Here is a 115343-nt window from a genome sequence, read left to right on the forward strand (position 1 = left end):
AACACTTTCTAAAGGAACTGGAGGAGTATATAAATTACTACAATAATATTAGAATAAAGACTCATTTAAACGGATTGAGTCCGGTAAAATACCGAACTCAATATCATTAACTTATTTTATAACCGTCCAATATTTGGGGTTCACTTCATTGGAATTCGGCTTTTCTTATATTTTGTAAGCTTATTTTTTACATTTCTTTCAAACAAGCTTCGATATTGTCTTCGATTCTTGCTTTTACGCTTGTTGCTTCAGCTTTCACGAATTTTTCACCAATAATTTGCTCGTACAATTCGATGTAACGCTCAGAAATCTGATTGATTCTCTCTTCATTCATATCAGGAACTTCTTGTCCTTCCTTACCCTGAAATCCGTTTTCCATCAACCACTCACGAACAAACTCTTTCGACAATTGCTTTTGAGCTTCGCCATTTGCCAAACGCTCTTCGTAACCTTCTGTATAGAAATAACGCGATGAGTCTGGTGTATGAATTTCATCGATCAGGTAAATTTTACCATCTTTTTTACCAAACTCGTATTTGGTATCAACCAAAATCAAGCCTTTTTCAGCTGCAATTTCAGTTCCTCTTTGGAATAGAGCCAATGTGTACTCTTCCAATTTTGTGTAGTCCTCTTCCGAAACCAATCCCTGCGCTAAGATTTCTTCTCTCGAGATATCCTCATCATGACCTTCCAATGCTTTTGTTGTTGGCGTAAGAATTGGTTTTTCAAACTTTTGGTTTTCAACCATTCCTTCAGGAAGTGGCACACCACATAAAGTTCTTTTACCAGCTTTGTACTCTCTCCACGCATGTCCTGTAAGGTATCCACGAATAACCATCTCTACCATAAATGGTTCTGCAAGATGACCAACTGTTACCATTGGATCTGGAGTAGCAATTTTCCAGTTAGGAACAATATCAGCGGTAGCATCCAAGAAGCGTGCTGCAATTTGGTTTAAAACCTGTCCTTTAAAAGGAATTCCCTTAGGCAAAACAACATCAAATGCCGAAATACGATCCGAAACAACCATTGCAAGATATTCGTCGTTGATATTATAAACGTCTCTTACCTTACCCTTGTAAACATTTTTTTGATTCGGAAAATTAAAATCTGTTTTAACAATAGCTTCTTTCATTGCTCCAAAAAATTCAAATAATTTATAAAACGGTTTCCTTAAAAGCCTATAGTTTATAGCTATTAGGCCTGGTTATTTTTAAATTCAATGCGAAGATAGATAAAAGTAAGATTGTAAAAAAGAACAAATGTCGAATTTGTTACACAAAAATTTACTTGAACTTAGCAGTTTGAAAAACGAGCATAAAAATCAATATTTTCATGACTGATAAGTTTTACAATTATTCCTCTTTCTTTTTATCCTCAAGCTTCTTTTCTTTTATTTTTTGCTCTACCCTTTCGTCTTCTTTTTCGTAGGCTGCAACAATTTCTTTTACCAATCGATGACGGATAATATCCGAACTATCGAACTCAACCATGGCAATTCCTTTAATTTTTCTAAGGATTCTGAATGCCTGTATTAAACCAGATTGTTGTTTTCGTGGCAAGTCGATTTGGGTAATATCACCCGTAATCATAAATTTACCGCTGGTTCCCATTCGGGTAAGAAACATTTTCAGCTGTTTGGTAGTTGTATTTTGAGCCTCATCAAGAATTACAAATGCATCGTTTAATGTACGTCCACGCATATAGGCCAAAGGTGCAATCTGAATTACTTCTGCTTCCAAATAATCAGCCAGTTTTCGAGGAGGAATCATATCCAGCAAGGCATCGTAAAGCGGTTGCAAATAAGGATCGATTTTCTCTTTTAAATCGCCAGGAAGAAAACCCAGATTTTCTCCTGCTTCTACTGCTGGTCGGCTTAATATAATGCGTTTCACCTCCTGGTTTCGAAGCGCTTTTACTGCAAGAGCAATGGCTGTATAGGTTTTACCCGAACCTGCTGGTCCGACTGCAAACACCATATCATTTTTAGCCGCTTTCTCAACAAGCTTTCGCTGATTGGCTGTTTTTGCACGAATAATCTTCCCATTGTTCCCAAAAATAATTACGCTTTCAGGATCATCGGGATCCTGTATGCCTGGAGTATTTTCAAGGATAATGCGTTTGATATTGGAAAGAGTAAGTACATTGTATTGGTTGTAGTGCTGGATCAACAAATTCATTTTGTCCTCGAATACCTCGAGTATTTTATTCTCTCCGCTTGCAATGATCTCATTACCTCTTCCTACTATTTTTAGTTTAGGGAACATTTCCTTTATCACTTCAAGCTTTGCATTGTTAATTCCGTAAAATTCAAGAGGGTCAATTACCCCTAGCGATATACTCTTTTCAATCATATAATTTCATTACTTTTGAGCTCACAAATTAGTTATTAATTCTGATTTGTGACCTCATAACAAGTGAAAATTATCAAATAAAATTGCAATGATTATTCGATTTGTAAAACTTGAAATACAAAGCAAACACATTGAAGATTTTAAAATGCTGACAAGGAATGAAAAAGCTGATATATTGGCTTTCGAAGGTTGTTCACATTTAGAGGTTTTGCAGGATAAAAATAATCCATGTATTTTCTTTACAGTAAGCCATTGGGAATCGGAATTGGCCTTGAACCAATATCGGGAATCAGATTTTTTTCGTGGCAACTGGAATCAGGTAAAACAATGGTTCGCCAACAAACCAGAAGCCTGGAGTCTTGTGTAATTTTATTACCCCATTACATTTTCCTCATTAACGATATTTTTTACTTTATATTCAAAACTTATAGTATACAATAAATTTTTGTGTCTTTTTACAACTTTTAACCAAAGCATTCGTAAAGTAGTTTGGACAAATCATAAGATTGTTATTATTTAGCAACTCGAAAACGACTAGACAACCCAATACAACTACTTATTTACATTTATTTATGAATAAAGACATTAGACACATCAAGCAATTCTTTATTGCTACCAGTATTGGATTCATTTTTTTATTGGCATCTTCATTAATATGGAATATCCACGAAGAAAAACGAACAACCTACGAGCTGGCCAGAGTCGAAGCCATAGGAAATCATAATAAAGATCTTACTTTCCGACGCTGGGCTGCAATGCATGGTGGTGTTTATGTTCCGGTAACCGAACATATCAAACCTAACGAATATCTCGATTTTATTCCGGAAAGAGACATTACAACTGCCAGTGGTCAAAAGCTAACCCTAATTAATCCGGCTTACATGACTCGCCTGGCATTTGAACTTGCCGAAGAGCAAACCGGTGAAAAAGGGCATATCACCAGTCTGGACCCCTTACGCCCCGAAAACAATCCTGATGAGTGGGAAAGCAAGGCCTTACACTTATTCAAAACAGGCGTTAAGGATTACAGCAGCATCGAAATGATTGACAACAAGGAATACTTACGATACATGAGACCAATGGTGGTTGAAGAGGGCTGTATCAAATGTCATGAATCGCAAAACTACAAGTTAGGCGATATTTATGGTGGTATTAGTGTTGCCATTCCCATGGAAAAATACGCTCCTATTTTAAAAACCAAAATACTCGACTATGCCTATTCTCACTTGATTATTGCTATTGTCGGTATATTTTTAGGATGGTTGGCTTACCGAAGAACTTTACGATCGGTAAAAGAACGAAACCTTTCTCAGGAGAAAGTTTTGGCAAATGAAACACTACTAAAAGAAAAGAACAAAGAACTTACCTATGCGAAAGAAAAAGCTGAAGAGAGCGATCGACTGAAAACCATTTTTCTTCAGAACATGAGTCACGAAATCAGAACTCCAATGAATGCTATTCTTGGTTTCTCATCATTAATACCAAACGAGTTTGATAATCGACGAAAGTTAATTGAATATACAGATATCATTAATCAGCGAGGCAACGATTTGCTCTGTATTCTGAATGACTTGCTCGATATTTCCAGGATTGAATCGGAAAAGATTGAGATATATCCCGAACAGTTTGGCTTAAAAAATTTCCTCATGGAACTAAAGGCAATTGCCGAAGCCAATCAAAGCCGTTTCGATAAGCATCACATTCAGATTCTTGTGCCTCATCAAACCTGTGCCGAAAATATCAGTTTAAACACTGATAAGGGAAAACTAAACCAGATTTTTTCTAACTTAATCAGCAATGCATTTAAGTTTACACACGAAGGTAATATTGAAATTGGCTATAAAATAATCGACCAGGACATTCACTTTTTTGTATCGGATACAGGAATCGGAATTCCAAAAGAAGAATTAAATCATGTATTTGAACGATTCTCCCAGGTAGATCAGAGTATCAGCCGACAACATGAAGGAACAGGCTTGGGATTATCAATTGTTAAAGGACTGATTACACTCCTTAATGGTAGCATTAAAGTTGAATCGACTCCGGGAATGGGAAGTAAATTTAGCTTTTCAATCCCCATTGATGGATATCCGTTGGAAGAAAATATTCAAACAAAACTAGAATTTGAAGCACACTCATGATTTCCAATTACAAAACCGGCAAACTGCCCCCAAATTTTATGATGCTGGGGATTTTATTCCTATTCATCGGAATCGTAATAATTCTTGATGAAGGACTCGCCGGCATCATGTTTATTCTCCTGGCTTTGCCTTTTTTACTAACTCATTCTGGTTTGAGTATCGATTTGGAAAAACAACAAATCAGGAAGTTCACCAGTTTATTGGGAATTAAATTTGGTTCCTGGATCGATGTATCGGGAACCAGCAAACTTTTAATTGGAAAAATCAGGCAAAACAAAGGAATGGCTGTACTTTCAATTTCAAGAAACGAAATCAGCTTTACCTACAAGCTATACGCAATAATCGATAACCGACGATGCGAAATTGTTTCGGGAAATTACGATTTTGTTAAGGATGTGGCCAAACAAATATCAGATCGTACGGGAGCCCAAATTAAAAGTGCGGAAAAATAGTCTGGCTGCCTTTCAAATAAAAAAATCAAAAAGCGGTACAGCTGCAAAATACTTTTGTAAATTTGATTTTCGATTAGAACAAATGCAAAAGTATGGATAGAAAATTAAAAGCCTTCGAGCGCTTATTAGATATAATGGACCAACTTCGGGAAGGTTGTCCGTGGGACAAAAAACAAACTTTCGAAAGTCTTAGAACCCTTACCATTGAGGAAACCTACGAATTGGCCGATTCGATTTTGAAAGGCGATAAACAAGAAATCAAAAAGGAATTGGGCGACATCTTGCTTCACATTGTTTTTTATGCAAAAATTGGTTCGGAAACCAATGACTTCGACATTGCCGATGTGTGCGACGGAATTAGTGAAAAGTTAATCTATCGCCATCCCCATATTTTTAGCGATACCAAAGTTGCCGATGCCAAAGAGGTAGAGGAAAACTGGGAACAATTAAAACTAAAGGAAAAAGATGGAAACAAATCGGTTCTCGAAGGAGTTCCTCACTCCTTGCCTGCCCTTGTAAAAGCAAATCGCATACAAGATAAAGTTCGTGGCGTAGGCTTCGATTGGGACGAAAAAGAGCAAGTTTGGGAGAAAGTGAGTGAAGAGATGCAGGAGGTTGAAAACGAAATCAGAAATGGAGACCAGGACAAAATGGAACAGGAGTTCGGTGATTTGTTCTTCTCGCTGATTAATGCTGCCCGCTTGTATGGTGTAAATCCTGAAAATGCCCTGGAAAGAACCAACCAAAAGTTCATGAAGCGATTCAATTATCTTGAAAGTAAAACCTTAAAACAAGGTAGAAACTTAAAAGAGATGAACCTGGAAGAAATGGACGAAATCTGGGAAGAGGCAAAACAGTTTGACAAATAATATTTCTCTTGCCTGTATGTAAAGTAGCTTCAGTAAAATGTGTTAACTTTAAATACAGATCAGTTACACTTTAAGATTAGCCTTATGAACATACTTCAAATCATACCCGGATCGGGAGGAAGCTTCTATTGCGGAAATTGCTTACGCGATGATAAATTTTACCTGGCAATGAAAAAACAGGGACATCAAGTTACCAAATTACCCATGTACCTTCCCCTTTTCTCCGATGAACATGATTTGAACGAAGTGCCTGTTTTTTATGGGGCAATCAGCATTTATTTGAAGCAGCTTTACCCCATTTTTCAAAAGGCTCCTGCCTGGGTCGACAAGTTGTTGAATTCGAAACCAATGCTTAAACTCGCTGCAAGCATGGCCGGTTCTACCAGTGCAAAAGGATTGGAGGAAATGACCATTTCGATGCTCATGGGCGAAGAAGGCAAGCAAAAAGAAGAATTGCACCGCATGGTAAGCTGGATGGCTGAGCATCTGCAACCAGATGTAATTCATTTATCGAATGCGCTCTTGCTTGGCCTGGCGCCAAAGTTACGCGAAGAATTTCCTAATGCAGTAATTGTTTGCTCCTTGCAAGATGAAGATGTATGGGTTGATGCCATGAATGACTCCTTTCGGGATAAAATTTGGAAACTGATGAGTGAGAAAGCAGAAGCAGTGGATGGTTTTATTGCGGTTTCTGATTTTTATGCAAAAGTCTCACTGGCAAAAATGGACATCCCAGAAAGCAAAGTTTTCATCAACCATTTGGGAGTTGAACCTACAGATTACCAGGTAAAATCCTTTAAAGAGAAAAAACGAAACATTGGATACATTTCAAGAATGTGCGAAGCCAATGGCTTTGATATCATCATTGATGCTTTTATCCTACTAAAGAAAGATCAGGAGTTTGAGGATGTAATTCTGGTTTTAACTGGTGGATCGACTGGTGATGACAAGGGAATTTTAAAGGAAAGTGAAAAGAAATTAAAAAAAGCAAAGCTTTGGAATGAGGTAGAATTCCATGAAGATTTCGATGGAATTGGACGACACGATTTCTTTGGTAAAGTACAAATGATTTCTGTTCCTGTTCGCAATGGCGAAGCTTTTGGACTGTACCTTTTAGAAAGTATGGCATCGGGTGTTCCTGTTGTACAACCAAAATTGGGTGCATTTCCCGAGATTGTTGAAAAATCGAAGGGTGGAATTACATTCGATCAAAACAACAGCGAAGCACTTTGTACTGCTTTAAAAGAGTTACTTCGCGACCAGGAAAAACTGCAAGAATTATCGCTTAGCTGCCGAAATGGAGTTGAGAAAGAGTTCAACATATCCGGGCAAACCAAAAACCTGCTAAACATTTACAATCAACTTACTAGAAATTAATTCATTTTCATAAAAATTCAATCTACTACAAAACAATTGCTATATTTATGGTAATAATTACTATTTTATTATCGTAAATACTTAAAACCCTATGCAATGAGTAGAGTAAGACTTGAAATAGATGGAATTCGAATTTATCGTCCCAAAAAGAACTGGAAACTATATTTCGTGGTGGTTGCCGACCATCCTAGCGAAAAGGATAAAATGATTGTTAGCACCATTCCCCAGGAACCCTTTAAATTAAGCAAGCGACACGAGAACGAGTATTTTTTTGATACCGATCAGGAAGGATCGGAAGGCTTGTACATTTTGAGTAGGGAAATGCCCAAAGACAGGGAGTTGAATGTTCACATCTATTTGCGCCATACCCGGAAATCGAATCGAAATTTAGGCGAAATATTGGCAGATATTGAAAATGGTATTGCTGGCGAAGCTTTTGGTATTGTTACTGATATTGTAGGAGCTGCAACTGTTCCGTGGTTGGTGATTTCGAAAAAAGCAGTTTCGTTGGTAGGAAAAATTCTAAAAGATATTCCCGACAGAGATTTTGGATTTGTGAGTGCCTTTGAACGATTTGGGGATGAGTTTGAGACACAAACCGAAATTGACAGAGAAAAGGATTTTACCGGAGATGCTTCCTTAATTTACAGTTGGTCGATGGAAGAGTAATAAAAATTACATGATGATAAAAAAAGAACGCAAAGCATAATTCCTTTGCGTTCTTTTATTTTTATAATGTTTTTCAAATCATTTTAATGATATAAAAATCTCTTGATTTTGTGAGTTGCTGTTTTTTGGAAAGGATCGACATGCGCAACAACCATTTGTACCTGCGAGAATTTATTGACACGAGAATTTACATAAACCTGTAACTCTGCAATCAACTCATCAACGGTATGATCTACATAGCCTTCCACTTCTTTCTTAAGATGTTTGTACTGTTGCTCAAGCTCCTCATAATTAAAGTGAACCATGGCCACCAGCTTTCCTTTCTTCTCTACCACAATCGACTCCACAACATGCTTAAAGTTGTTGATTACCGATTCAATTTCTTCCGGGTAGATATTCTCACCACTCGCACCAACAATCATATTCTTAAGTCGACCTTCAATGTACAAGTAATTGTCTTTATCCATCTTAGCCAAATCGCCAGTTTTAAACCAACCATCTTCGGTTAAGACTTCTTTGGTTTTTTCAGGTTCTTTGTAATAACCCAACATTACATTATCGCCTTTGGCCCAAACTTCTCCAATCTGGGTTACAGGATCAGGATTATGAATTTTTAGTTCCACACCCATTAATGCCGGCCCAGTTGATTGAAACCTGGTTTTCGATGGTCCTATACCTGCCAGTAATGGTGCGGTTTCGGTTAAACCATACCCAATGGCATATGGAAATTTTGCTTCACGTAAAAATCGCTCAACATTCGAATTTAACTTGGCACCACCAATTCCAAAAAAGGTCAGTTCTCCACCAAAAGTCTGCATGAGCTTCTTCCCTGCTATTGCATTTAATCTTTTCCTGAAAAATGGAATCTTATATAAAAACCTGGTGATTGCTTTCGAATTGATCGACTGAAGAACTTTTCCCTGGTAAATTTTCTCAATAATAAGTGGAACAGAAAACATTACCGTTGGTTTAACCTCTTTAAACGCCGAAATCAGCAATGAAGGAACCGGGGTTTTACCCAGGTAATAAATACATGCTCCTGCAATCATTGGAATTACATAGCCCAAAGTATTTTCGTAGGTATGAGATAGCGGAAGAATGGATAAAAAACGATCCTTTTCATCGATTGGATGAATGGTTTTTGCTCTGCTAGCATTTGAACAAATGTTCTTGTGCGAAAGCATTACTCCCTTCGAATTTCCTGTTGTTCCAGAGGTATAGATTATGGCAGCCAAATCGTCTTCCTCAACCTGGTATTCCATCTGCGATTGAACAGAGGAATCGAACTGACAAGCCACAGCTTCCCCAATAATTGAATAATCTTCGATTGCAATTTTATACTGAAGACTCTCAGCCTTGATATTGTCCAATTTTGGAAGCAAGCCATTTGAAACCAATATTACTTTAGCTTCCGAATGTTGTAAAATATTCTCTATTTCGCTTAGGCTAAAATCGGGCAACATTGGCACAACAACTGCGCCCATAAAAACAGTTGCATAATAAGCCATACCCCAATTGGGCATATTGGTACTTAGAAGTGCAACTTTATCGCCTGGTTTTATCCCAAGCTTCTCGTAAAATGCGATTAAAGATTTAATGGTTGAATCAACTTCCTTGTAGGTTAAAGGATTTTGTCCCACTAGAGCCATTGCGTTACAGTTTCCATACTTTTTAACCGTAGTTTCAAACAAAGCTGGAAAGGTAAACTTATTAATGTTTTCCATTTTTTTGGTCTTAAGGTTGGAGCAAGCACTATGCTTATAGATAGGAATTATAGTTGTTTGCTCTAACGCAAGATATAAAAAATATGATTTGAGCCGGAATTTTAAGGCTTTAAGAAGAGATTCTAATCGATATTTTGAATGGTGCAAAAGCTTCTGCCCATTGCATAAACACCTAATATTAGGAGCATAAGAACCGATCCCTATTCAATTCCAGTTCTTAAAGTTTTTAATCATATTAATCTTGAAATTATTCTTTTTTTAATACATTTATTGATCTAATCAGAGACATTACACGCTATAGAGTGAATTTCTTATTCACTCAATTCAGATGTTTGTTAAAATCAATTGACAATTATTAAAAGCCATAACTCAACACTATGAAACGTCGTCATTTTTTATCGGTATCTGCCATTGCAGCTACCATGCTATCCGGATTTGGCCTTACAGCTTGCAAGAATACTGAATCAAATCAGAAAGAAACAGAGCAGCCTAACTTCAACAAGTTTCCTTTTAACGAAAAAAGCATTTCGGAACTTCAAAAAATGATGGAGAGTGGAGATCTCAGCTGCGAGGAACTGGTTATTGCTTTTATGGACAGAATTGAACAAATCGATAAAAACGGCCCAAGTTTAAACTCGGTAATTTCGATTAATCCTGATGCCCTACCCCTTGCTAGACAGCTCGACGAGGAGAGAAAAAATGGTCAGTTAAGAGGTCCTTTACATGGCATTCCTATAATGCTTAAAGACAATATCGACACAGCAGATAAAATGATGACAACCGCTGGTTCTTTTGCTTTGGAAGGCAATTTTGCCAGCCAAGATGCTTTTATCGTAAAGAAACTTAGAACAGCTGGTGCCTTAATTTTGGCCAAAACCAATTTAAGTGAGTGGGCCAATTTTAGAAGCACACGCTCGTCTAGCGGATGGAGTGGTAGAGGTGGACAAACCCATAATCCTTATGTAATTGATCGTTCTCCATGTGGTTCGAGTTCTGGTTCGGGCGTTGCTGTAGCCGCAAATTTGTGTGTGGCAGCTGTTGGAACAGAAACCGATGGATCGGTAGTTTGTCCTTCGGGTCAGAATGGCATTGTAGGTATTAAACCTACCTTAGGATTGGTGAGCAGGTCGGGAATTATTCCAATTGCCCACTCGCAAGATACGGCTGGTCCTATGGCCAGAACAGTTTCGGATGCTGCAATTTTGTTGAGCGCGATGACTGGTCCTGATCAAAAGGATGACATTACTGTAAATGATGAAAATAAGCCTAAAGAATATGGTTCTAATCTCAATAAAGATACTTTAAAAGGCAAACGCATTGGTGTGGTTAGAAAGCTCATGGGCTTCCATTCAGAAGTAGACAAAATTATGGAGCAGGCCTTTGAAGATATGAAACAAGCTGGAGCGGAGCTTGTTGATGTTGAACTTGAAAACCTGCACCAGTATGGCAACGAAGAGTATCAGGTTTTGCTGTATGAGTTTAAACACGACCTTAACAAGTACCTTAGCCAATGTAAATTCCCAATTGTAAAAAGCCTGGATGATATTATCAAATTCAATGAGCAATACAAAGATTTGGAAATGCCTTGGTTCGGACAGGAAATCATGGAAATGGCAAATCAGAAAGGCGATTTGAATGAAAGTGAATACAAGGAAGCACTGGCAAAATGTAAAAAACTGGCTGGAGAAGAAGGAATTGATTTAACACTGAAAAAACACAAGCTAGATGCTTTGGTAGCTCCAACAAATGGCCCTGCCTGGAATATCGATCTGATTAATGGCGATCATTTTGGTGGTGGAAGCAGTCAGGCTGCTGCAGTTTCAGGTTATCCAAACATTACCATTCCTGCAGGTTTTGTTCACAGTCTTCCTATCGGGATATCATTTTTTGCCGAAGCTTTCTCTGAAGAAAAATTAATAAACATAGCCTACTCTTACGAGCAAAATACAATGCACCGCAGACCACCTGAATATTATTCCACAATTATGCAGTAAGAATTAGTTTAGCGAAGAATTACATGGAAATTGTAGTGTAAAGGTAGTACCAAGTCCTTCGCGACTTTCTACCTTTATGCTTCCTTTGTGTAATTGTACCAGTTCTTGCACAACGCTCAATCCCAAACCCGTTCCCTGCTCTCCTCGTACTCCGGCTTTGCTTTGAGTAAACGTTTTTTTGGTAAATAGTTGATCTACCAAAGATTCTGACATTCCGATTCCCGAATCTTTGATTTCAATGTGTATGTTTGTGGCATTTTGAGAAGCATTCAAACAAATCGTTCCATTTTCATCGGTATATTTAATGGCATTTGATATGATATTCATCAGCACAATCCTGATGATATCAGGATCAACAAATACAGAATTCACAGTATTTTGAATTTGTAATTCAATATGGTGCTGATTTACTTCAATCTCATAAAACTCGTACAATTCCTTCATGATATCATTAAAATCGCTTTCCTGAGGATTAAATTGAATTTTACCTGCTTGCGAGAGCGACCATTGCAGTAAACTTGTGAGTAATTTTAAACCTTCTACCGCTGCCTGGTTGATGTATTTTGCGAATCGTTTCGATTTATGGTAATCTTCTTTATCAATTTCCAAAAGCAGTAATTCACTAAAGCCAATCAGCGAATTAAAGGGATTTTTCAAATCATGAGAAATAACCGAAAATAGCTTGTCTTTACTCTGATTCATCTCTTCCAATTTCCTGCTGATTTTTTTATTGGTTCGATACCTCCATATCATTACAGCAATTACCACAACCATTAGTAAAATAACAATTACGAGATTTTGTTCTAACAACTTGTTGGTTTGTAACTCTTGTTCGGTATGCAGTAAATCATTCTGAACTTCGAAACTACGTTCCATCTCGTTGATAATTTCGAACTGCTGCAAGGATAAAACCGAATCGTATAAAACATGAAATTTCTCTGAGCTTAAAGTAGCATGTTCAAAGTCGCCCAGTATTTTATAAAAATCTATATACGATTTAGAAACTTCAATCATTTGCCTGTTTACACCAAGTTTCAAAGCGGTATTCATTGCATATGTCAGATACTTTTCGCCTTCCTCTCGATTTCTTTTATACGCATTAACCAGTGCAATCCCAATATAATTATCGACCAGTCCAAATTCATGATTTTGTTTTCGGTTTAGATGTAAAGCCTTGGTATAATAATCCAAAGACTTTTCGTATTCACCCTGGATTAAAAAGATATTGGCCATACCGTTTAAACAAAAAGCAGCATATCTGTGTTTTTCATTTCCCAGGCTCATTGCATAGGACTTCTGATAATAGCTCATGGCTTCATTCAGGTCGCCCATGGCTTCATGCGTTCGGGCAACTTCACGATAAACTGAACCAACACCAATCTCATTACCCGTACTTTTCCATATTTCAACCGCCTTGTTGAAATAATTCAAAGCTGAATCAAAATCTTTATTCTCCCGATATACCAACCCTACATTTACGAATGCATACGATTTTCCGGCTGGATGATTCAATTTTTCAAACAAATCGACCGATTGAATTGAATATCTTAAAGAAAGAGGCACATTCCCGGTCATCAGGTATAAATCGCCCAAATTGTTATAGGAATAGGCCAATTGAATGGAATCCTTCTGCTGTAAGCTGTATTTTAAAGCATTTTGAAGATTAGGAATAGATTCTTTTGTTTTGTACAGATAATGGAGCTGAATCACACCAATGAATCCGTAAATTCTCGGCAACTCACCATTCAACTTATATTCCAAGGCTAGATCCAATGCTTTTTGTCCAAGAATTAGTGCGCTATCAGAATGTAATTCTCTTAATCGCCAACACTCATTGCTTAAGTTTTGCACTTCCTCCACTACTTCTTTTTCAGTAAACAACTGGCTTACAGTCTTTCCTCCCGACTGACTCATAAGATCAGCAGAAGTTAGGATACAAAAAGAAAATAAGAGAAATAACCACTTTAATGGCATATGGCAAATGATTTTATCAGGTTAAATGACAGGTAACAATGGCATCTTACGCAATACAAAAATAAAAGTTGAATCGAAACTACATTTATGCTTTGATCTATTATTCAATTTATTTTACGAAAGGAAAACTTAGCCACCAGAATGTTCGCTTTAAGATAAAAAAGAATGACCAAAAACACGAAAGCATTTTTGGCCATTGGAATCTGGAATCTATTTTTTACCAACTTTTTAATCTTACACCTACATAAAAGGTTCTTGGAGAACCTGGTCCGTACACATAGTTACTGTCCCTGTTTTTACCACTGTCAAAATCATCCTGGTATGCATTGGTGATATTCTTAATACCGCCAAATAGCTCCAAACCCGAATCAACTTGCTTTAATTTAAAGGTATACGACAGCTTTAAATTTAACTCTGTAAACGAATCTGATTTTTTATACTCGTCAATGCTCTGTTCTGGAGCTCCACCAAAGTGAGCCAGAATCATCGGCCCAGTATAAACACTGCTTAAAGTTGCATTGAACTTTGATGATGGCATGAAAGACAAACTAGCATAACCATACTTTTCGGGAGTTCTTAAAAACTCACGCTTGGCCTCTAATCCCTCAATGTTCTCAACAGCTTCGTCGAACTTGCTCGACTGTAATGTAAAGCCTGCTTCGAATTGTGCCAACCTGTTATAGTTTGCACGCAATTCCAAAGTAACACCTTGTACTTTTGCTCCCGATCCATTTCTTTTTTCGAAGGTTTCTCCCAACTCATCTTCGCCTAGTGGTTCCAGGTAAAATGCATCATCCAACTTGGTGTAAAATCCTTCAAGGGTAAAACCAGCAATCCATTTTTCGGTTGCTTTATCGTAATTAATCGATCCACTCAAAGAGTGCGATCTCTCCTCTTTCAAATCATCAGCCAGGATAATTCTTGATATTCCTCCACCTGCAAAGGCAATGTGCATATCGGAATCAAAAGCCTGTGGGGCTCTAAAGCCTGTTCCCCAGGTCAATCGAAATTGTGTATTGGTTTTATACTTGTACAGAAGCGATAAACGCGGACTAAGAATGGCTTTGTCTACAAGGTTATGCTTATCTACACGTATCCCGGCAAGGAAATTCAGATTTTTACGTACTTCCCAATCCGACTGCAAAAATCCACCAAAGTTTTTAGTGGTTTGATCGGTACCATATTGGTAAGCCGGAATTGAATCCAAAACATCATCGTACATGTATTCTGTTCCAATCGTTATCACATTTTTTCCACCTAAAAAATCATTTAATCTATGGTTTAACTGCGTACCAAACTGCAAGGTTGTATTTTCGGTATCGCCGTAAGGAGGATTGCTTAAGTGCTGATCTATTTCATCCTGATCATCAGGAAAAATTCCCGTGTAATGATCTCGTTCTGTATATTGACCAGCTGCATAAGCAATAAAAGATGAGTTGTCTTCATTAAAGTTGATTTGATAATCCAATCCGGCCATTAAGACATCATGTGTTCTATCCTCAGATTGTTTGGCTAAATGTGCTGCTTTATCAACTATTTCGCCACCATACCTGTACTCATGCAAACTGGTAAAGCTCAATTCAATTTTCTGATTTTCTGTTGGTTTATAAAATAGGTTGGCACCAAAGGAGTTATTTTTTAACTCTGGCAACTCAGAGTAATTGTCTCCATTTGCATCATATGCATTTCTTGTACGGCGATTCACATATATGGATGCCCCGGCATTTCGTTTCTGATTCAGCATACTGATATTTCCATTCATGATTACATCAGTTTCATTGCCATCGATAAACTGAGTGGTTATGCCAAAGTCATAACTTGGCTGATTGGGAATTTTTGTAATTATATTTACAGTTCCTCCAATAGCACTGGAACCGTACAATGCCGATCCACCGCCTCGCACAACCTCGATACGCTCAACCATATTGGCTGGTATCTGCTCCATACCATACAAGCCGGTTAATGGACTAAAAATAGGACGCCCATTAATTAAAATCTGCGAATAACCACCTCCTAAACCATTCATTCTAAGCTGTGTGTAGTTACAAGTCTGGCAATCGGTTTCAACACGCAAACCTGGCTGAAAACGTAAACCTTCGGATATATTACACGCCTGAACCTGATCCAGGGCTTTACTCTCGAGAACATTTACAATTACAGGAGATTCTGTTTTGCGCTTAAATGTTTTTGTTCCTGTAACCACCACATCATCAAGTGCCATAACCTTCTCTTTCAAAATAAAGTTAACCTCAATGGTTTTGCCGGCCTCAACTACTATTTTTTGGCTTGAATTTTCATAACCAATCGATTTTGCCACTATGGTATGCTCGCCCACAGGCAAATTCACCAACAGATAGTGACCCGTATGATCGGTAGTAATCCCTAATGTTGTTCCTTCAAGGTATATGCTCACAAATGGAATGTGCTCTCCACTCTGTTCCGATTTTACATCACCAAAAACATTGGCATCCGTTTTCTGCGCTACAAGATGTTGATACATCGCTAAAAAGCAGAGAATTAAAAAAGTGTGTCTAAGTAGTTTCATTATATTATTGTTTTTATTTTTTTAACATAGATATTATTTGAGAATTCTTTTGGAATAATAATTTGTCTTCCTTGAATTGCAATTTCTGTTAACTTGTTATTCGCATATTGCTTTACCAATTGAACTTCACTTCCAATTTCCAATTGATTGTCCTGGCAAAAATTGTAAAATTCCTCATCGTCACTCACCAGTCTAACGATCTTATAAATTTGGCTTTCTTCAGCCTTAAAAAGAACAAGGCTATCCTTTTCAGAATCTACAAATCCAAATACATTTGGAATAGGATCACCATGAGGATCAAAATTTGGTTTTTCCAGGTAGTTCCATAAAATATCAGCCATTCGGTCCGAAGTTGCATGCTCCAACTTTTCTGCCTCAACATGAATTTCATGCAAAGACATGTTAAAGGTTCGGTAAAGAAAAGTTTCCCAAAGACGGTGTTTGCGAATTACCTGAAGAGCAATCCTCTCACCTTTGGGGGTTAAATTCAATGGTCTATACTTCTGGTATACAACCAGATTTTTCTCTGACAACTTGCGAGCCATATCTGTTGCCGCAGCATTACTAATACCCAAAGCGCTGGCGATTGAACCAGGTTTGGTATCGCGTGCTTCCAGATTACAAAAGCAGTATATGGTTTTTAGAAAGTTCTCAATCGAAGACGACATTATCTATTTTTTTAAGCTTACTTAAATCTTAAATTAAATATACTAAATTATTTCTTATTTAGACTAAATTAATTTACAATTTTATTTATCATGCACTTTCTTCTTTTAATATGATCTCACACTAAAATCCCTACATTTGCAAATCAATCTGAAAACTACAGCATGGAAAATTCCAAAAACTCCAGTATTGGCTATATATATGCATTGCAAGCTTTTTTTGCCTGGGGAATATTGCCCTTGTTCTGGAAGCTATTGAGTGATATTCCTGCTCTCGAAGTATTGGCTCATCGAATTTTCTGGTCTTTTATTTTTCTATTGCTTTTTATACTGATTAAGAAGCAAAAGCGAATTGTCGATCTGCTAAAGCAGAAAAAAACAAGAAACAGTCTGATTGTATCATCTTTGCTTATTGGCGGAAACTGGGGATTATTTATTTATGCTGTCAATATCAATCAGATTGTTGAAGCGAGTTTGGGTTATTACATTAATCCCATTGTTAATGTTCTACTGGGAATGATTATCCTGAAAGAAAAACTGGATAAATTAAAAAGCATTGCACTAATTATTGCCTGTATTGCAGTAATTTACCTCACCATCGACTATGGTAAATTTCCATGGATTGCCATAATTTTAGCTGGTTCGTTTGGTTTTTATGGTTTGGTGAAGAAAACTGCCGGGATCGAAGCCATTCCAGCTTTAACGGTAGAAACATTTATTTTAGCTCCATTTGCAGCAATATCCATAGGCTGGCAACTGTTTGATGGTACAGGAGCCATATTTGTTGGTAATATCTCAACTGATATCTACCTTATTTTAACAGGAATTGTGACCACTCTGCCATTGTACTGGTTTGCCAAGGGCGCGCAACGAATCCCCCTTTCGGCTATTGGTTTTATGCAATATATTGGTCCAAGCCTTATGCTATTAATTGGTGTTTTTGTGTACAATGAACCCTTTAGACGAGAACAAGCTATTGCTTTTGGCTTAATTTGGTTTGCATTGGTACTTTACTCATTTTCAATGGTCAGAAACACCAAACAAAAGACAAAATCCAATTAAGGTTGATCACCTAAGCCTTGGTTGCCTGAATCAAATACATATTTCCAAGCCTGATTTTTCCCCTTTTTCCATATCGATACATAGGTTCCTTTCATTATGGTATCGGGTGTGGTATATTTATAAATTCCATATGTATATCCCAGTTCACCTGATTTGGCCACATCGGCAAAAATAGGTTTCCAACTGAGTGATACACCGGCTGTTTTACCTTCAGGAAAAAGATTCTTGATTTTTTCCCTCCCAATAATTGGATAGGAGTTTTCTCTTAATATTACCGCTGAATCATGAGCAAATGCAAAGAATGCTTCTCTCACCCCATTTTGAATTGAATAATCGGAAAATTCCTGGTCAACATTCATGATTTCCTGTTTGGCTTTCTCTAAATCTGCCTTCGATTCACAAGCAGAAAGCAGGATGCCAATTAAAAGGAGAAAATTTACTTTTCTTATTGCCAATTTCATACATTAGTGGTGTTTTAGAAACTATAGATTTAATTACAAAGTAAATTACTTATTTTCACACAATAAAACCTAATTGCGATTACAATGTTATTGAAAAAATTATCGACAAAACTTGAGATTTCGAAGGTACAAAAGGAGCAAATCTATTCAAATTCACAATTCGAAAGTCTAATTGTAAGCATTGAAAAAGGCGTGGAAGTTCCACCACAGCCAGCACCTGCCAATGCAGGTCTTTATGTAATTAAAGGAAAATTAACTTTCGATATTGAAGGCAATATACACCAGGTAGAAGAAGACGACTTTTTTTCATTTGAAAAGGGTCAAATGCATGGTTTAAAAGCTGAAGAAGATTCTAAGTTTTTAATTTCAAGAATTCTACCGGAATAGAGTAAAAAAAAAGCTTGATCAGAATTCTGATCAAGCCTTATTTTGAATTGATGTAATGAACTACCTGTTAAGGCATTCTTATTGATAATCCTAAACTAATAAAAAAATCTGGAGAAACCTTGCTCAAACCAATTCCAGTTGAAAAATCCAACTGTAAATTATCTGATACAGCGTAAGTTAATCCTCCATCCCAACGGTGATCGTTCTTTCCTTCACCAGGCAAAAAACCATAAAGTTCAGCATAAGCTCCCACCTGTTCTGATATGGACAAGCCGATTACTGCTGCATACATCCAGACAGCAAAATCTTCTTCTTTTGCCCCACTCCACATCACACCAAAGTTCGCGCCAAGACTCATGGCTTGATTCAATGTATAATCAGCATTAATACGGATATCTGCGCCTAAGTTATCATTCTCGAATGCCGAACTGCCTGTATTTGGTATTGCTAAAGTGGATAAAAGAGCCAATTGAGGAGATTGCTCACTTTCGGCAAGCAATAAAAACTTTGCTCCTGCAGTAAGAGGGCCAAAACCACTCTCATCGCTATCGCCTCCATCGAGAGATTCATATGAGCCCAAATATTGAAAGCCCAATCGTAATTCAATATTCTCTACCAAACCATATCGCAATAGCGTGGTATTATAGCTCACATTGTTTAGATTGGCATTCACCTTTTCAAATGAGAATCCCGACTCTACCTGAAAAGATTTTATCGACATCACACTGGCAGATTCGGCCTGTCCTGGCCGATCGGTTACCATTTGAACTGTTTCCTGGGCATAAACTCCACCACTTAAAAGGATGAAATATACGAGAATCTGAAATTTATACATCGTAAATATTAAATAGGTTAGGAAACTATTCTTGCTCCTGAAGATTTGAAATACAATTACGAGCTTTGGCTTCATTCTCTTCTTCCACAAACAAATCAACTGTATCTGGTGTTCCACCAATACCTACAATTGTTCCAGAACTAAACTCATCTTTCAGAAGAGAAGGAATACCAATTTCTTCCAATCTTTCTTTATAATATTTTACATTCACCATCGATCCCGTATATACGCAAACTAAATTCGTTCCATCTGTCATAAGCTGTAATTTTAATGATTTATGTTTCTTTCTAAGATAGAGAAATTCCACAAATGTTCCTATTCTATTAAACTTTAAATAAAACGATAAAAAATTTTTTGAAGGCTTCACATTAATTTTTAATGGAATGGGACATTTGTCCGTGTTTCTATGTAATTTCAATCGTAGATTTGCCATAACAAAAGCTGCACACTATGAATTATCTGGAACTGGTTCAAAAAAATGCCGATGGAATACTACATGGAGCATGGGAGGAAGTCACGCTCGAAGCCGATCGATTTGTTCTCGAACAAGGTGATCCATCGCTTTACTGCCACATTTTGCTGGAAGGAAAAGTGAAGGTTTTCCACACCACTACAACGGGACAAAGCTTTCTGTTTGGAATATTCGACCAGCCACAACTTTTTGGACATCTTGAAATTCCAACCGGCGATGCTTTTTTCAATTCAGTCTTATGTTTGAGTAAATGTAAACTACTTAAAATTACAAGGGAAACCTATCTAAACTGGTTAAAAAAGGATAGTGAATTTGCCATGAAAGTAAATCTTGATCTTTGTTCTAAGCTAATGAACACATCCTACCGTATGGTCGAGGACAATTATTTTCCCTTGGAGTATCATTTAATCAAGTTCATTATAGACAGCAGCGATAATTTCAATTTGCAAAGCATTGAGATTAACAAAACGGATTTGGCCAATTATTTTGGAACAAATGTAAGAAGCATTAACAGACTTTTGAAACAACTAAGCAACAATGAATTAATATCCTTAAACAAAAACAAATTGGATATTATTAAGCAACACGAATTAAATACCTTAATTAAAAAATACTTCTGATGAAGAGGATAGATATCAACAGTTGGGAAAGAAAAACTCAGTATGAATTTTTTAAAGATTTTGAAGATCCATTTTTTAGTGCAACTTCCAATATCGATTGTACGAATTTGTATTTGAGTGTCAAAAAATCAGGAAAATCTTTTTTTACTGCTTACATGCACAAAGCACTTAAGGCACTGAACGAAATTCCGGAATTTTGCACCAGAATTGTTGATGATCAAATTATTCAATTCGGACAAATCAATGGGTCGACTACAGTTTTTAAGGAAGATCACACCTTCAGTTTTTGTTATTTCGACTATATGGAAGATTTTGAAAGCTTTTCGCTGGCAACAACAGCTTCCATTAACAAAGCAAAACATTCGAATTCCCTGAAAACCATCCAAAACCTTGATTTGATTTATGTTTCGGTTATTCCATGGCGAAGTTTTACCAGTTTAAAACATCCACGGAGTGGCGATAAAAAAGATTCTGTACCCAGAATTGTATTTGGAAAAGTATTTGAGCAGAACGGTAAATTCATGATGCCGGTTACTGTGGATGCGCATCATTCATTGGTAGATGGTTTTCATGTGAGCAAATTCTTTAATCGATTCGAGGAATTATTGATTATAATTAGGTAGCAAACACTTTTACCTATAATTTCATTATGATATGAATTTTATGGGCAAAAGTGTTTTTTATCACTCAAATTTTCCCAATAATCATGAATAATTGAGCATTGAAAACACAAATTTACATTCTGTTCAAATTATTTTAGAAAATCTTAATATAATTTCATTAGGTCGCCCAAAAAACTTATTTTAGAAGATGAATTAAGGGGAGCCAAAATGAATAAAATCAAAAACAAAACTATCCTTGTTGTAGAGGATGAAGAATTCAACCGCATTTACTTCGAAGAATTACTCAATCAAATTAATTGTAAGGTAATTGTAGCTAACAATGGTGTTGAGGCAATTGAAATCTGTCAAAACAATTCTAAAATTGATTTGGTTCTAATGGATATTAAAATGCCATTAATGAATGGTTACGAAGCCACAAAAGAAATTAAAAAAATACGACCAAATCTACCAATTATAGCACAAACCGCTTTTGCCTTGTTGGGCGATAAGAAAAAATCATTGGATAATGGTTGTGATGACTATGTTGCCAAACCGGTAAAAAAAGATGTTTTAATTAAACTTATCAGCAAGCATTTGCAATAAACCTATTTTCTTCATCTCATATTTTAAGTTTTTATAACATTCTCGCTATTGTATTTCAGACTAAAAAGTATTTTATTTATTACGGTCTGATTTATAGAGGTGTGAGATGAAGAAAAAGATAAAATACGTATTGGTTATTCTAAGTGTAACTGTTTTACTCCTTATGGGTATAACGGTTTTTCTTATTGAAAAAATGAGATCTGCTTTTAACGACGAAAAAGTTGTTAGCGAATTAATCGATATTGGAATACACCCTTCTACAGCTTACATTCCATTTGGAGAATATCAAATTCACACCAAAGCAATTGGAGACCCTTCGGCACCAAAAGTACTTTTTATACATGGCTCGCCCGGATATTGGTTCGATTTTAAGAAGATTTTTTCTGACAGCCTGTTAGTTAAGAACTTCCAATTAATTGCATTCGATCGAGCAGGATTTGGTAAAACCACGGTTCCAGCCATGAAAAACCTTGCCAATCAGGCCAGAATTACCAATAAGGTTTTGGAACATTACACCAAGCCTGGAGAAAAAAGCATTGTACTGGGACACTCATTTGGAGGAGCGGTATTGGAACAGTTCCTACTCGACTTCCCTGAGAAAGTAAGACATGCAATTTATGTTGCACCATGCCTTTCTCCTGAATATCAGGAAGCTAAATGGTATAACCTTATCGCCTCCGGCGGATTACCTCAAAGAATTATGCCACACGAATTGAAAAACAGCAATAAGGAAATGCTTTCGCTTTCTGAGTGTTTGCAAAAAAATGAAACCCAGCTTTTCAATATTGAAACACCAACAACCTACATACAAGGTAAAAAAGACATTTTGGTTCCATATCAAACATTGGATTATTATAAAAATCACCATCAAAATATTGAAGCCATATTGCTCGACGAGTTGAATCATTTTGTACCCTGGTCGAAGCCAGAATTAATTGTTGAAGCCATTTATAATGCGCATCAATTCACGAATTAGTAATTAAAAATATCATGATGAAAAATATACTTACATTAATAGGCTTAGTTCTATTTTTAAGCCACAACTTAAACGCACAAAAAGCCATGAATAAGGATCAGTACAATAAACTTACCGAAGCTGAAAAAAGAGTAATTCTGCATAAGGGAACAGAATATCCGGGAACGGGCAAATACCTTAACAATAAAGCAACAGGAGTATACACTTGCAAGCAATGTAATGCTGAGCTGTATCTTTCAACGGACAAGTTTGATTCTCATTGTGGCTGGCCAAGTTTCGATGATGAAATTGAAGGTGCGGTAAAGAGAATTCCTGATGCCGATGGAAGAAGAACAGAAATTGTATGTGCCAATTGCGATGGACACCTGGGGCATGTATTTATTGGCGAAGGCTTTACCGAAAAGAATACCAGGCATTGTGTCAATAGCATTTCGTTGAACTTTATTCCAAAGGAAGAGTTAAAAGAGAAAAAGTAAAATATTTCATACTCACGACCATAAGAGTTTTCATTGGAAAACTCTTTTTTTTATGCTTGAATATTGAGATAAAAAACATATCTTCGCGAAATGTTTGAATTTTTCACACATCAAGCACTATCGTGTATAAATTTTAACAACTTATATTCCAACTGTTTCTTATTTTGAAAAAACAGTTTAGAATGGATCATAAAAATATTGTAAGTTTACGATTAAGATTTTCTATTAACTCATTAAAACTCTTTGACTATGAATCTAAATTTTCTTGAGATTGTTTCCGCTTCTATGGTACTTTTTGCTGTGATTGATATCATCGGATCTATCCCAATAATATTGGATTTAAAGAAAAAAGGCGGACAAATTGAAGCTTTAAAGGCAACATTGGTTGCTTTAACTGTACTGATAATATTCACCTTTTTGGGAGAGAAACTGTTGGGAATATTTGGTGTAGATATCTCCAGTTTTGCCATTGCAGGTTCTATTATCCTGTTTATTATGGGTGCTGAAATGGTGATGGGAATCGAAATCATTAAATATGATGGTCCGAGTGGTGTATCTATTGTTCCTATTGCCTTTCCGTTGGTGGCAGGTGCAGGTTCATTTACCACAGTATTGGCTTTGAGGGCTGAATATGCCGTTGAGAATATTATTGCTGCAATTATTTTAAACCTTGCCTTTGTTTACCTGGTGTTAAAATCAACCAATTTCGTAGAAAGAGTTCTTGGCGATGGCGGCATTCACATCTTACGCAAGGTATTCGGAATCATCCTATTGGCAATATCTGTTAAACTATTTATGAGTAATGTTGCCATTCAAATTCATACTTTGTTTCCATTCTTAAAAGACGCTGTACAACATCCTTAATTTAACGCATTTAGTGCTATTATTTGCAGTGCTTCCGTTAACTTTGCAGAAGGTAAAACTCAATTAATTTGCATCCATAATGCATGACATTACACTGATACAAATAGTACTTTGCAGTATCGTAATTCTATCGGCAGCCTTTATTAAAGGAATGACAGGCTTTGGATTTGCGCTACTTGCTGTGCCATTTCTTTCATTGATATTCCCAATGCAAGTGCTGGTTCCTGCAATGAGTTTGTTCAACCTGATTACCAGCCTGGTGATCCTGTTTAAATTGCAGGAAAGAATTAAGGCCAAGCTGTTTATTCCCATGTTTATTGCAAGTTTAGGAGGCATTCCATTAGGTGTGTATGCCCTTAAATTTATGAGCAGCGAAAACCTCAGATTAATTACCGGCATCCTTGTCATTGTATTTTCAATTAGAATGTTAGGTAAGGTTAAATTGTCGAAGCACTTTAGAAAATACCCAATTGTTTTTGCAGGTTTTGTAAGTGGAATTTTAAGTTCATGTATTTCGGTAGGAGGTCCACCATTGGTAATTGCCATGAACAGAAAAGGCTATTCGAAAGATCGCTTCCGCGGAATTTTTGCATGGTTTAGTACATTCTCTTCTTTCTTTACCACTGCAGCCTTTGTAATGAATGGTATGATTGAAGCCGAATCGGTAAACCTTGCATTGTTTTGCTTACCGATTCTGTTCTTTGGTTCCCATTTGGGCTCTAAATTTTCTGGTAAAGTAGAGCCTGAAAAATTCCGAAAAATGGTAATTGGAATCAATATCGTTACCGGTGTTTTTATTGTTGTTTCTACCTTAATTCACCACTAGTTAGTTTTGCAAAGAGTAGAGTAATTGAATTTCCTGTGCCCAGTTTTCAGAATTTGGTGTTTCCAAAACCATTGGGATTTGATTAAACCTGGCATCATTCATCAGCCATGTAAATGCATCTAATCCGATAAAGCCCTTGCCAATTACTTCATGTCGATCTACTCTCGATCCCAGTTCCTTTTTGGAATCGTTCAGGTGCATTCCTTTGAGGTACTTAAATCCGATAATTCTTTCAAAATCGGAAAATACCTGGTCAAAACTCTTCTGTGTTGAAAGGTCATAACCTGCAGTAAATGCATGACAGGTATCAATGCACACTCCTATCCTCTCCTTGTCTTCGACGCGGTGAATAATTTCAGCAATTTGTTCGAAAGTAAAGCCAAGATTACTGCCTTGTCCTGCCGTATTTTCAATAACGGCACAAACGCCTTGTGTTTGATCCAGGCTAATATTTATCGATTCGGAAATTGTAGCCAGGCATTCATCAATGCTTACTTTCTTTAAATGACTTCCGGGGTGAAAGTTCAGGCGATTTAGGCCTAATTGTTCGCAACGTTGCAACTCGTTCAGGAAAGCATTTCTTGATTTCTCCAATGCCAATGAGTCGGGATGTCCCAAATTAATCAGGTAACTATCGTGAGGAAGAATATGGTCGGGCGCAAAACCAAACTTTTCGCAATTGGCTTTAAATTCATCGATATTCTTATGAGTAAATGGCTTGGCATTCCATTGTCTTTGATTTTTAGTAAACAATGCAAAAGCTTTGGCTCCTATTTTATTTGCATTTGCAGGTGCATTTTCAACACCTCCTGCCGTACTTACATGGGCTCCTATTAATTTCATATGGTTTTTTTTAACATTTCGCAAATTAGTACAAACAAAAAACTCACGAAATAAAATCCGTGAGTTTCTTGATATCTGTATGCTTTTTTACATTTCAAATTCTTCAACATCCACTCCGTTTACCGATCGTCTTCCTCGTTTTTGCTTATAATTGTTGATCTTATAGCTTAAATTCAGACGAAACACAGGCGAATCCATTTCGAATTGATTGAAATTGTAGAATCCATCTCCCATGTATTCCACTTCGTGTTTGAATGTACCCAACACATCGCGAACCTGGAAAGTTGCTGATAGTTTACGCTTGAAGAAATCTTTTCTTAAAGCGATTGATGTGGTCAGGAATCCTGCACGTTCTCCTTGAGCCCAATCGGTAGGTGATCGGTAATTGATATTCATTTGAAGTCGTGTACTCTTATCAAAAATAATGGTAGAGTTGTTGCGGATACTCCAGTTAAAGCTTTCGGTTGAAAAGTCCTGAGCTACAATTTCGCCCAGTGCATTTTCGGTTTCAAAGCTACCTTCTTCCTTGTAGTGATAGATATTACCAATTAAATCGTTTTTGAACCATTTGGCAAAACTTAAATTCAATGTTGCCTCGATACCCAATGAGTAATCTTTTCCAACATTGGCAACACTGCTTAACATTACATTCTCATCGTAAACGGTTCTAATTCTCTCCACTTTGTTATGAGTTACCTTATAGTACGACTCGACAGAAATAGCCTGATCTCCAAATCGTTTCATATAACCCAATTCATAAGAATCAATGTACTCCGGGTCCAAATCAGGATTTCCTTGTCGAACATTATAGGCATCGGTCCAGGTAATAAATGGTTCAAGATAATAACCTCTCGGACGGTCAATTCTTCGCGTATAACTGGCCATTAACTGGTTTCTTGATCCCAAATCCAATTGTGCATGAATGGTTGGAAAGAAATCCCACCTGTTAATCTTGAATTTTTCTGCTTCTCCACTATAATCTACCTCACGATTGGTATGTTCGGTTCTAAAACCCACCTGATATCCTAAGATACCAGCCTTATCAGCAAATGTTGCATATAAACCATGTACACTTCTGTCGTAGGTAACATCATTGCTATATTGTTCCTGGTAATCGTACAAGTTGGTTGATGTATTGTACTCGAAGCGTTTTGTATCTGCTTCGCTCGAACGAATCTGTCCCTGGTATCCAAACTCCAATTTTCTTTCCTCGCCCATCGGAAGCGTGTAATCCGAACGAATTTCAATTCGTTGTCCAGGACCTTCTTCGGTAGATCTCTGACCAGAAATCTGATTTCCTGCATCATCAAATCTTGCATTAATCGATTCCTCATCTCCACTGGTTCGACGCGAAAAGCTAACCTGGCTATACCACTGGTGGCCTTTCCCTTCGAATTTCTTTGTATAAGATAAACTTGAATTTACAAAGTTCATTTCCCTGTTCCACTGATCTCGGCTATCATAAAATACAGAAGGTTCTCCTTCGGCATATTCTTCATAATCAAGAAACGATTTGCGCTCCATATCACGGGTACCATATCTAAATGCAAATGACAACTGGTTTTTATCATTGATATCGTAATCTACCCCGGTTTTGAAACCATAACCATCGCGGTGGCGCTCGGTATCACCACTAGATAATAAGTAGTTTGTCGTCCCCTGAATTTCAGTTCTGTTTTCCGATTCCGAAGAACCTTTAAAACCTCTTCTGCTATAGTCCAAGCCAAAATTGAAGTTCCATTTCTTCTTGCGATAGTTCAACAAAAAATCGGCACTATTATTTTCGTGGCTCCCCAAATTCACATTTACCACCCCGGTTAAACCCGATTCTTTATTTTTCTTGGTAATTACATTAATAATACCAGCCGTTCCTTCTGGGTCATATTTTGCAGAAGGGTTGGTAATGATTTCTATATTTTCAATCATACTGGCAGGCATTTGTTCCAGAATATCAGCTGCATCGAGAATAGACGGTTTACCATCAACCAGGACGGTAAAGTTCGAACTTCCTCGTAAACTTACATTTCCTTCAATGTCGACAGTTACCGAAGGTACATTCTCCAATACATCAACAGCATTTCCACTGGCAGCCGTAATTTGCCTGCTTACAGGAATCACTTTCTTATCGATTTGATATTGAACCGGAATTCTTTCGGTGGTTACCGTAACCTCATCTAATGCCTCGGTTGATTGACGCAGGCTAACTGTTTTTAAGTCGATTACTTTTCGTTTTTTGTTGATTGGAATATTTCGAACTGCAGCTTTGTTGTATCCAATAAATGAGACTTCAACAAAGTAACTTCCAGGTTTTAACTTTTTTAATTCGAAAGCACCCTTTGCATCGGTTATGGTTCCGTCTATTAAGGTTGAATCTGCCATGGTGTACACCGATACGGTTGCGTATTCAACTGGTGCTTCCAATGCCTGATCTTTTACAACTCCTTTAATAACTCCCCCCTGAAGTTCGGGTTTTACAACAGGTTCAACTGCTTTCGCAAAAATTGCCAGGCACAAAAAGCCAAGCAATAGTGTTAGTTTATTCATTTCTTAGTAGGTTAAATTTTTCTTTTGCCAAGCTAAACTTACAATTACTCCATCGATAAATATGTAATAATGTATCATTTTAGATATTTATTAACATTTACCCGATGAAACTGTAGTCTGTTTCGACTTAATGTCGAAGTATAGACACTCAAAGCGCAGAAAGGTTTAATCCCTCTTTTGAATATTAACAATTTTTTAAGAAATCAGTTCGGATTTTTCCGAACGCCGGAAGAAATATTAACGATCATTCCATTGTTTAATGGCTTCCAGACCTTGTTCTTTTCCCAAAAGATAATCTTTGTTCAGGATATCAATATCAGTCGTAAATCGCTTGGTAGCAAACGAATCGGCAGGACATACATCAATCATCTCAACTCCATTGGGAGGATGATGAATTAAATGGATACTTTGATTGTAAATTTCTGGTCGATTTTGAATTGCTTTTGCCAAGCCTGGGTGTTTTCTGAATAAAAATCGCGACAGTTTATTTTCATTCCCATTTTTCATCCTGTAATCCGATTTACGAGAACGGATTACCATAATTTTGTTGGCACCTTTATCCAGTGCGCGTTGCACCGGAATTGGCGCAGAAACGCCACCATCGGCTACAATATCGTCATCTATTTTCAGAAAGTTTCTGTAGAACAATGGCACAGAGCAACTGGCCTTCATCACATCGCTTAAATTTTCAGGATTCGCTTTTATAAATTTAGAGTTCCCATCCTTATTTAATGTGATTCCAATTTCGAAATCCACATTCTTCGAAAAAAGTACATCGGTATTTATGGGCAATTCTCTTCCTGTAATCTCCCACGACCAATCCAAATCCATTAAATGACCACCTTTCAGGAATTTTTTCCAACTGATATATTCTGGTCGCAAGGAGTAATCGGTAAAAACTTTATAGTTCCTCCCTTTCTGGTTTGCCAAATAGGCAGCTGCATTAATCGATCCGGCAGATACACCAATTACCATATCAAAAGGAAGAAAAGCTTGTTCCATAAAAGCATCGAGTACACCAGCTGCAAAAATGCCACGCATGGCTCCTCCTTCAACTACCAATGCTGTTTTGCCTTCTCGCTTTTGCATGTTACAACTGGTTTAATTTCTTACGAATTAGCTGTTCCGCTTCATTGGTAATTTCGATGGCCGATTTTCCTTCTGTTTCGATAGGATCAAGTATACTGTATTTCACTTTCTGCCCAATACATAAAGGAAACATTCCTCTTTTTTCGATTTTGTAATTCCCTTCAACAGCAAAAGGAACAATTAAGGCATTTGGGGCAGCTTTCAGAAGGGTTTCGATTCCCCCCGATTTAAACTTTTTCATTTTACCGGTTTTACTTCTTGTTCCCTCCGGAAAAATACAAGCTGCGTAATTATTTTTAGCAATCAGTTGTCCAAGTTTATAGATTTCAGGAATGGCCTGCGCCCTGTTTTTTCTATCGATTAAAGCGGCGCCACTGTGTCGTAAATTATAGGAAACACTGGGTATGTTTTTGGCCAGCTCTTTCTTCGAAATAAACTTTGGATGGTATTTGCGAAACAACCACACAATGGGCGGAATATCGTAAGTTCCCTGGTGATTAGAAACAATAATTAAAGGTCGATCTTTTGGGAAATTAGCCTTTCCTTCGTAGGTAATTCGAACCGCAAGAATACCAACCAAACGCATCAAAAGAAAATTCAGTACATCAACTGAATTTTTGTGTGCCCTGTATCCAAATACTTTTAGGCAAATGACCTGAATAGGGTGAAAAATTACCAGTAAAAGAAAGAATAAAATGTAAAATAATGTGGTTAAGAAATATGATAAAATTTTGGTCATTGTTCTTTGTTGATTTAAATTCACCACAAAAGAACAAAAATTTCATTTATTGGTAAAGAATGAAGAAGATTTTCTAATTCAAGTATCGCATCAAATCGGAAAAATACAATCATAAAGACCACAGCAGGCATGAGTGAAACAAGGTCCTCCAATCTATGTTCCGTCAAATGCAAGCTGTGGTCTGTTCTTTTTATAACAATTCGAAACGAAGTTGAACCGTATATTCCAACTTAATTTTCTGAAGGTCAAGATTAGGAGTTTTCATAGCTCCCATGCTGGCTGCTCCTCTTATTCTAATTGCTGAATTGGAATAATCATTTCGAAAATGCGAAGCATTCTCGTTAATATAAATGGCTTTACCTACCTCTTGTCCAATGGCCTCCGTTAATGCTACAGCTTTTTCCTTACCTGCTTTTATGGCATTAACTTTTACCTGTTTACGATATTTCTCGATCTCTGAATGATCCATTCGTACAATGCTCACATTTGAAATTTTGATCTTTTCCAACTCAACAAATACCTTTGCCAAGGTATTTGAATCGTGAAGCAGGAGTTCAAATATCTTCGATTTTAAAATATTGGATCTTTTGAGAAAGTGAAACTTGATATTACTGGCAAAATCGGATACCGAAAGCTGTTTTTCCAAATCGACACCAGCTTTTTCGAGAGCTTTAAACATTTTTTGTTCCAGCTGTTCGATACTCTCTTTATTCTTGGTGTCTTTCTCATCCAGTACGATATTCAGGTAAATTTCGTCAGGGGCAATTTCCATTTCAGCAACTCCTTTTACTTCGATGTAGTTTTGATCGATAAAATTCTTCTGGTTTTGCGCATTTGCATATAATGCAATCAATAAGGCAAATAGAATTACTATACTTTTTTTCATGTGTTATATTTTATTAAATATTTGAATTTTCAATAGTCCTTACATAACATATATTGTGCCATAAACACCTACTTTCCCCGCATAAAAAAACGAGATTGAAAGTTATCAATCCCGTTTTTCTTTATTCAAACTGATGTGCTAATTGGTCACAAAATCCAAATTGAGTTTATGTTTGATATGACTTATAATATCTCGATGATCACGTGTACCGTAATTTTCATCTCTCCTTTTTGAATTTCGTATTTTGATATCCCTTATTTTTTCACCGGTAGCATTGTCGATTAATTGTCCATGGAAATGTTTCATCCTGAAGTAACGAACTCCTGGGTCTTTGATATAATATTTCATTTTGAGTATGTAAACACTCTTATACTCCTTCATCTCTACTTTTAAATCCAGAGTATCCAACATGCTTATTTTCTCGGATATGTCTGCTTTACCTTTCTCATTTTCCTTCTCTTCATCTTCCTTCTTCACCACATCAACAACATCTGGTTTAGCAACTACATTGAAATACTGGGTTTTCAGTGTGAACATCAATTTTGGAATAAACTCCGACCTGTCGTAATTGGGATATTCCAATATTAATAAAGTGGATTCTTTTTTTCTCAGCTTGGTATCCTGTGCAAATGCAAAGCTTGCAGGAATACTTATTGCAAGTAGCAACAAAACCAAAACTCGTGTCGTTTTTCTTAAAGGTTTTTTCATAAGTTTGTGATTTAAGTTAATGCGAATTATTGATCATGCTGCAATGCAACATGATGGATGAAGGAATCTTTACGATATCAGTATCAATCAATACCCTTCTCTTTTTGCAATTCATATAGTTTTTGCTCTACAAGTAAGAAATATCTGCTATCATTCATTTTAAAGCAATCGACATAATTAACTATAAGGTTGGTAAACTCTTGACTTTCTTCCCAACTATGTCCACCATCGGTAGTAAATGCAATAACATCCTGATCTAATGGATAATCTGCAACTGGGCATGAAGCTTTATTCAGCAAAACAAGACCGGTGTCTTTATTGGTAAAATCGAGCAATCTTTTATAGTTGGCTTCAAGACTTGTCCAATTCAAACCTCCATCAGCTGATTGATAAGTTTTATTTCCATGAGACACAATAATATGATCATGGTCTATGATTTCAACATCCAAAAAATCCGATAAATCAGTTTCGATTACCTTCAATAAATCCCCGTCTAAATCGGTCACAATCAGTTTTCCATGTTTTCCTGATACGTAAATCTTATCCTCAAGAATCTTAAAACTAAATGTTGAATAAGTAGCGCCAAAATCATACGATTCATTGATAATATTCCAGGTATTTCCCTCATCAGTAGATTTAATCAACACAGAATGAGCATCTGAAATTCTTGATATCGCATACAAATTGTTTTCATGATCCTTTTGAATGCGATGCAGCATACCATTAATGTTCTCATAATGAATCTCAGTCCAGTTTAAGCCTCCATCTATGGTTTTAAGTAATTTTCCTTTATCGTTAGTAGACACGAAGCCAATTTCCTTGTTAAGAAAAAACATATTTTCCGGAGACCTTCTAAGTTGTAGGTTTAGATCTGACCAGGTTTTTCCACCATCTTCGGATTTAAAGACATCGGCATGGCCTCCATAGTTATTGGATCCCAAAATATAAGCTACATCTTCATTTAGAAATTGAATTTCCTTAAGCGAGCCATTCATTTCAATGGAGCTTTTTTCTTCAATGGTAAAACCTTGTGGTGCGGTCATTTCAGTTTTGTACTGGCAGTTTTCATCATGCAGATGTTCCTCTGGAGCAGGTTCTATCTCATCGTTCTGACAAGAAAAAAACAGGGGTGCTCCAAGCAATAGCATTAGTGCTTTCTTCATTTTGTTTTTATTATTTAGGTATATAAATAGGTTCTTCTTTTGTACATGTTTAATGGAATTGGCCTTATTCTGTATACATACATAATCCAATTACGAAGAAAACTACAAGTGCTTTTCACCCCACACTTCCCAAATCAGCAAAACAAACAACAATCGATCACACAAGCACCTAATTGCCTCATATCGTTACACTTTAACAAGATCTCATAGTTATATTCATCATTTTAAAAGTCTCGTATCAACATCATAATTTATAAATATGATATATTCAATTTAACAACATAAATCATGCCATAATCCACACAATATCAGACCACCAAGTCCTTTATTGTTTTTTTTCGTATCTTATGAATACAGTTATACATTCATCCACCAATAACACACGATATGAAAAAGACGATATTCTGCCTCCTATGTATCTTTTTTGTAAGTCAGACTCATGCACAAAAGCAAAATGTATCCATTGAGCTTGTGAATGGTATTAGTATTCCCAATAGCGATTTTAAAGATTTTGTTGAAGATGGTTTCAACAACGAGTTATCGATTAGTAAACATTTTTGTGATAAACTATCGATTGGGATGGGTGTAAAGCATTCCTCATTTAATGTGAGACAAGAGTTTGGACAAACACAAGGAAGCAGAAAACAATATAGAAGCCTGGGCTTTGATGTAGGGCCACAGTTTGGTTTGGGAACGGATAAACTCTCTGTAAAGCTATATGGAAGAACAGGCATCATGGTAAACAGCACGCCAGAGCTACACCAGGTTCATCCAAATTCCGATATCACAACGGACCAGTTAAAACAACAGAGCTTAACTGCACTAAGTGCAAGATTTGGTGCCAAAATAAATACGGAATTATGCAAGGGACTTGAACTTTTTATCAGCGGTGAATACCTCACTGCTTTACAAGGCGATCTTACTTACCAATCGAAAGACATATCGAAAGCCATTGGTGCCGATGGTAGGATTGATCTGGATTTGGCAAGCGAAATCCCCACAACCAATACCAAGTTTAAATTTTCGAGTATGAATGTAAACTTTGGGATCAGCATTGTTATGGGAAAAATGGGCAACCATCCTAACAGGAGAAGTTCAAATCCTTTATACCAAGGCAATCAGAACAAAGGCGAAAACCCAATGTACCAGGAAAAAGGAAACAAGAATAACAATCCTTTGTACCAGGAAACAGGGAATACAGGAAGCAATCCAATGTACGAACAAGGGATAAGTGGAGGTAGTGGTCATGTAGGACAAAGTTCTGGCACCAGGGCACAAGACTATAATTCGAGCAGAAGCAATACAACTAGCGCAATTGAATTGGAAGAAAACAAGGATGATTTTGATAAGAACAACCTGAAAGCCCAGGATTACAACTCTAGCCGCAGCAATAATTCAAGTGGAACTACCAACAATCCTAATACGGGAAATACAAAAAGCGTTCAGGCGCAAGATTACAATTCGAGCAGAAGCAATACAACTAGCGCAATTGAATTGGAAGAAAACAAGGATGATTTTGATAAGAACAACCTGAAAGCCCAGGATTACAACTCTAGCCGCAGCAATAATTCAAGTGGAATTACCAACAATCCTGAAACTGGAAATACTAAAAGTGTTCAAGCGCAGGATTACAATTCAAGTAGAAGCAATACAACCAGTGCAATTGAATTGGAAGAAAACAAGGAAGATCTCGATAAGAACAACCTGAAAGCGCAGGATTACAACTCTAGCCGCAGCAATAATTCAAGTGGAATTACCAATAATCCTGATACAGGAAATACAAATGGCGTTCAAGCGCAGGATTACAATTCCAGTAGAAGCAACACCACTGCTGCAATTGATACCAGTGATGCTATCAGGGAGTCGATGTTGGCATCGGAGAAAAGAAAAATCAAGCGAAAGCTGAGAAAAGAAGAGAGAAAGAGACTGAAAGAAGAGAAGCGAAGGCGAAAACTTCAGGCAAATGAAATTTATTAATCTTTGTTAAAACCATTACCTTCGGGATAAATTAAAGCAAAGAACATGAATCGAATAGCAAATGTCACAGTTTTGGTAAAGGATTATGATGAAGCCATTAATTTCTACACCAAAAAGTTAAATTTCAATCTTGTGGCCGACCAGGAAATTGGTGAAGATATGCGGTGGGTTCTTGTATCGCCTGGCGGAGAAAATGATGCTTCCCTCTTACTTGAAAAAGCACAAACAGAAGATCAAAAAGCACGAATTGGCAATCAGACCGGTGGTAGCGTTTTTATGATACTCCATACCGATAATTTCGAATTAGATTATCAAAATTTAATAAATAATGGCGTAAAAATTACGCGCGATCGTTCGGATGAAGTTTATGGAACAGTTTGTGTATTTTCGGACCTCTACGGTAATTTATGGGATTTGATTGAAGCAAAAAATTAATATCTGTTCCTGCGACTTTTCCAGTGCTTGATGTAATGATCTTGTGATATCAGGCCAACCGAACCTGTATAAATACCTCCACCTTGTGTGGCATCGTAAACGCGCACAAGTATGGTATTTTTTCCCTCGCTTTTTAGGAGGTTAATCGGCAAGTAATAATTTCTGATTTGTTGCCAGGAACTGGATCTTTCTTTCACAGTTTTAGGATTAAATTCTCCTGATTGCCCTACCAATACACCATTTAGGTATACCTGGTCGATATCGTCAATTTTACCCAGAATCAAAACCATTCTTTCTCTTACAAACTCCTCTTCCAGCTCAAACTCTAATGCGTAACAAGCATAGCCATCATAATCTTTGTAGCCCTGGTTTTCCCAATTTCCAGGCACAACAATATCATCCCAATTGTCAATATTATTTAGATTTTCATGTGCATATGCCCCTAACTTAAATTTCCATGTTCCACTCAAATCTATATCTACAGGAATGGCTTCACGATCAACCAAAAGAGATACATCGCCATGAATAATTCCACCTTCTCCAACATCATCGTATACACGAACTGCAATGGTATTGGTTTCTTTTATTAATTCTGCCGGAACATTGTATCGGCGATAAGATTTGTAAGCTGTTGCATATTTTGGCGGAAAATTTCCTGTTTTCCCAATTCTTTTTCCATTAAAAAACACTTCATCTACATCATCGATATTTCCCAATTGCAGGTACAAAGCCTGATTTTCGGGAAGCTGTCTCTTATCGAAAGTTTTACGATACCATGCATAACCATTGTAACCATGAAAACCCTGGTTTTCCCATGCCGATGGAACATCAACCCATTCCCAGTTGGAATCATCATATTCAGGATCGGCCCACTCTTCACGATCGCCAATTGAAAATTTCCATCGTTCGTTTAGGTCCATCACCTTTTTAAAATCCTGTGCTGAACCTGCAGAAATACTTGCAATGAAAAGAATTGCAATTAAAAATAGCTTTCCGATAGGATTTGATATGTACGATTTATTCATCATTCTAAACGTGTGTTTTTCTTAATCGAACCAGTAATCTAATAGTTTTTGGAAAGAACTTCTGGTGTCTTTCAATGATTTGATGATAATTGGTTTTGCTGTATCCATGTCAACAATTCCAATTGGTCCATCATAGATTCCTCCTGGTCCGGTGTGATCTCTCACAATAATTTCAATAACATTTTCACCACCTTTATTCAGTAAGTGATCTGGAATTGTATATGCCCTTAAAATAAAATTATCAGATGCATACGAATATTTTCTGTTTTTCCTCCTCAAGTCTCTTACTGTTCCAATCTTCTCACCATTCAAATATACCTCATCAACATCGTCGATATAACCAGCAAACAGAATTTGATTTCTTGTACTTAAATGATCAGGATACACAAATCGTTTGGAATAAATGGCTCTTCCGTCTAACTGATTGTAGCCACGGGCTTCCCAAAATCCGGGCACGAAAATTTTTCCTTCACGATAGCTTACTACATTTCGGTTATTTTCGTCAACACTTCTGCTGGTTTCAAAATCCCAATGTCCGGTAAGGTCTACATTCATTTTAAACTGATCGGCATCAAATGAAATGTTAATATCACCTCCAACAATACCTCCATCATGGTAGTCGTCGAAGACCCGAATGGCAATCACATTTTCAGCTTTATGATTCAGCACCTCTCGTGGCACCGGATACATTCTTGGTATGTTATAGGCTGTTTGAGCTATTGGTCCCATATGTCCTGATGCACCAACTAATTTCCCATTTACATACACTTCATCGGCATCATCGATGTATCCAAGGTTCAAGTAGACATATTTTGCTGCCTTCGGAATTGTAATGGTAAAATTTTTTCGATACCAGGCATACCCATTGTAATTGCTATATCCGCTAGACTCCCACGATTGTGGTACAAATAGCTTATCCCACTCGGTATCGTTATAATCGGGAGATGCCCAGGCTGGGTCATCCCCGATTGTAAACTTCCAGTATCCTTTTAAATTCACCAGGGATCTAAGGTCTTTTGCAAATGCATTACCAAGCGGTGTTAGCAGTAAGAATGCAATAAGAGATATCCTTAACAAAACCAATATATTATTTCTATAATTCACCTTAAAACTTCTTTAATTTACTTTTCGTAGGTTGCAAATTTTAATCTCAAAGCCAACTCTTCGCCACTTAAAGCAGCAGTTGTTCTAATCTTTTTACTTTCCATGGTTTTACGAACTGCCTTTTTAAGCTCTTCGTCGAAACCAATCACCTTACTTACCACAACCTCGTTGTTTTCATTTACTGTGCAACGCAATACAATTAATTCCGATTCTCCTTTTCGAACGTAGTCGGTAAAACTAGTTTGGCTGGCAAGTTTCTGAATTTTTTTCAGTACAGCGCTTTTCTCTTTTTCAATCTTTTTTGTTTCAGGCGTAATTGCCATTGTTACATTAATACTTAGCAAACATGCTAAAACCAATACGATACTTTTAATATTTTTCATGACCCTAATTTTTACAGTTTATAGTTCAGTTAGAATTTTAAGAAATCGGAATCGCGCGCCTTCCGTTTTTCTAATCTTAAATTTCTATTGTAAAATTAGGGCGACTTTAGATCATAAGTGTCACCATGAAATCAGCAATTGTCACAAGTTGTCATCAATCGTGAATCGATATCAGGAGCCAAACATCAGCAAAGCATTACACACTTATTCTTCACGCTATTTATCAGCTATTTACGAGCTTATAGCCAACACCATGTACCGTTAAAATAATTTTTGCATGATTTGGGTCATCTTCTATTTTTTGTCTCAACTTTAACACAAAATTGTCAATTGTTCTCGATGTAGGCTGATATTCCATTCCCCATACCTTATCCAACAAATCATCTCTGCTCACCGTTTTATTTCTATTGTCCCATAAATAGTGTAAAATTTCTACTTCTTTGTGCGACATTTTCACTTCTTTATCTTCCACCTCACCAACATATGAATTGAAATCGATGCTTAGGCGTCCAATATGTAATTTTTCTGATTGCTTCGGAGATGAGATATCTTGTGTACGTCTTAAAACAGCACGAATTCGTGCCAACAGCTCTCTTAAGCTAAATGGTTTTGTAATGTAATCGTCGGCGCCAAGTTCCAATCCAAGTACCTTATCGATTTCCTCCCCTTTTGCGGTAAGCAGTATTATTGGCGTTTTAACTCCCTGGGCTCTTGCCTTTTTACAGATATCAAAACCTGAAATATTGGGCAACATTACATCCAGCAAAACCAAACTGTATTGGTTCTCAAGAATCTTTTTCAACCCAAGTTCACCATCATCTGCAGTATCTACCTGGTAAGATTCAAATTCCAGGTTATCTTTTAAGCCCATTAGCATACTGGGCTCGTCTTCTACAATTAAAATGGGATTCATTTGCTCTATATTTATTGTGATTTGTTATTTATTAATTGGAAAAACAAGTGTAAAACACGAGCCTTTTCCTTCCGAACTTTCCAGTTCAACCTTGGCCTGATGAGCATCCATAATATGCTTAACAATGCTTAGGCCAATGCCCGATCCTTTTGCTTTCAGGGCCAGATTACCAGTGCTTACTCTAAAGAATTTATCGAAAATAAAAGCCTGGTCTTTCCGGGCAATACCAATTCCATAATCCTTTACACTAAGGTAAACCCGATCAGCCTTAAAAGTTGTACGAATTTCTATTCTCTTCACATCTTCACTGTATTTCATAGAATTATCAATTAAATTGATAATTGCTTCGCCTACAGCCTCTTTATCGAGAATTAATTCGGGAAGATTTTGGTCCTTTTCGAATAGAATTTCAAATCCATTCTGATCGAAATGTTGCTTGTAATTCTCCAGAATGGTTTCAAGCTCCACATTTAAATTGCAAGGGGTAAAATGATATTCGCGTTTTCCCCTTTCTATTCGGCTAAAATTGAGAATTTTATTTACCATTCTCGATAATCGGTTTGCCTCGGTATTGATCACCTTATAGTACTCCATTTTCTTTTCTTCGCTGGGAATTCGTCCCATTTCAAGTGTTTCGGAATACATATTAATAAGAGCCAGCGGCGTTCTAATTTCATGCGACACATTGGAAATAAAATCTGTTTTCAACTGGTTTAATTTGATTTGCTTACGGATATTTTTAAATACAAACCATGCGCCCAGAAGTAAAATCACATCCATTACTATTAGCAGGATAATATTGGTTCTCGTTCTCTCACGAACCAGATCTTCGATGGTATTTCCTCTCATTTGAATGCCCAAATCGTATTCCGGAAACAACCAGATCTCTTTCCTTTGCCTGATATTTTTATCCTCACCAGCCTGTAAGTCGTTTGTGAATACTTCGTCGGAACTGTTTTCTCTAAACACCGAGATATAAAATCGCTCTTGTGCCACCATTTGTATTTTTGGCCCTAAGTTCTCGCGTATAAACTTATCGGTATCAACTAAAAAAAGAACTGTGTTTACCAATACAGAGTCTTTCTGAACTGCAAAGGCAAACAGGCTTCGATCCTGATAAGAATTTTGTAAAGCTTCAATTTTACGATAGCCACTCTTTACATATCTCTGTAATTGCTCAATCTTCTTCAGATTTAATGCAAAATCAAGCTCTAAGCGCTTTTTGAGAGAAACAGTGCTATCCTCAGGAATTTTTTCTTTGGTAATTAAGTTTAAATCTGTACTACTCTTTAACCCAATGGCAAGAATCGAATAATTTTTGGTAAGAATGGATTCAATATCATCGGTTTCACGTTCCAATTGATTGGCCCAGCCACTTAAAACATCTTCGGAATACTGGTTTAAAGAAAACAAGACAGATTCCAGTTGCCCAGTGTAAATAGAATCGATAACCGCTTCGTTTTTACTCAAATTACTAATTTCGTATGCCGAGAAAAACAAGGATGGCAAAACCAATATCAAGGTAAGGACAATGCCGATTTTTAGTCCAGGTTTTATCATTAGAGATGCTTTTGTTTACTCAAATATAAGCATTAATGACGACGATAAAACAGGAGATGCATTTCAACTTCAAGAAAACTAATTTCCCTTTTTAATTAACCTTTATGTTGATTTTACGTAGAACAGAGGTGATCCTATTTTTTTTACTAACGTGCCGTATTGATTTTGAGCTGAATGAGAATTTTAGAGCCTCGCTACAATGATAAAATATCTACAAGTATTTGCATCCTTTCGCATCTGTTTAACCATTATTCTAGCGCTCTTTTATTGCACAACACTTTACTCCTCTTCCACTCCAAACAAAAAGAAGGAAAGTAAAAAAATCCTGATTCTCCACTCCTATCACAAGGGTTTTAGTTGGACCGATGGAATCATGAATGGAATCAACTCAGTTTTTAACAATGAAAATGTTGAGCTTTTCGTAAATTACATGGACACCAAAAGGTGTGCTGATGAAGATTACTTTGCCCTCTTAAAACAGGTTTATCAATTAAAATATTCGCAGGTAGAGTTCGATGCCATTTTATCTTCTGATGATCATGCCTTGAATTTTTTGCTTCGTTATAAACAAGATTTATTTCCAGATATACCTCTCGTATTTTGTGGAATTAATGATTTTCATCCGGAACGAATCGAGAAGCATAAAAACATAACTGGAACGTTTGAAACCTATGATGTTTTAGGAACGATTAATCTTATTCGAAGCTTGCACCCAGAACTTACATCCATTGCTGTGATTAACGATGGAAGCATTTCCGGACAGGCATTTCAAAACAGGGTAAATCGGGCAGAACAAATTCTGAATCAGCCCATTCAAATTGAATACCTATCCAATCTTTCAAGAGATAGTTTACAAAGCCGATTAAAAGAACTGCCAAAGACTTGCGCTGTAATTTGGGGGATTTACATTCTCACACCTTCGGGAAAAACACTTACCTACCAGGAAAGTGTTAAACTTGTAAAGCAATCTACAAATCTTCCTGTTTATTGCATTTGGGATGTAGTTGGATCGGGAGTAATAGGAGGTAAAATCACCAGTCCGGTTTACCAGGGAGAAAAAGCATCGAAAATGCTTCTACAAATTTTAAATGGGAACAATGCATCAGATCTAGAAATATCAGGTAGTCCAATGGTTTATAAATTTGATGCTGCAATGCTTCAGGAACACCAGATTTCTGAAGAAATTCTTCCTGCCAATCACATCATGATAAACAAGGATGATTCAATTTATGAGCAGTACAAAGGGCTGATCTGGAGCATTGCGATTGTTATTACTGTTTTAGTCCTGATTATTTTTACCCTTTCGCATCTTCTGAAGAAAATAAGTTTAACCAGCAATAGTTTAAAAATCACAAACCAGCAATTGGCAATTGCCAAAAACAAAGCCGAAGAAAGTGATCGATTAAAAACCAGTTTTTTGGCCAATTTAAGCCACGAGATTCGTACACCTATGAATGGTATTGTAGGCTTTGCCGAATTGTTGGATTTTAAGGGAATTACACCTGAAAAGCAGCAAAAATATTTACACCTGATAAAAACAAGTAGTCAGCGAATGCTGGAGTTGATTAACAATCTTGTAGACATTTCAAAAATTGAAACAGAACAAGTAGATATTAGCAAAAGTACTACCAACCTAAATGAGGTCATGCAAAATATGCATCAGTTCTTTCTTCCAATTGCCCAAAAGAAAGGTCTGGAATTGCATTACAAAATAGATTTGCAAAATGGGCAGCACTTTGTGTATACCGACCAGACAAAACTTGAACAGATCATTTCTAACTTACTCACCAATGCCATTAAATTTACAAAGAGTGGAGAAATCTGGTTTACCTGCAGAATTTATAATTCCAATTTGAAGTTCTCTGTTATTGATACAGGGATCGGCATAGATCAAAGTATGCAAAAAGTAATTTTTGAACGATTCAGAAGAACCGAAAACAAGTCAATAAGAACAGAAGAAGGCAGCGGATTGGGTTTAGCAATATCCAAATCATTGGTAGAATTAATGGAGGGGGAAATTCACGTAAAATCGGTACCAAACCAAGGTTCTACTTTTGTTTTTACACTTCCGTTCGAAAAAATCTGCAAGGAGGTAGAATTCAAAACCTAAACAAAAAGCCATGACTCAAATTGAATCATGGCTTAGAATTTACTAACTCACAATAACCCGTGTTTAAATGAAACACAGTTAACTTTTTGTATCGGCAGCACACTTTACAACATCTACTTTGCCACCAAAATATTTTTCTTTAAATCGTAAGGCTACATTTACCAAAGCAATTAGAACAGGAACCTCAACCAATGGCCCAATTACCGCTGCAAAAGCAACTCCCGAATTGATACCAAACACTGCAATAGCTACCGCAATTGCCAACTCAAAATTGTTACTGGCAGCTGTAAAAGACAGGCTTGTTGTTTTTGAATAACCCGCTTTAAACTTATGTCCCATAAAGAATGAAATCAGGAACATGATTACAAAGTAAATCACCAACGGAATGGCAATACGAACCACATCAAAAGGCAACTGAACAATGTATTCACCTTTTAACGAGAACATCACAAAAATGGTAAACAACAATGCAATTAAGGTAAGGGGACTAATTTTTGGAATGAATTTCTTCTGATACCAGTCTTTCCCTTTTGCTTTAATTCCAAAGTAACGGGTAATCATACCTGCAAAAAATGGAATCCCAAGATAAATCAACACACTCTCTGCGATATCGCCCATAGTAACATCAACTTCGGATCCCTGGAGACCAAAGTACTCCGGCAATACAGTAATAAATACATATGCATAAACCGAGAAGAACAATACCTGGAAAATACTGTTGAATGCCACTAAACCTGCTGCATATTCAGGATCACCTTTGGCCAAATCATTCCAAACAATTACCATGGCAATACATCTTGCCAAACCAATTAAAATTAATCCGGTCATGTATTCGGGATAATCCTGAAGGAAAATAATGGCCAAGCCAAACATTAGTGTTGGTCCCAAAAGCCAGTTCTGTACCAGCGACAGAATCAAAATTTTACGATTCCTGAATACATCCTTCAGCTCTTCGTACTTTACTTTCGCCAAAGGCGGATACATCATGATTACCAAACCAATGGCTATTGGTACATTTGTGGTTCCTACCGACAATTTGTTCCAGAATCCCGCCATTGAAGGGAAAAAGTAACCTGCTCCTACCCCAATTGCCATTGCAGCAAAAATCCATAAGGTAAGATATCTATCCAAAAAGGATAATTTTTTATTTAATGATCCCATAATTACTAACTACTATTTGCTACCCTTAAATTATGCGTTCTTTACAATGTATTCTTCGTTGAATTTTGCGAAATCTCTTCTGATTTCGTCACGAACACGACGGAATACTTCAAAAATTTCTTCTTCAGTTCCTTCTGCATAAGCAGGATCGTCGAAACCAATATGAAGGCGAGTTCCAACAGGCCCAAGAAATGCCGGACATGCATCTTTTGCACCACCACATACCGAGATTAAGAAATCAACACCTTCTTCAAGGAACTCATCCACCATTTTTGGGCGCTGAGAACTGATGTCAATTCCAATTTCAGCCATCGCTTTTACCGCCAAAGGATGCACCTGATCTGCAATTTTGGTTCCTGCTGATACCACTTCCAATTCAGGATTGATATCTCTTAAAATTGCTTCACCCATCTGACTTCTACATGAGTTTCCTGTACACAACACTAATACTTTCATTTTTCTTAATTTTTATCATTTGTTCCGGCACAAAAACCGGGTAATTCTTAACAAGTTTTATTTTCGATTGGAGTAATTTCTTCAAACAATTCTCCAAACCCATTCTTTAGTTTCTCAATACCAGCCTTATTCAGACAATACTTCACCTTTAAACCTTCAACATCACCCTGAATGAGTCCAATGGATTTTAGTTCTTTCAGATGCTGCGAAACCGTTGTTCGGCTAAGTGGTAAATAATCTGATATATCGCCAGAAATACAGGTTGGAGTTGCTGCTAAAAACTGCAAAATTGCAATTCTTGCAGGATGAGATAATGCTTTTGCCAGCGAGGCAAGTTCCTGTTGTTTTTCTTCAAATAATTCCAGTTTCTTCATAAGTTCTCCATTTCTTATTTCTAATGTCGCAAACATACGTCATTAATTTTAAACTGCAAATATTTTTTTTAAAATTTAGATTTCCTTAACACAAAAAAGGTCCTTCTCACATCGAGAAGGACCTTTCACCCAAATTATCTTGAATTTTTATAAGCGTGACTCCAAAATTTCAGCAACATCTGCTGCTGCAACATCTGGTAACATACCTACATATCCACGATCAATAAATCTTTTAGAAATGGTATCGATGCTATCCTGACCAACACTATGGTCTCCTAAACGAGTAGCAATACCAACACTTTGGAAGAATTCTTCTGTTTTCTGAATGGCAAGCATCTTTCTCTCCTCCTCAGTTCCTTCTGTGATGTTCCATACTCTCTCAGCATATTGAAGTAATTTTTCACCACGCTCCTCTTTTAGTTTATTCAACAAACCAGGAAGAACAATAGCCAGGGTAACCGCATGATCAATACCATGGAAAGCTGTTAATTCATGGCCAATCATGTGAGTTGCCCAATCGCTTTTTACACCCATTCCAATCAAACCATTCAATGCCATGGTAGCAGCCCACATCAGGTTTGCACGGTTTTCGTAATCAGGCGTTTCAGTAGCCAATGCTTTTGGTCCTTCTTCGATTAAGGTTAACAACAAACCTTCAGAAAAACGATCCTGTACAGGAGAATTAACCGGATAGGTTAAGTACTGTTCCATTACGTGTACATATGCATCAACAATACCATTGGTAATTTGGCGCATTGGCAATGAATAAGTGGTTTCAGGATCAAGTACCGAAAATTTAGGGAACAACAATGGATTGCCAAAAGCCAGCTTTTCTTGAGTTGCTGCTTTTGTAATTACACCACCACTATTCATTTCAGAACCTGTAGCTGCTAAAGTTAATACAGCTCCCAAATCAACAGCTTTATTAATTTCGGCACGTTTTGCTAAAATATCCCACTCATCATCTCCTTCGTAGTGTACAGCAGCAGCAATAAATTTTGTTCCATCAAGAACTGAACCTCCACCAACTGGCAATAAGAAATCGATTCCTTCATTTCTAACAATTTCAACCGCTTTCATTAAGGTTTCGAAATGTGGATTTGGTTCAATACCGCCAAATTCTGTAATGCTGTAATCTTTTAAGGCATCCATTACCTGGTCGTAAACACCATTCTTTTTAATGCTACCACCACCATAGGTCATTAAAATTTTAGCTCCTTTCGGGATATGTTTTCCCAATTCAGCTATTTTACCTTTTCCAAAAAGGATTTTTACCGGATTATAAAAATCGAAATTTTCCATTTTATCTAGTTTAAATATTTAGTATTCTATTTTTTCTTATTAAATGCTTTTAGCAGTTCTTTTGCCATTAATAAATCAGATGCAGGATTTTGGCCTGTAATTAATCTTCCATCTACCACAACATATTCCTGCCAATTGGCTTTGCAGGAGTATTTTGCACCACGCTCTTTCAAAGCTGTTTCCAGTAAAAATGGCACTTTTTCATCTGTGCCTATGGCCACTTCTTCCTGGTTGCTAAAAGATGTAAGCTGCTTTCCACTTATCAGGTAAGAATTATCTTTAAGCTTTACATTTAAAAGCCCTGCACCACCATGGCAAACGGCACATACAAAGCCATTATTTTCATAAATTTCAGCAGCAATTTCCGCAATTTCTTTGTTCAAAGGCAAATCGTACATTACCCCATGTCCACCCGGAAAATAGATGGCATCGTATTTTCCTGCATCAATATCAATTGGGCGATAGGTATTCAGAAACTTTTTGCTAGCCTCTTTATCTTTAAAAAAACATTTTACTTTCGGATCATCTAAATCCAATTGCTTCACGGGAACTTCTCCGCCATTAGGCGATACAAAATCAATTTCAATTCCATTTTTAATAAAATGATAATAAGGAATTGCGACTTCGAGAACATAGCATCCCGATTCCCATCCGTTTTCGTCTTTAAAGTGACTTGTTACTGCAAATAATACTCTGGCCATGCTTACTGATTTATTTTGAGACAAAAATAAGTGCTCTTTTTGTATTAGAAAAGTTATTCTTTTTATACTTTTATATAAATTTATTTATAGATATATGGTGAACTTAGAGTGGTACCGCACTTTTAAAGCAATTTACGAACGCGGAACCTTAACCGGAGCAGCAGAAACTTTATTGATAACACAACCAGGTGTGAGTCAGCAACTCACAGCACTGGAAACCTATATGGGTGTTAAATTATTTGAGCGCAAACCGCGAAAAATGCTTCCAACACCCCATGGTATGCAGCTATACAACCAGATTGAAGAAGCCATTCAACAACTCGAAAAAACAGAAGAAAATTTTAAGCGGAAAACATTAATCAACCGCCCAACAGCAAAAGTGGGAATGTCCATAGAAATGTTTAATCATGCCTTTGCCTATATTCTGGATGAGCTGGAAATGAATGTTGAGTTTACTTTTGCGGAATACGAGGAGCTGCAATCCAAATTATTCGATAAAAAACTCGATCTCATTATAACCACTCTACAACACAATTATCAGCATGTTGAATACAAGCATTTTTGTAAAGAGGCATTATTACTGGTTTGCAGTAAAGAGCTTGATACCATCCCTTTCAATCGCTATATCTACGAAAAGAAATTAAATGAGGCTGAAAAGTGGTTGAGCCAGCAAAACTGGTATTCCTATACGCACAAAATGGAAACCATTAAGTCGTTTTGGAACCATAATTTTAAAAAGAAACCCTATTTTAAACCTCGCTATGTAATTCCGAATTTAAGCGGTATGCTGCAAGCCATTCAATTGAATAAAGGAGTGTGCTTATTGCCCCTGAGTTTGTGCCAGGAGTTACTGGATAAAAATGAAATTAAGGAGTTGTGGCAAGGTGTTCAAACAACCTACTACGATAAATATTTTGCCTACCACACTCAAAGTAAAAATCTTACACAAGTAGAAGAAATTATTCAAATTATAGTGAATCAATCAGTATGTAATTAAATCAATATCAAATGAAAAAAATATACCATTTAAGTACTTGTACAACTTGTCAGAGAATTATAAAGGAACTTCAAATCGGTTCTGAGTTTGAAATGCAGGATATCAAAACGGATAAAATTGATAAAGTCCAGATCGAAGAAATGAAACAACTTTCAGGATCATACGAATCCTTATTCAGCAGAAGAGCCATGAAATACAAAGAACTTGGTTTAAAAGATAAGGTACTAGGTGAGGAGGATTATAAAGAATACATTCTTCAGGAATACACATTCCTAAAAAGACCAGTTCTTTTGATTGATGGTGAAATATTTATAGGCAATGCTAAAAAAACAGTTGAGAATGCCAGAAAAGCATTGGGCAAATAAGGAATTCTGAAGTACATGCATTTTGTATTTTTCTGATTAAGTGATAACTTATGCAATGTATCAATTCATTTTTGTGGATTGATAGATCAATTATGAAGTTCTATTAGAAACCTTAAAACTTTTACTTATGCCATATTTAAAAGTTCAGACCAATGAAAGTTTCTCTAATAAGAAACAACAAAGCTTTTTAAAAGAGTGCTCCGCCTTAATCTCTTTTGAGCTGGGAAAACCTGAAAAATATGTAATGACCGCTTTCGAACCAAAAATTGAAATGACCCTAAGTGGATCGGCAGAACCAGCCATGTTTTTACAATTAAAAAGCATTGGTTTGCCCGACACAAAAACCAAAGATTTATCGAACAAATTTGCAAGTCTTGTAGAAGAGCAACTAAAAATTCCAAAAGATCGGGTTTACGTTGAATTCATGGATGTACCCAGAGGTTTTTGGGGTTGGAACGGAATTTTATTCTAGGCATTTTTGACATCACGAAAGTGCAAAAATAAATTTTCAGTTAATTTTTTAACAATTAGATAAATTTTTATTGTTTTTATAAATTTTTTATACAACTTTACATCCGAAATTAAAATTGTAAGCACAGATGACATTAACATTGAAATACAAGAAACAGAATAAACGCAATAAACAGTTGTTGTTTGGATGAGATTGTAGAATAATGTAATGCTTAAAACATAAGGCCTGCAGAGATTCTGCAGGCTTTTTTTGAACTGTAATTAAATATTTAAGCGAAACATACAAACTCCCATTATAAATGGGATAACAAATTAAACTATTAACCAATGAAAGTTTTAAAGTTTGGTGGAACTTCAGTCGGATCCCCTGAAAGAATTCAGAATCTGGCAAACCTGGTTCAATGCAACGAACCTGTAATTATTGTTTTATCGGCTATGGCAGGAACCACAAATGCTTTAGTTGAAATTACTGATCTCCTTTACCGAAAGGATATGAGCAAAGCTAGTGAACAAATCAATAATCTGGAAGAACAATATCGAAAACGAATTGAAGAACTGTACACCAGCGAGGAATATAAAACCAAAGGAAATGAACTGATTACATCCCATTTTGATTACATCAGAAATTTTGTAAACAGAAGTTTTACGGCATTACAGGAAAAAGCAATTTTAGCACAAGGCGAATTAATATCGACTGCCATGTTCCATTTTTACTTGTCTGAAATTGGTGTAAATTCGGCCTTGCTATCGGCTTTAAACTTTATGAGAATTGATAAGGATGGTGAACCTGACTATTTCTACATACAGGAAAACCTTGAGCGTATTCTTACAGAACAAGCAGACCAAAATTTGTTTATCACACAGGGTTTTATTTGTCGAAATGCATATGGAGAAGTAGACAATTTAAAGAGAGGTGGCAGCGATTACACAGCATCTCTTATTGGATCTGTTTTACAGGTAGATGAAGTTCAGATTTGGACCGATATCGACGGGTTTCATAACAATGATCCAAGATATGTGGACAATACTTCGGCATTGCAACAATTATCATTCGATGAAGCTGCTGAGTTGGCCTATTTTGGGGCTAAAATTATGCACCCTTCCAGCATTATGCCTTGTAAACTCAAAAGTGTTCCGGTGCGACTAAAAAACACATTAAGCCCTGCCGAAGAGGGAACTCTAATAACCGATGATGAAACAGGAAAAGGAATTAAGGCAATTGCTGCTAAAGATGGAATTACTGCGGTAAAAATTAAATCGGGCAGAATGTTATTGGCTTATGGATTTCTAAGAAAAGTATTTGAAATTTTCGAAATCTATAAAACACCAATTGACATGATCACCACTTCGGAGGTAGCCATTTCCTTAACCATTGATGATGCAACAAATTTGAAAGCAATTGAGGCAGAATTGGTAAAATTTGGGATGGTAGAAATCGATGAAAACCAATCGATAATTTGTATTGTTGGTGATTTTATTTCAGAATCGACCGGAAGTGCAAAAAAAGTACTGGAAGCATTGGAAAACATACCATTACGAATGATATCTTACGGCGGTAGCAAACATAACATTTCAGTTCTTATCAATCAGGAAGATAAAGTTTCGGCCCTTCAAACATTAAGCAAAAATTTATTTTAAATTTGCTGCTCAAAATCTAAAATGAATCATGTTTAACAAGAGTAGAATAGAACAATTCAAGCATTTACCCACTCCATTTTATTATTATGATATGGAGTTGCTTAAAGAGACTTTAGATCTTATTCATACCGAATCGTCGAAGTATGGATATCATGTTCATTATGCGGTAAAAGCCAATGCCAATCCAAAAATCATGAAATTGGTACAATCTTATGGTTTTGGTGCCGACTGTGTAAGTGGAAATGAAGTAACCAGATCTTTAGAAACCGGGTTTTCAGCAGACAAAATTGTGTATGCTGGTGTTGGAAAATCAGACAGAGAAATCTTAACTGCGCTAGAAGCAGGGATTTTTTGTTTCAATTGTGAGTCGATTCCTGAAATAGAGTTAATCAATGAATTGGCTGAACAGACTAATAAGACTGCAAGAATTGCAATCAGGATTAATCCAAACGTTGACGCCAACACGCATCACTACATCACCACCGGCATTGAGGAGAACAAATTTGGAATTAACCGTTGGGAATTTGATTCGGTACTGGAAACACTTGAAAAGTCGAAGAATATCAAATTGGAGGGCTTACATTTCCATATTGGTTCTCAGATTACCGACACCGAAGTATTTAAAGGTCTTTGCATTAGAGTAAATGAAATCCAGCAATGGTTTAACGATCGCCAAATATTTGTAGACCACCTAAATGTGGGTGGCGGTTTTGGTATTGATTACGATCAGCCAGATGTAAATCCCATTTCTGATTTTGTTACCTACTTTGGAATTTTTAATCAATTCCTTGATTTAAAACCAAATCAGCAGTTGCATTTTGAATTGGGGAGATCGGTAGTAGCACAATGTGGAAGTCTGATTTCTAAAGTCTTATATATTAAAAATGGTGCTAAAACCAAGTTTGCCATTCTTGATGCAGGAATGACTGAACTTTTGCGTCCGGCTCTTTACCAGGCTTATCACAAAATTGAAAACATTACTTCTGTTGAAACAGAGGAGGTTTATGATGTGGTTGGACCAATTTGCGAATCGTCGGATAGTTTTGGTAAGGCTGTTAGCTTGCCAGCAACCAAAAGAAATGATTTGATTGCTCTAAGATCGGCTGGTGCTTATGGTGAGACCATGGCTTCGAGATACAATCTTAGAGATATCGCAGAATCGATTTTCTCAGATGAATTAAAATAATCAGCGAAAGCTGTAACAAATACAAAGGCAATATTCTTAAGAGTATTGCCTTTTTCTTTCTCGTTTTTTAGAACGGACTCAGCTTATTTAAATCCAATTTTTTTGAGTAGTGATTTGGAAGGCACAATAAAAAGCGTAAGGTTGTAAAACATTCCTCCTTTTGCATAGGAATCAATAATATTGTCTTCACTTGTTAGCTTACTTCCCGATAAACTTAGTGCGTTGTTTTTGTTGGTTACATCAAAATTGATATTGCTTCGGTATCCACCTTCGAATGATAACCAAAGCCAATCGGTAATTCCTTTTTCTATTTCCAGAGAGAAGTTTACATCAGATCTTCTGAATTCAAGGGTTTTAAAATCACTTAATGATGGATTATCTGCCGAAGCATCACCATCTGCCGGCACTTCATCGAAATGGATACTGTAACTGCCCCCTTTTAAATAAGCTTTGGCATTGATAAAACAAAGCTCCGATGGTTGATACCTCAATTTCACCTTGGCAGGCAGAAAAGCTTCTACGCCCCATTTATCGGCAAAAGTATGGTTGTAAACAAAGGTTGGAAATACCAGTGGATCACCAAAAGTGTAGGAAAAGGCTACTCCAACTCCCCAGGATTTGTACTTATTTATTTTCCATCCCATTACAGGAGAAATCTCCATTTTAAGAAAAGTATATTTGCTTACATCGCCGATATGATCTTTCCAGTAATCTCCTTTTAATTTTCCATTAAAACGAAGCATAAAATATCGATTCCTTTTCCATTGAGTCATCAGGTAAAAGCTACCGCCCAAACTCTTCATATTTTTATCATGAAGTCTTCTGTAAAAAGGATAAGTTATATTTTTACTATCATGAAAATGAATTTCCTCATCGCTATATTCGATACTACCGGCTATTTTAAGATTCTTTTTTACTGATATTGGAAATCGGAGCTTGGTCTTGAAAATTCGATTGTAATCCACCTTCCCTTTTCCATCGCCATATATTTCTGATTTTGAACCAACATCAAATCCGGTCATTCCGTGATAGGAAGCCTCGTATCCACGCACCGGACCACTTCCCACAACACTTGGGTTCCAATCGTATACGGTTGTGTCGCTACTAAACTGAGCCTGAACACAACAAGCAATTCCAAGAAAACAAAAAGTGAAGATTAACTTTTTAAAACTCATATATTGTATCATTATTAAAGCACTAAGATAATGCTTTAGTACTTTGATACGAACGAAATAATCTTTTGTTTATTGCCAAAAGTTTTAGCTTAGAACCAATAGCCCAAGCTTACATAGTTTAACACCTTTTTCTTTTTATTGGAAAACATTAAAGAAAACTCCATTGGCCCAATAATACTATTGTAAGAATAGGTCAAACCCAATCCCCGAATCCATTCACCTGTCGTTAACGATTCGTTCACATCTTCGGTAATTTTTCCAATATTTGCTTTAAATATCAGGTAATTGTTCCGAAACAGTTCATATTGAAAATCGCCCCTAAATACAAAGGAATTGGTTGATGCAACTTCCATTCGTTCCAAGCCTACAAAAGGCATCTGAATATCGAAATAATCTGTTTGATCAATTCCACCAGTATAGGTCAAAAAGAAAGCTGGAATATTCTTTCCCCAAATGACTCTACCATAGAATTTAGGATAAACCGTAAACTTATCGGTAAGGCTAATGGCTTTCTGAAATTTCACGTGAGCAATAGATGCTGGTCTTTCCATTCCATCAAGGCTTGCACCATTATTGGTCACCAACTTGTATTCAGCAAACAAACTGATCCCTCTTTTCGGATAATATGCTTTCTCATGCGAGTCCAAACGCAGGAAAGCATAATACGAAAAGAAATAATCTTCATCGTTTCCTTCCTCTAATTCGGATAAAATAAAATTCGATTTTACTTTGTAATACTCAGCTTTAGCACCAATACCAATCGAATAGGATTCCTTAAAAATCGAATGAATATTCATATCGAATTTCAGATAATCCAGGTCATAATTCCCCACCTGCTCCCAGTCTTCGTAGGCATTCACATTCCAATCGTTGTATTCTGCCTGCAAGGTAATACCTGGTTTTAGGCCATTATCAATGGCATAGGTAGTTACGAACCTTGGAGTCTCCGATAATTTTAAATCGAAGGATAAATGAGAACCACTTCTCAGTTTATTACGAAAGGTTGTATTTAAAAGTACACCGGCTTTGTTGTCCGAATCGTAACGAAGCCCAACATTAAATCGCTTTGTCGTACGTTCCTTCACCCTAACCTGTAGCGTTTTGGCTCTATTACCAAGCATTCTAAAGTCTACCTGGTCAAAATACTTGCTTCCATATCCCCAGTTGATCCCTTGTTTTAACTGGTGTAAGCTAACTTCACCAGGGATATCAAGATTAAATTTACCTGCCAATAAAGATTTACTTACCTCGTTAAGTCCACTGTATTCTACATTTTTGATATAGTATGTTGTGGTATCTACAGGTGGTTTATACCTTTTTACCTTACTTTTCTTAAGCTGATATTTCTCTTTTAGATCTTTTAAAACCGGTACAAATTCACGACCAATTTCTTCCCCTTTTCGAATTAAAGAATCTGCTTCATTAAAACTTCCTACTGAGTAATTGTTAATGTTCGGCTTAATATAAACATCAACAAAATCAATGTTCTTTTTAAACTCATTAAGCGACATTAAAGAAACTGTCTGGTTGATTATATCCAGAAAAGAGCTTAATTCTTCCTTCGATTTAGGTCCTGCCTGAACATCAACACCAATCACAATATCGGCTCCCATGTCAACCACTTCCTTTACCGGAAAGTTATTCACCATTCCACCGTCAACCAATAGTCTGCCATCAATTTCGATGGGCGAAAAAACAGTAGGAATGGCCATACTTGCCCGCATGGCTTCGGGCAGGTATCCATTGTCCAATATTACGGCCTCCCCGGTTTCGATATCAGTGGCAACACAAACAAAAGGGATTGGTAATTTATTAAAATCTGTTACATCGTGATAATCGATGGATAACCTTTCGAAAAGATTGATTACATTCTGACCTTTTACAATTCCGCTAGGCAATTGAATGCCTTTGGGTTTTATGGGGAAGGACAAAACATGGCGTTCGTAATTTTGTTTTTCGTGAAACGGAACATATTTACGCGAAATTTCATCGGCAAGCAATTTGTCCCAATTCTGACTCAGAATCATATCTTCTATCTGCTGTGCAGAATAACCAATGGAGTAAAAGCCTCCAATGATACTTCCCATACTTGTTCCCGAAATGTAATCGATTGGGATTTCCAATTCATCGATAATTTTCAGCACTCCAACGTGAGCAAAACCCTTGGCTCCGCCACCACTTAGTACCAAACCAATTTTAGGTCTTTTCCCATTGTATAAAGAATCGTTTTTAACATTTGCCATCGTCGAAAAACTAATTGCAAATAGTAAAAACAGGAGTAAAGGGTGTTTCATTCTGTAATGATGCTTATGAATTGATCTTAATTTTCAATTTTTAGTTCTTCGGCAAGTTTTAATACATCCTTCTCTTCTTTCCCATTCTTTACCTTCACACGTATTGCTCTTAAACCATACACACCTTGTAAATCTTCCAGTGTGTGATATTCGATCTGATCTTCGAAATAACCAGCTGCAATCAAATACTCTAAATAACGCTGATATTCGGCCATTTCTTTCTCCTGGCTGAAGATAATAGCCAGCATTCCCGGTTGGGTCAATCGCTCGTCGGTTCCCTTAATTTTGGCCTTATCGATTCGCTTCTTCACAATTTCGTAGCGAATGTTATAGGCTCCATCTACATCAAACTTCTTCTCATCCTGGCGGAAACGAATGGCCAAAGGCTGACTGTGCACAAGAATCAGACCTGTGGTATCCATAGGAATAGGCAACGATTTCTTCAGATGATCTGTTTTGCGAGCCAATTCAGCACTTACGATCAATTGCCACAATCTTAAATTCTTTAAATAAATTCTGTCGAAACTTAAGTTATTTGCAATGCTTTCGCCAATATAAATATTGTGCTCAACACCGTCTGTTCGGTATTTTTCGAAGTAATGAGGGAACATGCTTTGCGCTTTTTCCTCTTCCTGTTCCAGGTAGCTGGTAACACAGTCGTTAATAATTCCCAGGCTATCCTCAAAATCTTTTCGGCGTTTGTACACCAAATTCAATTCTGGATTGATATTGCTCTTGTAGTTGGCAATGGTTTGTGTCACCTCATCTCCGTTTTCTTCGAAATGCGGGAAAAGCGGCTCCACTTCGTGTCGGATAAAATTCAAAACATTCATTTCATCGCCCGACGATAAGCCCTTTTGAATCCCATCTTTAAAATAATCGATCTTATAAATCAACTGATCGTAAATAGGCATCGCCTTAATTTCATTCACTTTGGCAACAACATTACGAACTAAATCGAGTTGTTCCATTAAGTCGTCCTGAATGGTTTGATTTCTAATTACCGATGAATGACGAACATCAATGGCACCATAAAGCGGAAATACATTTGGAAAAACGATCTCCTCCATTTGAGAAGTTTCGTTTCTCTCTTTCTTTAATAACAGGTTCGAAGCTGCTTGTGAGAATCGCCACTCAACACTTGGATGAATTGCAGTACATTCTTCTTTGATAATGGCTTCGATTCTATTTTGGAGTTCCTCGCTTGTTCTTTGTATTGCGATTGAAAATACTGGAATAATATCTTTGATTATACGAAGTTTCGAGAAAGTAATATCATATGCCTTGTTCGACCCCAACTCCATTACGCCAACCAACTCGTCGTCGTTATATAGCGGAACAATAGCGATATTCCTAATTCCTTCGTCCAACAATGCTTTTTCAACATGATTTGGATTCTCTTTTTTTGAAAGATCGTTTACCAAAACTGGCATGCCCTGCATTCCGGCTTCTTCGTACATGGTTCCCCTGTAATCTTCACATCTAAAACGATCGGCATCAAGAAATCCATGCCAAAAGTCCGATGGATTCTCAACATTTCCCTGGTTCATTCCAAGGGCAATAATTCCCAATTTAAGATTTGGCAATTCTAATAAAGAACGCACATTTTGCTCCAGCTGATTAAAATTATTCCTGTTAATGATGGATGATTTTTCCAGTAATTGCGATTTCAATGAAGAGATCACTTCAATTTGGCTCACATCCACATATCTAAATGGAAGAAATCCCGAGAATTTGAATTTATCCAGCGGAAGGGTTTCCAACCAGAAATCCATATTCATTGGGTCGTTAATCATCTTATGCAAATCCTCTTCGCTAACCTGTGGCAGCTTTCCTGTATATGAAATATCAATACATGATTTATCGAACTCAAGCTTGTAATACTTCACCAGATCGTTCAGCTTATCGGTTACTTTATACATGAACAAGTATCCAAGGCCAAGCTCAAAATTGTAAAATCTTTTTAAAATCATCGAGTAGGCATAGAACAACATGCTAAAGGTTTTAAAGCATTTATCCTGTTCCTTTTGCTCTACCATCTCTACGGTTAAATTCTCATTCCCATACAGTTCAAGGTACTTGGGTGTAAAGTAAAAGTTCTGGTCATCAAAAGGAGTTGCAACCACTCCAATTTCTTCGCGATACTGCACAGGCGTAAAGAAGTAACTCATGAGTACATGAATTTCATCTTTATACTTTTCAATATCCTTGATATTAAAGTCGACTTTTGCCAATTCTGGTTTTTCTTCCACCAGCTTTAAAATGGCTTCTCCCTGAATATCAAGCGATCCATTTAATGTTTTATGCTCTTTTAGTTTGTTGATTAGTGGTACAAAACTAAGCGACTTTTTAAATGGAACTTCCTCTATACTAAGCTTTAACCGATCCAGTTTCATAATTCAATATTTTTCCCCGATTTCAAACTACTAAAGTAGTTGTTTTTAAAATGCTTTGAAAGCAGACAAAGTCAAACTGCCGACATTTAAAGCATTTTTAACAAATTAAAGATACAAAAGACTAATTAACAAGTAAAGCGGTGGGAATCTAAAGCAAAAATCGGTAAATGGAATTTCCCCATAGGTAAGTTGTAAAACAGTTTGTTCCTGTTTTTACAAAGTGCGAGAACGGAAGTAAAATTCCCCGCATGACAGTATGCAGGGAATTTTATTCAAAGGGCAATATTATTTTTTTCAGACTACTGCAGGTAGGTTTTAAGTTCGATTACCACCTTATCGAAACCGCCAATCTGTTTCTCAATTAGCTCAATATCGAAGGATTGAATGGCCAGGTCTAAATCCTTACAGTAATTATCGAGTATAATGCATGATTTTTTAAAGGCGAAATCAGACAAGTTTTTACTAAAGTCTTCAATTTCGTAGATAATCAAATCATTTTTAATCTTCTTCCAATCGGTAATGAATTTTGATTCTAGGCCTTCAATAATTTCAGGCAATGCAGCAATGCATTCTCCCGAAAGTTTCACCTCATCTTCGATAATTTGGGCATCCTCGGCATTTAGGTATTTAATTTTCATAAACCTCTTCAGCACAGCGAAAACATCTTTTCTGAATACAGGTTTTTGTAGGTATTCATCGAAAAGTTTATGAATTCGTTCCAACTCATCATTCATAATTGAAGCGGTAAATGCCACTACAGGAATATGGTTCCATTCCGGATTATTACGGATCACTTCGGTAGCATCGTAGCCATTCATCCCTGGCATCCTGATATCCATAAAAACAATATCTGGTTGCTCGGTTTCCATGATTTCAATGGCCTGTTCACCACTTTCAGCCTCAAGGAAGGTTACATTATCGAACTCTATAATTCGTTTCAATACCAGGATATTGAATTTTAAATCGTCTACAATTAATATTTTACAAGGTTCAAGTACAAAATCGTTCAGCTCTTTTGCTTTTTGATCTTCTTCAGCCGACACCTCGGCAATTTTTACATCCTTAAATTTGATTGTAAATTTCGAACCTCGCCCAACTTCACTCTTCAGGCTAATTTCTCCATTCAATTTCTTTAAAAGTCCGCCTACAATGGTTAATCCTAGTCCTGTTCCTTCGTAATATCGGTTACTCTGACCACTTTGCTGGGTAAAAGCTTTAAATACATCCGCCTGCTGATCTTCCTTAATCCCAATTCCGGTATCTTCTACACTTAAAATTAAATTAATTGCATTTGGATCTGATGTTTTGGCAGCTGATACAGAAACATGAATAAATCCTTTCGAGGTAAACTTAATGGCGTTTCCAACCAGGTTGAACAAAATTTGGTAAAACCTGACCTCATCCATGTAAATGTACATTGGAACTGAGGAATCGACACTAATATTAAATGCCAGGTTCTTAGCTTCCAGCTTTTGTTTGAAAACCTGTTTCATTTGATTGATTACCACCTTACATTGCATCGGTTCCAATTCGATATTCATTTTTCCCGATTCAATTTTGGATAAATCCAGAATATCATTGATTAAAGCCAGTAGGTTTCTACCACTTGTCATGATGGTATGCAGATAATTCTTATGCTGTGGATTCTCAACATTGGAGTGCAACCATTCACTAAATCCTAGAATGGCGTTCATTGGAGTTCTGATCTCGTGAGACACGTTGGCCAGAAATTCCGATTTTGCTTTAGAAGCCTGTTCTGCCTTGTTTTTAGCGATTTGAAGCTGCTTCTCGTTCTCTTTAATTTCACTCACATTTCGTACAATAACAAGTACTTCGGTTGAATTTAGCTTCACAAAGCGGGCTTCGAAATACTGCATTGTATCGTGATGAAAGCTACTAAAGTTGAACTCAAAATTGCCTTTTACAATACACTCTTCAATAGATGAAATGAATGAATTGCTTAAATCTTCTGACAAAACATCTATAATCGAGTTGACCTCTGGTTGATTTAATTTTTCGAAGATACTTACATCGCATCTCGACTTGTATGATATTACAGTTCCTTCTCTGTTCAGTCTAAGTATTTCATCAGGAATAGAATCAATAATTCCCCTGTTCTCCTTTTCGCTGATTACCAAATCGGTCTGAATCCTATGTCTTAAAAAAGCTGTAGAAATGGTGCTGCTTACTGTTCGAAGCAATTCAATTTCAGATTTGGTCCATTGGTGATTGGAATCGCATTCATCAAAACCAATAAATCCGAAAATGTTACCAGATTCAATCAGTGGCAATACGATAATTGATTTGATTCCCTGGGGTTCTAAAATTAATCTGATGTCTTCAGGCAATTGCTCAATTTTATCAGAATAAACAATTCCCTCTTCCTTTAAAAGTTTCTTCCAGGAAGGAATTTCACTGTATGGAATTTCTTGTAGTTCGTGAATTTGAGATTCAATACCATCGTTACACCATTCGTATGTATTGCTGGTACTTAAACCATCGGCGCTATCTTCGAACAAATAAACACGGCTTACTCCCGTATGTTGTCCAATAATTCTAACTGCTTCGTTTGTATTTGATTCGAAATCAGAAATAGAATTGTAATTCACCGATATTTCGGTTAAGATTTCCTGCTGTTTCAGATTCCTTGCAATTTCAAGTTCATTTCTTCTGCGTTCGGTAATGTTGTGAGCCACAATAATAATTTCATTAAACTCACAATTGTTGCTTGAGATTACATCATCGGTAAGTCCGGCAAGAAAACATCGTTTCAGATCACAGTTTTTGCAACGATCTTCGGTAAATTGAACATTTACCCTCACCCATAGTATATTTTTCTGACCAGTAATAATGGGCAGATCGAAATAGCTAATACACTTGTTTCTCAGAAATTGTCGGGCAAAATATTTAAAGATTTTACTTCGGTAATCGCGAGGGATAAAATTAAGTACCCTCTGACCCAAAAGTTCTTCTTTCGACTGCCCCATAATGGTACTGGCAATTTGGTTTACAAACACAATTTCGCCACGTAGATTTACCTTACAGATAATGTCGGTAATACTCTCAACCAAAGCATAATACTCCTGTTCCGTATCGAAGAGTTTTTGTGTTCTCTCCTCAACCAAATGCTCCAGGTTATTATTCAAACTTTTAAGTTGCTGGTTCGATTCATACAATTCCAACGATTTTTCTTCCAGCAGTTTTTCAGCTTGTTTACGGGCCAATCTTTCCCGCTCTATCTTCTTTAATAACAGGTCCGTTTCTTTGCTCATACCTACTTCTTAATGGTAAATAATACTTGGCTTTGATCTTCGCTTAGGAATTCTTTCGAAATACTTGCATTCTCGTTGAAATATTTCATGCAACCTTGTATTAAACCTTCGGCAAAATCAGACATTTTTCGTTTAGAAGTATACACCAACTCCAAAAATTCATCTGACCTGTTTTTTACTTCTATTCGAGGCAATTCAGCTTCCGGATATAATTTTAGAACCTGAACATGAATGGTATCTTCTACTCTACATAAAAAATCGAACGCATTTTCATAACCTAGTATCAATTCTTTATAGGCATTCCCAAAAACGCCAAAAACGTACTCACCATAGGCATAAAATAATTTTGAAACAGGGATATTGGTTTTGGCACTAAGTTGTCCAACCAGCGCAAACATTTCTTCGTGAGAATAGGTTCCAACCGAAGTATAAACCCCATTGCTAGGTAAGTTTGTATTTTCGATAATGTGGTCAACAGTTTCGTAGCCGAACTCTTTTTCGACCATCTCAAGAAATTCACAAAAAACAAGTCCTTTCATATGCAGTAGATAAATTTAAGTAGTATTCGTAGTCGTTGCCAGTCGATAAAATTTGGCAATAAATCAAATGATACGTAAGAAGCCAAACATGGTTTTAAAATATGCTGTATTTTACTAAAAAAAAAGCCTGTTTTTTAAGAACCCTTGCGCTCTTCTAACGTATCAAATCATATTAGCTCCAAAAGAGCAATAACAAATGACTACTTAAAATTTAAATTTACGATAAGCCTATGGAATTTAACATTCCGGGAAAAACCCCGACTGTTTTAGTTGTTGATGATAATCCCAACAACCTAAAAATTGTTGCTCTAACTCTTAGAGAGTTGAATTTTAAAATTGTAATTGCCACCAATGGTAAGGATGCATTAGACCTTGTTGAGAGAACCAAACCAGATTTGATTTTATTGGATGTAATGATGCCGGAAATGGATGGTTTCGAAGTTTGTGAAATTCTAAAATCGAAGGAAGAAAATAAGAACCTGCCAATCATTTTCCTTACGGCAGTTGGCGAAAAATCTAAAATTGTAAAAGGATTTGAATTGGGAGGTGTCGATTACATTACCAAGCCTTTTAATAAAGAGGAGCTGATTATTCGTATCAAAACACATTTAGAGTTGAAATTTACCCGCGATGAGTTGCAAACCACTACCGATCATCTAAGCGAACTAAACGAACTCAAAGACAAAATGTTTTCGGTTATTGGGCATGATTTACGAGGTCCGTTGGGAAATATAAAAATGACTCTTGATCTTTTATCGAAAGGATTATTCGAATACAACAGTGAGGATTACAAAGAGACAATGTCTACCCTGGTTCAGTCGAGCGAAGAGGTTTCTGAATTGTTGGAGAATCTATTGGGATGGGCAAAATCGCAAAGTGGAATTTTGAAATATCACCCAGAAGACATTGCCATTAATAACCTGATAGAAAGCACCTATTTCATGTTTAAAGGGAATTTAACCCATAAGAACATCAGCTTTGAGCCTAGTATTCAGGACAATTTAAATGTGAATACAGATGCCTACATGCTGAAAATGATATTGAAAAATGTAATGTCGAACGCCATTAAATTTACACACGAAGGAGGAAATATTCGTGTGAGTGCAGAAGCCAATAATGGAGACATTAACATTTCAATTAGCGATAATGGAATTGGTATTTCTTCTGAAGATATTCCAAAACTTTTTGATGAAAAAGAGCATTTATCGACCTATGGAACAAATGGTGAGGCCGGTAGTGGTCTGGGATTAAAGGTAGCCAATAGTTTTGCCACCAATATGGATGGTAAAATTGATATAAAAAGTAAGCCTGGTGAAGGCTGTACAATCACACTCAAATTACCAGTGAGTAAAAATTAATCAGACAAAAAACCCCGAGCCTACAACTCGGGGTTTTCTATCTATGAAAAAACAGGCCTTAAGGCCCAACTGGATAAACAGTTTAATTTTGAACTTACAAGACTATAACAGCTAAGTTTGAAAAAGGGGTGACAAAAGTTTATTTTTTTTTCAATTTATTTTGAAAACATGAAGTCTAAAACACCTCCTTTCCTTCACATTCATGCGTTTTCACCATAAAAAAAGGACATGCATTAAGCACGTCCTGTTTAGAGACTAGGCCTTTTGGCCAGTATCAACACATAATTTTTTTATCCTCGTTTGGCTCGTTCCCATTTTACCGATTGATTTCCTTTCATGTATCTTCTGAATCCAAGGTATACCGATAAATTCATGATAAAGAAATAGTAAGGAACAAAGAGCGCTTTGATTTTAATTCTACGATTTTCTAAAAACCAGCCAATTAGGGCAGCCGAATAAAACGCGACTTGTCCATAAAACAGCAGGGTGTAAATGTTTTCAGGGTTCATACCCGAATTGTAGGCCAATGCAAAATTCATTGGTAAAATAAATAGCAATAACAATGGCGTTAATGTCCATCTAAGTACCCTGTGCGAAATGTACTGGAAAGACAAGGTTCCATATTTAAACGGATTTAATAGTGGCGATAAGCGAACAACAGACTGAATGCCTCCCGCCGAAATTCTTACCTTTCGTTTAAGTTCTTCTTTTACGTTGGCCGAAGCGGTTTCTATTGCATAAGCATTGGGGTTGTACTGAATAGTATATCCAGACATGGCTACACGCAATGAAATGATAAAATCATCGAGCAATGTATCTTTTTCAACCTCTTGCCAAAGTTCGGTTCTGATGGCAAACAGTTCACCTGCTGCACCCACTACCGAATACCATTCGGCATCCCATTTTTTTAGAGTCGACTCATATTTCCAATACAGCCCTTCTCCTGCACCAGCTGCAGCATCGGCATTTTTCTGGTAGATTCTCTTTTCTCCCGAAACACAACCTACTTTAGGATCTTTAAACAGGTTTACAATTTCCTGAATTGAATCTTCGCCCAGGTTGGTGTTCCCATCCGAAAAAATAACAATCGGAGTTTTTACGAATTGCATTCCACGATTCATGGCACCAATTTTACCTCCTCTGGCATTTTCATGATAAACTTCTACTCCTTCATACGTTCTAAGCAAATCGGGAGTTCCGTCATCCGATCCATCGGTTACCCAAACATGCTTCACCTTTTCTTTTGGGTAGTTTAAACTAAATGAGTTCTTCACTTTTTCGTCAACATAGTCCTTTTCGTTGTAGGCTGCTACAAAAAGTGTTACCTCTGGTTCATAATCTTGGTTGCCTGTAAACTTTTTCTTCAGACCGAATAATCTTCTCAATTTTACGATCAGGAATAATAGAATTCCATATCCCAAATAGGAATAAAAAATGATAAACAATGCAATCCAAAATAATATTTCGATAGTCTTCATAAGTAGTAGATTTAAGTCAATTTATTCTGCGTAAAATATTTAGAGAATCAATTCAGATTTTTTTCTTCGGCATAAACTTCATGGTACAATTTTAAATACTCTTTGGCCATGTTCTTCCAGGAAAAGAGTTTTGCTCTTTCGAGCCCTTTTCTGCATAGCTTTTCCCTGTAATCGTCATCACTTAAAATTTTCTCAATTCCAGCAGTAATTTCCCCGCTTTTGTGCGGATCTACAATTAAGGCTGCATCGCCGGCAATTTCGGGCATGGATGATGTATTGGAAGTAATCACCGGTACACCACATGCCATTCCTTCCAATATTGGAATTCCGAAACTTTCTCGCAGCGACGGATACAAAAATACCTTACACTGACTGATGATTGCAGGCAGGTCTGTATTCACGACATAGCCAGTCAAATGAATATCTTCTCTGATTTCAGGGTGTCCAATATCAGTAAGTATTTTTCTGAGTGCATTTTCTTCGTAATCTAACATGACAAGTTTGTACTTTTCCTGGCTTGCTGCATTAAAATCAGCGAAAGCTTTCAGTACATTTGGGGTATTCTTTTTAGGATCGGTGTTTCCAAGGAAAAACATAAAACGATCGGGAAGTTTATATTTCACTTTCGCTTCTGCCAAAACCTTTGCATCGGTAATTTGGGTAAAGTGCTCGCCTACTCCATTATGAATGGCTACCAGGTTATCGCCCAATCCCATAAAATTCTTGATCCTGTTTTTTTCGAAGTTGGAAACTGTAGCAACTCTTTTGCTTTTTCGAACTACAGGAGGTACAATCCATCGACGATACATATTGCCCAGTTTCTGATACCAGGTGCCCGCTTTTTTGAAGATACTTACACTTTCGAGGTAAATGATATCATGCAAAATGGTTACCAATGGAACCGATGATTTAATAGGGCCAGTGTTGCTTGTACAGTGTAACAAATCGCAACCTTCGGCTTTGGCAGCCTTAGGCAGTGCATATTGCTCCCAGGTAGGATAAGGTCCTCCTGCCAATTCTACAATTTTGAAATTATCGGCTGCTGGTATGCATGTATTGTCAACGTCGGGTTTAACGAATATAACATATTCATTTTCCTTGTCGATCACTTGAAGATTTTTAATCAGTTCAAGTGCAACCATATCCATACCATGCTTCTTTTTTCTATAGAGTCTTTGTCCTTCAATGCCTATTTTCATAAGATTCTGTTTTAATTGTTTACGCCATGTTCTGTATGGATAAATTTTTTGTTGGCTCCTTTAAGCTTAAACAAGGAAGCAAACATGAGAAAGAATGCACGAGGCAAAGAAAGAATTGCCCTCAAAGTGCTTCCTGTATAAAATTTTCGTGGTATGCTTAGTGCAAATGCCAATACTACCAGTAATAAAACATACATCCACTGCTGAATGCTAAAGTGTAAGATGCTGGCCGATTCAAAAAAATACCAAACTGCCATGTAGAAAACACTGATGATTCCTACCATTCCCAGAAGCAGGATTCGAGGCGGTGATATCATCTGGTATACTTTATCGAAGAAATCGATATTTCCTTTAAAAAACAGGTGGTACAAACCAGGAAAGAAATACCTTGCAAAGTAGATAAACTGGGCAGACAACCATCTTTTTCTTTGTTTGGCAAACACTTCTGATTTCTGCACTTTTTCATCCAATACGATGGCATCGTTTAGGTATTCAATTTTCTTTTTATCTTTCAACAACTTTAACTCCAACTCTTTATCGAAACCACCAATGGCATTTACCTTGCTCATGGTATCTTTAAAGAATGCATAATCGAAAGCCATTCCTGAACCAATTAAGGCTGATGAAAAGCCTAAAACCCGATGTCCTTTTCTAAAAATATTGTTATTCACCTCTTCGCTAATGGCATCGAGAATTGCGAAGGAAGTATTTACGTTTTTCGCTGCACGATGTCCCTGCACCACCATAAATCCATTATCGAAAGATTGATTTACTTTCTGAATAAAATCTTTTTCCATCAGGTTATCGGCATCCAATACCAGTGCAACATCGTAATTGTCGCCAATGGTTTGCATGGCTTTGTTCAGGGCTTTCGATTTTGTGCTTACGTCGAATGATACTTCTACCAATTTTATCGGCAATTCTTTTAAGCGATCTATGGTCTGTGCCTTAAATGAGTCGGCTATAATTACAACATCATATAAATCTTGCGGGTAGTTCTGATTGAGTGCATCTTTAGCAACATCAACAATTACAACATCTTCCTTGTAGCCAGGAATCAATACCGCAAATTTCCTGTTCTTTGTATTTTTTGGTGTTTTTTGTCGATATGGGAAAATGCTTGCAAAAGCAAATATGAAAATATAAACTGCCGCAAAACCCAGGTACACAAATAGTACCAACTCTACAATGTATATTATGGTATTCAAAATCTCCATACAATAAATTTAAGCGTTAATCAATCTTAGCTCTGTGCTAAATAGTCATCAAGAACCTTCTCAAAATCTTTGGCTCTGCTTTCCCAGGATGTCGCCTTGGCATACTCAATTCTACTTAGAATTTTCTCGACATTGTCTTGCTCTATTTCCTTGCGAATGGCTTCGCAAAAGTCTTCTTTGTTTTTGGTGAAATTTGCCACTCCATCGAACTCTGGTAAATTTGCGAATGAAGTTAGCACCACAGGAACACCTACCGATAAGTATTCATTAATCTTTAATGGATAAATATTCTTGGTATACTCTGTACACAAGTAGGGAATTAAGCCTACATCGCATTTCTTCAGTAAATCGGGCACCTCGTGTGGTTTTACAGGTGGCAGAAATGTTACATTTGGATATTTTGCCAGTGCATCATGAATTTTTGGGTTCATTAAATCTCCTACAATCTCAAATTCATAATCTGATAATTGCTGCACTGTATATTCAACGGTTTCTATATCGAATCGGTGATCTAAACTTCCAATGTATCCAACTTTCTTCTTATTGGAAGTATTGATATTGGTTTTGGCCGATTTGTTAAACACATTAAAGTCCACACCATTCTTCACCACTTTCATTTTATCATTCAAGTGCTTCATTGAGTCTGCCAGAAAATCTGAGGTGGTAATCACACCATCAACTTTCTCAGCATAAGAATGATCGGCAACTTGTGCTCTTTTACCATATCGCCTTTCATCCGGACCATCGTAACAATAGTAAACACTTAAGCTTTCTTTGAGTTTTCCAAGCAAGGTGTTCCCGTAAATTGCATTATAAGCATTTAGTGCAATTGGGTCTGTCATGTTTAGTTTTTTAATGGCGCGTTTTATAGAACGTGCATAGAAAAACGTATTTACATTCAGAAAGAAATTGTACAAACGCTCGTTCTTAAAAAAAGCAAAGGGAAGCAATGGTGGTAAAACCAGATGGTTCACCTCGGTATCGAAAGTAGATTGCTTTTTCACCAACCTGCTTTTAATTCCCAGCATTCTTTTAACAGGAGCCCTGCCTTTTCCCATTAGGGTAAAAATCAAATCTTTAATGGTAAAAGGATATTCTACAAAAAGTAGCTGATTCGATTTTGCCAGTAATGAAACCAGTTGAACCGTTGATTTGGTATAAAATCCTTCCCAGGTTGTGTTGGAAACACAAACAATATTTTTCTTGTTAGTCATGCCAAATTTGTTTGAAAGTTGATAAAATTCTCTTGCACAGGAAGCACTAGTTGCTTCTTATTTTATCACGAACTTTTAAGGCTACTTTTCTTAAAAAGGGGAAGTATTTGCCACTCTTAATATTGTATTTAAGCGATTGAGAATCAAAAATCATTTCGAAATTCTCGGTACACAAAACTGGTTTTTTGGTTACCCGATTAATTTCCAAAGCCTGCGACAATGAACTTTCGATGAATAAATTGTATTGTCCTTCTTTGTAGGTATCGGCCTTATGGCCTGCATGATTGTTCGCTTTCTGGCGCGCTTCTTTGTTGGGTAAATCGAGCATTACCAGTTTGTCGTACTTCACCTTATTGGCATCGAGCCAGGCTTCCGTTTCTTTTCTGTATTTCTCTAGTCGGGAAGTTACAATGGTACCAATTTTAGCTCCCGGAATGTACAAAGGTGGAGCATTCAATACAAAATTGATGTACTTTTCTCCATCATCATTCTGATCTTCGGTAGGATCTACGCACAACACGCCATCAATATCGAAACAAGCCTTTTCGAGTGTGGTATGATTGAATACGTTCCATTGGAAATATCTGGGAAGAGGTACAGCTTCGAAATAGTAGTCTACCATTTTTTCCTTACCAGGAACAACATAGACTGCACAATATTTCAAATTAAAATCCTTTGCAACTTCCTCCAACCTCTTCTTGCTTTTGTTCATGGCCGAACCCGAGGCAATACTGTCATCCACAACCAAAACCTTCTTAATTTCTTTCATATCAAAAAACTGACTTCTTTCTCCAGCTTTGTAGATGTGTCCTTTTAGGAAAGAATCGATATCGGTATAAGGTTTATTCAGGTATAGTGCCAACAAATTGGCTGGAAGCATACCACTGCGGGGAATTCCAACAATTAAATCGAAATCGCGAGGTAATACATTTAGTCGTTTTAGGATAATCTGATTCAAATCAGAGATATTTCTATAGTACATAGAGTAAAATTTAAGTTCGTAATCAAGGTAATTTTAAGTAATAGTCTTCTTTTTAAACGGTCAAGTTTAAATAAGGATTCAATAAAAGTGGACTTTTTATTGATAATTATTTATTTTCTATCTGCGGAAGCTCTTTTGATTCGAGCGCAAGTTTATCATCTTCAAACTTTTTGGCCAAAAACAGATAAGCCATGCTTGAATAAATTAATAGTCCGGTAGGCATCTGTCCGAGCACACCATTCCCATAAGAGGCAGCCATGATCCCAAAGAGTCCGGCCACCAGAGCACTCATAATTCCAATAATTTCCTCATCTTTTAATCTAAACATGATTATGTACACCGACTTAGATAAGATGTAGAACAGGATAAACAAATGTAAAGTGAGCCCAACAACACCTTGTTCGGCCCAAATCATTACATACCAACTATCGGTTGGGGTTCTTGCCAGGAAGGTATGTGGAGTAAAACGCAATCCCCAATTCCCGGCCGATCCTATTCCTCCACCTAATGGGCGCGATGCTAAATAACCTTTGAGTTTTCGTTGATTTTCGAGACGAACTTGTAAGGATGCATTATTAGGGTCAAATGCAGTTCTCATTCTTCGCACCGTTGGATTTCCTTGCGCAATGGTTGTGTATTTGAAAAAGACCAGTACACTAATGCCCAGTATAGCGCCCATTACAATAATTTTTACCTGCTTTTTGAGAACTGTGTATAAACCAAATCCCATAATTGGCACGGCAATAGCTCCCCTGGTTCCTGATATCATTAAACCATATAATCCCAGAACTCCGGCAACAATGTAGAAGATTTTAAGTCGCCGCGACCGCTTTTGATTTAAAGCCAGAATCAGAAAAACCACCCCGGCATGACCTTGGGCAGCACCAAACTGACCAGCATCGGAATAGAATGAAAATACTCGCAGTTTTCCAAAAAGAACATGGGTGCTGGCATTTCCGGCATCGAGCCATGCCTGTTCGAAAGGATCCACACCAAAATTTTTCTGCATAATTCCTTTTAGCGTGCCTAAAATGGAGAGTATGGCCCATATTTTAAACAGCAACTCAAGATCTTTTTTCTTGTTGTAGAGGATAAAGATCAGGGGAACCGTAAACAGCATGTATAAGGAAACGCTACGCATGGCATAGAACCAGGCAACGCGACTGGCAGCTTCGGGATTCACCAATTGTACCAGGGCATAACCATACCAAATGGCAGCCAGCAGAACAAGGTCATTCTTCCCGTTTTTCCATGGAATTTTATAGAAGAAACTTTTAAAAAACAGGGCCAAATAAATGAGCAGAAACTGTCCATCAATCGATAAACCCAAAGGAACACCTTTTACGTATCGTACAATTCCAATGGCAAGGAAATTCAGGATGTAAATTCCGATAATCCCCACTTTGGGAATGGCAAAAATTAAATAGATGTAGCTTACGAGAATGGGCATGGCCAAAATCCCAATACCTGATATCATGCCTCCCTTGGCAACCAGGTATCCAAGAATTGTCATGATTAGCAATACGCCAAAGAAAAACTGGGGTTTCTTCAGGATATCGCTGCCATACTTTTTCTCGAAAACATTTTCCATATTGGCCTGTTGTCAAACGCTTTAATTTACATTCAAAGAGTTTTCTAAAAATTGTAATGCTTCTTTCTTTTTGCCCTCTAATAGCGTGTTTACCTTTTGGTAATCTATTGGTGTTTTTATCATTTCAGAAATATTATCCTGATAGCCCAATACCAAACGATCTTCCAATCCCAATATTTTCAACAGCGAACTAAAACGTGTAATTCCTCTCTTGGCATTGCCAATAGCAATAAATGGCTTATTAAATATAATTGAAAAAACCGTACCATGAAAAGAATCAGTCACAACAAATTCTGCATCCATAAACCCTCTTAACCAATTGGTTACCGGCGGACACACACAATCTTCCAATCTTTTCTTACCCATTTCCCTAAAAATTCCTTTCGGCATAATGGATACAGGCTTAATTTTTAACTCTTCAGCCGCCTCATCAACAATTTTCTTCTTATCGGGGGTCAGGTCTAAAATATAATTAAGCAAACTACCTTTTAGCTTAGGAATTTTATCTTTTTCGACCAATGCAATGTACTCTTCCTTATCAATTAGCATGGTTGGATCGAGTGCTACAATCGACTCTACATTTAGCTTGTCTTTGCACAATTCTACAGCCGAGTCTTCTCTTACCGAAATGGTATCGAATTTTTGAGCCAGACTTGCGCAGGCTTCCGTTTGTCTGCCGCTAAACTCCCAATTGTCTACTCCAAATGAAGCAGCATATGCAATCCTTTTGGCCTGTGAATCTTTGGGTAAAAATCCTAAAAAATGATTTTCCAGCACAGGAGAATATTTTGGGCGCCAAACCTGGTCGCTTCCTGTAACAAATGCCTGAAAATCATACTTGCCAATATTCTTAAAATCCTTTTCAGATCTGAACAAGTCTGTTGTTTTTACATTTTCCTGAATAAAACGATCGGTATGCTGCCTAATGGTTTTTTCCTCCTCTTTGGTAGGCCATGTTCTGACCACCACATCTTTTCTGAATAGTACTTTTAAAATTGATCTTCGCACATAGGAAAGCACCTTCATTTTTAAGGACATTGGTGCTGTATTTCGATTGATGGTATAGGAATCGTGCCCTAGTTTTTTTAATGCAGATTGCAAAGCATAGGTTTGTAAAATTCCTCCATAGTTCCAATTAAATGGCAGTGTAATAATACCTATTTTCATGACTTTCTGTTTTAGGTTAAACTGTGCTTGATTAGTGCATTTTGGTAATTTCTTCGGCAGTTTTTCTTGGCGATGAAGCAATTGAGAATTCATCGGGCAGATAGCCGCAGGCAATGATCATTAAAACCACTTCGTTGTGAGGGATATCGATAATTTCCCTTAATTTCATGTCTTTGTCATCGGAAACACTCCAATTTAGCGAACATGCTCCAATTTTATTGTAGTGTAAAGCATTTAACAATGTCATACTGAACAATCCTCCATTTAGATGATTTTCGAACCTTTCGTGCATATCCTTTGTTGTGGACACTACAGAACTTACAACAATTAAGGTTTCGGCCAGGTGACCAAATCCTCGGTTTCCATTCTGAATTTCGAGAATCGCTTTCTTTTTTTCGGGCGATTTTACGATATGCACCCGATTGGGCTGACGATTACAAAAAGAAGGTGAACGTTGCGCCAGATTGATGCAATCGTGAAGTACATGCATTGGAACTTCTTCCTCTGTATAGTTTCGAACCGAATATCTTGATTGACAAAATTGATCGAATGGAGCATTTTTATCCTTAAAATAATCGGCCTTGCTTGTTCTAATCTGCTTTTGACCTTCCACTTTGGCATATCGTTCCTCAATCGAGATCAATCGACCTAACAAATCCTGATCTAATGAAAAGTTGATTTCCTCATGATAATGAAGGTATTCCTTTAATACTGATACGGATTGGGTAAATTCCAAATCATTTTCAGGAAGTTGAAATTTTTCATATCGCTCCACCGTATCAATCAAGATCATGACCACTGCCTTTCCAAAACCGGGTCTTGGTTCGGGCATGGTTAATCCTTTCTCAACAATATGATAGGCCAGGGCCAAATCTCTTTTTACTTTTTCAATATCAGATTTGTTATACACTTTATCATATACACGCCTCTTTAAGTCATACATACTCGCTTTTTTTGCTGAATTTAGATAATACAAATACAGCAGTTTCTGCGGTAACATATTTTTTATTTGTGCTTTCAATGCTTTCATTTCAAGTATATTTAAGTAGTGTCATTTTTTGTTCACACAGTCAGCTTGTTTACGAAGTTGGCTTAAGTCTTGTCACCAAACTTTTTACAGGCTTATACAGTAAATCTCTTTCGTAATTATTCATCGATGTCATCCAGAATATCGGGATGTATATCACCGAAAAGGTACAAATTGCGATTGCCAGGTTTATTGGAGTATCAAGGTCCACCTGACTAATTACCCAATAGGTTAGCAATCCTAATAGTGCCGGTGATATTGCCATTTTACCAATCTCTTTCCAGAACTTTGGAATATCGATATCTTGTCTTTTAAAATAGTAGATATTCATAATGATGATATGACCCAAAACCAGGCCTGAGCAGATGGCAATACCACAACCTATTCCGCCATAAGTATCTACCAGTAGGAGTTGCATAACCACACTAAATATTGCGATACACAGATAGAGCACCGCCCTAAATTTCAGTCGGTTTCTTGCTTGCAATATGGTAATTCCCAGGTTTTGTATCAGAGGAATCGTTAAAGGAATAAACATGAGCAGTGTAATGACATAGGTGTCGGTATAGTCTGCACCTGCCCACAGGTAAATGAACTGTCGTCCAAAGAGGATAAATCCCGCAAGGATAAAGGCCATTACTATAAATTGAATTCTTCCGGTACGAATGAATAAATCGGAAATTTCCTTATTGGATTTTGATTGGGAAACCATAGCTGTAACCTTAGGCAGAAATACCCCCGAAATGGCTGTTGAGAATCCCATATACATTTGTTCGAGCTGAATGGCAACAGCAAACATGGCAACGGCCGCTGTACCCACATTGGCACCCAGAACCAATTGTCCCGAACTCCAATACAACCGATCGATTATGGCATTCAGGAATATGAAAAACGAATATCCGGCAAGTTCTTTAAAAAAGCTCCAGTCGAACTTCTTGAAACGGATCTTGATCTTGATTTTATTTCGGCAATACCATAAGTTAATTAGCTGAGTGGCTACATTAAAAATGGTAATTAACACTACCATTCCAATGGCTCGATATCCCATCTCCAAAAGGATAATCATGATTAAAGGGTTCAGGATAATACGTGCAATCTGTACCACCTTTTGAAATACAAACTTTTCGTAGGCTGTCACTATAGAACCAAATATGCTTACCGGGAATGTAAACACCAGGTTGAAAACCATTAACAAAACCAGGATATGCACTTTCTCGAGTTCTTCGGGAGTTAAGGTATCACCATAGAGTGTATCGATATTAAAATACAAACCCATTCCGAGTATGAGCACAACCAGGCCTATGAGCGAGTACAGCACCACAAACATCCCAAACATGGAGTATTGTTCTTCTATTTTTCCCTCGGAACGAAATTTTGCTGTGTAACGAATAATGGTATTCCCAAAACCCAAATCCAGAATGGTTAGGTAGGCAACTACAGATGCTACCAGTGAGTACAAACCGTACTCACTTTGTCCCATCATGCGTAACATGTATGGTGTATATAAAAGGCCTACAATATTACTTAAACCTATAACAACATAGGATAATATTGCACCTACTTTTAATTGGTTTACTTGCATAAATTCCTTTTTATCAGGTTTAAGAGAATTTCGTTTTGGTAAAGAACCTTAATCGAAGTGCATTTTTAATTCCTTTTCTAAACTTGGTACGCTCTTTTGGCAAATCGCCTAAAATGGTTTCCATTTCATTAATTTGCACACCATTAAGAACAACTTGTACCGAATCATCATCGCCTGCTACCGATAAGAAATCTTCGAACGAATTGCGATCTGCCTTTGCCCATGCCCTGTTGGCTCTTACCACTAACATCGAGTAATCCGATTCTCTCACAAGATGCACAGGATATGAATTGTTTAAGATGCCTGGAATTTCAACAAAGGTGTAATCAAAATCCTCTTTGCCTTTTACGTTTTCGCCCAATTCCTGAACTCCTTTCACCCTGTGGAAATTGGGCGTGAATTCGTAACAACTGCGTTCATAATCGGCAGGTTCATCGGTTTGATTGTGCGATACATATTGGATTTTTAAACCAATGTTGTGAAGTTTTTCGGCAATCTTGCTAAAAACAAATGATTTCCCCTCGCCTGCCTGGTTGCTAAACACCAGTATTTGCAGTGCTTTATTTTCGCCAGCAACGGAAGGTTTCATAAGCAATAACTTCCGTGTGAGTACATCGAGGGTTTTATTTTTAATGTCATCTAATTTTAAACGTTTATTTTTCACCGCTAAATTTGGGAACATTGCCAATACCTTTTTACCAATGCAATCTTCTGCACGAGCAATGGTTTTGATCCCTGCATCAAGAAATTCCAGTACAAGAATAATAAAGGTAGGAATCACGAAGCCAATCATAAAGGCAATAATCAGGAGAAATTTTCTCTTACTGGCTCTTGCTTCGATAGGATGAAATGGCGGTGAAACAATCTTTAAATTAGAGTTTAATTCAATATTTTGTTGTTTTAATTTGGCCTTGTTCAAGCTTTCCAGTAAAGACAAGTACTTTTGTTCTGCTACATTAATTTTTCTTTCAAGCCTCTTCATAGTGGCACCCAAAGGAGCGTAATATTCAAACAGTTCTTCAAATTCTTTTTTAATTTGGTCTCCCACCTCTAACTGGGCTTTTGAAGATTCGAAAGCAATGATTTTTTCGAGCCATCTGTTCAACAAAGAATGACCGGAAACGCCTTCTTTACTGTTATTAATTTCGTATTGTTTATCGAGAAGTTCTCTCAATTGGCCTTCGATGTATTCGGCCTCTTTTTTCAGTGACAGAATCCCTACAGAATCCTCATCGCTCTTCTCATAATTGAGTAAGCTTCTATTGGTTTTTAGCCATAACTCATGGTTGATATCCGAGAGTTTTTTTCTTACATCCAACATTTCACTACTGGTGATTCTTCTTTTTTCGTTGGCTGTCATTTTACTTTCAAGCAGATCGAGTACCGAAGCTTCTGCGGTGTTCTTCATTTGAATTTCGGTATAGCTCAGATCAAAATGCTCTTTCTCAGAAGCGATATGCCTGGTTTGCTCGTAATAGTTGATAATATTATGAGCTTTGTTGAACTCTACCAGTTCCTCTTCCGCAACATTTAAATCGGCTTCGGCATTTTCAATCTCTTTCTGGAAATAACTCACTACCGCGTCGGATTGATTCACCTTGATATCAGAATAAATTCTAACAAACACTTCGTTGATTAATTCCAGAGTATTTGCACAAATGCCTGGATCGTCTGAATTGTAGGAAATTTTCACCATATCACTCGATTGAATACGGGAAACTTTAATCTCGGCTAGAATTCTTTTGCTACTGTAATGCCTGTGATCCAAGTGTATCAGCTCATAAATAAAATTGGTGTGGTTGGTATCTTTGTAGGCTACAAAATTCAGATAAGTCTGTTCAGGATCGTTTTTAACGATTAAGGCCTTCACCTCTGCAGGCACCATTTCCATTAACTCATCGTAATGTTTTTTGAGGATGATATCAGATTTAGGTCCATCTAGCAGCATGTGCTTGGTAAATAGGCGTAGTGCAACTTCTTCTATGGTTGTTTTTGTACGGATCAGGTTGATAAAATTATCGAAGGCAATACGTGTTCCGAAAAGATCCAATTTCGATTCTTCAAGCGATACAATTGATGACCCAGTGGCAATACCAGTATAAATTCTGGTACTCGAATCATACATTTTAGGTTGATCTTTGGTCAATATAAAAACCAAACTCACCATAATAATGGGAGTTATCATTAACACCAAAATGTGTTTTTGCAAGAGTCGTATGAAGAAGATTATATTCAAATCGCTTAATTTTTAAGAGTTACCGGTTTTCCAACAATTTCGTTTAAAACCTGTATCGATGATATCAGTTCAATTTTTGCACGTTCCAATTCCAGTTCAGCATTCATATTAATGTCGTGTACGCGGGAGAATTCGGCAATATCTATTTTGCCACTTACATAGTCTTTTTCCACACTATTCAAGTGAATATTTAAAACCCCAAATGCCTTATTTCGCACCTCAACACTCTTGTAACACATTAGCACATTATTGTACTGCACAACAACCAATTGCCTCAATTCACGCTCACTACTCAGTTGCTGATATCGGTATTTGTCGAATTCAGCTTTGGCCTGCTTAAGGTTGGTTCTATCAATAATCTTGCTCAATGGAATTTTTAAGGATACTCCTACGCTGTATCTCGTTTGCTCAGTGGTAGATGTTGATGATTCTGTATTCAGATCCTCTGTAATCAGCAGGTTATCGAATAAACCATACCTGGCACTCGCTTCAAAATCCAGGGTATTCATCCAGTCGCGACGCTCTGCCTTAATTCTCAATTGACTAATCAACACTTGCGAATTGTGATATTTCAGCAAAGGAGAATTTTCAATGGCCATTTGCTGCATTTTACCCAATGGAAGCAGCAAGTCCGAAATTAATTCACCAGCCATTACCTTTTCTATAACTACCTGGTTATTTTGAGCAAAGAGATATGAATAGCTGAAAAAAATACAGCTTACAACAAGTAGGAGTTTTTTAAAGTGCATATGCAATAATTTATACGTTCTCTTTCTGGAATACCGCTGGAATTGTTCTTAATATGATCCACATATCCTTCCAGAATGAATATTTACTATTGGCAATTTCAACATATTTATTGTCGAGACCTTTTCTTTCTTCTGGCGACATTTTTGAAGTTTTACCACGCGCCTCGACTTGCCATAAACCCGTAATACCTGCAGGACCATTAAATCGATCTGTCCATTCGTCTGTTGTAAGCATTTCGGCCTCATAAAGTGGCAATGGCCTGTTTCCTACAATCGACATATCTCCGCGAATTACATTAATAAGCTGTGGCAATTCATCAATACTTAATTTTCTGATAATATGTCCAACTTTTGTGATTCTAGGATCGTTCTCAAATTTCACGAAGGCTTTGTCCTGCTTTTGTTTCTGACGTTGAATGTGAGTCACCTCCTCAACCTCTTCTTCATCACCAAACAGAATTGTCGATCCTTCACTCACCACATCTTCCTGCATCACTTCGGCAAGCTCTTCTTCGGTCTCTTCCGATTTGTATTGGTTCAGGTGTTCCAATTCTTTCAAACGCTTATCAGCATCTGGATACATCGATCTTAATTTCAGGAAATTAAAGATTCTGTAACCTGTACCAACACGCTTCGATATGTAATATACTTTCCCTTTCGATTCCAATCGAATTGCGGCAACAAATGCCAGCAATAATGGCGATAATGCAATTAATGCAAGACTTGCAAAAACAATATCAAAAGTTCTTTTGAAGAATGGTGTTGTATAAATCTTTACATTGTTTTCTTCCTGAGGTTTATTAAATTTCATATGAACCTGTAAAACCTTAAGGAAATTGATACGATTCGAAAGGGTTTCCGCCTGAACGGGTTTGGCGTAAACATCACTAATTTTTTGCTCGATGGCTTGCTTGATAATTTCGGGAGTTTTCTCCCCAACCAGCAATAGGTATGGTGTAGACATTTTTGCATCATACTTTTCAACAAACACAGTATGAAAGTCCAATCCATTTCTACCCGGCAAATCGAATTCACTAATTACGCCATCAATCTTTTCATTTTTCTCTATCCACTCCGAAGCTTGCAATGGATTGTTATGATGTACCAGCTTAACTCTACTGTTTAGTTCTTTAAAACCAGACAGAACAGCTTCGTCAGACCCAATGTACATCAGTTTCATTTGTCTGTTTGCAGTATTCATGATGCTTTTATTTAATCAAACGTTCAATTCTTATCATTAACTCTTCAGGATTAAAGGGCTTCATGATATAATCTTCTGCCCCTAGCTTTAAACACTCTACACGAACATTGCTGCTCTCCTGACTGCTAAGTACAATAATTGGGACATCATTAAAATATCCGCTCTCCTTAATACGTTTGATTAATTCGATACCATCCATATTTGGCATCTGTAGGTCTGTTAAAATAATATCAGGAATATTACCCGACTGCAACCATGAAATTGCTTGTAAACCGTCTTCCTTGGTGGTCACTTCGAAAGAGGTTTGTAAAAATCGAACCATCAGTTGGCTCATCGAAGGCTTGTCGTCTACAACTAATATTTTCTTCATAAGTAAATTTAATGCGCTCCTGTCACAGAGCAATAGTCAATTTAAATAGTATAGTTTTTGGGCATTCACACTAAAAGTGTAAACCATCAGTACCGATTTACGCAGCCTTGCTGATTTTGTTTCCTTTTTCCCCTACAGAATGCATATTTCCTATGAAACAATAGAATATTAAGAATCATTTTAAACAAGAAGACAAACTATATGGATCTGATTTTCTTTCTGCCAGAAAATTGCCTTACACTACACGCGAATAGCATAATTAGTTAGCATACAACCACTAAGACAGAAACATCCTAATAAAAGCTTATTAAAGCGTAACATTTCCTCCCATGCCAAGAACTAATCATAAACCTGAAAGTGAATCTAAAGCAAAACGTACAAATAGTTATACAATAATATTTTTGTCATGTTCAGTAAATTAATGTAACTTGTATTGTACTTTAAGCATTTCCAATAATTTAACTTGATCAAATTGAGATGAATACCAAATTAACACACACGAATGAAAGATTTAGTGTTTTAAGCGGTTCGAGCGACTTTTTAAATATCATTTTGAACAATATAAGTTCCTGTGTAATGCTATTGGACAATGAACTTAGGCTTAGAGCATTTAATGACCCATTAACTACTATTTTTTCCAATAAAAAAAATGAAGAGCTATTGTATCGCAAATGCGGAGAAGTACTTGGATGTGCCTATCAAATAGAAGAAGGTACTCCTTGCGGTAGCACTTCTAAATGTAACACATGCGAATTAAGGGTTTCGGCTCTTTATTCTTATGTGGAGAACAAGCCAATCTACAATGCACATTTAATGAAATCTTTCATCGATTTTGATGGCAACAAGGAAGACAAGCACCTGCAGTTTTCCACAAGGTTATTTAAATACCAAAAAGAGAACTACATTGTTGCAATTATTGAAGACATCACTGCTTTAAAACAAGCACAAATAGCAGAGAAAAACTTGAAAGGAATCATTTAAAAAACATTGGAATCATCAAAGTTTGGAATGAAGAGAAATCAGCAAAAGATTTCTCTTTTTTTTGTGCATGGCCTAAATCAATTACTTACAATCAGTAATTCGTATACAAGCCTCAGTAATTCGTATAAGCGTTTTCCCAATACCTGTTTTATCTTTGAACTTACAAAAATTAGCACATTTTTGTAGTGGGTTGAATTCACCATCGATCTGCTCGTAGGAATTGCTTTTTGGTGGTGAATTTTTCTTATTACCTTGTGTAGATTCAAAAAAACAGAAAATGAGTGATATTGTATATATAAAAACCATATCGGAGCTTCACGAAATCATGTCTTACGAGAAACCAAAACATCCGCTTATTACAGTGATTGATTTTTCGAAAGTAAAACCCATTCAATTGGAAGAAAGTGTAAAGGTGGTTAGCTCATTTTATTCGGTGATGATGAAAGGAGCAGCATGTGGTCATATGCGCTATGGACGTGAAACCTACGACTACCAGGAAGGCACGCTGTTTTGTATGGCTCCCGATCAGGTAATTACCAAAGATAGTAGCGAAGTAGATGATGGTGAAGAGTACAGCGGATGGGGTTTGTTCTTTCATCCAGATCTAATTCGGAAAAGTCCATTGGCAAAAAAAATACACGACTATACTTTTTTCTCCTACGAGGTAAACGAGGCACTTCACCTCTCCGACCAGGAAAAGACAAATTTGTTCGAATTATTAAATCGTATACAGGACGAATACAGCATTAACCTGGACAATTACAGTAATGATTTAATTCTGTCGAGTCTGGAATTATTCCTGAACTACTGTAACCGTTACTACGGACGACAGTTTATTACCAGGAGTTCGCACAATAAGGATGTTCTGAGCCAGCTAGAAAGTTTGCTTAAGGATTATTTTAATACCGACAAGGCAGAATTATCGGGAATCCCGACTGTAAAATACTGTGCCGAACAGCTTCACTTTTCGCCCAATTACCTGAGCGATTTGATTAAAAAGGAAAGCGGGCGCAGTGTTCAGGAACACATCCATTACAGGCTAATTGAGAAGGCTAAAACAAAGCTGCTCAGCACCACCAATTCGGTTAGCGAAATTGCCACTCAGCTGGGCTTCGAATATCCACAATATTTTAGTAAAATATTTAAATCGAAAACCGGAGTTTCGCCGGTGGAATACCGAAACATGAATTAAGCTTACACAAAATAATGAGAAGATTGAAAAAGATGGGAATTGGAGTAGGAATTATATTATTAAGCATTTGCCTGATTGGCGTTCTGTTCATTTACCTGAGTCCGGAATTTGGACGCAGGGCCAATGCAACACAAAAAAAGGCTTATGCTTTGCTACCAAATTATAAAGATGGAAAATTTGTGAATCGCGAAAAAATTGAGATGGAAATGAGTTTTCGCTCTTTTTCGAAAATGTTTCGCGAAATGTTGAGTCCCGATCCTAATGTAAATCCAAAATCGAATATTGATGTTATAGAATTAAGCTCGGATATCCTGCTTGCAAAAGCCGATTCGATAAGCGAAGTTATTTGGTTGGGCCATTCCTCTTTCCTGATTAAACTGGAAGGTAAAACCATTCTGTTAGATCCTGTATTTAGCGAAAAAACAGGACCTCACTCCTTTTTTGGAAGAAAAAAATACAACAAGCAAATGCCTATTGATCTGATTGATATTCCACATATCGATGCGGTGTTTATTTCTCACGATCATTACGATCATTTAGATTATTTCAGTATTGTAAACCTAAAAGACAAAACCGATCGTTTTTTCGTACCCCTTGGCGTAGGAAACCATTTGCGATCGTGGGATGTGGAAGAAAACAAAATCACTGAATTCAATTGGTGGGAAGAAGCTTCGTACAAAGGAATCGAATTCGCATTCACCCCTTCGCGACACATGTCAGGCCGAGGTTTTGCCGATCAGTCAACAACACTTTGGGGTTCATGGGTATTAAAAGGCAATGCTACAAGCATCTACTTTAGTGGCGATGGCGGATATGGTGAACATTTCAAAGAAATTGGAGAAAAATACGGTCCATTCGATATTGGCCTAATGGAATGTGGACAATACAATAAACTCTGGGCCGATGTGCATATGATGCCCGAAGAATCGGTACAAGCAGGCTTGGATGTAAAAGCTGAAAAAATTATACCAATTCATTGGGGATCATTCCGACTTGCCAATCATGCATGGACTGAGCCGGTTGAGCGTTTTTCGGCCAAAGCCAAAGAACTTAAGGTGGATATCTTAACACCACGAATTGGAGAAAGCATTGCACTTTCTGGCAAAGTTCAAACCACAACAAAACAATGGTGGAAAGAACTAGCAGCTAAATAAACTTTGATTTTATAATTTGTACGGGCTTGTCGATATTCTATTGGCAGGCTCGTGTTCTTTTTGACAAACCTGGAAAGCATAGCCTAAATTTGAATTCCAAGTTCCGTTTGTTTTAGGGGCATCCCTACGGATTGTAAAGATCAGGGTTAAAGAAATCCATAATAGATTTAATCATCTCAATTTTCACATTGGCCTTTTTGTGTTCCGGATCAATATCCGTAGTATGCAAATAAGCACTTAAAGCGTCTGGGAGATTTCCAATTTTGTGATACAGTTCACCAATTTGAAACTGGGCTTCGATATTTTTTTTATCGATCACAATTACAGCTTTATATTTTTCGATGGCAGCTTCTGACTTATCATTTTTAGCCAGTTCGGCAGCCTCTGTCATTAATCTTTCAACTTCAGTGCTCATTCTTTTGCTTTTCACAATGGATTAAATCTTCAAGTATTATGGGCAAATGTAAGCAAATTGCACGATTTTTAATCCAGTTTTATGCGTGTTTTCGTAAGTTTGTAGCATACATTTCAAAATTCATCTAATTACCTACAAGAATGGCAAAACAACATTGGAGACCCGGAACCATGGTTTATCCTATTCCAGCTGTTATGGTTAGCTGCGGATCAAAACCTGAAGATTACAATATCATCACCATTGCCTGGACCGGAACAATTTGCAGCGATCCTGCCATGTGTTACATCTCGGTTCGAAAAAACAGACATTCCTACGACATCATTAAAAACTCGGGCGAATTTGTAATTAACCTTACCACTAAAGATTTGGCATATGCTACCGATTGGTGTGGGGTAAAATCGGGTAAGGATTTTAATAAATTCGAAGAAATGAAGTTAACCCCTGCTCCTTCGAGAGAAATTTCTGCTCCAATTATCGAAGAGTCGCCTTTAAGTATCGAATGTAAGGTGAAAAATATTGTGGAGTTGGGATCTCACGATATGTTTATTGCCGAAGTGGTAAATGTTCAGGCCGATGAGAAGTATATCAATGAAAAAACCGGGAAGTTTTTATTAAGCAAAGCCCGCCCTATTGCTTACTCTCACGGATATTACTTTGAATTGGGACAACTAATCGGGCAATTTGGTCATTCGGTTATGAAAAAGAAAACCAGGGCAAGTAAAAGCAAGAAGAAAAAGTAACACATTCTGCATAAAAAAAATACCGGCTCAAAAGGCCGGTATTTCTATATCTACTTGTTTACCTTATCGAATTCTGTCCATCGAACGAATCATCGCTTCATCTTTACCAATACTTCTCAGTGCAAGGTAGCTTAGGATTAAGGCAACCAATGGAAAAGCATTAATAATGCTGTAATCAGCAATTGCGTTCAACTCTTTGGTCTGACTGTTTATGCTGAAGTAAATTAATCCCATTGCACCCAACATGCACACCATATTAAAAATGGTTAAGCGAATTTGAAGCATTCTCTTCTTATAAAGAAAAATCGTTATCAAACTAATTAAGGCAATTACCGTTAATAAAATTGCCACCGGGTAAGCCATGAAAACTGCTGGTGCACCTTCGGCAATCGCCGGAATTCCCCTGTATAAAAACTCATAATTTTGTCCGGATGGATCGGTAAGCTGTGCCAATGGGAAAAAGAACATGATCCCGATTAATATGAAGCTTCCTAATAAATATAAAGTTTGAACTCTTTGTATCATGATAAATTAATTTTTGTACAAATTTAAATTTAAATACAAAAGCAGCAAATTTTCATTTGCTGCTTTTAACCATCATTACTTAACACTAACTAATCACACTTACAATCGTTTTTAAGGCAGTTCCCCTAAAACTTCCTCAAAACTAAAATCATAAGCTTCTACGGTAAGTTAAAGCCGCAAAATTTAAGTAGGTTATTAACCATTTCTTTTTAACGACATATAGTCGATATAATAAATTACTTTCAGCGACAAGCTATTAAACTGAGTCGCATCAAATGTGTTCTTTAAATTGTTTACAAAGCGATGTGCTACCTGATCGCCACTATCAAAAATTGAATTTTTCCATACTACAGCCAACTCACTACCCGGAGCAAATCTCCATGAGTACACCATATCCAGGTTAAAGCTGTTAAAGTTGATATCATGATTTTCATCGTAATCAGAACCAGCCAGTCTACCATCGTTCTTTAGCGTATAAAAGTTTTCGTATTCTGCTTTTGCCCAATAATGTCTGGCGCGCAACGACAGGGAACTCTTGTTATTGAAAATGAAATTTGCACTCAATCTATTTTCAAGATAAGAGGTATTTCTCTCGCCAATATAAATCCTGGTTGTTACATCATCTATTTCTTCACTGCTTGCGTAGCCCAACTCATTCAGTTCTCTATCCCACTCCAACTTGTAGTTCATGGTAAATCGATCGTTAAATCGGTAACGCGGCTCAATTTCAAGCGAAAAAGTTTTTAAATCATCATTCGATAAGCTTTTCCCAAAGTCACCTCTTACATCAATAGCGAATGCTTTCCTGTAATCAGACGATATCCAGGCACCTCCAAAAGCCGATGATCCTTTTCTCAATTTCATTCCTGCAACTCTTGGCTCATTGTAATCGTAATGGTGGATTGGTTTGATATTACCATACATCCCCATTGCCGTATGATCTTTAAATTTTACACGTGCATTATAGAATATGGTGAATCGAGCATATCGTTTTGGCTCATATCGGGTTTCGTGATGAAATCGGATATTTGCAAATCGGGTTAAAACCTTGCCTTTAGGTTCATGATTTGAATAGAAAAAATTCAAATTGTTATTGATTTGATTATTGCGATGCAAGAATCCCATATCATTCGGATTGTAGTCATCAGAAATCATTCGATGAAAGAAATCCCAGGTAAATTTTCCACTGATCTTTCCTACCTCCACCTGGTGATAGTGACCATTCTGATCGGATTCACCATCAATCATTCGTTTGGAGAAAATCCCTTTACCAATAATTCGATGCGATCTTTCAGCATTTTTGAAAACAAACTCCGTTCCGGCTACATTTGCCATATAATCAATCTCAGGAACATATCTGTTAGTATTAAAAAAGCTGATATACGATTCGTTCTTTAAACTTTTATCAATCACAAACATGTTATAATTGGTAAATGGCTGAGTTTTCACCTTTCTGCTTTCACCGCTTATGGTATCTTTAATGGTGGCATAAGTATTTTTTGTCATGGCATTTAACACCCCAATCCCCAAACCATTTGCATTTCTTCCCGAAACTTTGGTTGCATTTATAATTTTCGATTCAATCGGATTTTCCGTCACAATCTCATCATCTCCCAAATTATCGTAGGCAGCCCATTTATTCATTGGTCTTCCACCAATTCTTCTCGAGTAAAAAATATTACCACGGTTAAAAAGCTCGGTTGCTTCAGTAAAGAACTGTCTTTTTTCGTCAAACTTGGTTTCGTAAGGCGAAAGGTTCAAGACCTCGTCATCCGACTGTACCTGTCCAAAATCAGGAATCAACATCATATCCAAGGTATAACTTTCGTTGATACCATATTTCAAATCCATACCGCCACGATAATTATCCTCCCACTTCGATTCATCAGAAGATTTATCCATATAAACCGAAAAGTAAGGCGTAAACGATAGGCGTACCGGTGGATTCACATTTTCAATCCCTTTTAAAACCCCACTTTGGTTGATCCAACCATCTTCCTCTTTATCAATAAAATTCCAGGTCACTTTTTCACGCACTTTCTGAACGTTTCTAATTACGTTCAATCCCCATACCTGAACATCTTTTTTAGGGAATCTCAAAGCTGAATAAGGAATTTCGAATTCGGCGCTCCATCCAACACCATTAATTTCTGTGGCACTTCTCCAAACTCCATCCCAACTGGAATCTTCACGATTGTTTACCACTTTGGCATCCCACTGCACCCCGGCAGGAGTTACAGCAAACTCGAAAGCATCCAAACCATTGTTAAAAGGATCAATCAGCAATAACACAAAATCGGTGTTATTCATCTCATCTCTTTTACTTAGGTTGTTAAAAATATTTTTCGGATCGGGGTCATACATCATTACTCCTACCACAAGAGCATCATCGGTGTAAACAAATTTTACTTCTGTTTTAAAATTAGATGGACTACCATTGTCTGGTTCGTTTTGTATAAAATCCGTTGCTATGGGCACACCTTTCCAGATCGGATCATCGAGTTTTCCATCGATAACCGGCTTATTCGCAACACGAATGGCGCGAATCTCCTTCTTTTCAAGATTTACAGTGTATGCAGGCAATGCCATAATTAGTAACAGAACGATTAGTACGGGCAATTTATTCATGGTTGTTTTTAGGTAATAATAGTTTTAATCGGTGTAATTAATTTGGTTGTCTGTCCCTTCCTTATCATACAACATGCCAAGAAATCCTACAACTTGATAATCAGCAGAATTGTTTAATTTAAGATTTACACAAACTGAACGCTTTCGGAACTACTCTGTTCGATAGTGAACACAAAAAAGCCGCTCGCAAACGCGAACGGCTCAAAATTATTGATAATAACTTCTCGTTATTTCTTCTAAACTGTTAATTATTTCCTAAAATCAATGGCATTCCATCTTTTCCACTTCCAATCACTACCACTTTCGAATTTGGAGATTCCGATAACTTAATTGTAGCCTCGATTCCACGCATTTTCAATAGGGCTGGAGTTAAACTGCTGTTGATAATCTTATTCGCTCTAGCTTCCCCTTCTGCAGCAATTCTTTTACGTTCAGCCTCACTCTTTTCTTTTTCAAGTTTAAACTGATATGCCAAAGCTTCCTGCTCTTGCTGTAGTTTGCTTTCAATTGCAACTTTAATTTTTTCAGGCAAGTTAATCGAACGAATCAAAAGCGCACGCATTTGAATGTTATTGCTCTTCAAAATCTCTGAGGTTTCCGTAATAATGGCCTCCTCTACCTCTTTTCTCTTGGTTGAATAAATTTCTTCGGCAGTATATCTACCCGCAACTTGTCGAACCGAAGAACGAACTTCAGGAATTACAAGTTGGCTGATGTAATCTTTACCAAAAATTTCGTGCAAGAAACCAATTTTGTTATAAACCGGATTAAAACGAACCGAAACATCAATATTCACAGACAAACCATTCTTGTCCAAAACATCCATAGTTTCTTCACTTTTTTGCTCTCTCACGTCGTAAACATGCATGTCGTTCCAAGGAGCAATAATATGGAAACCTGGCATGAATACATTTTCTTTATCCAATCCACCAGAGAACTTTCTAAAAATCACTCCACGCTCACCAGGCTGAAGTGTTAAAAACATACTCGAGCCCGATAAAATGAGGATAATAGCAAAAAATGCCAGTACAATTAAAAAATAGGGTTGCTTCTTCATGATCTTGTATTTATAATTTTTATTTATGATTCAATTTTTATTTAAATATAGCACAATAATATTAGATTTTTTTGAATTTGATGATTTGTTAAAGCTAATAAAAGCGCGAATGTAAAAGAATATATTTTGTTAGTTTGTAGATTGAAAAATTTTCTATAGTTTCGGCTCCTTGCTATCAATAATTTTTTGAATATGGAAAAAATTAAATCATCAGAACTAATTATCAATCCCGACGGAAGTGTATTTCACTTGCACCTTCGTCCCGAACATTTGGCCGATACGGTTATTTTGGTTGGAGATCCGGGAAGAGTAGAATTAGTTGCCAGCTTCTTTGATGAAGTGGAATGCACGATTTCGAATCGTGAATTTGTAACTACAACCGGAACTTACAAAGGGAAAAGATTTTCTGTTCTTTCTACCGGAATTGGCACAGACAATATCGATATTGTAGTAAACGAACTGGATGCCCTGGTAAACATTGACCTGGAAACCAGAACACCAAAAGCAGAACACAAAAGTCTTGATTTAGTAAGAATCGGAACTTCGGGAGCACTTCAAGGCAATATTCCTGTTGACTCATTCTTGCTATCGAACAAATCGATTGGCTTCGACGGCATGCTTAATTTCTATGCTGAACGCGATAATGTTTCCGATCTTGATTTTGAACAGTCGTTTAAAGATTTCGTAAAATGGGATGCTAAATTGGCTTCTCCTTATGTAGTTCCTGCTTCGAAAAGTCTGATTAATAAACTTGATGGAGACGATATGATTCAAGGCGTAACCATTTCTGCTAACGGATTTTATGGTCCACAAGGCAGAGTTTTAAGATTACAAACCCTTGATCCAGACTTGAACGACAAAATTGAGGAATTCGATTTTAAAGGTGAAAAAATTACAAATTACGAGATGGAAAGCTCTGCCATTTTTGGATTGTCGGCAATGCTAGGACACAATGCTGCCGCGGTTTGTGCAATTATTGCCAACCGAATTACCAAAGATGCCAGTAAGGATTACAAGCCAACCGTAAAAAGCTTAATTCAGGTCGTTCTCGACAGACTTAGCTAAATTGGTTTCGGCCTAATTTTCAAAGAAATAACCCATAAGATTGCTTTTGCTTATGGGTTTTCTTATATTTAGTCGGGCCAAAACCTTAAGTTATGAATGAGAATAAACTCACCGCTCTATTATCTTTGTTAGACGATCCAACGCCGGAGATCTATAAAAGAATCGAAAATGAGTTGACTAACTTACCAATTTCTATTATTCCTCAACTCGAAGATTACTGGCTGGATTCTAAAAACACAATACTTCAGGAACGACTTGAGCAAGTCATCAACAAAATTCAGTTCTCTCACGTAAAGAAGGAGCTGATAAACTGGGGTAAATCGGAATCTCCTAACCTTATTGAAGGAGCCATTCTGGTGAATAAAAGCTATAATCCCAACCTGATTACTGAACCTATCCGGAAGGTAATCGATAAGATTAAAAAGGATGTGTGGCTTGAGTTAAACAATCAATTAACAGCATTAGAAAAAATCAAGATTCTAAATCATTTTTTCTACAACATTTACAATTACCAGGCTTTATCGCCTAATCAACCCACCAACTGGGATAGTGACATTGGAACCGTTTTATCGCAAAAGCAGGGGAACTATGTAATTATCTCCATCATTTATGCTGGAATTGCGCAGGAATTAGGCATTCCTGTTTATGGCATACACCTCACCGACAGTGTACTGTTGTGCTATGTGGATAAAGTGGATGAATCGTCCAAAAAGGAAGATGTCCTTTTTTACATCAACCCGATAGACAGAGGTAAAGTTTTCGGACGTGCAGAACTGCAGTTTTTAATAGAATCGAAGAAAATTGTTAATCGGCCTAAATACTATAAAGCCGCAGAGAATACAAGTTTGATAAAAAGATTGGTAAAGCACAATATCAGTGTGTATAAAAAGCTGAAGCTTACCACTTATGTCCCAAACTTTAAAGATTTGTACAAATCAATTTAAATAAAAAACCCGTTTCGAATTGAAACGGGTTTCTTTTGCGATATAGTTGTTCTACTATTTTGCGTAATTAATTGCACGTGTTTCGCGAATTACTGTAATCTTCACCTGACCAGGATAAGTCATTTCATCCTGAATTTTTTGTGCAATATCCAATGATAATGTTTCAGCTTCCTTATCGGATACCTTCTCACTACCAACGATAACTCTCAACTCACGACCAGCCTGAATTGCATAAGTCTTCAATACACCAGGATGCGAAAGAGCAAGGTTTTCAAGATCTTTCAATCGCTTGATATAAGACTCTACAATTTCACGACGAGCTCCCGGACGAGCACCTGAAATGGCATCACAAGCCTGGATAATTGGAGAAATCATAGAAGTCATCTCGATTTCATCATGGTGAGCTCCAATTGCGTTGCAAACATCTGGCTTCTCTTTATATTTCTCAGCCAGCTTCATCCCTAAAATTGCGTGTGGCAATTCTGGCTCATCATCCGGCACCTTACCTATATCGTGTAACAGACCTGCACGCTTGGCACGCTTCGCATTTAAACCAAGCTCAGTGGCCATTATAGCACATAAGTTTGCAGTTTCTCTTGCGTGTTGCAATAAGTTTTGTCCGTATGACGAACGGTATTTCATTTTACCTACCAAACGAATCAATTCAGGGTGAAGACCATGAATACCCAAGTCAATTGCTGTACGTTTACCAGTTTCGATAATTTCTTCTTCAATCTGCTTGCGAACCTTATTCACCACTTCTTCGATTCTTGCAGGGTGAATACGTCCATCGGTTACCAATTGGTGAAGTGCCAGCCTGGCAATCTCTCTGCGAACCGGATCGAATCCTGAAAGCACGATAGCCTCCGGCGTATCATCAACAATAATCTCAATTCCTGTAGCCGCTTCCAAAGCACGAATATTACGCCCCTCACGACCGATAATTCTACCTTTAATTTCATCGGACTCGATATGGAAAATGGTTACCGAATTTTCGATCGCCGTTTCTGTTGCCACTCGCTGAATGGTTTTTACCACCACTTTTTTGGCTTCCATATTTGCAGTCATCTTCGCCTCTTCCATAATCTCATTCACATAAGACATGGCTTCGGTTTTAGCCTCCTCTTTCAATGAATCGATCAATTGGTTTTTCGCTTCATCTGCTGATAAGCCTGAAATCTCTTCCAACTGCTCAATTTGCTGCTTTTTCGCTTTCTCAAGCTCTTTCGATTTCTTATCAACCAAATCGATCTGATGATTCAAGTTCTCGCGAATCGCATCTGTCTCCTTCTTTTTACGTTGGAAATCATCAATTCTTTGGTTTAAAGTATTCTCTTTTTGCTTGATTTTATTTTCAGCAGCTAAAAGCTTATTGTTCTTAGAGTTAATTTGTTTTTCGTGCTCGGTCTTTAATTGAAAAAACTTTTCCTTCGCCTGTAGTATCTTGTCTTTTTTGATTACTTCAGCCTCGGTCTGAGCTTCTTGAATTATCTTTTCGCTCTTCGATTTTAGAGCTTTTTGCAATATAAAATATGCAAGTATCCCACCTACAACAAAGGCAAGAATTCCTATTATAGTTTCAATCATATTATAGAATATTTAGTCAATACTAGTTTATATACAAAAATAACCCGCACCATCACTCGAACCAATATCTCAGCAAATAGCTCAGAATTAAGACCATAATCCCTAACTACCAACAAGTTATAAGTTCAAGAAATAATGCGGGTTATTACTTTACTTTATTTTAAAGAACGTTTGTTTACTCTTTTTCCAAGAATTCACTCAGTTCGCGTTCCATTGCTTTTAGCTCATTGTAAACTGGTGCAACATCTGCCTTATTTTCCAATTCAATAACTTTAATTACATACTGCAAAGAAGCCATTGCAAGAAAGTCCTGAGTATCTTTATCTTTATATCTTTGTTTGTATTGCAAAACCTTCTCATTAATCATTTTTGCGGCCTTTCTGATCACTTCCTCCTGTTTGCGATCAATATTTAAAGGATAGGTTCTATCCGCAACGTTAACTTTAATTGAAAGTTTGTTATCCATAAACAAATTCTTATCTGTTTAAAAGCGCAATACATTTATCAATCTCCCGCACAATTCGGTTTATCTTAAGCTTAGCTTCATGAGAATCTTCACTATTTGAAGATAATGTTTTGGCAAGCTTCAATGTATCGTAATGATGTTCAAGTTCACTTTTTTCCCTCGAAAGATTTTCCACCTTCTCCATAAGCTCCATTTTCTCATGAATAAGTGATTCTTTTTCCTCCTTGGATTTTTGGTACAACGAAATAAGCTCGTCTATGCGTTTTCTTAAACTTATTATTATTTCGTTTGATTCCTGATCCATCATTAAAATTTTCTTTTACAAAATTAACATTGCTGAGAAGATTATCAAATTTATTGGTTTGTATTTTAGTTCATGCTTCCGAAAAAAAAGCTTTTTTTGTAGTTTTGACGAACAATACAGCGTAACACAATATGAAAATGATGCATTTTAAAACAAACATAATCACCTTTTTATCAATCCTGTTTTTTTTCCATTCAACCAACCTGATTGCCCAGCAAAAAAATTATCCAAAAAATTACTTTCGATCACCCGTTGATTTTACCATCACACTATCGGGAAACTTTGCTGAATTAAGGAACAATCATTTTCATTCCGGCATTGATATCAGAACATTTACAACAGGTAAAAAAATATACGCCATTGCCGATGGATATGTAAGCAGAATTAAAGTTTCGGCAGGAGGCTATGGGAAAGCCATTTACATCGATCACCCGAATGGATTTACTTCGGTATATGGGCATTTGAACCGTTTTAACAAGGAAATAAATGAATTTGTAAAAGCACACCAATACAGCAAAAAAACATTCGCATTTGATCTGAATTTGGAAAAAGATCGATTTCCCGTGAAAAAAGGCGATATCATTGCCATATCCGGAAATACAGGTTCCTCGGCTGGACCGCATCTTCATTTTGAGATTAGGGATACAAAATCGGAACATCCATTGAACCCGCTTCACTTTGGTTTTAAAATTAAGGATACGACTCCACCAAAAATTTTCAACCTATATGCTTACCCAATGGATTCCTTAAGTAGCGTAAACGGTAAAAACACAAGACAGAAGTTTCCAGTTACCTACTACAACAATGCATTCCACTTAAAAGGAGATCCTAAGGTGGTACTTTCGGGTAATATTGGCTTTGCCTTACAGGTAAACGATTACCTGGACAACACATGGGGAAAGTGTGGCATTTATAATATGAAAGTATTGGTAAACGATTCTTTGATTACAAACTACACTTTCAACAAGTTCTCGTTTGATGAATCGCGTTACATTAATTCCCACATGGATTACGCTCTTAATATCACTGAAAAGAGAAGAATTCACAAGTGTTTTAAAGAACCCAACAACAAGCTATCGGTATACAATTACTTTAGCAATAATGGCATTTACCATTTTAAAGCAGGCACAAAATATAAAATTGATTTCCTGGCCAAAGACACAAAGAATAACCTGGCTAAACTAAGAGTGTATGCTCAATCGAAAGAGAACACTCAAGCATTTAAACAAGCCGATTACAATCAATTACTATCGGCAACGAGCGAAAATGTATTTAAAGCTGATGCAGTGGAATTAAAATTTCCGGCCAACTCGTTTTACACTGATATTAAATTCAAATATTCTCATAAAGCCGACACAAATCTATTGTCCGATATTCATTCGATACATCAAAAAACAACACCAGTACATCGATACTATACTCTTGCAATAAAACCGAACAAAAGCATTAAAAATGAAAACAAGTTGTTTATTGCTTCTCTCGAAAAAGATGGCAAATTTTCGAATGTGGGTGGAATTTATATTAATGGATGGGTAAAATCAAAAACCAGGGTGTTTGGCGATTTTGCGGTGGTAATGGATACCATTGCACCCAGCATTAAGTCGAGAACCAATTTTAAATTGAAAAATCTTTCGGTACGTGAAAAAATATCATTCACAATAAAGGATGAGTTATCGGGAATAAAATCTTATAATGGAATGATTGATGGCAAATGGGTTCTGTTCGAGTTTGATGCCAAGAACAATCACCTGTTTTATACTTTCGATAAAAAAAGATTGTTACCAAACCGAAAGCATAAGCTGCAATTGGAAGTGCTTGATAAACTTGGCAATAAATCCAGGTTTGAAAGCAGTTTTTTCTGGTAGGTCAATTCAAAAAGCATCTTAAGTCGTTAAATTAAAAGCCTTTACTGATAAAGACTTTTATCAGCTTTAACTTTATATTTTTTTCCTATTTTTGTAGGAATCGTGAAAATTTTACGCAATTAAATTCACTTAAATATTTAAACATGAAGAAGATTTATGCAATTGCCTCACTTTTAATGGCAATTTTTGTCTTTTCGACAACAACTTCACAAGCATGTACTAACTACCTTGTAACAAGAGGAGCTAGTACTGATGGTTCTAACATGATTACTTACGCTGCCGACTCGCATGTACTTTACGGAGAGCTTTATTTCCGTCCTGCTGCCGATTGGGCTGAAGGAACAATGATTGATGTTTACGAATGGGATACAGGAAAATACTTAGGTCAGATTCCTCAGGTTCCTCACACATATTCTGTAGTTGGAAACATGAATGAGTTCCAATTGGCTATTGGAGAAACTACTTATGGTGGTAGATCTGAACTTGGAACAGGAAAACAAGAAGGAGCTTTGATTGATTACGGTAGCTTGATTTACCTGACTCTTCAGCGCGCAAAAAATGCTCGTGAAGCAATCAAGGTGATGACTGAACTTGTAGAAACTCATGGTTACTATAGCTCTGGAGAATCATTTTCTATCTCTGATAAGAATGAGATCTGGATTCTTGAAATGATTGGAAAAGGTAATGGCGAAAAAGGTGCTGTTTGGGTGGCAAGAATGATTCCTGACGGATATGTTAGTGGTCATGCTAACCAGGCAAGAATTACCACTTTCCCATTGGAAGGAAAGAACTCTATTTCTTCTGATAAAATGGATAAAATCTTCAATCCTGAAGTAACTAATGTATATGCAAAAGATGTTATTTCTTTCGCAAAAGAAAAAGGTTACTATCCAAAAGATGGCAAGAACAAAGAGTTTAGCTTCTCTGATACATATGCTCCAGTTGATTTTGGTGCTGCAAGATTCTGTGAAATTCGTGTATGGTCTTTCTTTAATGATGTAAAAGAAGGAATGGACAAATATTTCGACTACTGTAAAGGTAAAGTTGAACACGACGATAAAGGTTATGCCACTAACCGTATGCCTCTATGGATTAAGCCAGATGAAAAAGTTGATGTTTTGGAATTGATGGATCACATGAGAAATCACCTTGAAGGAACAGAATTGGATATGGCTAAAGATATGGGTGCTGGACCTTACGGCAACCCTTACCGTTGGAGACCACTTACCTGGAAAGTTGACGGTGTTACTTATTGTAACGAACGTGCAACTGCTACTCAGCAAACAGGTTTCTCATTTGTAGCACAGTCTAGAAACTGGTTACCTGATGCAGTTGGTGGAATCAACTGGTTTGGTGTAGATGATGCTGCATCGTCGGTATACTTCCCAATGTATTGCGGTAGCACAAGAGTTCCTAAGTCGTTTGCTGTAGGTAATGGTAAATTGATGGACTTCACAAACAAATCTGCATTTTGGGTATTCAACCAGGTAACTAATTTTGCTTATACTCGCTATAATGCAATCCACCCTGAAATTGCCAAGAAGCAAAAATCTCTTGAAAAGAAATATTTATCATTCACTAAAATTATCGACCTTGCTGCTGAGGGAATGTTTAAAACTGACGAGGCTGCTGCAATTGAGTTCTTAACTGATTTCTCTTGTAACCAGGGTGATAATCTTACCAACGAGTGGAGAGAGTTCTATGGCTACTTATTCGCTAAATACATGGATGGTAACATTAAGGAAAAAGATGGTGACAAGCAAAATCCTAAAATGAAGCAACCAGGATACAGCAAAGAGTATTATGAAACAATTGTGAAAACTACTGGCGACAAATTAAAAGTTTCTGGTGCATCTCACTAAAAAAATATGATTCTAATAAAAAGGAGCTTTAGGGCTCCTTTTTTTTATAGAGCTTATGTATGAATATTTTTTATGGATTGCATAAAAAAATGAGCTCAATGCTTTTTAGCTTAGATATTTTTATTAATTTTGCGGCGAATTCGTGCGTAATCTCTGGCATGGTAATAGGTAAATATGTTTACATTGCGCTCGTGAACCTTAATACATTAAAATAATGGATTTAATTAAAGTTGCAGAAGAGGCTTTCAACACAGGTGTTGAAACTCCTGATTTTCAAGCAGGTGATACTGTAAGTGTTTCTTACAAAATTAAAGAGGGAAACAAAGAAAGAACTCAGGTATTTAGAGGTGTTGTTATCCAAATTAAAGGATCAGGATCTACTAAAACTTTCACCATCAGAAAAATGTCTGGTAACGTAGGTGTGGAAAGAATCATTCCATTCTCTTCTCCATTCATCGAGAAAATTGAAGTGAACAAAAGAGGTCGCGTTAGAAGAGCTAGAATTTACTATCTACGTGGACTTACAGGTAAGAAAGCAAGAATCAAAGAAAGAAGATTCTAAAATCTTGCGAATAAGAAATATAAAAAGCCTTCCAAATTGGGAGGCTTTTTTTGTGCAAAAAAAAAGCATCTGAATAATTCCAGATGCAATAATTATTTAAACAGGACTATTATCACGGATTATACCAATCTGGCATCTCCCCATTATAAATTAATTGTTCTCTATTACTTCCATCCGGATCCATGGTCCAAATCGTTTTTTTCTCGGTACCAGAATTAGAAACATTCATGAAAATGATTTTCTCTCCTGTCTCTGAAAATTTCGCTTGAAGATCATTCCCGGTTTTATCATCTCCCGATAAATCGGTCCAACCTGTTCCATCGATATTAATGCTATAAATTCTAGCATCTCTCTGAATGCCTCTGTCATCTTCATAAAGCGAATCCAAAGAAAAAATCACCTTATCGCCACCAAATGAAAATTGAGGATTAGATAAGGTTCCTTCCAAATTTGGAACAAGTACAGTCATATTACCACCATCAGGATCCATCAAATAAATTTCATTATCGTATGGCTTATCGCCTTGGGCAAGTGCAACAATTTTTTCTTCACTTCTATTGTCGAACTGGTAGGTCCAATCCATTTGAGTAAACTCTCTGTTTACCGGTGAATTGGCAATTTTTTGCCAGCCGGTACCATCATTATTAATTACAATTAATTCATTGTAGTAGCCATACATTAACTGATCGCCTGTTGGTGACCACACAAATCCACCACCATCATTATGGTTTCCAACCACAGGTCTGTCGTTGGTAACTTTAAAAACATCTTTGCCTTTTAAATCCATGGAGTAGATATGAAAAACACCATTGTCCATTGCAGAGTAAGCAATGCGTGAGTGGCTTCCAGGCATAATCTTTGGGTGGAGCTCATCCCCACCTCCATCAGTTAGTCTAACCAAGTGATTCTCTTGCAAATCCCATGAGTAAACATCTCTTGAGTTTAACGAATCTTTTACAAAAATGTAGCCGTTAATAGGAAAATCTTCGGTATTAAATCTCCAGATATCCCCCTCGACTTCATCTAATTGTTTGTTTCTGGCCACAATTTTCCACAAATAGGTGGTTTCGAATTTTAGGCCATTTACAGTATAAGTGGTATCCAAAATATTGGTGGCCACTTTTACCCCTTCTGTATCGGCAGCACCTTCATATAAAACCACGTCAAAATAAAGGGTATCTCCTTTTTCTGTTTCACCATTGTTCCAGGTTAGCGTAACTTCGGTAGGAAGTTTTGTTGCATCACTGGTAACATCAAGAGGCGATACATAGGTAATATTATCAGGAATCTTTTTATCGATTGGAGCATCTTGCAAAACAAATTCCATCACAACATCCTGTCCTTCTCGAACAGTAATACTAATGTTTTGCGAAGAGTAATCCTCTTTCGAGGCCGTAACTGAATAATCTCCAACCAAAACTTCCCCAATACTAAATTGGCCTTCGGCATTGGTTGTTACAGAAGTTGTTCCAGGGCTCGTAGTAATTGTTACACCTTCCATAGGTGTATTGTTACTGTCAGAAGCTTTTACAGTTCCACTAATGGTTCCATATAAATCAGGCTCCACGGTACTTTCATTACACGATATTATAAGCATGGACCATCCAAGAAGTAGAAACAGTCCAAAGAGTGTGTAGAATTTTCTCATATTCTGGTAGCTATTTTAATTTTTCTTAATTTACTCATTATCTCCATGTAAAACAACCGAATCTTGAGCAACCAACTTCTTATTGTGATAAACGAACAGTTTGACGAATAAATTATCCTTCCTGGACAAATTCATTCTTGCTTCAGATAAAGCTAAAATTTTGTTGGTTGGAGCGATGCTTTTTCCTTTTTGACTTGTTGAAGTATCACCGGAACGCCCTACTTTCTTGGTACGAAGTACATAGTCGATGGTGATGGTTTGATCTTGGTAGTTTGTAAATTTTGCACAAACCGATAAGTTATTGATTTCACCTTCTAATTCGATCCAGGCTTTCATTTTGTTTTGGATAATGCGGTTTGCGTAAACATTTACTATCAAAAGAAGCAAACAACTTAGTGCAAAAATTCTTAGTGTCATACAATTAATAACTTACTTACGATTATTAAAATTATCCAATCGGTTGCGTAAAATCAATATTGGAAGCGTTAAATTACTATAAATAGCTAAAAAATTCATTTAATTTCCATAAAATATCTTAAAATAAGAAGGGGTACCCTTTCGGATACCCCAACCATTTAAACCTGCTCTGTATTCACAAACCACTTTGTATTATAACTGTCATACCGACTCCCACCTGGGTAACTTCATAACCTGATGAGTTTCCGGTATCCATTTGAATTAATTCATTGTCGTTTCCAACTTGTGTAATTTCAAAGCTCTTATTATTCCCAATAACTTCTTGTTGCAATGAATTGTTATCACCATACTGGTGAATGCTAGAGGAAATGCTGTTACCATTTAGAACAGATTCCACAAAATTTAAATCTCCTCGCTGAAAAATCTCCAAAACCTGGCGATTTCCTTTCTGAACTGCCTCTAAAATGTTTTCAACACCAACCTGTTGGATAATTGCCACCTGTTCTTTACTAAATTGAGTAATGAATAATTCATTCTCATTTCCATATTGAATAGCAGAAATTACATTTTCTCCTTCGATGGCATTTGCAAGACCATAATTCAACTGTTTCAGAAGATGATCTTCCTGATTATAATTCTGCCCAATTACAAGATTGCTAAAACATAAGAACAGAGCGCACCATATGTATTTTATAAAATAAGGCATAAGCGACTTTGTGAAGATTTTAATCAGGAAAAAATTCCCGCAAGAGCGGGAATTTAATCTGATAATTTCTTTAGTATCATGGTGAGAATACAACACCATTGTTTCCTTGCTGAGTTACAGCGAAGTTATCGGCACCATTCTGGATAACCTGACCAAAGTGTCCGTTACCAATTTGCTCAAGGAATGAAGTATTGTTGTCACCCCACTGGTAAGTTAAACCTGTGTTGTCATCACCAGTTTGAACAATAGTAGCACTATTAAACATACCGTCCATTTGTGCAATTACAGCAACGTTACGGTCACCATCCTGCAAGATGTCAGCTAAACTTTCTTCCTGATCGAACTGGAATACCCAACCTCTGTTGAAATCACCTCTTTGCTCAACAAATGCGTCTGATTTCTTACCACCAAACTGTCCAACAAATGAGAAGTTGTATTCACCCTTCTGGAAGATGTCTGCTTTATTCTTCTTACCACCAATCTGGTCGATAATTGCTAAGTTTCCAAGATCTTTTTGTTTAATCTTAGCTTTGTTCTTAGTTCCATAAAGCTGAGAAATGTAAGCTGTTTGGCGTACACCTTTTTGAATTACTGTAGCTACATCACCTGATCCGTACTTTTGCGTTACATCAGCAAAATGTCTGTATCCTTTTTGGAATACCTCAACATCACCACCTGATTCATGAATTTGCTCAACAAAAGCATAGTTACGAGTACCAATTTGGTTTGTTCTCGATACATTGTGATCTCCACCAACTTGAACTGTACGTGCACGGTTTCCTTCACCATTTTGCATAATAAATGCCTCGTTATCTACACCACCTCTTTGGTAGGTTGAAGCCATATTATAAATACCATTTTGGTGAATATTGGCAACATTGCTGAAACCACCAATTTGCATAGTTCTTGCTCTGTTAAATGCATAAAGCTGAGAAATGGTTGCAGTGTTAAATCTACCGTACAATTGAGTAACTCTTGCCATGTTTCTTAAACCCCACTGGTTCACGAAAGCTGAGTTATAAGCACCTCTTCTTTGGTAAACATCCGAACGGTTAAGTCTACCATACTGAATAACAGTTGCATCAGTGAAAATCGGTAAAATTTGTGTAATGTTAGAGAAGTTACGAACTCCCATTTGAGAAACAGTTGCGGTACTTAAAGCACCATACTGAAGAACATGACTGCGGTTAAATCTTCCTAACTGATCTACCATAGCAATGTTATTATGGTTTGCTTGTACAATAGTTGACAAGTTAGCCAATCCCATTTGCATAACAGATGCAGCATTTAAGAAATCAAATTGAGTTACATACGACATGTTAAACCATCCTGCCTGACTAACACCTGCCATATTCATTAAACCCAATTGAAGAACTCTGGAAATGTTGTGCAATCCCAATTGATCAACGTAAGCCATATTAAAGAATCCTACTTGATCAACATACGATACATTCAGAATGCCTCGCTGAGTAACCATTGCTGAATTACCAACAAGCCACTGATTGATATCAGAGATGTTAGCCAATCCTGTTTGGTCAACTGTAGCGTCATTCCATAATCCTAGTTGGTCAACATCACTCATGTTGTACCATCCAACTTGGGTAACACCAGCTGTATTGCCAAAACCCAATTGGTCTACTGTTGAGTAGTTAACCTGTGCAAATGCAGAAGAAACTGCAAAAACCACAGCAACTACCAGAAATAATAATTTTTTCATGGTTGATTTTTTTTAAGGTTTTAAAGTGAATTAAAATAAAATCTAAGTATAGTATAAAGAGCTCTGATAAGATCTAACATATAAGTGCTTACAGCCTGTGTAGATCTTTTATCTAAATTAAGAAAAAGCCTTTCCAAACGCTTTTATTTTTACATGAATGAATTATTACTATTGATTAAATGGTACTATCGATAATCTAATTTTGAAACAGTCTAAAAAAGCATAAGAAAACTTAAACAAATGTTTAAAATGTTTTAAATGATATCTTAAAACAAAACCGCCAAACTGCAATTTTTCAGCAATTTGGCGGTTGTTTGTATTATAAATCAATCAAATCAATTCATATAATTATGGAGTTACACCTGCATTGTATTGAGTTACGATAGCAGTGTTTCCATTACCGTACTGAGTAACTGTAGATGAGTGACCGAAACCTTCTTGGTAAACGTCAGCAACGTTGTTGCTTCCTACCTGAAGAGTTACAGCTGAGTTGTAATCACCAATTTGGTTAGTAACTGCGATATTACCTTCACCAAATGCCTGAACTGTTACAGCAAAGTTATCATTACCTTCCTGGTTGATTAATGCATAGCTATCATCTGAATCGAACTGACCAATAGCTGCTTCATTATCATCACCTAACTGAATGATACCTGCGAAAGAGAAATCAGTAAATGACTGCTCAATATAAGCTTCGTTAGATTCACCAATCTGTGCGATACCTGCGAAAGAACCTACACCAAACTCCTGGTATATTTCAGCATCGTTATATTTTCCTTCTTGTCCAATGTAAGCTTCGTTGAAAGCACCTTCGATTTGTACGATAGCTGCATCATTTCTCTTACCATACTGCTCAATTTCAGCATTGTTGAATAAACCACCTAACTGACCTACGTAAGCATCATTTCTTTTACCTTGCTGGTAAACATCTGCTGTATTGAATACGCCATAGTACTGCTGTACGAATGCATCGTTACCTTTACCTCTTTGGTTCACCAATGCCCAATTTAAAGCACCTTCCATTTGCTCAACTTCAGCAAAGTTATATTTACCTCTTTGGTTAACGTATGCTAAGTTAGCAAGACCACCATCTTGAGTTGTAACAGCAACGTTAGCTTTACCTCTTTGCATGATGATAGAGTTGTTATACATACCACCGTACTGAGCTGCGTAAGCTTCGTTATATCTTCCGTGCTGGTTTACATCGATATCGTTCATATAACCACCGTACTGTCCAGTGTAAGCAAAGTTACCTAAACCACCTTGGTGTACCAATGCGCGGTTAAACATACCACCCCATTGTTCAGCATATGTAGTATTAAACATACCGTGCTGAAGAATTTCAACAGTATTTTCTTCACCTAACCACTGGTCAACATTTGCATAGTTTCCAAAACCATACTGGCTAACGATAGCAAGGTTTGCGTAAGTAGCTTCCTGAAGAACTTTAGCTCTGTTCCAAGTACCCCACTGACTAACGAAAGCCATATCATAAGCACCACCTAATTGGTCAATATCAGATCTGTTTAACCATCCTCTTTGGAATACGTCAGCGTATTCAGCATAGCTAAATGCCTGGTTAATGTCAGAAACGTTCCAAACACCTGCCTGATCTACGTAAGCCATGTTGTAAGAACCAAAGAATTGAGAAATGTAAGAAGTGTTGTAGCCATACTGCTTAACGTCTGCAAAATTGAACCAACCTAATTGGAAAGCTGCAGAGAAGTTAGACATTGCCTGATCTACATAAAGAGTGTTTCCTGTGCCAAGCTGAGTAGCTAAAGAAACGTTGAAAAATCCTGCTTGATCAATAGTAGCGTTATTGAAAACACCATCTTGATAAACATCACTAATGTTGAATACACCTGTTTGAGTAACAGCAGCACTGTTAAGCCAACCGTATTGCTCAACATTTGATTGGTTGATTTGAGCGAAAGAATACGCTCCAGTTAATAAAACTGTCAAAAAGACGAATAAAATCTTTTTCATGGTTTGAATTTTTAGGTTTAAAGTGAAATACAGGTTTCCCTGAGTGAATTGTTTTAATTAATTTTAATGCACATCTGTGTGCGATTTGATGATTTATGTTTTTTATTCGAAAACTAAATTAGAAAGGAATATTGGAAATAAAATGTTAGTTTACATCAAACTATATATTTATATGATGAATATTTAAAAGATCTTGATCAAATCTTACAAAGCTTTTAAATTCATTCTAAATAGTTAATTAAAATTAAACAAATCGCTGCAAACCACGCAATAACAAGCTTACAAGCAATATCCATTAAAAAAATTAGGCATAAAAAAACAGGTTAGAAATGAATCTAACCTGTTAGTAACTTGTTAATATTTTATTCAACAGACTTTGGCTGTTCTTTAGGTTTTTTGCGTATCTTTTGTTTTCTCACCCTTTTCTTTTTATTCTTATCCCAGAGTTTATCAAAGTAAAAATTAAGTCCTATTTTTCCTTCCCAGAAATAGTCATTATAATTACCCTGTTTTAAACCATCAACATTATCATTAAAAATGTAGTGATTCAGAACAGAGAAATTTAATCCAAACTTGTCGTTGAGTAAGAATTCCACCCCTGCTCCATAAATTGCCTGGGTATGTATCGAATTGGAAAGATCGAATGTAAAGGCAGATTTATCATGCTGGGAAAATAATCCCAAACCTCCTTCAACATATGGTGTCCAGCTTTTATATGGCAACAAACGATACTTGGCTGTTACATCCAAAGAGTTGTAGGTTCTTTGAAAGTGTTTCGTAGTAGCCAAATCTCCCCTTGTTAAGCTGGCTTTAAACTGTACGTACGATTGAGTATCGTATAACAAGGATACACCTCCGCAAGCTTCCATTTCGGTATGACTATAATCTCCCATATATAGCCACGAACCTCCTTCAATTCCCAAACCAAATTTATGTCTTCTCTTGGTCACCAATTGATCAAAGAAATCTGATTCCTGGTTGGTTTCTTTTTCTTCCACATAATTGGTAATCACTTCAGAGCTTACATCTTCAGGATTTTTTAGGTCCCACAAACCTTCAATTACACCTTCGATAATTAATGATTCCACAGCCTTCTCGATAGCCTCTTTTACCGCCATTTCTGATGGCTCGTTGTAGGTAAAACCTGTTTCAGCCTCTAGAAGTCTCTTAAATTTTACATACCTAAATAAGCTCGCATCTATCTTTTGAGACAGAATCATTTTTGAGGTGTAAACGGTTTTTAAAATTCTACCATTACTGGTTGAAATGGCACGCAGGTAAACGGTTACCCGATCCTGACGATACTGACCAGAACCTCCGGCAGCAAAATACATTAAACCAGCTCCACCAGTAATTACATTAGCGTCGTAACTAATTACACCACCTTCCAAAACAATCCCCGCAAATAACAACGGAGGAAGCAGTTGCGACTTATCGTCTTTTCCTGCATAGTTGGCACGGCTGGAACGTATGATTTTCCTTTCATTTAACAAGTTAGATAAACCTTCACGCTCCAAGGGGATAAACCATCCCGATTCTTCTATCGCCTTTAATAAAATTGACGTTGTTCCCTGGGTAACAGCTGTAGACCAGTTTGCACCGGTTTCCGAAGGTTTGTACTGACCTGTTTGGTCACGAAACTTATAAACTGCTGCAACAATTTTTTCTCGTGGTTCTGGCAAGCCCACCAGGTTTTTACGAACTGGTGTTTCTGCTCCTATTTCGGCACGTTGTTCCGTTAGCGGTTGGTTAAAATAGGGTACACATCCACCAATTATAAAAATAATCAGCAGATATAAGGGTATAAATCTTTGCATATAGAGAGACTTAGTGAGGTATTACATTAATTAATGGTGTGATTTAATAGCTTGGAATGATCACATTGGTATAATTCCCATTCCGCAGGTCTTGTATGTTGACCGTAATCCCGCTTGCATCTTCCATAATATCAACCTGGTAACTTCCAAGATTATAACTTCCCGATTCAAGGTCGCCACCTTCACCAAAAATCTGATTCACCAACTGACTAGAAAGTTGATTCAATATTTGACGGTTCAGGTTGTCTTCGAAATCATCCAATGGATCTGTTTGGTACCCTTCCTCTGTAGTAGGATCTTCAATTTTATCTTGTTGCTTAGCCGAATTGATAAGCCAGTTATAATTGTATGGATTACCGCCAAAATTGGAATTTACCGGAGTATATACAAAATCTTGCGCCAATGCTCCTACAGGTTGAGCCAGGGCAAATATGGCGACGATGATTATTGCTTTTAAATATTTCATGGTGTGTTATTTTTAGGTTAAAAAATACCCGAACCCGATTGGTCATCACCATCAAGCTGAGATTTCATTTTTTCGTAATTTGATAAATATCTTCCAGTTTGTTGTATTGCATAATTTGACATCTGTTCCAGAATATCGTACCTCGGTTGAACTCTTTGCTTAAACACCTCATTATCATTTACCATTACGGTAACCTGTGTAGCCAATCCTGGCAAAACCATCTCCTTAATGGTAATGGTAAAATTTTTAGCATTTTTTGGTGCATTCCATCCTGAATAAAACATGTCGTAGAAATCCCTTCCTACTTTTGATATGGTTTCATCCATAATTAATCCATCAATTTCCATGTCCAATTCAGCCGATTCGGCACTGGCATTATTTTTTACCGCATTATTTAACGCACCTTTCAGTATTTCTAAAGTTCTGAGCGAATCTCTCACTTTTTTCGATTCCTGAGCTTGCAATGAATATGGAAACAGGCTCAAAACAAAAAGCACCAATATCAAGAATCTTTTTAAGAAAAGACTCTGCTTAAACACTATATTTTCAGCCTTCTTCACAATATATAAATATATACTTTCTAATTTTAAATTCATAAACTTTTACACCACATTAGACCACTCTTAAGAAATCTTAACTTTTGTTAACCAGTTAATTAAACTTAAACAGATAAATATAATTCTTTGACAATTGGTCTTTTTTTATCCATTAAAATTTTGGGCACTTAATTGCCCTGATCCTTCTTTTCTTTCTGTAATAATGAGAACCCGAACAAGAAGTTCGTGTTTTTCCCAACAAATATGTTAGAGAAATCTCGTGTGCCCCTGAGTTTGTTTTCACCAATTTTGAAACTACATAGTCGTAAGAATATCCAATTCGCAATCGATCAGTCTGATAGCCCAACAAAACGATAAAAGCATCGAAGTCGAATGATAAATTTTGTCTGAACCAGGCCCCCACCACCCAATTGGTTCGTGAAAAATAAAGTCCATAGTTCATTTGTTCAAAATCCTGCTGTTTCTGATAAAGAATATTAGGCGAAATTGAATAATCGCTCTTCATTAAACCTCTCGAATATCCAATAGGGATTAATGCTCCTGCATGAAATGTATATTTTCGAGGTAAAATAGCTGTATTGTCATCGCTATCGAATGCCTCATCGGGTTCGGATAAGTGATCGGCGACAGCCCCAAAATAGAAATTCTTATAGTTTGCTACCACACCAAGTGAAAAATCAATATAGGAATGAGATAAACTCCCTGGTTGAACTTCTCTTCCCGGATATATTACTCCATACAAAGGGTCAATCATATCGGAAAACACAAGCGATTCCCAATCTAATTTTCTTTGAACATAGGTAGCTTTTAAGCCAGTATTGATTGAGAAGTTTCGATTGATATTTAGGGAGTAAGAATACATGCCTGAAGCCATGGTAGTTTTAATTGCCCCATCGCCTTGATTGTCCTGTATCAATAACAATCCAAGTCCGCCACGCATAATATCAATATATTGATCGAAAGAAACCGTATAGCTTACAAAGGGATTGTTGTTTTGCGGCCACTGATTGCGATAGGAAACAGAGGCAACCGGAGCAAATTCCGAGCCTGCCAAGGCTGGGTTCAGGTACAATCGATTGGCATAAAACTGAGAAAATTCAATATCCTGTGCTTTCGCTGATAAGGCGAGCACAAGCCAAAATATAATATGAACAATTCTCCATTTTATCATCTTATCTGATTAAAGATACCGAGCCATCTTGCTTTGACTTTCCATTAATAATTAAGGTCCATACATAAACACCAGGGTTTACAGGCTTTCCTTTATAGGTTCCATTCCATCCAACGCCTAAATCGGTAAATTCATAAATCATTTCACCCCAACGATTGTAGATATACATTTCGATCTCCTCTCCGGCAATATCACCCGTAATCACAGGCCCAAAAGTATCGTTTAAACCATCGCCATTTGGGGTAAAGGCATTGGGAACAAAAATTCTATACCGATCTACATAAACCATTATTTCATCCTCGCCCCTGCAACCATTAAAATCAGTAAATAAAAGTGTATACAATCCCTCTTCGGTAACCGTGTAGGTAGAAGAGGTAACACCATCCTGCCACAGGTAAGTGCCTGGTAAAAATCTGATTTCTATTGCCGGGGCCAATACCTTGCTTTCGGTATAAAAAATGGTTGTATCCGCTCCCAGGTCGAATGTTGGTCGGTCGTGAACAACAAAGTCAGCCCTGGAGTAGTTAAAGCACATTCCATCTGTAATTTCGGTATATAAAGTCAGCCCGTTTGTTATTTGCTGCGACAAAGGATTATTCACTGCATCAGCCAGGCTTATATCTTCGAACCACGAAATTATAGATCCTGCTCCTGATATTCCTGATTCCAATCCACTTAAATCATAATTGTTAACAATGCCTGATCCTGGTTCATCTTCACATAGCTCGGTGATTACATTATTGGCTTCAGGTAAAGTATTAACGAAAAAATTAAGCCTGGCAGAATTTTCACAGGAGTTAGCATTGGTGACCAATGCATAATATGAACTTTGATTCGAAATGGTCTGGCTAGCAGGATTATTAACAGGAATAGTCAATCGATCATCAGCGAACCACTGGATGATTACATTCGGATCCTGACTTAAATCGCTTTCATAGTCGGTTAGGTTTACACCACTGGTAACTGAAGTACCATAAGTTTCCTCGCACAGATTCTCTGTTACTGTTGATGTTTGAGGCAATGCGGTAATGGTAAAGTCCAATTCTGCAAAACTTTCACAATTGCCATCCCATATCCTTGCATAGTAGATATCGCCATCGGTAACCTGAATGTTTCCAGGATTCACAACCGCATTTGAATAGGAAGCATCGGAGTACCATACCAGAGAAACTCCTGGACTCATCGTAATGTCGCCTTCGTACAATCTTAAATCTACACCACTGCGAATTGCAGTATTGAAATTATCTTCGCAAAGAACAACTGAATGATCCTGAGAAACTGGCAGAGGCTGAATGGTAAAATCAACTTGCCCAACATTACTTTCTACACCAAAACTAACCCTAACAAAGAAAGCATCGCCATTGCTAACAGTTGTACTCGACGGATTAGGAACAGGAAGACTTAATGCAGCATCGAAAAACCACTCCTTTGTTGTTCCCGGATCATTGTTTACGGCAGTTTCAAGTTGGGTAAGATCATAAGCTGCTACCGATGTCGATCCTTGCGTATCTTCACATAAAGTAATTTGCAAATCACTTGCTTCAGGCAATTGCCTCACATTAAAGGTAATACTTCCACCATCCTGACAGTATGCATCCTGCACCAATGCATAAAACACATCATTATTAACAGCGCTTACATTATCGGGAGTCAGCACTGCATTGGTAAAGGCCGCATCAGTATACCAGATTACAGAATTCCCACTTCCGCCATCAATTAGAGAGTTGTAATTCAATAAATTGATTCCCGTTGCCAGTCCGGTACCAAAACTATCTTCCCATACATCCTGAACAATATCGAGTGCGCTTGGTAAAGGTCTTACTGTGTACGTAACTACAGCTACATTTGTATTTGTACCATCATCTACAGCTGCAAAATATCTTGCGCCATTATTGACAGTTAGGTTATTCGGACTTGCAATTGGATTGGTCGGTAATCCATTGGGCTCTGTAGGCCAATCGAAAAACCAGTTAAAAGTATCACCGTTTCCATCGTTAATTTGATTCTCAAGCAGAGTCAGATCGACTACTGCTGTTCCACTTCCTGATACATCTTCGCAAACTTCAGGAAAAACATCGCGAGCCACAGGCGTGTTTAGAACATTAAATTGCACTGTTGCCACATTTGAACATGTTGCATTGGAGACCAGAACGTAAAAAATATCTCCATCTACCACATCATGCGAGGTAGGATCGGGAACCAAACTGGTCAAACCAGCATCTAAATACCACTCTATGTTGACTGGCTGACCGCCCGTTATTGCGTTATTGTAAAAAGTTAGATCAACTGCATTGGCAGTATTCGAACCAGGTATATCTTCAAATTCATTAATAATTTGACTATTGGCTGTAGGCAACGGCAAAACGGTGTAGGTAACAATGGCTGTATTCGATTCTCCTCCCTCTTCAACCAGCACATGAAATTGCTGCCCATCGCTTACCACAACATTCGTTGGGTCAGGTACCGGGTTAGTTAAAGCAGCATCATTGTACCAGGTAACCGTACTACTTATCCCGCCATTTATTGCACCATCCAAAAGCGTTAAATCGATATTTGAAGCTGTTCCACTACCTGCAACATCTTCACAAATATCTATATTCTGATCATTGGCAATTGGAGATGAACGTACGATAAACTCAACACTTCCTCTATTGGTACAGCTTCCGTTATCGATAAAAGCATAAAAAATATCTCCATCGGTAACCGTAATATTTCCAGGACCAGTAACCAGGTTGGTAAAAGAAGCATCGGTGTACCAAACCACCGGACTGCCATTTGATACCTGATTATCGTAGGAAGTCAGATCGACCCCGGAAGCCGTTCCACTACCAAAAGTATCTTCCCACAGCTGAATGGTGATATCGTTTCCTTCAGGCAAGCTCTCAACGGTATAGGTAACCGTTGCCACACTTGAACCTGTTCCTGTTGATACCTCAGCATAAAAGACTTCTCCATCGGAAACCACCCTATTATTAGGGTTGGATACAGGATTAGATAATCCAACATCGTGAAACCAGGTAACTGGCGATCCACTCCCATTTGTTATGGCATTTTCCAACAAGGTCAAGTCGATATTTGATGCAATGCCTGTATTATAATTGTCTTCACAAACCACAGGATTCTGATCGACAGCCTGGGGCAATGCATTCACAGTAATGGTAACAACGGCCACATTTGTACAAACACCATCGTTCACCTCAACCCAAAATTGTTGACCATTGCTTGCACTAACATTTGTAGGATCGGGAACCAATGTTGTGAGGGCAGCATCGGAATACCAGGTGTAGCTTACACCAGCTCCACCATTTACAGCAGCTTCGAGAGCTGTAAGATCAATTCCCGATGCAACACCTCCTCCAATTACATCTTCCCATACGGCAAGCGTTTGATCATTTGCGGTTGGTAATGCCCGTATCGTTACAGATTGAGTCACATTGTCGGTTCCTCCCGAAATCAGGTTCACCTCTAAATTTACATCATAAGTACCAGCTGCCGGAAATACATGGCTCACTGAAAACGGACTCACATTGCTTGTTTGGGAAGTACCATCGCCAAAATCCCAAACTGCACTTGCAATATTAGATAGATCGGAGCTTATCGTAAATTCAGTATTATCACCTTCGCAATTGTATTGATAGGCAAACTCTAAACTAAAAATACTGGTTACAAAATTCGGCAATCCCAACCAACATCGTCTTCCTGCCAAATTTTTAGAGTCGGCCACCCAGTTACAGCCAACTCCCACAACATCCGGATCATTAATCACATCCAAATTTAAGCTTCCTGCGGTTGCTGAATTGTTGGTTTTTGCCATGTATATTCGGTTATCAGGAGCCAATTGTAAAGCTCCATAATACCATGGGCCGCTTCCAATTAATTGAGCCGATGCGTTAATTGTGGCTTCGTTATTTGATGTGATATCGAACTGGTACATTTCGCCTTGTGTATACAAACTAACATACAGCAACTCGCCGGATGGCGAGAACTCAACACCATAAGGTGAAACGTAACCCGTAATTTGAACTGGATTGGTAACCTGTCCGTTGGCAGTATTAAAATCGAAGAGCTCCACCATGTCTTCGGTATAAATGGCAACTGCGAGTTTATCCCCGCCAGGAGATGTTTTCATATAACCAATGGCCGATCTTCGGCTGCTATTGTGCCGAATTCCAACCGTACTGGTTACTGCGGCCGACAAACCTGCTGCACTTAATTGGAAAGCTAAAAAATTTCTGCTGTCCCATCGGTGAGTTAAGATCCAAAAATCAGATCCATTGGCGTGCTTTACTGCTGTTACTTTTTCGCAGACTTCGTTGGCAAAGAGAACGACATTTTTCGTGGTAACCTGGCCTAAGCCTCCATTCATCGACATGTCGACTATGGAATACCTAAGGCCGTTTCTGAGGTTATTTTGATGGGCATCGACAGTAAAAATATAGTATAAAACACCGCTTCCAGGTTGCTGTACGATAATAGAAGACTGTGTCGCAGACACATTCCCATCCAAACCTCCTCCATTGGCCATTTGCACATGGTTTCTGTTATACACCGTAATTCCATCGGTATAAAAAAGCAAATCACCTTGAGCATTACATACAGTTGCACATCCCTCTTCTGTATCTAAGGCGCCATCAGTTAGCGGAGCAGCAGGATCAACATTAAAATCGAGCCCGGCATTCTCTCCAAAATACCAAACTCCGGCACGACCTTGTGCAAAAGATGCTGAAAGAGATGAAAAAAATAAAAATGCTAATATGTAGAATTTTAAGCGCATAGAGTGAACCAAGCTGAGTATTTATCTTTGCTTAAACTTTGACTGTCTTTTACTTACAATCAATTTACGAAATAATATTCACCACAACACCAAGAAACTAATTAAAAAAAATCAGGCATCAGTTCAATATTTTGAATCTTTACCTGATTTTTAATATTAGTTAAACGACTATTGCTAAAAAAATTAGCTTAGTCCTAAGTAATCAAACAATTTTGATTTAACATTAGCAGTTAGAGGTCTTTTCCCGTTAAGGATGTAGGACAAGTAAACGTCAGTAATACCAATAATTTTGGCAACTTTTTTCTTCTTGTCATCAAGAATTCTAAGTCTCTCCTTAATTCTTACCAAATCGTCTTGAACTTCTTGTGTCATAACTGTAGTTTTAAAATGAATATAATCGAGTAATAAGGTTTTTTTGTTTTTAACCTGGATGGGAAGTAAGAAAACACTTACTCCCACACCAAGCTAACTTTCTGCAAATTTTAACCAAAACATGGTTAGGTTTTAAAGTGAATAGAGCGAATTAGTTCGGGCTGTAATCCAAACCTGAACCAATAGCTTTTTTTAAATCGAACAAACGCAATTGCTTTTGCAATAAATCGTAGTTCGTATATAAAGTTTTACGGTTTCTGATTTTTGTACTCTCTTCTTCACGATCAACAGTAATTACAACTTTTGTTTTCTTAAAATGATCGTTGATATATTTTAACATCTCTAAATTCGATAGGGCCTTTAAAGGAATAATTACAAGATCGATTGATGTTTGATTCAGAATAATTTCAGTTTCAATAGGATCATCGGCAAAGTATGCCTGTGCATCCAAACTGTGAATGTATTCTTTCAATTCACCAATTAGCGATCTATTTTCTTTTATAAATAAGATATTCATTGTTTTTCCTGATGAGGGAAGAATTTTAAAGCTATTTCCTTCCAATATTAAAACACCCATATCGTCATTACTTTACAACGCATAAATCACTTTCAAATCAAATGCCACAAATTCTAACATCTTGATTTTTTGATGCTTACGAATTTTATCTCATTTTAAGCACTGCATTTAGCTATCCACATTCGGATATAAAAGTTTAAGAATCCTAAAACAAAACACTAAAAGCCTGTATTTCTTGCACATATGTTTTTTGTAGTTTTTCCTCCATTTTCGGATATCTATTTTTGGTCAATTCTGACATATATAAGAAAGTCTTGATTTTATTGATTTTACGAATTTTTATTCCACGTAAAAAGTGGATATATCCGATTTTGGATGCAAAAAAAAATCTGGAAAATTCCAGATTTTTACTTTTCTATTTTGTGTTTTTTTATCCTCCGATCGAGCGATTGCCATGTAATATTTAGGAGGTCTGCTGCCTTTGATTTATTGTAGTTCGACTTTTCTAAAGCTTTAATAATACAATTCTTTTCAACCAGTTCCAGATCCAATATCTCCTCAGAAGGGTAATGATAATGATTCGACTCTTCCTCCCTTACCTGGCTCATTTGAAAATGAGATAAATTTAATTTGTTGGTATCGCAGATAATCACCGCTCGTTCTACCATATTTTTTAACTCTCTAACATTGCCAGGAAATTCATAAGCCAATAACTTTCGAACAACTGCTTCGTCTATCTCGTTGATATTCTTGGCCATAATACGGTTAAAATACTTCACGAAATAATCTAAAAGCAACGGAATGTCCTCCTTACGCTTTCTGAGTGGCTCTAAGTGAATTACAAAAGAGCTGATCCTGTGATACAAATCCAGCCTAAAGCCTTTCTCCTTGCTTTGATCAACCAAATTTTGGTTTGTAGCGGCAATGATTCTTGTATCAAAAGGAATTTCGATATTAGATCCTACTTTTCTAATTTTTCGATCTTCCAAAACACGCAAAAACTTGGTTTGCAGGTTCAGCTGCATGTCTCCAATTTCATCAAGGAATAATGTTCCTTTATTGGCAGCTTCGAACCAACCAGTTTTGGTATCGGAGGCTCCAGTAAAAGCACCTTTGGTGTGACCAAAAAATTCACTTTCGAATAAAGTTTCCGGAATAGCACTACAATTTACAGCATAAAAACAATTCTCTTTTCTGCTGCTCAGATAGTGAATTGCCCTTGCAACCAATTCTTTTCCTGTACCACTTTCTCCGGTAATTAATACTGATGTATTCTCAGTTTTAGCAACTTTACCAATTAAACTGATCAGGTTTTTCATATGACGACTCTCGCCTACAATTTCGTAGCCCATCGCCTCGTAAAATTCTTTGGATATAATAGAGTAATTTCTCTTTACCTCCTGCAAACTCTTGTTCAGGTTTACAAACTTTTTGGTCCGTTCAATGGAGTGTTCAACATCTCTAAGGCGAAAAGGTTTGGTGAAAAAATCCGAAGCGCCTAATCTCATCGAGTGAATCACCGAATCCATTTCACTATAACCACTAATCATGATTACTTCGATATCCGAATAATCCTTTTTAATCTTCTCCAACACCTCCAAACCATTCATTTCTGGCAGGTTTACATCGACAATTGCGATATGAATCTCGTTACGATCCATAATCTCAAAAGCCTGAGATGGAGTACTGGCTTTAAAAATCTGAAAATTTGGATCAATCAAAAACTCACTGAGCTCATCACGAACCAGCTGCTCATCATCCAAAATCAGAATTCGAAGATTACTTACAGATATCATAGTGGTTGTAAAGGTTAACTTTCCTTAAAATACTTCTTTTTTTTCGACTTTTTGTTCAAATGGGAATATTAATTTCATCTCGGTGAACTCATTTTTCTTACTTTTCACCTTAATTTCACCATTCATTTTTTGTATGATATTTTTACTCACATACAAGCTTAATCCTGAATTAACTCCATCTTTTTTGGTGGAGAAAAATGGTTCAAAGATGTAGTTCAAATTTTTGGAATCAATTCCTTCTCCAAAATCTTTTATCGATACCACTACATCTTTATCAACCAGCTTCGTTTTAATTTGAATACCATCTTCGTTAATTTCTTTCACATTTTCTTTTTTCAATTTTTCACCAATTGAATCGAAAGAATTGTTTAGAATATTCACTATGGCTTTCTGAAGTTTGTATTTATCTCCGCAAATAAAAAGCGAATCAGGATCAACCTTTAGTTTAATTTCTACATTGGAATTTTTGTATTGCTTCTTAATCAGGTTCACCGCATCTTGTACTACAAGATTCACATTTACCGAATCTTCGCAACTTTCGTGCTGAGCAGAATTAAAAATACCGATTTGCGATAAAAAGGCCTTGATTCGATCAATATCCTTAAACACCTGGGAACATTTATCTTCAATATAATCCTTCTCTACAATGCCTTTTGACAATCTCAACAAAATATTGTCGATCACCATTGATATGCCAGAAAGAGGTTGGTTAATTTCATTCACCACACTGCTTGCCATTTTGCCCAAAGTTTCCAATTCCGATTTCTGAGCCAGCAATTTTCTGTGGTATTCATTCACCAGAAGCTCTTGATCCATCCTATCTTGCAACTCCTCTGCATTTTTATCGAATTCTCTTTCATTCTCTTGCAAATCAGAAACAACTGCACGAAAAGCTCCATTGTTTGAATGATCCATTTTTGGCTGAGGCAACTCATTCATTAAAATACGAACACCTCCTCCATTACTATTTTGGTACGAAAAAGCGACCAGAATCACTTTTTTCACTTTCTGGTTTTTCGATTGTATACTCAAAACATCGAAGGCAAAATCTCTCTTTTGTTCCGAAAAATTGAATAAATCTTTCGCTTTCTCCTGGTGTAAATCAGGTATAAATTTCAAGATATTCTGATATGGAATCATCTTTAAATCTTCACATTCCAAAAGCTTGCAACCAAAATCATTGATAAAAACAATTTCATTGTCTTTATTCAATTCAATAAAAGCTCTGTCGTGATATTCATCCCTTTCGAAACCCAGGCTATGCTTAAAGGTTGTTTCCATCTCCATGTCTTCGGTAACATCCCAGGCCACACCAGTATAAGTATGCACATCCAGCTTTTCGTTATACTCAATGTTTAGCTCAACATGAATATGACGCAGTTTTTTCTCCCTTGTCAGGATTCTGTGCTTCAACTCTAACTTTTGATTCTTATTTGGAATTGTGTGAAACACCTTGTCAAAACCTGAAAGGTCGTCTGGATGAAGTTTTGCTTTCACATTTTCCAAAACATGATCAATTTCTTTTTCAGATATTTCGTAAATGCGATAAAATTCTGTCGACCCTCTGAATATTTTGGTGTAAGAATCCCATTCAAAACTGCCTACTCTTGCCAATTTCTGAATTTTACGAACCATCAATTCTTTCTTGATCAGCGAATCTTTAAGCAATTTTCGATCAGAAACATCTCTACCCACAATGTGGTAATTCATGTTATCAAATTCAATTTGCTTGAAAATCGACCATTCAAACCAACGCTGATCCGACAAATGATTTTTAATGGATTTTTCCATTATTATGGACTCTTTTTTTCCATTCATTTGTTTGATGGCAGTGATGATTTGATCGGAAAGCTCTTTGTTAATTTCTGCGAGGCTATTTACCGAAACCCCATCAAGCGTATAATCAAAGAAATCGGTAAATGCT

Annotated in this window: 100 protein-coding genes (1 of these 100 running past the window's edge); 35 read left to right on the forward strand and 65 right to left on the reverse strand. The window is 37.0% G+C overall.

What is annotated here, in order from left to right; all coding sequences use genetic code 11:
- A partial coding sequence (locus tag ELS83_RS08905) for an IS3 family transposase (RefSeq protein WP_171595199.1) occupies window positions 1-110 on the forward strand: 110 nt, incomplete at its 5' end.
- Window positions 111-187: 77 nt separating this feature from the next.
- Here the strand turns inward: ELS83_RS08905 and ELS83_RS08910 are convergent.
- Both ELS83_RS08910 and ELS83_RS08915 read right to left on the reverse strand, forming a co-directional pair.
- Entirely contained in the window at window positions 188-1135 is a 948-nt protein-coding gene (locus tag ELS83_RS08910) for a phosphoribosylaminoimidazolesuccinocarboxamide synthase (RefSeq protein WP_171595200.1), read from the reverse strand.
- Between the two features lie 220 nt (window positions 1136-1355).
- Entirely contained in the window at window positions 1356-2354 is a 999-nt protein-coding gene (locus ELS83_RS08915; protein ID WP_171595201.1) for a PhoH family protein, read from the reverse strand.
- A gap of 88 nt (window positions 2355-2442) precedes the next feature.
- On the opposite strand from ELS83_RS08915, the gene ELS83_RS08920 reads away from it, so the two are divergent.
- The 6 genes from ELS83_RS08920 (at window position 2443) to ELS83_RS08945 (ending at window position 7862) form a co-directional block, all read left to right on the forward strand.
- Window positions 2443-2721, forward strand: coding sequence for a putative quinol monooxygenase (locus tag ELS83_RS08920; RefSeq protein ID WP_171595202.1), 279 nt, complete (start codon window positions 2443-2445; stop codon window positions 2719-2721).
- Window positions 2722-2926: 205 nt separating this feature from the next.
- A complete protein-coding gene (locus ELS83_RS08925; RefSeq protein WP_171595203.1) occupies window positions 2927-4495 on the forward strand; it encodes an ATP-binding protein in 1569 nt (522 codons plus the stop codon).
- Window positions 4492-4947, forward strand: coding sequence for a hypothetical protein (locus ELS83_RS08930; protein ID WP_171595204.1), 456 nt, complete (start codon window positions 4492-4494; stop codon window positions 4945-4947). The genes ELS83_RS08925 and ELS83_RS08930 overlap by 4 nt, the downstream gene beginning before the upstream one ends.
- 92 nt (window positions 4948-5039) lie before the next feature.
- Window positions 5040-5816 carry a nucleoside triphosphate pyrophosphohydrolase gene (mazG, locus tag ELS83_RS08935; protein WP_171595205.1) on the forward strand — a complete coding sequence of 259 codons (777 nt, stop codon included), beginning with the start codon at window positions 5040-5042 and terminating at the stop codon, window positions 5814-5816.
- Window positions 5817-5900: 84 nt separating this feature from the next.
- Window positions 5901-7193, forward strand: coding sequence for a glycosyltransferase family 4 protein (locus ELS83_RS08940; protein ID WP_171595206.1), 1293 nt, complete (start codon window positions 5901-5903; stop codon window positions 7191-7193).
- Window positions 7194-7289: 96 nt separating this feature from the next.
- The gene (locus tag ELS83_RS08945; protein WP_171595207.1) at window positions 7290-7862 is read left to right on the forward strand and encodes a hypothetical protein; all 573 of its coding nucleotides are present in this window, start codon (window positions 7290-7292) and stop codon (window positions 7860-7862) included.
- Between the two features lie 83 nt (window positions 7863-7945).
- Here the strand turns inward: ELS83_RS08945 and ELS83_RS08950 are convergent, their stop codons facing one another.
- Complete coding sequence (locus tag ELS83_RS08950) at window positions 7946-9586, reverse strand: AMP-binding protein (protein WP_171595208.1); 1641 nt, start codon at window positions 9584-9586, stop codon at window positions 7946-7948.
- 377 nt (window positions 9587-9963) lie between these two features.
- Here ELS83_RS08950 and ELS83_RS08955 point away from each other — a divergent pair, with 377 nt between their 5' ends.
- Complete coding sequence (locus ELS83_RS08955) at window positions 9964-11580, forward strand: amidase (RefSeq protein ID WP_171595209.1); 1617 nt, start codon at window positions 9964-9966, stop codon at window positions 11578-11580.
- Window positions 11581-11583: 3 nt separating this feature from the next.
- Here ELS83_RS08955 and ELS83_RS08960 read toward each other — a convergent pair whose 3' ends face one another.
- From ELS83_RS08960 to ELS83_RS08970, 3 genes are all read right to left on the reverse strand, one after another.
- Window positions 11584-13494, reverse strand: coding sequence for a tetratricopeptide repeat-containing sensor histidine kinase (locus ELS83_RS08960; RefSeq protein WP_171595210.1), 1911 nt, complete (start codon window positions 13492-13494; stop codon window positions 11584-11586).
- 277 nt (window positions 13495-13771) lie between these two features.
- Window positions 13772-16099 carry a TonB-dependent receptor gene (locus ELS83_RS08965; RefSeq protein ID WP_171595211.1) on the reverse strand — a complete coding sequence of 776 codons (2328 nt, stop codon included), beginning with the start codon at window positions 16097-16099 and terminating at the stop codon, window positions 13772-13774.
- Entirely contained in the window at window positions 16099-16767 is a 669-nt protein-coding gene (locus ELS83_RS08970; protein WP_171595212.1) for a metal-dependent transcriptional regulator, read from the reverse strand. Before ELS83_RS08970 ends, ELS83_RS08965 begins: the two co-directional genes overlap by 1 nt.
- Window positions 16768-16929: 162 nt before the next feature.
- Here ELS83_RS08970 and rarD point away from each other — a divergent pair, with 162 nt between their 5' ends.
- Complete coding sequence (gene rarD, locus ELS83_RS08975) at window positions 16930-17826, forward strand: EamA family transporter RarD (protein ID WP_171595213.1); 897 nt, start codon at window positions 16930-16932, stop codon at window positions 17824-17826.
- Here the strand turns inward: rarD and ELS83_RS08980 are convergent.
- Window positions 17823-18287, reverse strand: coding sequence for a YybH family protein (locus tag ELS83_RS08980; protein WP_171595214.1), 465 nt, complete (start codon window positions 18285-18287; stop codon window positions 17823-17825). The genes rarD and ELS83_RS08980 overlap by 4 nt on opposite strands.
- A gap of 84 nt (window positions 18288-18371) precedes the next feature.
- On the opposite strand from ELS83_RS08980, the gene ELS83_RS08985 reads away from it, so the two are divergent.
- On the forward strand, window positions 18372-18674 hold the full coding sequence (locus ELS83_RS08985; RefSeq protein ID WP_171595215.1) for a cupin domain-containing protein: 303 nt from the start codon (window positions 18372-18374) through the stop codon (window positions 18672-18674).
- 67 nt (window positions 18675-18741) lie between these two features.
- Here the strand turns inward: ELS83_RS08985 and ELS83_RS08990 are convergent, their stop codons facing one another.
- Together ELS83_RS08990 and ELS83_RS08995 are read right to left on the reverse strand one after the other, a co-directional pair.
- Entirely contained in the window at window positions 18742-19509 is a 768-nt protein-coding gene (locus tag ELS83_RS08990) for a transporter (RefSeq protein WP_171595216.1), read from the reverse strand.
- Between the two features lie 25 nt (window positions 19510-19534).
- Window positions 19535-19765 carry a putative signal transducing protein gene (locus ELS83_RS08995; RefSeq protein ID WP_171595217.1) on the reverse strand — a complete coding sequence of 77 codons (231 nt, stop codon included), beginning with the start codon at window positions 19763-19765 and terminating at the stop codon, window positions 19535-19537.
- 194 nt (window positions 19766-19959) lie between these two features.
- On the opposite strand from ELS83_RS08995, the gene ELS83_RS09000 reads away from it, so the two are divergent.
- The 7 genes from ELS83_RS09000 (at window position 19960) to ELS83_RS09030 (ending at window position 24948) form a co-directional block, all read left to right on the forward strand.
- A complete protein-coding gene (locus tag ELS83_RS09000) occupies window positions 19960-20601 on the forward strand; it encodes a Crp/Fnr family transcriptional regulator (RefSeq protein ID WP_171595218.1) in 642 nt (213 codons plus the stop codon).
- A complete protein-coding gene (locus tag ELS83_RS09005; RefSeq protein ID WP_171595219.1) occupies window positions 20601-21224 on the forward strand; it encodes a chloramphenicol acetyltransferase in 624 nt (207 codons plus the stop codon). The genes ELS83_RS09000 and ELS83_RS09005 overlap by 1 nt, the downstream gene beginning before the upstream one ends.
- Window positions 21225-21431: 207 nt before the next feature.
- On the forward strand, window positions 21432-21806 hold the full coding sequence (locus tag ELS83_RS09010) for a response regulator (protein WP_171595220.1): 375 nt from the start codon (window positions 21432-21434) through the stop codon (window positions 21804-21806).
- A gap of 106 nt (window positions 21807-21912) precedes the next feature.
- On the forward strand, window positions 21913-22782 hold the full coding sequence (locus tag ELS83_RS09015; RefSeq protein WP_171595221.1) for an alpha/beta fold hydrolase: 870 nt from the start codon (window positions 21913-21915) through the stop codon (window positions 22780-22782).
- A gap of 17 nt (window positions 22783-22799) precedes the next feature.
- Window positions 22800-23258, forward strand: a complete 459-nt coding sequence (locus ELS83_RS09020) for a methionine-R-sulfoxide reductase (protein ID WP_171595222.1) — start codon at window positions 22800-22802, stop codon at window positions 23256-23258.
- Between the two features lie 249 nt (window positions 23259-23507).
- Complete coding sequence (locus ELS83_RS09025) at window positions 23508-24122, forward strand: MarC family protein (RefSeq protein WP_171595223.1); 615 nt, start codon at window positions 23508-23510, stop codon at window positions 24120-24122.
- Between the two features lie 79 nt (window positions 24123-24201).
- Window positions 24202-24948 (forward strand): sulfite exporter TauE/SafE family protein, encoded by a 747-nt coding sequence (locus ELS83_RS09030; RefSeq protein WP_171595224.1) that lies wholly within the window; start codon window positions 24202-24204, stop codon window positions 24946-24948.
- Here ELS83_RS09030 and nfo read toward each other — a convergent pair whose 3' ends face one another.
- The 7 genes from nfo to ELS83_RS09065 all read right to left on the reverse strand — a co-directional run bounded on the left by nfo (window position 24949) and on the right by ELS83_RS09065 (window position 32920).
- Window positions 24949-25791 carry a deoxyribonuclease IV gene (nfo, locus tag ELS83_RS09035; protein WP_171595225.1) on the reverse strand — a complete coding sequence of 281 codons (843 nt, stop codon included), beginning with the start codon at window positions 25789-25791 and terminating at the stop codon, window positions 24949-24951. It lies immediately after the preceding gene.
- 87 nt (window positions 25792-25878) lie between these two features.
- A complete protein-coding gene (locus ELS83_RS09040; protein WP_171595226.1) occupies window positions 25879-28335 on the reverse strand; it encodes a TonB-dependent receptor in 2457 nt (818 codons plus the stop codon).
- A 237-nt stretch (window positions 28336-28572) separates the two neighbouring features.
- Entirely contained in the window at window positions 28573-29424 is an 852-nt protein-coding gene (locus ELS83_RS09045; protein WP_171595227.1) for a patatin-like phospholipase family protein, read from the reverse strand.
- A gap of 1 nt (window position 29425) precedes the next feature.
- Window positions 29426-30163, reverse strand: a complete 738-nt coding sequence (locus tag ELS83_RS09050) for a lysophospholipid acyltransferase family protein (protein WP_171595228.1) — start codon at window positions 30161-30163, stop codon at window positions 29426-29428.
- Between the two features lie 190 nt (window positions 30164-30353).
- Window positions 30354-31049, reverse strand: a complete 696-nt coding sequence (locus ELS83_RS09055; protein WP_171595229.1) for an SIMPL domain-containing protein — start codon at window positions 31047-31049, stop codon at window positions 30354-30356.
- A 138-nt stretch (window positions 31050-31187) separates the two neighbouring features.
- A complete protein-coding gene (locus ELS83_RS09060; RefSeq protein WP_171595230.1) occupies window positions 31188-31757 on the reverse strand; it encodes a hypothetical protein in 570 nt (189 codons plus the stop codon).
- 83 nt (window positions 31758-31840) lie between these two features.
- A complete protein-coding gene (locus ELS83_RS09065; RefSeq protein ID WP_171595231.1) occupies window positions 31841-32920 on the reverse strand; it encodes a WD40/YVTN/BNR-like repeat-containing protein in 1080 nt (359 codons plus the stop codon).
- Window positions 32921-33307: 387 nt separating this feature from the next.
- Here ELS83_RS09065 and ELS83_RS09070 point away from each other — a divergent pair, with 387 nt between their 5' ends.
- Both ELS83_RS09070 and ELS83_RS09075 read left to right on the forward strand, forming a co-directional pair.
- On the forward strand, window positions 33308-34897 hold the full coding sequence (locus ELS83_RS09070) for a hypothetical protein (RefSeq protein ID WP_171595232.1): 1590 nt from the start codon (window positions 33308-33310) through the stop codon (window positions 34895-34897).
- A gap of 45 nt (window positions 34898-34942) precedes the next feature.
- The gene (locus ELS83_RS09075) at window positions 34943-35332 is read left to right on the forward strand and encodes a VOC family protein (RefSeq protein ID WP_171595233.1); all 390 of its coding nucleotides are present in this window, start codon (window positions 34943-34945) and stop codon (window positions 35330-35332) included.
- On the opposite strand, the gene ELS83_RS09080 is transcribed toward ELS83_RS09075, so the two are convergent.
- From ELS83_RS09080 to ELS83_RS09100, 5 genes are all read right to left on the reverse strand, one after another.
- Window positions 35329-36360 carry a beta galactosidase jelly roll domain-containing protein gene (locus ELS83_RS09080; RefSeq protein ID WP_171595234.1) on the reverse strand — a complete coding sequence of 344 codons (1032 nt, stop codon included), beginning with the start codon at window positions 36358-36360 and terminating at the stop codon, window positions 35329-35331. The genes ELS83_RS09075 and ELS83_RS09080 overlap by 4 nt on opposite strands.
- 18 nt (window positions 36361-36378) lie before the next feature.
- Complete coding sequence (locus tag ELS83_RS09085; RefSeq protein ID WP_171595235.1) at window positions 36379-37461, reverse strand: beta galactosidase jelly roll domain-containing protein; 1083 nt, start codon at window positions 37459-37461, stop codon at window positions 36379-36381.
- Window positions 37462-37478: 17 nt separating this feature from the next.
- The gene (locus tag ELS83_RS09090) at window positions 37479-37844 is read right to left on the reverse strand and encodes a hypothetical protein (protein WP_171595236.1); all 366 of its coding nucleotides are present in this window, start codon (window positions 37842-37844) and stop codon (window positions 37479-37481) included.
- A 223-nt stretch (window positions 37845-38067) separates the two neighbouring features.
- Window positions 38068-38757: a response regulator transcription factor gene (locus tag ELS83_RS09095; RefSeq protein WP_171595237.1), complete on the reverse strand. Its 690-nt coding sequence runs from the start codon at window positions 38755-38757 to the stop codon at window positions 38068-38070.
- 24 nt (window positions 38758-38781) lie between these two features.
- Window positions 38782-40317: a sensor histidine kinase gene (locus tag ELS83_RS09100; protein ID WP_171595238.1), complete on the reverse strand. Its 1536-nt coding sequence runs from the start codon at window positions 40315-40317 to the stop codon at window positions 38782-38784.
- A gap of 199 nt (window positions 40318-40516) precedes the next feature.
- Between ELS83_RS09100 and ELS83_RS09105 the strand changes: the two genes are divergently transcribed.
- Window positions 40517-42427, forward strand: coding sequence for a sensor histidine kinase (locus tag ELS83_RS09105; RefSeq protein ID WP_171595239.1), 1911 nt, complete (start codon window positions 40517-40519; stop codon window positions 42425-42427).
- A gap of 78 nt (window positions 42428-42505) precedes the next feature.
- Here ELS83_RS09105 and arsB read toward each other — a convergent pair whose 3' ends face one another.
- The 5 genes from arsB to ELS83_RS09130 all read right to left on the reverse strand — a co-directional run bounded on the left by arsB (window position 42506) and on the right by ELS83_RS09130 (window position 46421).
- Window positions 42506-43558: an ACR3 family arsenite efflux transporter gene (arsB, locus tag ELS83_RS09110; protein ID WP_283242723.1), complete on the reverse strand. Its 1053-nt coding sequence runs from the start codon at window positions 43556-43558 to the stop codon at window positions 42506-42508.
- 60 nt (window positions 43559-43618) lie between these two features.
- The gene (locus ELS83_RS09115; protein ID WP_171595241.1) at window positions 43619-44044 is read right to left on the reverse strand and encodes an arsenate reductase ArsC; all 426 of its coding nucleotides are present in this window, start codon (window positions 44042-44044) and stop codon (window positions 43619-43621) included.
- 47 nt (window positions 44045-44091) lie between these two features.
- Window positions 44092-44454, reverse strand: coding sequence for an ArsR/SmtB family transcription factor (locus ELS83_RS09120; protein WP_249414432.1), 363 nt, complete (start codon window positions 44452-44454; stop codon window positions 44092-44094).
- Between the two features lie 111 nt (window positions 44455-44565).
- A complete protein-coding gene (locus ELS83_RS09125) occupies window positions 44566-45720 on the reverse strand; it encodes an iron-containing alcohol dehydrogenase (RefSeq protein ID WP_171595242.1) in 1155 nt (384 codons plus the stop codon).
- Window positions 45721-45746: 26 nt separating this feature from the next.
- Entirely contained in the window at window positions 45747-46421 is a 675-nt protein-coding gene (locus ELS83_RS09130; protein WP_171595243.1) for a type 1 glutamine amidotransferase domain-containing protein, read from the reverse strand.
- 94 nt (window positions 46422-46515) lie between these two features.
- On the opposite strand from ELS83_RS09130, the gene ELS83_RS09135 reads away from it, so the two are divergent.
- The 5 genes from ELS83_RS09135 to lysA all read left to right on the forward strand — a co-directional run bounded on the left by ELS83_RS09135 (window position 46516) and on the right by lysA (window position 51078).
- The gene (locus ELS83_RS09135; protein ID WP_171595244.1) at window positions 46516-47418 is read left to right on the forward strand and encodes a LysR family transcriptional regulator; all 903 of its coding nucleotides are present in this window, start codon (window positions 46516-46518) and stop codon (window positions 47416-47418) included.
- A gap of 11 nt (window positions 47419-47429) precedes the next feature.
- Window positions 47430-47783 (forward strand): arsenate reductase family protein, encoded by a 354-nt coding sequence (locus ELS83_RS09140; protein WP_171595245.1) that lies wholly within the window; start codon window positions 47430-47432, stop codon window positions 47781-47783.
- 127 nt (window positions 47784-47910) lie between these two features.
- Window positions 47911-48255, forward strand: a complete 345-nt coding sequence (locus ELS83_RS09145) for a phenylpyruvate tautomerase MIF-related protein (RefSeq protein WP_171595246.1) — start codon at window positions 47911-47913, stop codon at window positions 48253-48255.
- 326 nt (window positions 48256-48581) lie between these two features.
- Window positions 48582-49892: an aspartate kinase gene (locus ELS83_RS09150; RefSeq protein WP_171595247.1), complete on the forward strand. Its 1311-nt coding sequence runs from the start codon at window positions 48582-48584 to the stop codon at window positions 49890-49892.
- Between the two features lie 28 nt (window positions 49893-49920).
- Window positions 49921-51078 (forward strand): diaminopimelate decarboxylase, encoded by a 1158-nt coding sequence (gene lysA / locus ELS83_RS09155; protein ID WP_171595248.1) that lies wholly within the window; start codon window positions 49921-49923, stop codon window positions 51076-51078.
- A gap of 83 nt (window positions 51079-51161) precedes the next feature.
- On the opposite strand, the gene ELS83_RS09160 is transcribed toward lysA, so the two are convergent.
- The 5 genes from ELS83_RS09160 to ELS83_RS09180 form a co-directional block, all read right to left on the reverse strand.
- On the reverse strand, window positions 51162-52253 hold the full coding sequence (locus ELS83_RS09160) for a DUF6268 family outer membrane beta-barrel protein (protein ID WP_171595249.1): 1092 nt from the start codon (window positions 52251-52253) through the stop codon (window positions 51162-51164).
- Between the two features lie 89 nt (window positions 52254-52342).
- On the reverse strand, window positions 52343-54496 hold the full coding sequence (locus ELS83_RS09165) for a patatin-like phospholipase family protein (RefSeq protein ID WP_171595250.1): 2154 nt from the start codon (window positions 54494-54496) through the stop codon (window positions 52343-52345).
- A 77-nt stretch (window positions 54497-54573) separates the two neighbouring features.
- Window positions 54574-56943 (reverse strand): GAF domain-containing protein, encoded by a 2370-nt coding sequence (locus ELS83_RS09170; RefSeq protein ID WP_171595251.1) that lies wholly within the window; start codon window positions 56941-56943, stop codon window positions 54574-54576.
- Between the two features lie 299 nt (window positions 56944-57242).
- Window positions 57243-60215, reverse strand: coding sequence for an ATP-binding protein (locus tag ELS83_RS09175; protein ID WP_171595252.1), 2973 nt, complete (start codon window positions 60213-60215; stop codon window positions 57243-57245).
- 2 nt (window positions 60216-60217) lie between these two features.
- Entirely contained in the window at window positions 60218-60754 is a 537-nt protein-coding gene (locus tag ELS83_RS09180; RefSeq protein ID WP_171595253.1) for a heme NO-binding domain-containing protein, read from the reverse strand.
- A 230-nt stretch (window positions 60755-60984) separates the two neighbouring features.
- On the opposite strand from ELS83_RS09180, the gene ELS83_RS09185 reads away from it, so the two are divergent.
- On the forward strand, window positions 60985-62112 hold the full coding sequence (locus tag ELS83_RS09185; protein ID WP_171595254.1) for a hybrid sensor histidine kinase/response regulator: 1128 nt from the start codon (window positions 60985-60987) through the stop codon (window positions 62110-62112).
- 290 nt (window positions 62113-62402) lie between these two features.
- Here the strand turns inward: ELS83_RS09185 and ELS83_RS09190 are convergent, their stop codons facing one another.
- The 13 genes from ELS83_RS09190 to ELS83_RS09250 all read right to left on the reverse strand — a co-directional run bounded on the left by ELS83_RS09190 (window position 62403) and on the right by ELS83_RS09250 (window position 78125).
- Entirely contained in the window at window positions 62403-63590 is a 1188-nt protein-coding gene (locus ELS83_RS09190) for a glycosyltransferase family 2 protein (RefSeq protein WP_171595255.1), read from the reverse strand.
- Window positions 63591-63637: 47 nt separating this feature from the next.
- The gene (locus tag ELS83_RS09195) at window positions 63638-64789 is read right to left on the reverse strand and encodes a glycosyltransferase family 4 protein (RefSeq protein ID WP_171595256.1); all 1152 of its coding nucleotides are present in this window, start codon (window positions 64787-64789) and stop codon (window positions 63638-63640) included.
- Window positions 64790-64800: 11 nt separating this feature from the next.
- Entirely contained in the window at window positions 64801-66006 is a 1206-nt protein-coding gene (locus ELS83_RS09200; RefSeq protein WP_171595257.1) for a glycosyltransferase family 2 protein, read from the reverse strand.
- Window positions 66007-66032: 26 nt separating this feature from the next.
- On the reverse strand, window positions 66033-67220 hold the full coding sequence (locus ELS83_RS09205; protein WP_171595258.1) for a glycosyltransferase: 1188 nt from the start codon (window positions 67218-67220) through the stop codon (window positions 66033-66035).
- Window positions 67221-67266: 46 nt separating this feature from the next.
- A complete protein-coding gene (locus ELS83_RS09210; RefSeq protein ID WP_171595259.1) occupies window positions 67267-68202 on the reverse strand; it encodes a phosphoribosyltransferase family protein in 936 nt (311 codons plus the stop codon).
- Between the two features lie 106 nt (window positions 68203-68308).
- The gene (locus ELS83_RS09215; protein ID WP_171595260.1) at window positions 68309-69793 is read right to left on the reverse strand and encodes an O-antigen ligase family protein; all 1485 of its coding nucleotides are present in this window, start codon (window positions 69791-69793) and stop codon (window positions 68309-68311) included.
- Between the two features lie 21 nt (window positions 69794-69814).
- Window positions 69815-70960: a polysaccharide pyruvyl transferase family protein gene (locus ELS83_RS09220; RefSeq protein ID WP_171595261.1), complete on the reverse strand. Its 1146-nt coding sequence runs from the start codon at window positions 70958-70960 to the stop codon at window positions 69815-69817.
- A 31-nt stretch (window positions 70961-70991) separates the two neighbouring features.
- Window positions 70992-71903 carry a nitroreductase family protein gene (locus ELS83_RS09225; protein ID WP_171595262.1) on the reverse strand — a complete coding sequence of 304 codons (912 nt, stop codon included), beginning with the start codon at window positions 71901-71903 and terminating at the stop codon, window positions 70992-70994.
- A gap of 136 nt (window positions 71904-72039) precedes the next feature.
- Window positions 72040-73569 (reverse strand): oligosaccharide flippase family protein, encoded by a 1530-nt coding sequence (locus ELS83_RS09230; protein ID WP_171595263.1) that lies wholly within the window; start codon window positions 73567-73569, stop codon window positions 72040-72042.
- A gap of 19 nt (window positions 73570-73588) precedes the next feature.
- The gene (locus ELS83_RS09235) at window positions 73589-75754 is read right to left on the reverse strand and encodes a GumC family protein (RefSeq protein ID WP_171595264.1); all 2166 of its coding nucleotides are present in this window, start codon (window positions 75752-75754) and stop codon (window positions 73589-73591) included.
- A 56-nt stretch (window positions 75755-75810) separates the two neighbouring features.
- Window positions 75811-76554, reverse strand: coding sequence for a TolC family protein (locus ELS83_RS09240; RefSeq protein ID WP_171595265.1), 744 nt, complete (start codon window positions 76552-76554; stop codon window positions 75811-75813).
- A 10-nt stretch (window positions 76555-76564) separates the two neighbouring features.
- Window positions 76565-77755 (reverse strand): sugar transferase, encoded by a 1191-nt coding sequence (locus ELS83_RS09245; protein ID WP_216616444.1) that lies wholly within the window; start codon window positions 77753-77755, stop codon window positions 76565-76567.
- Window positions 77756-77762: 7 nt separating this feature from the next.
- On the reverse strand, window positions 77763-78125 hold the full coding sequence (locus ELS83_RS09250; protein ID WP_171595267.1) for a response regulator: 363 nt from the start codon (window positions 78123-78125) through the stop codon (window positions 77763-77765).
- Between the two features lie 477 nt (window positions 78126-78602).
- On the opposite strand from ELS83_RS09250, the gene ELS83_RS09255 reads away from it, so the two are divergent.
- The 3 genes from ELS83_RS09255 (at window position 78603) to ELS83_RS09265 (ending at window position 81452) form a co-directional block, all read left to right on the forward strand.
- Window positions 78603-79106 (forward strand): nitrogen regulation protein NR(II), encoded by a 504-nt coding sequence (locus ELS83_RS09255; RefSeq protein WP_171595268.1) that lies wholly within the window; start codon window positions 78603-78605, stop codon window positions 79104-79106.
- 277 nt (window positions 79107-79383) lie between these two features.
- Entirely contained in the window at window positions 79384-80298 is a 915-nt protein-coding gene (locus tag ELS83_RS09260; RefSeq protein WP_171595269.1) for a helix-turn-helix domain-containing protein, read from the forward strand.
- Window positions 80299-80312: 14 nt separating this feature from the next.
- The gene (locus ELS83_RS09265) at window positions 80313-81452 is read left to right on the forward strand and encodes an MBL fold metallo-hydrolase (protein WP_216616446.1); all 1140 of its coding nucleotides are present in this window, start codon (window positions 80313-80315) and stop codon (window positions 81450-81452) included.
- Between the two features lie 124 nt (window positions 81453-81576).
- Here the strand turns inward: ELS83_RS09265 and ELS83_RS09270 are convergent, their stop codons facing one another.
- Window positions 81577-81867, reverse strand: a complete 291-nt coding sequence (locus ELS83_RS09270; RefSeq protein ID WP_171595270.1) for a tetratricopeptide repeat protein — start codon at window positions 81865-81867, stop codon at window positions 81577-81579.
- A 140-nt stretch (window positions 81868-82007) separates the two neighbouring features.
- Between ELS83_RS09270 and ELS83_RS09275 the strand changes: the two genes are divergently transcribed.
- Complete coding sequence (locus ELS83_RS09275; protein ID WP_171595272.1) at window positions 82008-82607, forward strand: flavin reductase family protein; 600 nt, start codon at window positions 82008-82010, stop codon at window positions 82605-82607.
- A gap of 63 nt (window positions 82608-82670) precedes the next feature.
- On the opposite strand, the gene ELS83_RS09280 is transcribed toward ELS83_RS09275, so the two are convergent.
- The 3 genes from ELS83_RS09280 to ELS83_RS09290 all read right to left on the reverse strand — a co-directional run bounded on the left by ELS83_RS09280 (window position 82671) and on the right by ELS83_RS09290 (window position 86817).
- Entirely contained in the window at window positions 82671-83132 is a 462-nt protein-coding gene (locus tag ELS83_RS09280; RefSeq protein WP_171595273.1) for a DUF4293 domain-containing protein, read from the reverse strand.
- Window positions 83133-83327: 195 nt separating this feature from the next.
- Window positions 83328-85760 carry a DUF5916 domain-containing protein gene (locus ELS83_RS09285; protein WP_171595275.1) on the reverse strand — a complete coding sequence of 811 codons (2433 nt, stop codon included), beginning with the start codon at window positions 85758-85760 and terminating at the stop codon, window positions 83328-83330.
- A 244-nt stretch (window positions 85761-86004) separates the two neighbouring features.
- On the reverse strand, window positions 86005-86817 hold the full coding sequence (locus ELS83_RS09290) for a prohibitin family protein (RefSeq protein ID WP_171595276.1): 813 nt from the start codon (window positions 86815-86817) through the stop codon (window positions 86005-86007).
- A 192-nt stretch (window positions 86818-87009) separates the two neighbouring features.
- Between ELS83_RS09290 and ELS83_RS09295 the strand changes: the two genes are divergently transcribed.
- Both ELS83_RS09295 and ELS83_RS09300 read left to right on the forward strand, forming a co-directional pair.
- Window positions 87010-87882, forward strand: a complete 873-nt coding sequence (locus tag ELS83_RS09295) for a nucleoside phosphorylase (protein WP_171595277.1) — start codon at window positions 87010-87012, stop codon at window positions 87880-87882.
- 92 nt (window positions 87883-87974) lie between these two features.
- Window positions 87975-88826, forward strand: coding sequence for a transglutaminase family protein (locus ELS83_RS09300; RefSeq protein ID WP_171595279.1), 852 nt, complete (start codon window positions 87975-87977; stop codon window positions 88824-88826).
- 54 nt (window positions 88827-88880) lie between these two features.
- Here the strand turns inward: ELS83_RS09300 and rny are convergent, their stop codons facing one another.
- The 3 genes from rny to ELS83_RS09315 all read right to left on the reverse strand — a co-directional run bounded on the left by rny (window position 88881) and on the right by ELS83_RS09315 (window position 91186).
- Window positions 88881-90413, reverse strand: coding sequence for a ribonuclease Y (gene rny / locus ELS83_RS09305; protein WP_171595281.1), 1533 nt, complete (start codon window positions 90411-90413; stop codon window positions 88881-88883).
- Between the two features lie 175 nt (window positions 90414-90588).
- Complete coding sequence (locus ELS83_RS09310) at window positions 90589-90879, reverse strand: cell division protein ZapA (RefSeq protein ID WP_171595283.1); 291 nt, start codon at window positions 90877-90879, stop codon at window positions 90589-90591.
- Between the two features lie 10 nt (window positions 90880-90889).
- Window positions 90890-91186 (reverse strand): hypothetical protein, encoded by a 297-nt coding sequence (locus ELS83_RS09315; RefSeq protein ID WP_171595284.1) that lies wholly within the window; start codon window positions 91184-91186, stop codon window positions 90890-90892.
- 134 nt (window positions 91187-91320) lie between these two features.
- On the opposite strand from ELS83_RS09315, the gene ELS83_RS09320 reads away from it, so the two are divergent.
- The 3 genes from ELS83_RS09320 (at window position 91321) to rplS (ending at window position 95472) form a co-directional block, all read left to right on the forward strand.
- Window positions 91321-93048 (forward strand): M23 family metallopeptidase, encoded by a 1728-nt coding sequence (locus tag ELS83_RS09320; RefSeq protein WP_171595286.1) that lies wholly within the window; start codon window positions 91321-91323, stop codon window positions 93046-93048.
- A gap of 143 nt (window positions 93049-93191) precedes the next feature.
- Entirely contained in the window at window positions 93192-94910 is a 1719-nt protein-coding gene (locus ELS83_RS09325; protein WP_171595287.1) for a dipeptidase, read from the forward strand.
- Between the two features lie 214 nt (window positions 94911-95124).
- The gene (rplS, locus tag ELS83_RS09330; RefSeq protein WP_171595288.1) at window positions 95125-95472 is read left to right on the forward strand and encodes a 50S ribosomal protein L19; all 348 of its coding nucleotides are present in this window, start codon (window positions 95125-95127) and stop codon (window positions 95470-95472) included.
- A 112-nt stretch (window positions 95473-95584) separates the two neighbouring features.
- On the opposite strand, the gene ELS83_RS09335 is transcribed toward rplS, so the two are convergent.
- The 14 genes from ELS83_RS09335 to ELS83_RS09400 form a co-directional block, all read right to left on the reverse strand.
- Window positions 95585-97120, reverse strand: coding sequence for a carboxypeptidase regulatory-like domain-containing protein (locus ELS83_RS09335; protein WP_171595289.1), 1536 nt, complete (start codon window positions 97118-97120; stop codon window positions 95585-95587).
- A gap of 30 nt (window positions 97121-97150) precedes the next feature.
- Complete coding sequence (locus ELS83_RS09340; protein WP_171595290.1) at window positions 97151-97456, reverse strand: hypothetical protein; 306 nt, start codon at window positions 97454-97456, stop codon at window positions 97151-97153.
- A 256-nt stretch (window positions 97457-97712) separates the two neighbouring features.
- Complete coding sequence (locus tag ELS83_RS09345) at window positions 97713-98243, reverse strand: hypothetical protein (protein ID WP_171595291.1); 531 nt, start codon at window positions 98241-98243, stop codon at window positions 97713-97715.
- Window positions 98244-98319: 76 nt separating this feature from the next.
- Entirely contained in the window at window positions 98320-99960 is a 1641-nt protein-coding gene (locus tag ELS83_RS09350; RefSeq protein WP_171595292.1) for a hypothetical protein, read from the reverse strand.
- Between the two features lie 348 nt (window positions 99961-100308).
- Complete coding sequence (locus ELS83_RS09355) at window positions 100309-101949, reverse strand: hypothetical protein (RefSeq protein ID WP_171595293.1); 1641 nt, start codon at window positions 101947-101949, stop codon at window positions 100309-100311.
- A gap of 362 nt (window positions 101950-102311) precedes the next feature.
- The gene (locus ELS83_RS09360; RefSeq protein WP_171595294.1) at window positions 102312-103766 is read right to left on the reverse strand and encodes a CsgG/HfaB family protein; all 1455 of its coding nucleotides are present in this window, start codon (window positions 103764-103766) and stop codon (window positions 102312-102314) included.
- A gap of 43 nt (window positions 103767-103809) precedes the next feature.
- Window positions 103810-104232 carry a curli production assembly/transport component CsgF gene (locus tag ELS83_RS09365; RefSeq protein ID WP_171595295.1) on the reverse strand — a complete coding sequence of 141 codons (423 nt, stop codon included), beginning with the start codon at window positions 104230-104232 and terminating at the stop codon, window positions 103810-103812.
- A gap of 17 nt (window positions 104233-104249) precedes the next feature.
- A complete protein-coding gene (locus tag ELS83_RS09370) occupies window positions 104250-104828 on the reverse strand; it encodes a CsgE family curli-type amyloid fiber assembly protein (protein ID WP_171595296.1) in 579 nt (192 codons plus the stop codon).
- A 112-nt stretch (window positions 104829-104940) separates the two neighbouring features.
- The gene (locus ELS83_RS09375; RefSeq protein WP_171595297.1) at window positions 104941-105960 is read right to left on the reverse strand and encodes a PorP/SprF family type IX secretion system membrane protein; all 1020 of its coding nucleotides are present in this window, start codon (window positions 105958-105960) and stop codon (window positions 104941-104943) included.
- Between the two features lies 1 nt (window position 105961).
- On the reverse strand, window positions 105962-110734 hold the full coding sequence (locus ELS83_RS09380) for a T9SS type B sorting domain-containing protein (protein WP_171595298.1): 4773 nt from the start codon (window positions 110732-110734) through the stop codon (window positions 105962-105964).
- A gap of 183 nt (window positions 110735-110917) precedes the next feature.
- On the reverse strand, window positions 110918-111106 hold the full coding sequence (locus ELS83_RS09385; RefSeq protein WP_054720643.1) for a helix-turn-helix domain-containing protein: 189 nt from the start codon (window positions 111104-111106) through the stop codon (window positions 110918-110920).
- 151 nt (window positions 111107-111257) lie between these two features.
- The gene (locus ELS83_RS09390; RefSeq protein WP_171595299.1) at window positions 111258-111683 is read right to left on the reverse strand and encodes a hypothetical protein; all 426 of its coding nucleotides are present in this window, start codon (window positions 111681-111683) and stop codon (window positions 111258-111260) included.
- 347 nt (window positions 111684-112030) lie between these two features.
- Window positions 112031-113419, reverse strand: coding sequence for a sigma-54-dependent transcriptional regulator (locus ELS83_RS09395; protein ID WP_171595300.1), 1389 nt, complete (start codon window positions 113417-113419; stop codon window positions 112031-112033).
- Between the two features lie 24 nt (window positions 113420-113443).
- Window positions 113444-115343, reverse strand: the 3' portion of a protein-coding gene (locus ELS83_RS09400) for a response regulator (RefSeq protein WP_171595301.1). It continues 560 nt past the right edge of the window; the window shows 1900 of its 2460 coding nt (coding positions 561-2460); its start codon lies off the right edge, out of view — the gene reads right to left on this strand; the stop codon is at window positions 113444-113446.

This window comes from Marinifilum caeruleilacunae (assembly GCF_013141825.1).
Lineage (GTDB): Bacteria > Bacteroidota > Bacteroidia > Bacteroidales > Marinifilaceae > Marinifilum > Marinifilum caeruleilacunae.

Excerpts from the sequence above, each read along its gene's own strand:
- ELS83_RS09105 (WP_171595239.1), top strand. The coding sequence starts at position 40,517 with ATGATAAAATATCTACAAGTATTTGCATCCTTTCGCATCTGTTTAACC.
- ELS83_RS09175 (WP_171595252.1), bottom strand. The coding sequence starts at position 60,215 with ATGAGCAAAGAAACGGACCTGTTATTAAAGAAGATAGAGCGGGAAAGA.
- ELS83_RS09200 (WP_171595257.1), bottom strand. The coding sequence starts at position 66,006 with ATGGAGATTTTGAATACCATAATATACATTGTAGAGTTGGTACTATTT.
- ELS83_RS08955 (WP_171595209.1), top strand. The coding sequence starts at position 9,964 with ATGAAACGTCGTCATTTTTTATCGGTATCTGCCATTGCAGCTACCATG.
- ELS83_RS09210 (WP_171595259.1), bottom strand. The coding sequence starts at position 68,202 with ATGTACTATAGAAATATCTCTGATTTGAATCAGATTATCCTAAAACGA.
- ELS83_RS09015 (WP_171595221.1), top strand. The coding sequence starts at position 21,913 with ATGAAGAAAAAGATAAAATACGTATTGGTTATTCTAAGTGTAACTGTT.
- ELS83_RS09250 (WP_171595267.1), bottom strand. The coding sequence starts at position 78,125 with ATGAAGAAAATATTAGTTGTAGACGACAAGCCTTCGATGAGCCAACTG.
- ELS83_RS09380 (WP_171595298.1), bottom strand. The coding sequence starts at position 110,734 with ATGCGCTTAAAATTCTACATATTAGCATTTTTATTTTTTTCATCTCTT.
- ELS83_RS09300 (WP_171595279.1), top strand. The coding sequence starts at position 87,975 with ATGAATGAGAATAAACTCACCGCTCTATTATCTTTGTTAGACGATCCA.
- ELS83_RS09285 (WP_171595275.1), bottom strand. The coding sequence starts at position 85,760 with ATGAATAAATTGCCCGTACTAATCGTTCTGTTACTAATTATGGCATTG.
- ELS83_RS09290 (WP_171595276.1), bottom strand. The coding sequence starts at position 86,817 with ATGAAGAAGCAACCCTATTTTTTAATTGTACTGGCATTTTTTGCTATT.
- ELS83_RS08985 (WP_171595215.1), top strand. The coding sequence starts at position 18,372 with ATGTTATTGAAAAAATTATCGACAAAACTTGAGATTTCGAAGGTACAA.
- ELS83_RS08910 (WP_171595200.1), bottom strand. The coding sequence starts at position 1,135 with ATGAAAGAAGCTATTGTTAAAACAGATTTTAATTTTCCGAATCAAAAA.
- ELS83_RS09375 (WP_171595297.1), bottom strand. The coding sequence starts at position 105,960 with ATGATAAAATGGAGAATTGTTCATATTATATTTTGGCTTGTGCTCGCC.
- ELS83_RS08945 (WP_171595207.1), top strand. The coding sequence starts at position 7,290 with ATGAGTAGAGTAAGACTTGAAATAGATGGAATTCGAATTTATCGTCCC.
- ELS83_RS09270 (WP_171595270.1), bottom strand. The coding sequence starts at position 81,867 with ATGAGCACTGAAGTTGAAAGATTAATGACAGAGGCTGCCGAACTGGCT.
- ELS83_RS09265 (WP_216616446.1), top strand. The coding sequence starts at position 80,313 with ATGAGAAGATTGAAAAAGATGGGAATTGGAGTAGGAATTATATTATTA.
- rny (WP_171595281.1), bottom strand. The coding sequence starts at position 90,413 with ATGATTGAAACTATAATAGGAATTCTTGCCTTTGTTGTAGGTGGGATA.
- ELS83_RS09365 (WP_171595295.1), bottom strand. The coding sequence starts at position 104,232 with ATGAAATATTTAAAAGCAATAATCATCGTCGCCATATTTGCCCTGGCT.
- ELS83_RS08940 (WP_171595206.1), top strand. The coding sequence starts at position 5,901 with ATGAACATACTTCAAATCATACCCGGATCGGGAGGAAGCTTCTATTGC.
- ELS83_RS09350 (WP_171595292.1), bottom strand. The coding sequence starts at position 99,960 with ATGAAAAAATTATTATTTCTGGTAGTTGCTGTGGTTTTTGCAGTTTCT.
- ELS83_RS09385 (WP_054720643.1), bottom strand. The coding sequence starts at position 111,106 with ATGACACAAGAAGTTCAAGACGATTTGGTAAGAATTAAGGAGAGACTT.
- ELS83_RS09135 (WP_171595244.1), top strand. The coding sequence starts at position 46,516 with ATGGTGAACTTAGAGTGGTACCGCACTTTTAAAGCAATTTACGAACGC.
- rplS (WP_171595288.1), top strand. The coding sequence starts at position 95,125 with ATGGATTTAATTAAAGTTGCAGAAGAGGCTTTCAACACAGGTGTTGAA.
- ELS83_RS09095 (WP_171595237.1), bottom strand. The coding sequence starts at position 38,757 with ATGAATCCCATTTTAATTGTAGAAGACGAGCCCAGTATGCTAATGGGC.
- ELS83_RS08920 (WP_171595202.1), top strand. The coding sequence starts at position 2,443 with ATGATTATTCGATTTGTAAAACTTGAAATACAAAGCAAACACATTGAA.
- ELS83_RS09345 (WP_171595291.1), bottom strand. The coding sequence starts at position 98,243 with ATGCCTTATTTTATAAAATACATATGGTGCGCTCTGTTCTTATGTTTT.
- ELS83_RS09025 (WP_171595223.1), top strand. The coding sequence starts at position 23,508 with ATGAATCTAAATTTTCTTGAGATTGTTTCCGCTTCTATGGTACTTTTT.
- ELS83_RS09255 (WP_171595268.1), top strand. The coding sequence starts at position 78,603 with ATGAATACCAAATTAACACACACGAATGAAAGATTTAGTGTTTTAAGC.
- ELS83_RS09220 (WP_171595261.1), bottom strand. The coding sequence starts at position 70,960 with ATGAAAATAGGTATTATTACACTGCCATTTAATTGGAACTATGGAGGA.
- ELS83_RS09190 (WP_171595255.1), bottom strand. The coding sequence starts at position 63,590 with ATGAAGACTATCGAAATATTATTTTGGATTGCATTGTTTATCATTTTT.
- ELS83_RS09245 (WP_216616444.1), bottom strand. The coding sequence starts at position 77,755 with ATGAATACTGCAAACAGACAAATGAAACTGATGTACATTGGGTCTGAC.
- ELS83_RS09295 (WP_171595277.1), top strand. The coding sequence starts at position 87,010 with ATGGAAAAAATTAAATCATCAGAACTAATTATCAATCCCGACGGAAGT.
- ELS83_RS09070 (WP_171595232.1), top strand. The coding sequence starts at position 33,308 with ATGAAAAAGACGATATTCTGCCTCCTATGTATCTTTTTTGTAAGTCAG.
- ELS83_RS08970 (WP_171595212.1), bottom strand. The coding sequence starts at position 16,767 with ATGTCGTCTTCGATTGAGAACTTTCTAAAAACCATATACTGCTTTTGT.
- ELS83_RS09120 (WP_249414432.1), bottom strand. The coding sequence starts at position 44,454 with ATGTTTGCGACATTAGAAATAAGAAATGGAGAACTTATGAAGAAACTG.
- ELS83_RS09180 (WP_171595253.1), bottom strand. The coding sequence starts at position 60,754 with ATGAAAGGACTTGTTTTTTGTGAATTTCTTGAGATGGTCGAAAAAGAG.
- ELS83_RS09150 (WP_171595247.1), top strand. The coding sequence starts at position 48,582 with ATGAAAGTTTTAAAGTTTGGTGGAACTTCAGTCGGATCCCCTGAAAGA.
- ELS83_RS08965 (WP_171595211.1), bottom strand. The coding sequence starts at position 16,099 with ATGAAACTACTTAGACACACTTTTTTAATTCTCTGCTTTTTAGCGATG.
- ELS83_RS09045 (WP_171595227.1), bottom strand. The coding sequence starts at position 29,424 with ATGCAAAAGCGAGAAGGCAAAACAGCATTGGTAGTTGAAGGAGGAGCC.
- ELS83_RS09080 (WP_171595234.1), bottom strand. The coding sequence starts at position 36,360 with ATGATGAATAAATCGTACATATCAAATCCTATCGGAAAGCTATTTTTA.
- ELS83_RS09320 (WP_171595286.1), top strand. The coding sequence starts at position 91,321 with ATGATGCATTTTAAAACAAACATAATCACCTTTTTATCAATCCTGTTT.
- ELS83_RS09225 (WP_171595262.1), bottom strand. The coding sequence starts at position 71,903 with ATGTATGACTTAAAGAGGCGTGTATATGATAAAGTGTATAACAAATCT.
- ELS83_RS09310 (WP_171595283.1), bottom strand. The coding sequence starts at position 90,879 with ATGGATAACAAACTTTCAATTAAAGTTAACGTTGCGGATAGAACCTAT.
- ELS83_RS09005 (WP_171595219.1), top strand. The coding sequence starts at position 20,601 with ATGAAGAGGATAGATATCAACAGTTGGGAAAGAAAAACTCAGTATGAA.
- ELS83_RS09170 (WP_171595251.1), bottom strand. The coding sequence starts at position 56,943 with ATGAAACTGGATCGGTTAAAGCTTAGTATAGAGGAAGTTCCATTTAAA.
- ELS83_RS09335 (WP_171595289.1), bottom strand. The coding sequence starts at position 97,120 with ATGAGAAAATTCTACACACTCTTTGGACTGTTTCTACTTCTTGGATGG.
- ELS83_RS09315 (WP_171595284.1), bottom strand. The coding sequence starts at position 91,186 with ATGATGGATCAGGAATCAAACGAAATAATAATAAGTTTAAGAAAACGC.
- ELS83_RS09195 (WP_171595256.1), bottom strand. The coding sequence starts at position 64,789 with ATGAAAATAGGCATTGAAGGACAAAGACTCTATAGAAAAAAGAAGCAT.
- ELS83_RS09125 (WP_171595242.1), bottom strand. The coding sequence starts at position 45,720 with ATGGAAAATTTCGATTTTTATAATCCGGTAAAAATCCTTTTTGGAAAA.
- ELS83_RS08950 (WP_171595208.1), bottom strand. The coding sequence starts at position 9,586 with ATGGAAAACATTAATAAGTTTACCTTTCCAGCTTTGTTTGAAACTACG.
- ELS83_RS09115 (WP_171595241.1), bottom strand. The coding sequence starts at position 44,044 with ATGAAAGTATTAGTGTTGTGTACAGGAAACTCATGTAGAAGTCAGATG.
- ELS83_RS09240 (WP_171595265.1), bottom strand. The coding sequence starts at position 76,554 with ATGCACTTTAAAAAACTCCTACTTGTTGTAAGCTGTATTTTTTTCAGC.
- ELS83_RS08980 (WP_171595214.1), bottom strand. The coding sequence starts at position 18,287 with ATGAAATTGGCAATAAGAAAAGTAAATTTTCTCCTTTTAATTGGCATC.
- ELS83_RS09355 (WP_171595293.1), bottom strand. The coding sequence starts at position 101,949 with ATGAAAAAGATTTTATTCGTCTTTTTGACAGTTTTATTAACTGGAGCG.
- ELS83_RS09260 (WP_171595269.1), top strand. The coding sequence starts at position 79,384 with ATGAGTGATATTGTATATATAAAAACCATATCGGAGCTTCACGAAATC.
- ELS83_RS09100 (WP_171595238.1), bottom strand. The coding sequence starts at position 40,317 with ATGATAAAACCTGGACTAAAAATCGGCATTGTCCTTACCTTGATATTG.
- ELS83_RS09000 (WP_171595218.1), top strand. The coding sequence starts at position 19,960 with ATGAATTATCTGGAACTGGTTCAAAAAAATGCCGATGGAATACTACAT.
- lysA (WP_171595248.1), top strand. The coding sequence starts at position 49,921 with ATGTTTAACAAGAGTAGAATAGAACAATTCAAGCATTTACCCACTCCA.
- ELS83_RS08960 (WP_171595210.1), bottom strand. The coding sequence starts at position 13,494 with ATGAGTCAGTCGGGAGGAAAGACTGTAAGCCAGTTGTTTACTGAAAAA.
- ELS83_RS09160 (WP_171595249.1), bottom strand. The coding sequence starts at position 52,253 with ATGAGTTTTAAAAAGTTAATCTTCACTTTTTGTTTTCTTGGAATTGCT.
- ELS83_RS09020 (WP_171595222.1), top strand. The coding sequence starts at position 22,800 with ATGAAAAATATACTTACATTAATAGGCTTAGTTCTATTTTTAAGCCAC.
- ELS83_RS09145 (WP_171595246.1), top strand. The coding sequence starts at position 47,911 with ATGCCATATTTAAAAGTTCAGACCAATGAAAGTTTCTCTAATAAGAAA.
- ELS83_RS08995 (WP_171595217.1), bottom strand. The coding sequence starts at position 19,765 with ATGACAGATGGAACGAATTTAGTTTGCGTATATACGGGATCGATGGTG.
- ELS83_RS09010 (WP_171595220.1), top strand. The coding sequence starts at position 21,432 with ATGAATAAAATCAAAAACAAAACTATCCTTGTTGTAGAGGATGAAGAA.
- ELS83_RS09340 (WP_171595290.1), bottom strand. The coding sequence starts at position 97,456 with ATGAAAGCCTGGATCGAATTAGAAGGTGAAATCAATAACTTATCGGTT.
- ELS83_RS08930 (WP_171595204.1), top strand. The coding sequence starts at position 4,492 with ATGATTTCCAATTACAAAACCGGCAAACTGCCCCCAAATTTTATGATG.
- ELS83_RS09280 (WP_171595273.1), bottom strand. The coding sequence starts at position 83,132 with ATGATACAAAGAGTTCAAACTTTATATTTATTAGGAAGCTTCATATTA.
- ELS83_RS09395 (WP_171595300.1), bottom strand. The coding sequence starts at position 113,419 with ATGATATCTGTAAGTAATCTTCGAATTCTGATTTTGGATGATGAGCAG.
- ELS83_RS09050 (WP_171595228.1), bottom strand. The coding sequence starts at position 30,163 with ATGACCAAAATTTTATCATATTTCTTAACCACATTATTTTACATTTTA.
- ELS83_RS09165 (WP_171595250.1), bottom strand. The coding sequence starts at position 54,496 with ATGGCAAATGTTAAAAACGATTCTTTATACAATGGGAAAAGACCTAAA.
- ELS83_RS09060 (WP_171595230.1), bottom strand. The coding sequence starts at position 31,757 with ATGAAAAAACCTTTAAGAAAAACGACACGAGTTTTGGTTTTGTTGCTA.
- nfo (WP_171595225.1), bottom strand. The coding sequence starts at position 25,791 with ATGAAATTAATAGGAGCCCATGTAAGTACGGCAGGAGGTGTTGAAAAT.
- ELS83_RS09360 (WP_171595294.1), bottom strand. The coding sequence starts at position 103,766 with ATGCAAAGATTTATACCCTTATATCTGCTGATTATTTTTATAATTGGT.
- ELS83_RS09370 (WP_171595296.1), bottom strand. The coding sequence starts at position 104,828 with ATGAATTTAAAATTAGAAAGTATATATTTATATATTGTGAAGAAGGCT.
- ELS83_RS09390 (WP_171595299.1), bottom strand. The coding sequence starts at position 111,683 with ATGGGTGTTTTAATATTGGAAGGAAATAGCTTTAAAATTCTTCCCTCA.
- ELS83_RS09090 (WP_171595236.1), bottom strand. The coding sequence starts at position 37,844 with ATGAAAAATATTAAAAGTATCGTATTGGTTTTAGCATGTTTGCTAAGT.
- ELS83_RS09055 (WP_171595229.1), bottom strand. The coding sequence starts at position 31,049 with ATGAAAAAAAGTATAGTAATTCTATTTGCCTTATTGATTGCATTATAT.
- ELS83_RS09075 (WP_171595233.1), top strand. The coding sequence starts at position 34,943 with ATGAATCGAATAGCAAATGTCACAGTTTTGGTAAAGGATTATGATGAA.
- ELS83_RS08925 (WP_171595203.1), top strand. The coding sequence starts at position 2,927 with ATGAATAAAGACATTAGACACATCAAGCAATTCTTTATTGCTACCAGT.
- ELS83_RS09040 (WP_171595226.1), bottom strand. The coding sequence starts at position 28,335 with ATGAATAAACTAACACTATTGCTTGGCTTTTTGTGCCTGGCAATTTTT.
- ELS83_RS09140 (WP_171595245.1), top strand. The coding sequence starts at position 47,430 with ATGAAAAAAATATACCATTTAAGTACTTGTACAACTTGTCAGAGAATT.
- ELS83_RS09275 (WP_171595272.1), top strand. The coding sequence starts at position 82,008 with ATGGCAAAACAACATTGGAGACCCGGAACCATGGTTTATCCTATTCCA.
- ELS83_RS09030 (WP_171595224.1), top strand. The coding sequence starts at position 24,202 with ATGCATGACATTACACTGATACAAATAGTACTTTGCAGTATCGTAATT.
- ELS83_RS09325 (WP_171595287.1), top strand. The coding sequence starts at position 93,192 with ATGAAGAAGATTTATGCAATTGCCTCACTTTTAATGGCAATTTTTGTC.
- ELS83_RS09185 (WP_171595254.1), top strand. The coding sequence starts at position 60,985 with ATGGAATTTAACATTCCGGGAAAAACCCCGACTGTTTTAGTTGTTGAT.
- ELS83_RS09205 (WP_171595258.1), bottom strand. The coding sequence starts at position 67,220 with ATGACTAACAAGAAAAATATTGTTTGTGTTTCCAACACAACCTGGGAA.
- ELS83_RS09130 (WP_171595243.1), bottom strand. The coding sequence starts at position 46,421 with ATGGCCAGAGTATTATTTGCAGTAACAAGTCACTTTAAAGACGAAAAC.
- rarD (WP_171595213.1), top strand. The coding sequence starts at position 16,930 with ATGGAAAATTCCAAAAACTCCAGTATTGGCTATATATATGCATTGCAA.
- ELS83_RS09215 (WP_171595260.1), bottom strand. The coding sequence starts at position 69,793 with ATGGAAAATGTTTTCGAGAAAAAGTATGGCAGCGATATCCTGAAGAAA.
- ELS83_RS09230 (WP_171595263.1), bottom strand. The coding sequence starts at position 73,569 with ATGCAAGTAAACCAATTAAAAGTAGGTGCAATATTATCCTATGTTGTT.
- ELS83_RS08915 (WP_171595201.1), bottom strand. The coding sequence starts at position 2,354 with ATGATTGAAAAGAGTATATCGCTAGGGGTAATTGACCCTCTTGAATTT.
- mazG (WP_171595205.1), top strand. The coding sequence starts at position 5,040 with ATGGATAGAAAATTAAAAGCCTTCGAGCGCTTATTAGATATAATGGAC.
- ELS83_RS09065 (WP_171595231.1), bottom strand. The coding sequence starts at position 32,920 with ATGAAGAAAGCACTAATGCTATTGCTTGGAGCACCCCTGTTTTTTTCT.
- ELS83_RS09235 (WP_171595264.1), bottom strand. The coding sequence starts at position 75,754 with ATGATAACTCCCATTATTATGGTGAGTTTGGTTTTTATATTGACCAAA.
- ELS83_RS08990 (WP_171595216.1), bottom strand. The coding sequence starts at position 19,509 with ATGTATAAATTTCAGATTCTCGTATATTTCATCCTTTTAAGTGGTGGA.